Genomic DNA, 115343 nt, shown 5'->3' on the forward strand with positions numbered 1-115343 from the left:
GCTATGGGAAAGATGATATAAGGGCCCACGATTTTTTGTTGGAGGGATCTGTGCTGAAGCATTTCCATACATTTCTGCTTGTATTTCTTGCCTGTGTCACATTCTCCCTCTCTGCTCTGGCCGCTCCTCCCATAGACCGCATAGAAACCGAAGGTCTGACCACCATGAGTCACCGTGCCTTCCTGGATCGCATCCGCATTTCGCCTGGCCAGGCCCTTGACCCGACCATTCTGACCGAAGATATCAAGAGCCTCTACCAGCTCGGAAATTTCGAGGATATCCGTGTCTACCGCACCAGTGTTGATGGCGACGAGGTGCTGCGCTTTGTATTTGTCGAACGCCCCCGTGTTGGCTCTTTCAGCGTAGAGGGAAACAAACGCATTCGAACCGACCAGATTGAAGAGGCGCTCTCTGTGGAGCCCAATGCCATCTACAGCCCCGAACTGGTCGCCCGACTGCGCGAAGGGCTGAGACAGATCTATGACAGCCGGGGAATGCAGGATGTGGTCATCACCGATGAGTCCACATTCCGCGCCAGCACCCGCACCTATGACATCGTCTTCCGCGTACAGGAGGGCACCCGCGCGCGTATCACCGACTTTATCTTTGAAGGTGCTTCCTACAAGCGCAAGGATTTCTACCGCTATATGGAGAACCGGGAAGAGCGCTGGTACTCCTGGCTCACCGGGCGCGGAAACCTCTCGCGGGTCAAGGCGGAAATGGATGTTCAGCGTCTCCAGCAGTTCTACTTCAACCGAGGCTACCTGGATGTCGCCATCAGCGGCCCCGAATATCTGCTCCAGGATAACGGCAACTATATCATCCGCTACCAGATTCAAGAGGGAGATCGCTACCGCCTGCGCACAGTGCAGTTCCGCGGTGCCCGCGATCTCGTCACCCAGGAGCAGCTGCAGGAGGCCATGAGGGTCAAGGAAGGCGAATACTTCAACTCGTCCAGGGTGCACGAGAGCATCGTTGCCATCACCCGACTCTTCGCGAATCAGGGTTATGCCGATGCCAGCGTTCGCCCCATGGATGCCATGGATTCCACTAACCTGGTCGTCGACCTGACCTTCCAGATAACGCCAGGTGAACCCTATACTATCGGTTTTGTGGATATCACTGGCAACAACAAGACCCGTGACAAGGTCATCCGACGCCAGATGCAACTGCTGGAGGGCGATGAGTACAGCGCCGCTGCCGTCGATGAGTCCAGGCGCCGTCTGAACAACCTGCGTTTCTTTGAAGAGCTGCGTCTGCAGGAACGCAAGACCGATCAGCCGGGCGAAATGGATATTGTCGTCGATGTACGCGAGGCCCCTACCGGCATGTTCAACCTGGGTATCGGCTACAGCACCGTGGACAGGATTGTCGGCACCACCAGTGTCAGCCAGGGGAACCTCTTCGGGCGTGGCCAGGTGCTGAACTTCAGTCTGGAAAAAAGCTCCGAGCGCACCTACTACTCCGTGAGTTTTACGGAGCCCTACCTGTTTGACCGCGACATCAACTTCTCGCTCTCCTTCTATGATCAGGTGCGGCAGTACACCTACTACGACGACCATCGTCGTGGGTTCTCCGTCACCCTCGGTCGCCCCCTCTTTGAAGAAGTGCGGGGGAACATCCGCGTCAAGCACGAGGAGATCAATATCCGCGATGTGGACAGTCAGGCTGCCGATGTCATCAAAGAGATGGAAGGCAGCGCCACCACCCGCAGCATCATGCCCTCCCTCAGCCGCAATACCCTCGACAACCGCTGGCTGCCCACGCGTGGCACCCGCTCAACCCTCTTCGTCGAGTATGCCGGTGGCGATATCGGCGGAGACAATAACTTCATCAAGTACGGCCTGACTCACAGTATCTACCACCCGCTCTGGGCCAGACTCATCGGCGCGGTCAACGTGGAGATGCGTTTTGCCGAGGGGCACTCCGGCAGTACCTCGATCCCCCCCTACGAACGGCTCTACATGGGCGGCATCAACTCCATGCGCGGCTATCGCTTCCGCGAAGTGGGGCCCAAGGATGAGACAGGCGAAGCCCAGGGCGGCTACAAAAGCTTCCTGACGAACCTGGAAATGCTCTACCCCCTGAACGAAGACGGCTCCCTGCGCTTTGTGCTCTTCTACGACATCGGGAACGTCTACGACCGCGGAGAGAACTACCTGGACGACGTGCTGCGCAGTTACGGCTATGGTATCCGCTGGCTGACTCCCGTTGGCCCCCTGCGCCTGGAGTATGGCTATAAGGTCGACCCTGAGCCGGGTGAAAGCCGAAGCCGCCTTGATTTCACCATCGGAACCATGTTCTGATGTAACTATTCACATCCAACCTGCGATTTTTACGCATGAGCGCCAGCGTTCCGAGAGCGAGCCTGGATGGCGAGCGGCAGAGGCTCGAACCATGGATGAAAGTGAGCGTCTCTGGGAGGAATGCTGGCACGATTGCCAATGTACCGTGAATAATTACGTTCTGATAAGATATCCCAAGGCAGACCGCGAAGAGTCTCCTTATCTTTTCCGAATTTCTGGTGTACTATAGGCAACAAAGGAAAACGGCCGACCAGGAGTTTCTCTATGGCAACAGAGCACCGCACCATACCGATCTTGATCGTCTTTCTGATGCTGGCCCTTATGATCCCGGCCACCGTCATGGCGCAGCAGGGGGGGGACTGCCGTTACGGCTATATCGACGTACAGCGCGCCATCGACAGCTCCCGCTCCGGCAGTCAGGCCATCGAAAAGGTCAAGCAGGAGTTTGAACAGAAGCGCAAGGTCATTGAGGAGCGTAAAGCCGAACTGGCGCGCGTCAAGGAGCGTCTTGACAGTAACCTTGGCACCATGTCCGAGTCAGAGCGCAAGCGCTCGGTGGATATGTACAACGTGGACCTGCTCAATCTGCGCAACTTCGTGGAAGATGCCAACCGGCAGCTGGAAGCCCAGGAGCGCACTCTCACCAGCCGTATTGTCAGCGAAATCAGCGCCCTGGTTCATCAGTATGGCCAGGAAAACAATTACTGCTATATTTTCGAGCTGAAGACCAGCGGCATCCTCTATGCCAATGAGGCCCAGGATATCACCAGCATTATAGTCAGACTCTATGATCAGCAGCAAAACGGAAGGAACTCACGTCGGTGAACACGATACTCCTCAGTGAAATCGCGGCCCATGTACAGGGGGAGCTGGTCGGTTATGACCGCCCCGTCAGCGGAGTGCGGGAAATACAGCACGCCGGGCCGGAGCACATCACCTTTTTTCTCAACAGCAAATACCAGAAATACCTGACCACAACCCAAGCGGCAGCCGTGCTGGTGGATCGCCACCATCCCCAGTGCCCGGCGGCTCAGATTATCGTCAGCGACACCTATTACGCCTACTCCCGGGTGCTGTGGCTCTTTCATCCCCCCAGAAAACCAGTGGATATTCTGCCCTCCCATATCCACCCCGAAGCCCACGTGGCGGAAGACGCCATTGTCAGTGGAGCCCTTGTCGCACGGGGGGCCACCATTGAAAGTGGCTGCGTGATCCACCCCGGAGTGCATGTGGGCGAGGGCGTCACCATCGGAAAAAACTGCCTGATCTACCCCGGTGTCGTGATCTATGCGGGCTGCCACATTGGCAGTAATGTCATTGTTCACGCCAACAGCGTCCTGGGCTGTGATGGCTACGGTTATGCCACCCACCAGGGCGTTCACCATAAGATCCCCCATGTGGGCACCCTGGTCATTGAAGATGATGTGGAAATCGGCGGTTCAACGGTGATCGACCGGGCTGTGCTCGGCGAAGCCCGCATCGGCCGCGGAACAAAAATCGACAACCTGGTGCATATCGGGCACAATGCCAGGATCGGGGCCCACTGCTTCATTACGGCCCAGTGTGGATTTGCCGGCTCAGCCACCATCGGCGACTATGTGGCCCTGGGAGGCCAGTGTGGCATTAACGGACACCTCAACGTGGCCAGCCGCACCATGTTCGCCGCCAAGAGCGGCATCACAAAATCCATAGACGAGCCGGGAACTTACGCGGGGTATCCCGCAGTCCCTCAAAAACAATGGCAGCGGGAAGTCGCCGGCATACGGCGCCTGGACGCTTTGCAAAAAAAAGTACAGCAGCTGGAGAGCACTCTGGCTGCCCTGCTCGAAAGGAATGCCCATGAACGTGACTGAGATTATGCAATACCTGCCCCACCGCTACCCCTTCCTCCTCATCGACCGGGTTCTGGATATTGACCTGGAAGGCCAGAAGATCACGGCCATGAAGAACGTCACCTTTAACGAACCTTTTTTCCAGGGGCACTTTCCCGGCCACCCCATCATGCCCGGCGTGATGATTGTTGAGGCCATGGCCCAGGTGGGCGGAGTACTGGGCCTGAAGCTGCTGCAACATGAAGGACACAGCACGGATAACTGCCTCATCTACTTCATGACCGTGGACAAAACCAAATTTCGCGTTCCCGTGGTTCCCGGCGATACCCTGACCTTCAAGATACACATGACCAGGCGCAAGGGAGCCATCTGCCAGCTGGAAGCCCAAGCCTTTGTGGACGATGAGATGGTATGCGAATCCCAGCTCAAAGCCATGATCAAAGTCAACGGGGATGCCTGAGATGTCCATCCACCCTACGGCTCTTGTATCACCGGACGCCGCCATTGAAGACGGCGCCTCCATCGGCCCTTACTGCATCATAGACGGCAATGTCACCATTGGTGCCGGCACTGTCATCCACGCCCATGTGTGCGTGCGCTCAGGCACGACCATCGGCAGGGACAATGAGATATTCTCCTTCGCCAGCATCGGTGAGATTCCCCAGGATCTGAAATTCAAACGCGATGAGGACACGCGCCTGGTCATCGGCGACAACAACACCATCCGCGAATTCGTGACCATGAACCGGGGCACCACCCATGGGGGCGGCGTGACTTCCGTCGGCAACCGCAATCTCTTTATGGCTTACTCCCACCTGGCCCACGACTGTGTTGTCGGCAGTGGCAATGTCTTCGCCAATAATGCGATTCTGGCTGGTCACGTCACCGTACAGGACAATGCTATCCTTGGGGGGATGAGTGCCGTGCACCAGTTCTGCACCATCGGCGAAGGTGCCATGCTCGGCGGCGGCTCCATTGTGGTGCAGGATATCACCCCTTTTGTCATCGCCCAGGGCAACCACGCCCGGGTGATCACCATCAACAAGATCGGCATGCAGCGCCGTGGATTCAGTGCCGATGAAATCAGCGCCACCAAGAAGGCCTTCCGGATCCTCTTCCGCACCACCATGACCAAAGAAAGTCGCGAAGCGGCTCTGGAGGAGCTGGCTGCCAGCGCTCCTCCAGTGGCAAAAATGCTGCAGTTTTACCGTAACTCACAACGAGGGTTGGCCCATTGCAGGAACCGTCAGTAGGAATCATCTGCGGGCAGGGGGATTTTGCCCGGCTCGCCATAGACGCGTACCGGCAAAAGGGCTATCGCACTTTTGCCGTTGTGCTGCGCGAAGAGAACACCATGGAAGTGGCAGACAAGGCCGACCGTTCCATGGAGCTGCCCATTGAGAAGATCGGACGCATTATCCGGTTTTTCCGTGATCATGGTGTCACGGATCTGCTCTTTGCCGGCAAGGTGCACAAGAAGGTGGTTTACCGCACCATCTTCACCGATATCACCGCCATGCGCCTTTTGCGCCGCTTCAAGGATCACCGTGACGCCTCCATGATGAATGTCATCATGTACTTTCTCGAGGAGGAGGGATTCCGCATCCTCCCACAGACACAGTACCTCGAAGAGCTTCTGGCTCCCAAGGGCGTGATCTGGGGAAAGATAGAACCGGATCTGGCCCGCGATATTCAGTACGGCTATCGCATCGCGCGGATGCTGGCTGATGAGGAGATCGGCCAGACAGTTGCCGTGCTGCGGGAAGCCGTGGTAGCGGCAGAGGCGCTGGAGGGAACTGACCGCACCATCGTGCGCGCTGGTGAACTGGCCAGGGATACCACCATTGTCAAGGTGGAGAGAACTCGCCAGGATCTGCGCTTTGATGTTCCCGTGGTAGGCCTGGAGACGGTCACCTGGGCCGTTCAGGCACGCTGTCGCTGCCTGGCCATGGAAGCGGAAAAGGTCTTCTTCTTTCAGCGCGAAGAGTCCATCGCCCTGGCTCGGAAACACAACCTCGTACTCTATGGGATCTGATATGAACTTTGAAGAGAAGCTCAAGACCATTGAAGCTATTGTCACGGAGATGGAGTCCGATTCCATTACGCTGGACAGCTCCATGGAGCTCTATGAAAAGGGGCGCAGGCTCCTGCAGGAGTGTCAGGACTACCTGGCCCAGGCACGGGGGAAAATCCAGGTGCTGCGTGATGGGCAACTGCACCCCTATGCTCCCGAAACCACCACGACCGCACAGGAGGAGCGCCATGAATAGCCTTGAGCAGTCCCTTCAACACGCCATCCCGCTGATCAATCAGCGCCTGGAAGAGCTTCTGTCGCCTTCAGACGAGCCATTGCTCACCACCATCCACGAAGCCATGCTCTATTCGGTGCGTGCTGGAGGCAAACGCCTGCGGCCCCTGCTCTGCCTGTTGACTGCCGGAGCATTGCGCCAGGATGAATCCCGTGTCCTGGATATTGCCTGCGCCATAGAGATGATCCACACCTATAGCCTGATTCACGATGACCTGCCCGCCCTGGACAATGACGACCTGCGCCGTGGCAAGCCCACGAATCACCGTGTCTATGGCGAGGCCATGGCTATTCTGGCCGGTGATGCCCTGCTCAATCGCGCCTTTGAAGTGCTTTGCCAGCTCCCTCTGGCTCCGGATCTGGTCATCAGGGTTATTGCAGAGATCGCCAGTTCCAGCGGCACCGCCGGAATGATCGGTGGCCAGGTCGTGGATATCCAGTCAGAAGGGAAATCCATCGACATGCCCACCATGCGCTATATCCACGAAAACAAGACCGGCAGGATCATCCGCAGCTGTCTGGTCAGCTCCGCCATTGCCTGTCAGGCCACGGCGGAGCAAATTGAACTGTTTGACCGCTATGGATATAATATCGGCCTGGCCTTCCAGATCGCCGATGATATCCTCGATATAGAAGGCGATGAGGCGACGATGGGCAAACCCGTTGGCAGTGACCTGCAGAATCGCAAATCCACCTGGCCCGCCCTGGTGGGCATGAACGGTGCCCGCAAGGCCATGCAAGAAATGATCGATGAAGCCAACCGCGCCCTTGATCCACTGGGAGATTCACCCGCCGTTACGGCGCTCCGGGATCTGGCACGCTTTATCATCGAAAGGAAGAACTGATGTCAGTGCTGGATCGCATAGAAGAACCCGGGGATGTCAAAACCCTGGACGGACAGGAGATGACACAGCTGTGCGCTGAGCTTCGTGAAACCATCATCGACACCACCAGTCGCGTCGGTGGACATGTGGCAAGCAATCTAGGAATTGTCGAGCTCACAGTAGCCCTGCACCGGGTTTTTGAGTCTCCCCGCGACAAGATCATCTGGGATGTCGGCCATCAGTGCTATCCCCACAAGCTCCTGACCGGACGCCGCCAACAGTTTGGTACCATTCGCCAGCTCGGTGGACTGAGCGGCTTCCCCAAGCGCCATGAAAGCCCCCATGACCACCTGGATGTCGGCCACTCCAGCACCTCCATTTCCGCCGCCCTGGGCATGCGGGTTGGCCGCGATATCCAGCAGATCCCCGGCAAGGTCATCGCCGTGATCGGCGATGGTTCCATCGGGGCCGGCATGGCCTTTGAGGGGCTGAACCACGCTGGCCACCTGGACAAGGATCTCATCATTATTCTCAATGATAACGAGATGAGCATTGCCGAAAACGTGGGGGCACTCTCCAACTATTTTTCCAAAATCATCACCGGCCAGGTCTATAACCGCTTCCGCAAGGATCTGGAAAACATGCTCCACATTCTGCCACGGGGCGAGCGGCTGGTGCGGGCCGCCAAGAAGGTGGAAGAGGGAATCAAGGGATTCATGACTCCGGGAATTCTCTTTGAAGAGCTGAACATCAAATACTTCGGACCCGTGGACGGACACGACCTGGAGAGCCTGATTCCCTTTCTGGAAAACATTAAGCGCATTGAGGGCCCCCTGCTGCTCCACGTCATCACCAAAAAAGGCACCGGCTACGCACCGGCGGAAACCAACCCCGAGAAATTCCATGGAGTCGGCCCCTTTGACCGTGAAAGCGGCGTGATTCACGGCGCCACTGCGACTCCCAGCTACACGGCCATTGCCGGGCAGGCCATCGTCGAGCTGGGCAGGCGTGATCAGCGCACCATCGCCATCACAGCCGCCATGCCAGAAGGAACCGGCATTCAGAATTTCAAGACGGCGTATCCTGAGCGTTTTTTTGACGTGGGTATTGCCGAACAGCATGCCGTAACCTTTGCGGCCGGACTCGCCCTGGAAGGCCTGAGGCCCCATGTCTTTATCTATTCCACGTTTTTCCAGCGGGCTTATGACCAGATCATCCACGATGTGTGCCTGCAGAACCTGCCGGTAGTCTTCTGCATTGATCGCGCTGGCATAGTCGGTAACGACGGCGAGACACACAACGGTTCCTTCGACCTTTCTTTCCTGCGCTGCATTCCCAACATGCGGATTTTTTCTCCCAGGGATGAGAATGAACTCTACAACATGCTGCTCCAGGCCAATACCCTGGACGGCCCTATAACCATCCGCTACGCCCGTGGCAATGGTTTTGGCGTACCGATAGTGGAGTCCCCCATCAACATGGAATCCTGGGAGATTCTCCACCACTCAAAGAAAAAACGCATCGCGCTCATTGCCACCGGATACCTGGTCACCGAGTCCCTGAACCTCTGCCAGGAGCACGATATCACCCTGGTGAACGGTCGCAGCATCAAGCCCCTGGATGGCCCATGCCTGCAGGGAATTCTCCAGGAATATCCCCATGTCATTACCATTGAGGAAAACAGTGCCATCGGCGGTTTTGGCTCTGCCATTGCCGAATTCCACTGCAGTGGAAATTTCCCTGCCCATCTCCACCTGATGGGACTGCCCGATGTTTTTGTGGAACACGGTGACCAGAAGTCCATTCGCCAGAAATGTGGCATCAGCCTGGATGCCCTGAAACAGAAAGTCGAGGAACTTCAATGAGCATACGTACGGAAAAAGTCAACAGCCTCGTCCTGCAAACGCTTTCTCAGATCATCCAGAAGGAGATTCCGCTGGATTACGGACTGGTGAATGTCAACTCGGTGCAGACATCAGGGGATCTTTCCATGGCCAAAGTCTACTACGGTGTTCTGGGCAGTGAGGATCAGGTGGCTATGGCCATCGACTATATTGATCAGCACAGCCGTTCCCTGCAGCACCTGCTGAACCAGCAGCTGCGCCATATGAAGACTGTACCGAAACTGCGCTTTATCTTTGACCAGGGCTCTGAGCACAGCGTGCGCATTGCCAGGATACTGGATGAGCTCAAAAACAAAGAGGAGGACTGATGTCGGTGACACTCTTTGATGACCGCGAGGAGATCCTCTCCCTGATGAGCTCCTGCCAGCGCCCAGGTATTTTCTCCCATGTGAACCCCGATGGAGACACCATCGGTTGCGCCCTGGCCCTTTACCATAGGTTCACCGCCATGGGCAAGGATCCGGTGGTGCTGTGCGAAAGCAGTATTCCCCGCGAATATGCCTTTCTCCCTGGCGCCAGAAACTATCGCAAACAGATCCCCGCAGATGTGGATGCTCTGTTCATCGTGGATACCTCAACCGTTGACCGCTTCGGTAACTTTGAACTCCCCCCGGGTGTCCCCACGGTCAACATCGATCACCATATCACCAACCGTGGCTACGCTGACTATAACTACGTCATCGGTGAAGCACCCGCCACGGCAACCCTCATCTATGAACTGCTGGAGAAGCTTGGCCCTCTTGTCTTTGACGAGGCTCTGTGCCTCTACACCGCACTGTTCACCGATACAGGAGGCTTCCGCTACGCTTCCTCCAATGTGCAGAGCCATCTGATAGCCGCTAAGCTCCTGGCCAAGGGAATTGACCCCTGGCAGGTCACCGTGGAGATATACGAGTCCATGACCTGGGAGAAGGTGCAGCTGTACAAGCGCTGCCTGGATCGGGTGGTCTTCGACAGAAAGAAAGCGATAGCCTGGAGCTACCTCACCCTCTCGGATCTTCAGGAGACGGGCACGGTGGCAAGCGATACCGACGGGTTCATTAACAGTCTGCGGGCCATTGACGGTGTCGAGGTTGCGGTCTTCGTACGCCAGGACACCGCCGACTCCTTTAAAGTCTCCTTTCGCTCCAAGGGCAATATCGATGTTTCAGCGATCAGCGAAGCTTTTGGCGGCGGCGGTCACCGCAATGCCGGCGGTTTCCAGATTCAGTGCACCGATGTGAACCGCGTCATGGAACAGATCTGTGAGAAACTCTAATGGCAGGTGCCATTCTCGCCGTCAATAAGCCGGTTGGCCCCACCAGCCACGATATCACGCACCGGATCAAAAAACTTCTCAAGCTCCCCAAGGTCGGTCATGGCGGGACCCTGGATCCCTTCGCCAGTGGCGTCCTTATTGTGGTCACGGGTTCCTGCACCAAGCTCATGTCCTACCTGAGCCACTCTCACAAGCAGTACCGTGCCACCCTGCGCCTGGGAACCCGCACTGAAACTGCGGATACAGAAGGCCAGGTGGTGGAGACGCAGCCAGTTCCAACCCTGAGTCCACAGCTGCTGGAGCAGCTGAGCCGGGAGCTGACCGGTACCGTAACCCTGCAGGTTCCCGCCTATTCGGCAGTCAAGATAGGTGGCAAAAAAGCCTATGAGTACGCGCGCCGCGGTGAGTCGGTCGAGATGCCAACGCGTACCACGACACTCCACTCGCTGCGCCTGTGGCAGGAAAAGCCCGACGGCATCGAAATCGATGTTGATGTTTCCGGCGGAACCTATATCCGCGCCCTGGGTGAAGAGATCGCGCGACGACTGGGCACTGTCGGCCATCTGTGCATGCTGCAGCGTACACGCTGCTGCGGAATCAGCGTCCAGGAGTGTGTCAGCCTCACGGATTTCGACCCTGACACGCCATGGCAGCACTGGAGCATCCCGCCAGCCCGCGTCCTGGCCGATCACGATATGTACACCGCCGATGCCGCTGTCATTACCCATCTGCGGCAGGGCAGACCATTGGACATGTCAGCATTGAGCCGCTTGCAAAAAGGAGACTTGCAGGATAATCCAACGGCTGTTATCCTTGACGAGTCACAAAATGTTATTTCCATCATTGATGTCCGTAAAAACCGGGTATTACGCAACATATAACGATAAGGAGTACAATGTGCTGCACGAAGCTTTGAAGCAAACCAATCTCACAGCCGAGGAAACGCGAGCCCTGGAAAAGGCTCTGAAACAGGTTAAGACAAAGTTTGCAAAAGTGGTGACCAATGCGGTGATTTACGGAAGCACCATTAAACAAAGCGAACCCGTCAAGCGCAAGGACCTCAATGTGCTGGTGATCATGAACCAGAAGGATAACGATGTGGCACGCTCACTGGAGGAAGTGCTTGAACAGGTAGATAAGAAGATTAAGCTCGACCTGAAAATACTCTCCCTGGAAGAATATGTGGCCGAAGCGCACCTGGAGAGCAGCTTTTACCGCAAGGTCACCCAGGAGGGTGTGGAAATCTACAAAAACGATGAACTGCTGGAACCTGTCAGCAGCTGACACTCCTGAGGATTCTTGATGCGGGAGCAGCCCGTGTCTGGTATGCTCATGGAGATATGGCAGAACGGATAGTCGCTGGTGGAGAAATCCACGGGAGGAAAGTCCGGGCACCACAGAGCAGGGTGGTTCGTAACGCGAACCGGGGGCAACCCCAGTGCAAGTGCAACAGAGAGCAGACCGCCGGGCATCGGCCCGGTAAGGGTGAAAGGGTGGTGTAAGAGACCACCGGTTCCCCTGGTGACAGGGGAAGCCAGGTAAACCACACCCGGTGCAAGACCATATAGGAAGGCAGATGGAGTGGCTCGCTTCGCCTTCGGGTAGGTTGCTTGAGCTGTCGGGTGACTGACAGCCTAGAGAAATGACTATCACCCCCCTTGGGGGTACAGAACCCGGCTTACAGTTCTGCCATATCACTTTCCCGGGCGGGAACACGCACAGCGCGTCTTCGCCCGGGAGTTTTTGTTTCAGGACTTGTCTGGATTCGCCGTCTGCAGTATCCTCGTCCTATCATTTTTCCGGAAACTTTCCGATCAGGAGTGCCCTTTGCATACCTTCACCATTCTCCGCAACACACACCTCAGTGGTTCCAATTTCCTGCTGGAAGTCGCCATCCCCCAAGACTTCACCGTAGCCCCGGGACAATTCTGCATGCTGCAGGCCAGTGTCAGTGGCTATGATCCCCTGCTGAAGCGTCCCCTTTCCATCGCCTCTGCCGGTGACGGTGTCATGGGATTCGCCTACAAGGTGGTCGGTCGTGGTACCCACATCCTCAGTACCTTCCGCGAAGGGCAACCCATAGATATCCTCGGCCCGCTGGGCAATGGTTTTACCCTGCAGTCGGGCGACGCGCTGCTCATCGGAGGCGGGATCGGCATAGCACCGCTGCTCATGCTGGCTGAACACCTCAAATCAGCTGGAAATACTGTCAACGCCATTATCGGCGCCTCTTCAGCCGAGAACCTGCTCTTTGAAAAAGAGCTTGATCACGTGTGCGACTCACTGATCGTCACCACCGACGACGGCACCCGAGGCCATAAGGGTTTTGTCACCCAGGCCATCGGCGGCGATCTCACTTCCCGGCACGTCTACTGCTGTGGTCCCGATGTGATGATGAACGCCGTGGGCGCGCTGGCCCTCAAGGCTGGCGCAGCCTCATGTCAGCTTTCCCTGGAGACGCACATGGCCTGTGGCATCGGCGTCTGTCTGGGATGCGTCACCGACACCTATGATTCTGGTCAGATGCAGCGCAAAACTGTCTGCAAAGAGGGGCCTGTCTTCTCTGCCGCGCAGCTGGAGTGCGGACAAGCGAAACCATGACACTCCTCCTTCCCGCCCTTCTGTTTTCCCTGGGCATTGTCATTCTCTACTTCGGAGCAGAGTTCCTGGTTCGCGGCTCCGTAGCCCTCGCCCTGACCCGTGGCATACGGCCACTGGTGATCGGCCTGACCATCGTGGCGCTGGGAACCAGCCTGCCTGAGTTTCTGGTCAGCTTCACCGGTTTACTTCAAGGCTCAAGCGATATAGCCATCGGCAACATCGTCGGCAGCAATATCGCCAATATCGCTCTGGTGCTGGCCCTGTGCGCCCTCATCAGTCCGGTGCGCATGGATGGCTCCATTACCCGCATTGAGCTTCCCATCGTACTGGTCACCAGCGTGGTCTTCTTCCTCATGTGCCTGGATGGCACCATCACTCGCCTTGATGGCATCATCATGCTCTGCGCCCTGATAGCATTTCTCGTCTACTGTCTGCGCTCGGGACGCACGGTCAGTGATGATGTGGAAACGGAACACATACTGCGCGGCTCGGGCTCATGGAAACATGTGGGCCTCATCGTGGCCGGCGGCATCGGACTGCTGCTGGGCGCGAGATTCATGGTCATCTACGGCATAGAGATCGCAAGGTTTCTTGGGGTAAGCGAGCTGGTCATCGGCATCACCATCATCGCCGTCGGCACCAGCCTGCCAGAACTGGTAACCAGTATCATCGCCTCTATGAAACAGCGTGCGGACATCAGTATCGGGAACATTCTCGGCAGCAATATTTTTAACATTCTTTTCGTCTGCGGATTCATCGCCCTGTTTGCCCCCATCAGCGTTGAACAAACGCTGATCCAGTTCGATATCCCCTTTATGCTGCTCATAACCGCGGTCCTCTACCCCATCGCCCGCAAGAAGCAGGCACTGGGACGGATTGAGGGCCTGCTGTTTCTTGTGGCATATGTGTGGTATATGTATTATATTTTCACCCGCTAAAAACTTCCGGGACAGCATGAACGGCCATCGTCCTGAATCAGAAATTTCACCATGAGGTATATAGATGATCCACAAGTTTCGTAACGTCAGCGCTCCCGTCAAGATTCTCCTCTGGTTTGTCATCGCCACCTTTGTCGGCTCAATTTTCGTGGTCTGGGGCATTCAGAGTGGTGACCAGCGCTCCCGTGGGTACGTCATAAAGGTCAACGACATTGAAATCGGCCCCAATGAGTTCAACCGCACTTACAATCAGGTTCACCAGAATATCAGTGCCCTTTTCGGCAATCAGGGTGACGCGGAAATCAATCGCCAGATCCGCGAAATAGTCATTGACAACCTCATATCAAAAGCGCTGCTCCTGCAGGAAGCGCAGCGTCGCAATCTGCGCGTCTCCGACCAGGAGCTTTTCAACAGCATTGCCGCCATTGAGGCGTTCCAGGAAGAAGGCGTATTCAGCCGCACCCTGTATCGCAATGTTCTCGAAGCCAACAAGCTCTCCCCCGCCATTTTCGAGGAAATGCAGAAAGAGTCACTGCTGGTTGAAAAAATTCAGAACCAGATCGTTGCCGAAGTGCGCATAACCGAGGACGATCTGCAAGAGGAATTCCAGTGGCAGCAGGGCAGAGTGGCCTTTGATTACATCATCCTCTTCCCCGAGCTGTTCGCTGACAGCGTGGAGACCAATGAGCAGGTGCTGCGCGCCTACCATGAGACCAACGCCAAACAGTATGAAACGCCCAAGAGCATCCAGATATCCTACGCCTTTGTTCCCTACGACCCGCAGGACAGCTCAACCCAGGAGACGGCCTCAGAAGTGCTGCAAAGCCTGCGCGAAGCCGTCGTTCAGCAGCAGAAGGATTTCGCCACTACTGCCGAAGAGATGGAGGTGGAATTTGTCACCTCGTATATCTTCGACCAGAACTCCATCCCCGAAGACCTTCTGCGTGAAACCCGCCTGATACGCGAGGCGTTCCTGATGCCCCAGGGACGCTACACCAATGTCATACGCGGGCAGGACAAGCTCTACCTCGTGAAGAAGGAACAGGATATTCCGCCCATGGTGGTTCCCTATGAAGAGATCCAGGATCAGGTGCTGGCCGACTACATCCAGCACCAGTCATACGTAATCGCCATGGAAAAGGCTGAATCCTTCCGTGGCATGGAGCTCTTCGCCATAGCCGCCGAGGTGAATGCCCAGCCCGAAAGCACTGACCTGATCTCCTACATGGACACCAATGGCGGGCCCGGTTTCAACGAAGATGTCATGTACCTTGCCTTTTTGACAGAGGTTGGACAGACCGCAGGCCCTGCGGAGATCATCAATATCCCCTTCTTCCTGCAGGTAACAGAAAAAGAAACGCCCGATATGGAGCTCTTTGAATCCCTGCGCCCGCTGCTCATGGAAGAAGTGCGTGAGCGACGCCGCAACGAAATGCTTTCGGACTGGATTGTTGAGGCCCGCAGCCGTGCTACCATCAACGTGAATCAATCCCTGTTCGTGGACTGATATGAAACTGCTGCTGGTTGACGGCAACTCTTTTATCTACAAGGCATTTTATGCAATCCGCGGCCTGAGCAACCGAGCAGGCCTTCCCACCAACGCGATCTACGGGTTTCGCAATATTCTGGAAAAGTGCCACAATGCCATCGAACCCGATGGCATTGTGGTAGTTTTTGATGCGCCCGGACCCACCTTCCGTCACGAATCCTACCCCCAGTACAAAGCGCAGCGCCAGAAGGCGCCCGAGGACCTCATATCCCAGATCCCCTGGATTCACCGCCTGGTGGAGGCTCAGGGCCTGAAGCGCCTCTGCATTGAAGGCTTTGAAGCAGACGACGTCATCGGCACCATCACCTGCCAGGCTCAGGACGCCGGCTACCGGGAAGTCTACATCGCCACCTCCGACAAGGATCTGGGGCAGCTCCTGACCAAGCCGGGAGTTTTCCTGTACGATACCTCCAAGGAACGCATCCTGGATGCCGCCGCATTTCACGACAAAATGGGCGTCACCCCAGCCCAGGTCATCGACTACCTGGCCCTGGTGGGCGACGCCTCAGACAATATCCCCGGCGTCAAGGGCATTGGTCCCAAATCTGCCCAGAAGCTCCTTGAACAGTACGGTACCCTTGATAACATCTACGCCCATGTGGATGAGATCAGCGGCGCGGTCGGCAAACGCCTGCAGGAGTTCCGTGACGACGCCTTTCTCTCTCGCCGGCTGCTTGAGCTACACACCAGCGTTCCGCTTGATGACAGCGATTTCCGCCCCGGCGTCCCCAATGTCCCGGAGCTCTACGAAATCTACAGCGAACTCGGTTTTCAGGGCCTGCGGGACAAACTGAACTACCAGGTTGACGCCCCCCCTGCCGCCGCCGTTGCCACAGATATTGATGTGCGTATCGCCGATACTGCGGAAGCTTTTGCAGAGCTTCTCCATGAAGCCGCCACCGCTGCCGTCATCGCCATTGATACAGAAACCACTTCAGAACATGCTGTCGAAGCAGACCTGGTCGGCATCAGCATCGCCATCGGCGAACAGGCGTGGTATGTACCCATCGACCATGCCCACACCGATACCCACCGCAACATGCCCACTGCCGATGTACAGAAGCTGATTACTGCCCTTGACCGGAGTGACCTCCTGCTCGTCGGTCAGAATATCAAATACGACCTGATCGTCCTGCAGCGTCACGACATGGCGCTGCCACAGCCACGCCTGTTTGATACCATGATCGCCTCGTATCTGCTGGATGCCAATCGCCGATCCCATGGGCTGGATCAGCTGGCCGTGGAATTCCTGTCCCACGAGATGATCGCCTTCAAGGATGTGGTACCCAAAGGCTCCACTTTCCGCGATGTGGACATTCCCACTGCCGCCCGCTACGCCGGCGAAGACGCCGCCATAACCCTCGCCCTGTACAACCTCTTCGCCCCCCGCATAGAGCAGGAGTACCACGAGCTGTTCCACGCCATAGAAATGCCCCTGGTGCGTGTGCTCTGCCATATGGAAATGCTGGGCATCGCCGTGGATCGTGAAATGCTGGGCAATCTTCACGAATCCTTTACCCGCCGCCTTCACGAGCTTGAAGAAAAGATATACGAGCTGGCAGGCGAAGCCTTCAACATAAACTCACCCAAACAGCTGGCGACCCTGCTCTTCGAGAAGATGGGCATTCCTCCGGTGAAAAAGACGAAAACCGGCTACTCCACCGATGTCTCAGTCCTGGAAGCCCTGGCCCCGCAGTATGAAATTGCCAATGTCCTGACCCAGTACCGCATGGTATCCAAACTGCTTTCCACCTATGTCAATGCGCTTTCAGAACTTATCAATCCCTGGACAGGCCGCATCCATACCAGCTTCAATCAGACAGTCGCCAACACGGGGCGTCTCTCCAGTTCCGATCCCAACCTGCAGAACATCCCCATTCGCACCGAAGAGGGGCGCGAGGTGCGCAAGGCTTTTGTCCCGGCACCTGGCTTCTGTTTCGTGGCAGCGGATTATTCTCAGATTGAACTGCGCATTGCCGCGCACCTGAGCGGTGACGAGTCGATGCTGAAAAGCTTCGCCGAAGAGAAGGATATTCACGCCCAGACCGCCGATGCCATTTTCGGCTCCAGTGAACCCAACTACCGCCGCATGGCCAAGGCAGTCAACTTCGGCATTCTCTATGGCATCTCCGCCTTCAAACTCAGCCGTGACCTGGGCATGACTCCCAAGGAAGGCCAGGCGCTCATAGACAGTTATTTCCTGCGCTATCCCGGAGTGAAGGCCTACATTGACCATCAGATCGCCTTTGCCAGAGAGCACGGATACGCCCAGACGCTGTACGGACGCCGCCGCTATCTGCCCGACATCAACAGCCGCAACCGCAACATCCGCGAGGCAGCAGAGCGCAATGCCGTGAACATGCCCATTCAGGGAACCTCAGCTGATATCATTAAAATCGCCATGAACCGCATTCACCAGCAGCTCGCCCCCTATCAGGCCCGTATGCTGCTGCAGATCCACGATGAATTGCTCTTCGAGGTGCCCTTTGAGCAGGCGGAACCTTTCAGCGCTTTTTTACAGGAGCAGATGGAGTCCGCGGCCCAGCTGAAGGTGAGGCTTACGGTCACGGTCAGCAGCGGGAATAACTGGAATGACGTGCACTGACATCAGGACGCCAGCACACAGGCCGGTATCAGCACCGGCATCGCCCCAGACTCCCCCGCCCCATACCCTCTGCCAGCAGGGACGCGAGCAGATCCGCCTGAAGCTCAACGCCCTGGGGCAGCAGCGTATACCCTGTTTTTTCCTGATCTCCTTTGACTTTTCCCGCCACCTTCTGTGCCCTCTGGCAGCCATGGATGAGCGGGTTCAGTTTGTCTTTCCCGGCTTCCGTCATACGCGCACCGACCACCACCCCTTGCCTCAAGGGGTACGACAGTGGTCAGCGGCTCCCATGGAGCTTGCCCACTACGCTCGGACCTTCAGAACCGTGCAGGAGCATATGGCTGCCGGTGACACCTACCTGCTCAATTTGACGGCCTCCACACCGGTAGCCTGCGACTGGAGTCTCGAGCAGATTTTCCACCGCGCCCAGGCGCCCTTTCGCCTGTACCTGCAGGACGAGTTCACCTGCTTTTCCCCCGAGCGATTTGTCCGCATTCAGGATACGACCATAGAGACCTTCCCCATGAAGGGAACCGCCGATGCGACGATCCCCGGTGCGGCGGCGGCGCTTCTCGCCAACCCCAAGGAGATCAGCGAGCACACGATGATCGTAGATCTCCTGCGCAACGACCTTTCCTGTGTGGCTCGCAGAGTGCGTGTTGAACGCTTCCGTTACCTGGAAAGCATCTCCAGTGGCCGGGGAAGGCTGCTGCAGACCAGCTCCCATATTTGCGGCGACCTGCCCGCCTCCTGGCCCGATCAGCTGGGGGATGTTCTCTGCAACATGCTACCTGCCGGTTCCGTCAGTGGAACGCCCAAGCTGAAAACCATGGAGATCATCAAAGCCGTTGAGCTCCATGAGCGTGGCTACTTCACCGGAGTCTTCGGCTACTTTGACGGCAGCAGTGTTGACAGTGCCGTGCTCATTCGCTTTCTGGAGCGCACTCCCAGTGGACTGGTCTTCAAGAGTGGCGGCGGCCTGACGGCAGAGAGCGACCTTGTGGATGAGTACACGGAAATGTGCAGAAAAGTCTATGTCCCTGTTACTTGAGACCATCCGCATCGAAAATGGCGCGCCTCAGCACCTCCAGTGGCACCAGCGCCGGGTTACCCTCAGCTCGCAGGCGCTCTGGGGCCAGCGTGTACCCATCGACCTGCACGCCCTCCTGACGGAGTGTCCACAACACAAAAGCATTTTGCGCTGCCGTATCCTCTATCACCGGCACGGACTGCACTCCCTGGAATTCCTGCCCTTTCAACCGCGTCAGATTCACCGCCTGGGCCTGGTCGATGGCTCGTCCATCGACTACCCATGGAAGTTTGCTGATCGCCACTCCATTGAGCAGCTGCGCACGAATTCCTCCGCTGTCGATGACATTCTTCTGATCCGCGACGGCCTGCTCAGTGATACGTCCATAGCCAATATCGCCCTGCGCATCCATGGACGCTGGCTGACTCCCCGTCGCCCCCTTCTGCATGGCACCACGCGGGAACGAATGCTGACATGTGGACTGCTTTTCCCCGCTGACCTCAGACCAGGCGACCTGCAACAGGCAACGGGCCTGGCTGTGCTCAATGCCATGGTGGGCTTTCAGGAACTGGTCGACTGGCATATCTGCCATGGGGAGTTGAATCACCGATTGCGTCTGAAGTGAAACATGGTACTCTGTACCTCGAATACCTCCTGCTTCATATAACTGATGCTTCGCATCCTGTCGTCCTGGTTTCAGGCATTCTTGTGCTGATGTTGCCATGGGGAAACGGCCTGTTTCTGTCTCTCCCCCGTGTGCTGGCCCAGCCAGGACGCGCCGACTGGAACGCGATGGACCCGCAGGGTTGCCGCCACGAGGGCGGCAACCGCAAACCAAAAGCCATGGAGGGCGGTTGTTTGCGGTCCCCAGTTCCAGGCAAGCGGGCGGCTGAAAAGGACAGCACTGGGGGTCGCTTTTGCGCCACTTTTGGCGACCCAAAAGTGGCAAAAGAAACTCACAAACAAGTTGAGGGCAATGTCAAGCGACGCAGTCTGTGCAGAACCATTTTCTCTATTCCAGCATGGTATCAGTGTCGGTGTCGACAATCTGCCGTTTCGGATGTACGAAAACTGAACAGCATTATATTACAGCAACCTGCAAACTCACAGGAGTATAAACAGCAAACTTACCCCTTGATTTTCCAGAGGTTCAATGATAAACGAGAATAATTATCAATATATAGAGGTGCGACCCATGAGTGGAGAAAAGGTGTATGACGTTATTATTGCAGGACTTGGCCCCGCAGGTGAAAGTGCTGCCATCTATACGGCCCGCAAGAATCTTTCAACCCTGATCGTGGCCTATGATTCCGGTGGACAGCTCACCAAGACCTTTGACGTGGAGAACTACCTGGGCATACCCTACTCCACCGGCTGGGAAATGGCCATGAAGTTTGAGGAGCATGTGCGCAAATACTCCAATGTGGAAATTGAGCTCATGCAGGAGGTCGTGGCCATTGAGGATCACGGCACGACCAAGAAGTTCATCACGGCAGAGGGTCGCGAGTTTCAGGGGCGTTCAGCCATTATCGCCACTGGCGCCAAACCCAAGACCGTCGGGGTCAAGAATGAAGAAAAGTTCAACGGCAAAGGGCTGACCTACTGTACCACCTGCGACGGCCCCCTCTACCGCAACAAGATCGTCACCATTATCGGTGGCGGCACTTCCGGGGTGGAAGCAGCCCTGGAGATGGTGAAAATCGCCTCGAAAGTCCAGCTTATCGTGCGCAGCCAGCTCAGGGCCGAGCCCATTCTCATGGATCGCCTCAAGGAAGTCAGCGTGGATATCTACGAAAACACTATCCCGGTGGAGATCCTTGGCGATGAGTATGTGACGGGTCTGCGTATCCGCGACCGCAACAGTTCCGTGGAACAGGAACTGACCACTGACGGCATCTTTGTGGAAATCGGCCGCGCGCCCAACGCCGATGGCCTGAAAAATCTCCTGCAGACCAATGACAACGGTGAGATTGTCATCTCCACCTATAACGAAACCAACATTCCCGGTGTCTTTGCCGCCGGCGATGTTACGGATGTCAAGTTCAAGCAGGTGATCATCGCTGCTGGCGAAGGGGCCAAGGCGGCCATGAAGGTCTCCGAGTACCTCATCAAGCAGGGTCAGAAATAGGTGCGAAACTGGCAGCAACCCCTGGCTCTCTGTGCCGCCGATGCCTTTGACTTCCTCCGGGATCCTTTGCTGATTCCGGAGTGGTCGGGCCTGATGGAGGATGTGGGGAGCCGGGGAGCCAACGCCTATGCAGGCCTGAGCCTGATGGGCGAAATCCCCTTCACCTGGGATCCCGACCCGATCCACCTGGGTGTCCATGCCACCTACACCTTCATGGGGGTTCGCTTTCTGGTGGAGTACACCCTTGAACCCTGTGGGGAGCAATCCACACTCCACACGCGCATTACCCCCGCCGACGGCCTGGAAATGGGCTCTCTCTATCGCATTGTGCTGCACCAGTTCCAGGGCCATCTCCACCACGACACGGAAAATTTCGCCCAGTGGGCCGGCCTGTGCTGAAGCTCCTATCCCGCTGAGACAGATCCCGTCAGTTTCTGCCAGGGCTTCCGGGCGAGAAAACTCCCATCGGCCTCCTCTTCCATGCGCACAAAGAGCGAGTAAGGCACACTGAAGCTCAGCAGGTTCTCCCCAAGGCTCCCCTTAAGCGTATTGCGGGCAGTGATGTCAAAGAGCCCGATAATCGCCTTGGGCCGTTCCGCAGCCAGCTGATGATACGCCAGCAGTCCCATGGACTGGCAACCGGCACCAAAGGGAGACATGACATTGTCTATGCCCTCCTGGAAGGAGTTGCACAGCACAACCAGCGCGGAAAGCTGATCGACATTACAGAAAATCGTCACCACAACAGGCTCTTCACCGGGTTCTACCCTGTCCAGGGGTTTGAAAACCGTCACCTTGCCGATATCCATGAATCCCAGTCGCCCCATGAAGTCTTCCACCAGTTCCGGCGTCTTGATATACCCTTCACCATTCAGATACTCATGGATAAAGTGCTGCGGAGCCTTGCCTTCAAGAGCACTGGCCACAGCCTCCCCCTTGGGATACCCCTTGTTGCCGCTGGAGAGAAAGCGCGCGAAACAGTCAATGCCGCCGGGAAAATTTTCATACTGATTGCCATACCCCATGCCCACACCGCCGCCTGGACAACCAAAACTTTCGTGATCAAGCGCGCTCACCCGTCCCTTGGCACTGGCGGCAATCAACGAAAGGATGCAACCCCGACGCCCCTTTTCAAACTGCAGTCGCTCTTCAGGAGCACGGTCGAGCCACAGGGTGGCCACGGGCTGCGTTTCCAGTTTCAGGTACTCTCGAATTTTACTGTGCATGTCTGCCTCCCCTGCTGTGAAATTCCTGCCGATTGTACCACACCCGAAGGGAAATGGAAATTCCCCTCTGCCCGGTAAGACGGTTCCTCAAGGACTGCGGCAGCGCTCTTCCAATCCCAAAAAGCGACACTCCAAGTTTTGCGGTTTACAAGGCAAAAGGGGCGTGCGTATAATCACATGCAGCAGCCACCGGTTTCCGACTTCCGGTGGAGCCTCGTTCTTTCTTCTTATGAAAAGGGGTGTTATGTCTGCGCACTACGTCTCCCTCGAAAGCCTCAGAGAGCTCATGGACACCCTCAACGGCCCCGATGGATGTCCATGGGACAGGGAACAGACCCACGAAAGCCTGCGCCAGTACCTCATTGAAGAGGCCTACGAAGTGGTGGACAGCATAGATGCCGGTGATGACGAAGAACTGATGGAAGAACTGGGCGACGTCTTGCTGCAGGTCTTTTTCCACAGCGATATCGCCAGCCGCCGCGGGGCGTTTACCATTGACGACGTGGCCCGTACGCTGCACGAAAAGATGGTGCGCCGCCACCCTCATATATTCGGTTCGAACGCGCTGGAAAGTGCCGACGAAGTGCTGCAGCAGTGGGGCGAAATCAAGGCCGCTGAAAAACGCGAACGCACCAGCGTCCTCGATGGCGTACCCCGTCATCTGCCCGCCCTGGCCAGGGCCTACAAATTCCAGAAGCGTGCCGCGAAGACTGGCTTTGACTGGCCGGACGCCGAGGGCACTCTTGTCAAGCTGGAGGAGGAGATCGGCGAGCTGCGTGATGCGATTCAGCAGGGAAAACTCGCCGAAATTGAGGCCGAGATGGGTGATGTCCTTTTCAGCGTCGTCAATTGCGCCCGCAAGCTGGGAGTTGAGCCGGAAACGGCCCTCAATCGCACGAATCAGAAATTTGCGCGCCGCTTTCGCCAGGTTGAAGAGCGCCTGGCGCAGGCCGGTGGCAAAGCCGATATTGAAGAGCTGGATCGTTTCTGGAACGAAATCAAGGAGCAGGAGAGGTCATTATGAGAGAGATCATGAGTGCCCGGGATGTAGATCACGCTCTGACCCGCGTCGCCAGTCAGATTATCGAAAAACACAAGGATATCAGCGCCACCATGGTCGTCGGCCTGCGCACGCGGGGCGAACACCTTGGACGCCGGCTGGTGGAAAAACTGAAACAAATGACCGGCCATGAAGTTCCCTTTGGCGTCATGGACAGTACCCTCTACCGCGATGACCTCTCCATGGCACAATCAGCGCCTGTGCTGAAAGGCCCCCTCGCCGCCTTTGACTTTGACGGGAAAAAAGTGATTATCGTCGATGACGTCCTTTACACCGCCCGAACCATTCGCAGCGCACTGTACTGCGTCATGGACCAGGGACGTCCAGCCCTGGTGGAAATTTTTGTCCTCATTGATCGTGGCCACAATGAGCTGCCTCTGTACGCCGAGTATGTAGGCATGAAGGTGCCCACCTTCCGCGACGAGCGCGTCAAGGTGTGTCTGCAGGAAATAGATGATGAGGACCGCGTATATATACTGCAAAGCAAAGACGGAGAGTAAAGCATGGAGTTCAAACAGAATCATATCCTGGGCCTCTACCATCTCAGCGCTGAAGAAATTACCCTCCTGCTGGATACGGCCAGGGAGTTCAAGGGGATCAATACCAGAGCCGTGAAGAAGGTCCCCCCTCTCAAGGGCAAAACACAGATCAACATGTTCTTTGAAAACTCCACCCGTACCCGCACGTCCTTTGAAATCGCCGGAAAGCGGCTGAGTGCGGATACCATCAACTTTTCTTCTTCCACATCATCCACCACCAAAGGGGAAACTCTCCTGGATACGGCCAGGAATATCATGGCCATGCATCCTGACGTCATCGTCATTCGCCACAGCGTCTCCGGCTCTCCCAAGCTGCTGGCGGATAACATCGAAGCCAGCGTCATCAATGCCGGTGATGGCGCCCATGAACACCCATCTCAGGCTCTTTTGGACATATTCACCATTCAGGAACATATCGGAAAGCTGGCAGGCGTGAACGTCCTGATCGTGGGCGACGTGGCCCACAGCCGCGTGGTGCGGTCCAATATCATCGGCTTGCATAAACTGGGAGCCAATGTCCGACTATGCGCCCCCCGAACCATGATGCCGCGCAATTTTCACATCGACAATGTTCCCATCACCTCCAACTTTGAAGAAGTGCTCCCCTGGGCAGATGTGGTTATTATGCTGCGCATCCAGATGGAACGTCAGCACGGCCCCGCCCTCTTTCCCAATACCGCAGAGTACTCCCGCATCTGGGGGCTGAATAAGCGACGTCAGCAGATGATGCGCAAAGATGCCGTTATCCTTCACCCTGGACCGGTCAACCGTGGTCTGGAACTTTCGCCGGAAGTGGCCGACGGAGAGCGCAGCCTGATCCTGCAACAGGTGGAAAACGGCGTGGCCGTACGCATGAGCATGCTCTTCCACGTTCTGCACGTAGGCTGACCATGGCCTGCTCCCTGCGCCCAAAAGACGTCAGAAAGCTGATAGACCTGCTGGAAGAGCAGTACCCCGATGCCGCCCCCGAGCTTGACTTCGACAACGCCTTCGAGCTGCTGGTGGCGGTCGTGCTTTCAGCACAGTGCACCGATGTCCGGGTCAACCAGGTGACAAAGGTACTCTTTATGCACTACCCGGACGCCAAAGCACTGGCAGCCGCCAATCAGGCCGAGCTGGAAGGTATCATCAAGTCCTGCGGACTTTTCCGCAGTAAAGCCAGAAACCTGATTGCCGCCGCAAAAATGCTGGTGGAAACGTTTGGAGGAGAGGTACCGTCAACGCGTCAGGAGCTGATGTCATTGCCCGGCGTGGGCCGCAAGAGTGCCAACGTCATCACCAGTTGCGCCATGGGCAGCGACGCCATTGCCGTTGACACCCACGTGTTTCGTGTCAGCCGGCGCATCGGTCTGTCCGACGGAGAAACGGTCCTGGCTGTGGAGCAGGATCTGATGGCCTATACCCCGCAGCCAAAATGGTCGCAGCTGCACCACCTGCTGATCTTTCACGGCAGGCGCTGCTGCAAAGCAAGAAAGCCACAATGCGACGAGTGCACTGTGGCTTCATTCTGTTTGTATGAACGCAAAAAGAAAAAGAACTGATCAGCTCTCTACCAGAACCTTTTTGGCGGCCTGAGCCAGGCGGGAAACTTTTCTGCTGGCGGTGTTCTTGTGAATCACGCCTTTGGCAGCTGCCTGGGAAAACTTTTTCTGGCACTGACGGAACAGGGTCTGAACCTGCTCTTTATCGCCAGCTTCAACGGCCTTGTTGAATTTTTTATTGAAAGTTCGCAGCGTGGTCTTCACGTAACTGTTGCGAGCATGCTTCTTTTGTGACTGTCTGATGCGCTTGCGCGCGGAGCTTGTATGAGCCAAAATAGCCTCCTGTGTGAATTGTACAGCCGGGGAATGTATCACGTCCCAGCTGGCATGGTCAAGCACTAAAAGCCCGCAGCATGAACAGCTTGCTGAAACAGCCCGAACCGGCAGGCGCCAAAAACACCAGGATGCAGGCTGTCAACGCGCGGATAAGAATCTCGGCAGCCCGCTAACTCCCGTCAGCGGGGCAGCACTGCTCACAGTAACCGTATATCTCCAGCTTATGCCCGGTAATCTGAAAATTTCCCGGCAGGGCCATCGCCTTCACCGGACAGTTGCCGGGCAACACCAGGGAACTGCCGCAGCCAAGGCAGATCACGTAGTGCTGATGATCATCGTGAGCCTGCCCGCAGCTTCTGCCGAGGCGGAAGCGTCGCTCTCCCTCAAGGTTTGTGGTTTCCAGGATGCCTGCTTTCACGAACATCCCCATATTGCGGTAAATGGTATCAAAACTTATGGAAGGGTACTCAGGCGCCAGGGCCTCGTAAAGCTCCTTGGCAGACAGAAAACGGTAATCGGCACCAAGGACCTCCAGCAAGGCACGCCTTTTCCCTGTGGTTTTGATGCCCTGCTTGCGCAGCGACTCAAGGGCACGCTCAATCTGCATGACTACTCCCTCACCCGGATGCGTTTATATCCCATGCACAGCAGGAGGATGGCCACGGCCACCAGCACAATGGTACCCCCCGAAGCCCAGTCCAGGTAGAAGGCCGCGATGAGCCCACTGATTATGGCAAGCTGTGCAAAGAAAACGGCATAGAGAAACGTCTGAAAAAAACTGCGGGCCACATGCAGACTGGCGGCAACGGGAAGCGTGATCATGGAAGAGATCAGCAGTATCCCCACCACCCGCATGCCAACGGCAATCACCAGCGCTACCATCAGAATAAAGCAGAAGTTCAGCGCCCGCTGGGGAATACCCGCCACCCGCGCCCCTTCTTCGTCAAAGGAGAGGGCAAACATGGGACGATAGGTGAACAGGGTAAAGCCGAAGACCAGACCGGTCGTCATGACGATAAGCCACAGGTCGGTGACTGAAACCGCCACGACACTGCCAAAGAGGTAGCCGAAAAGCTCAGCGTTAAAGCCATCGGCCATACTGATCAACACCACCCCCAGCCCGACGCCGGCGGCGAGGATAATGGGAATGGACAGCTCCTGATAGTGACGATACGCCCTGCGCAACTGTTCAATACAAAGCGCTCCGACTGTGGACGCCCCCATGCCGCTTAGTACAGGATTGACGGGAAAAAACGGAAAGAGCTTATTCCACAGCATTCCCGCCGCTATGCCTGTCAGAGTCACATGGGAAAGGGCGTCGGCAATCAACGAAAGGCGCCGCATTACCAGATAGACGCCAATCAGCGGAGCAATAACGCCAACCAGGAGACCCGCAGCGAAAGCCCGCTGCATAAAACTGTAGTGGATCAGTGCATCAATCACGCCGTTGCCCTCATCGTTCAGTGTCCATGGCTGATCACCTGGACAGAATGACGGTATGCGCGATCCAGAATGCTCTCCTGCTGCGCGATAAAGTCCAGGTTGTCGCCGTGAAAATACAGCTCCCGGTTCAGGCAGGCCACCTTGTTGACCCGGGTGGTGATGACTCCTATATCATGGCTGACCAGGATCATGGTCTTTCCGTGGTGGCAATGCAGATCCTCGAGCAGCTGATAAAAACGCTCCATGGATTCGCCGTCCACGCCCGCCGTGGGTTCGTCAAAGATCATCAGTTCGGGCTCACTCACCAGCGCCCGCGCAATAAAGACACGCTGCTGCTGACCACCGGAGAGCTTCCCGAGCATCTGGTCGCTGTGGGGAGCAAGCCCGACCATCCTGATGGCAGCCTGGATGCTTTCCTTATGAACCGGCTTCAGGCGCCCCAGAAAATGCTGGCGCGAAAGCAGACCTGATGCCACGATCTCGCTGACCGTGGCCGGAAAGCCAAGGTTGACACTGCTGGCACGCTGGGCGATATAGCCGATGCGGTGACGCTGGGTAAACGAGAGGGAGTCCTCACCAAAAAGGGTGATGGAGCCTTCTCCGGGACGCAGAAGCCCCAGGATAAGCTTCAGCAGCGTTGACTTTCCCGAACCATTGGGACCAACAATACCCAGAAAGTCGCCCTCGTGTACCTGCAGATTAATGTCGTGGAGAACCTGGCGCTCTTCATAGGTAAAACTGAGATTGCGTATGTCGATGGCGATGGTCACGATCCTGCCTGTCTGAAAATGAATGACGGCATGGTAATCATTTCCGCTGGATGTGTAAATCGAAATCAGCACGATTCCGAAAAGCCCCCCTTCACGGCCCTGGACACTCGACCCATGTGTCGAATCCAGCAACCGTGGTCGTATGACAGGCCCGCTCACCCAGGGAACCTTCCCATGGAGAAGGGGGAGAAAAGTTCAGTTTCCTGTTGTTCCAGGGGCAGAGGTGTTGTAGATATACACTTTTAGTGAACCCTATTCAAAGCCATCCACCAGGAGCCCACAGCATGGAAATTACCTCCAAAGAGGCTTTTACACAGTATCACGCCCAGTATGGCCGCTACCTTCTGCGGTGTGATATTCCCGGCGACTTCTTTACACCCGTTTTCATAGGCCGCGTGCTGAGCGCTCCTTTTATATTTGAGTCAGTGGAAACCCGCGGTAAGTGGAGCCGCTATACTTTTATCGGCGTGGAGAAAGGGGACGAAATCCTGGTGAACCACCAGGGGCTGTTTGTCAATGGTCAGCCCCTTGACACGGAACCCCTGGAATATCTGGACGGGCTGCTGCGGGATCGGGGCTACCGCAAGGATCCCGCTCTCCCCGACTTCTCCGGAGGCTATGTGGGCCATATCGGATACGATGCCGCGCGACTCTTCGAAAAGCTGCCCTCCCATAAGCACGACCGGCTCAACCTCCCCCTCATTCACCTGTATGAGTTTCGCAAGCTGCTGATCATTGACAACTGGAACAATACCGTGACCCTGCTCTTTAACCTTGAGCAGGCTGACGACTATGATGAAGGCGTCCGGCAGATGACCGATGTGGTGCGCACGCTGCAGCATGCGGGAATCCGCTATGACAGACCGGCAGGCGGATCACTGCAGGTGGAGTACCTCTTTCCCGCCGAAGCGTATATGGAGAGCGTCCGACAGATCAAGGAGGATATTTTCCAGGGAGAAATCATCCAGGCCGTGCTCAGTCAGCGCATGCAGGTCTGTGCCGAGGTGGCGCCATTTACAGTTTACCGGGCCCTGCGCCGGGTAAACCCCTCTCCCTACACTTTCTTCCTGGATTTTGGAGACTATCGCCTCATCGGTTCATCACCGGAGATGCACCTGAAGATCAAAGACGACAAGGCGTTCCTGCGCCCCATCGCCGGAACCCGTCGCATTGCGGCCGACCCCTTGGAGAACCTGCGCCTGGAGCAGGAGCTGAAGGCGGACTCCAAGGAGATTTCCGAACACATAATGCTGGTGGATCTGGCACGCAACGATCTGGGACGCTTCTGTAAAACCGGCTCCGTGGAAGTGACCGAGCTGATGGTGGTGGAACACTACTCCCACGTCATGCATATGGTCTCCAATGTCAGCGGCACCATCGACCCGGCCCACAGCAAAGGGCTGCTCAGCATGCTGGGGGACACCTTTCCCGCCGGTACCGTTTCCGGTGCGCCCAAAATACGCGCCATGGAGATTATCGCCCAGCACGAGGAGCTGGCACGGGGGATCTACAGCGGTGTTGTAGGCTACTTTGACTACGCCGGCAACATGGATACCTGCATCGCCATACGCACCCTTGTCAACAAAGGACAGAACCAGTATTCGGTGCAGGCTGGCGCTGGTATTGTCGCCGAAAGCGATCCCCTGAAGGAACATGAAGAGTGTCAGAACAAGGCCGCTGCCCTGATGCGCGCCCTGGAAATGGCCCTGCAAATGGAGGAAGCCCATGCTGCTTATGATCGATAATTACGACTCCTTCACCTATAACATCGTGCAGATTGTGGACAAATATATACCCACAAAGGTCGTTCGCCCCGACGAAGTGACCCTGGAAGAGGTCATGGCGCTGAAACCGGCCAGAATCATCCTCTCACCCGGCCCCTCCAGCCCCGACCCCAATGGGCTGTGCGCCCAGCTGGTGCGCCATGCCAGCGTGCCCCTGCTGGGCGTATGCCTCGGCCACCAGACCATCATCGCAGCCCTGGGCGGCCAGGTGGTTCCATCGGGCAATGTTTTCCACGGCAAGAGCAGCGTCATTACCCATGACAGCAGCCACCTGTTTCGCAATATCCCGCAACATATCCGGGTTGCCCGCTACCACTCCCTGATCGGGCTGCGTCCCCTGCCCGCAGAATTGCGCATCACCGCCCAGACCGAAGATGGCACCATCATGGCCGTGGAACATGTCAGTCGGCCGCTGTATGGCATTCAGTTTCACCCTGAAAGCATTCTCTGTCAGCATGGTGAGGACATCCTCTGCAATTTCCTTGAAGTTCCCAGACAACAGGGGCGCGATCACCATATTTCCGTGGCAGTATGACTGGAGGCCAGGGGTTGGTCCATGAATAGCGATAGAACCTATTTTGCATCACCGGAGCGCTCCTCGCACCAGAATGTACTGGATCAGCAGCAGCTGCTGCTGGACTACCACAGCACGGTGCAGCTGCTTGACAGCATTGCGCAGCCTATCATGATTCTCAACGGGAATCGGCAGATTGCCCTGTGCAACCGGGCACTGATGGCAATGCTGCTGGTAAAGAATCGTGACGATATACTGGGAAAACGACCAGGCGAAGTAGTGGGGTGCGTCAATGCCTTTCTCGAGGCCGGTGGCTGCGGAACCGCCGAGGCCTGCCGCAACTGCGGAGCGGTGCTGGCCATTCTCGAATCCCTGCAGGGCGAGGAGTCCTACCGGGAGTGTCTGCTCAATGTGGAGTCCCAGGGGAAGTCCGATTCTCTGGAGCTGGGTATTAACGCCACGGCACTGCATGTCCAGAACCAGGTCTTCTCTATCCTGACCATCAGCAATCTCAGCCACGAAAAACGGCGGCAGAACCTGGAACGTATCTTCTTCCACGATATCATCAACACCGCCGGCAGCCTGCAAAGCTATGTGGAGTTGCTGGTGGATAACCTCCGCGAAAGTAATACGATCTCATCCGGTGGCCCTTTTTCCACCCGGCAGATGCTCAACTCACTGCAGCAGGCTTCGCGCCAGCTCACCGAAGAGATTCTTGAACAGCGAGATCTGCTTATGGCGGAGACCGACCAGCTGGAGGTACGCCGTGAGTACTGCGCCTCCCTGGAACTGCTCTCCGGCGTGGTGGGACAGTACCTGGGGAACCGCCTGGCAAAGGATATTGCCATCAATATCGACACCAGCTCGGAAAACATCACCTTCAACTCTTCGGGACTGCTGATTCGGCGTGTGCTGGGCAATATGCTGAAAAATGCCCTGGAGGCATCCGCGCCTGGACAGGTGGTGGATGTGGGTTGCCGTCGCAGCAGCGATGGCACTCAGATTGACTTCTGGGTACGCAACCAGACCGTCATGCCCCGCGACATCCAGCTCAAACTCTTTCAACGCTCCTTCTCCACCAAAGGGCGCGATCGCGGGCTGGGCACCTACAGCATGAAGCTGCTCACCGAACGCTACCTGGGTGGCACAGTGCGTTTTGAAGTGTGCCAGCGCGAAGGAACCACCTTTATCGCCAGCTACCCCCTCTGACGTCTGCGCTGAGCATCCTGCAGGCGCAGCAGCCGGTAGATCATCTCAAGTCGCGGCACACTCAGGCCGTGCAGCCGCGCTTTGCGCATTGGATTTCCCGCGATCACCTCCACTTCCATGGGCCGGCGATTCTCATAATCCAGCAACATGCTGGTTTTATAGGGAGTCATCACCCGCGTGTGCTCAATCTGCTCATCAACAATTGAGGGTACCAGGCGGTGCCCCTCAGCAGCGGCCACCAGACATACTTCCTCCATGACCTGGCGTACCAGCTGGCAAGACTCCTCGTCAGCCAGCAACTGAGCGGTATCCACACCTCCACCCAGCACCGACAGGGTGTTAAAAGAGGCATTCCATACCAGCTTGCGCCAGCGCGCTTCCTGAACCCTGTCGGTAACTTCACAGGTGACACCACCAAGGCGCAGCAACTCCACCAGCGCCTCAAGGTATGGGGTTTTCCCCTCAGGATAATTCCCCAGTGCCAGCTTGCCATAGTCCTGGTGGAGTATCTTTCCGGGCGAAAGGCGACTGACGCACACAAAGGCCAGCACACTGATAATCTCGTGTTCAGGATAGGCCTGCCGATAGGGAACTTCAATATCAATACCATTCTGGATGAGTACGATAACCGTCTGTTCCCCCAGGTAGGGACGGATGATGTCGACGCCGCTGATGCCGGGCAGGACCTTGGTGGTGAGCACAATGTAATCCACGGGTTCCGGGCAGGGTTCACCGGCCATGAGAACACGCTGGGGATGGAAGTGGAAGCGCTCTTCGTGGAGCGAATCGATGGTGATTCCCGTTTCACGCAGCATATCCCCGCCAGAGCGGCAGAGAAAACTGACGCGTGCGCCCGCGCGGTGGAGTTTCGATCCATAATAGGAGCCGATGGCCCCTGCTCCGACAATCAGCATATGCGGTACGGCCCTGTGCAAGTCTGTCATCAGCAATCTCCTGAAAAAATTCGGTTCACGGAAGCCTCGGTGCGCCAGGATGTGCCTGGCGTAGCGAAACCCCTGCAATTTCCTGCGTGCAAAGAAGCACACGCGGGAGTGTTCCCTCCCTGAGACACTCGCTTTCGTCCATGGCTCGAGTCTCTGCCGCTCACCATCCGGCTCGCTCCTGGAACACTGGCGCTTCTGCTGAAAAAGTTAACAGTGCCGCCATGCAGAGTTCCAAAAAATCTACGTGCATAAGAAAGGGGAATTTGCTACACCTTACGGGCATAGAATACCATTTATTGAGGCCTTTGCATGTTTAAACCTCATATTCAGGCGATGTCTGCATATACTCCCCCCCTGGAAGGAAGATCCACTTCCGGCTGCCTGCTGCTCGACTTTAACGAATCGACCCAGCCTCCACCAGCATTTGTCATCGACGCGCTGAGCCACTTTCTTGCCAGTGGCAGGCTCCAGGTGTACCCGGAATATGCCGACCTCGCCGAAAAAATCGGTCACTACGTCCAGCTGTCGGCAAAGCACTGCCTCTTTACCAATGGTTCTGATCAGGCCATAGATGTTCTGATGCGCCTGCTGGTGAATCCCGGCGACCAGGTTGTGCTGCTGAGTCCTTCGTTCGCCATGTTTGAACAGGCTGCGGGCCTTGAGCATGCGGATATTGTGGAAATATCCTACTGCCAGGATTTCTCTTTCCCTTACCAGGAGGTCGAAGCGGCCATTGCCACTGGACTCCCCAAGGTGGTGGTACTGGTCAACCCCAACAACCCAACGGGAACCCCCATTGAGCGAAAGTTTCTGGAGCGCCTTATTCAGAGCTGGCCACAAACGTTCTTCATCGTGGACGAGGCATACTACGAGTTCCACGGCGAAACCGTCAAGGACATGGTCCCCGCCCACCGCAATATGGCCGTGCTGCGCACCTTCTCCAAAGCCTTCGCCCTTGCGGCACTGCGCATGGGCTACCTGCTGGCTCACGAGGACGTGGTGGAGCAGCTTCTGAAGGTGCGTGGCCCCTATGATGTCAACATGCTGGGCGCGGTTGCGGCAGCGGCGGCCCTGGACAGTCCAGGGTATATGCATGATTATGTCGCGGAGGTCATGAACCACGCCAAACCCATGCTGACTCAGTACCTCCGTCAACATTCCATCGACGTCTACGAGGGGCGGGCCAACTTTCTGCTGCTCAGGCCCGACGATCCCGACGCCCTTATGGCTTTTCTGAAAACCCGGGGTATCCTGGTTCGCCGAGGTCGCCGCGTGGCTTCCTCCATGGTACGAATGAGCATCGGAACCCGTCAGGATGTCCAGCGCTGTATCGCGGCGCTGGACGAATACCTGTCGCACCACGCGACCCAAGAGGAGTAATTAATGGATCTGACTCTTTGGACGGCATTCATTGCCGGAATCCTTTCCTTCATATCTCCCTGCCTGCTCCCCCTGGTGCCGGCCTATTTCTCCTTTATCACCGGTGGTGCCGCCCAGATGGACATGACCGGCTCCGACCGCCTGCGCCTCTTTATCCGCGCGCTCTGGTTCGTGCTCGGCTTCTCCCTGGTCTTCATCATCATGGGAGCTTCGGCATCGGCCCTGGGTATTCTTCTGATCCAGCAGCAGGTACTGCTGGCCAAAGTGGCAGGTGCCGTCATCTTCCTGTTTGGCCTGCACTACACGGGATTTCTGCCCATTAAATGGCTTTACCACGAAAAACGCCTGCACCTGCAGAAAATCCCCACTGGCGCGCTGGGCTCCTTTATTATGGGATTTGCCTTCGGCTTTGGCTGGACACCGTGTATCGGCCCGATTCTGGCGGCGATTCTCACCATTGCGGCCTCCAAGGAGACCATCGCCGAAGGCATGATTCTACTCAGTGTCTACTCCGCGGGACTCGGCATTCCCTTCCTGGTTTCCACACTGCTGATCAGTCACTTCATGGGCTTTCTGCAGCGCATGAAATCCGGCATGCGCGTTGTGGAAATAGTCAGCGGAATCCTGCTGATGGTTATCGGCATCATGATTTTTTCCGGCTATATGGGATATATCGCCGCCTGGATGAATCAGGCTTTTCCTTTTACGGTAAACCTGTAATACTGATACATTCTTCAGAGTCACAACCCCGAATCACAGCACCGGGAACGCCATGGTCCGGCACCCGACACATGAATGCTCGCCGGAACCTCCATCCCGATGCCGTGAACAGGGCGCAGCCTGCGAACGCGCCTCATACTGCACACACAAGGACATCCCATGGAAGAGCAACAGGAAAACCCCTCTGAGTTCGCCCAGCGCTTTGCCGGCGAAGACTGGAGTGAAGCATCCGTTGAGCTGCTTGAAAGCATGCACACGGCGGATATTGCCGCGGTGCTCTCCAAGGTCAGCCCAGAGGAGTGCCTGCGCATCTTTGGCCTGCTCTCACGCAAGCGCTGGGTGGAGCTCTTTGCCTACCTGAGCATTCCCCGCCAGACAGAGATCCTGGAGCTCCTCAGCGTCAAGGATGGCCGCTATATCCTGACACACCTCTTCCCCGACGACCGCACAGCCTTGCTGGAGCAGCTGCCAGCGGAAAAACTGGCCAACTTCCTGAAACTGCTCAGCCCCGACGACGTCAAGCAGGTTCTCAAGCAGCTTGGCTACCCAGAGGAGAGCGTAGGTCGCCTGATGAACACCCACTTCGTTGCGGTGAAGGCGCACTGGACCATCAAACACGCCCTGGAATACATCCGCGTGCACAGCCTGCAGGGCGAAACCATCAACACCATCTTCGTCATCGACCGCGAACGCAGACTCAAAGACGCCATTGAGCTGAAGCACTTCCTCCTGGGGCACCTCAATGACCGGGTGGAGACCATCATGCCCGGCAATGTCATCAGCATCGAAGCTGATCAGGATCGCGAAGAAGCCGCCAGGGTCATCAAACACTATGACATCGAAGTTCTGCCCGTCATCGACCATCAAGGGGTACTGCTGGGAATCATGACCGTTGACGACATCATGGACGTCGTGGAACAGGAAGCTACGGAAGACTTCCACAAGATGGGGAGTGTGGGTGTCGTTGACCTGAGCCTGCGTGACGCCACGCCCGCACTGCTGTACCGCAAGCGGGTCGGCTGGCTCGTGCTGCTCACCTTTGTCAACATCTTCAGTGGAGCGGGTATTGCCCACTTTGAGGCCACCATCGAGGCGGTCATCGTCCTGGTCTTCTTTTTGCCTCTGATTGTTGCCAGCAGCGGTAATGCCGGAGCCCAGTCCGCTACCCTGATGGTGCGTGCCCTGGCCACCGGTGATATCCAAAGGCGCGACTGGCTGCGCATGTGGGGCAAGGAACTGCTTGTTTCTTTAGGTCTGGGCGTTACCATGGCCCTGGCCATTGTCATGATTGGTGTCTGGCGGGGAGGCGTTGATGTTGGCATGGTAGTGGCCCTCTCCATGTTCCTGGTCGTCATCGTAGGCAGCATGGTTGGCATGCTGCTGCCCTTTGCCCTCAGTCGCTTCAACTTCGATCCGGCTGCGGCCAGTGCTCCACTGATCACCTCCATCGCGGATGTGACCGGCATTCTCATCTACTTTTCCATCGCCACGGCCTTCCTCCTGTAGCCCCTGATGCCGAGCGGGCAATTTGCCCCTGTAAACGGTGTTTTTTTGCCATTGAAAAAGAATGCTTGTTCCTTTGAGTGCTATTTCGTAAAGTACCGTTGCCTGTTTGCCCATACCTGAAATGAACACATAGATAATCAAAGGTGGAACCTATGACAGAAAAAACCAGTATCCCTGAAGGCATCTGGATAAAATGCAAGGAGTGCAAGGACACCATATACAGCAAGGACTTCCAGGAAAATCTCTACGTATGTCCAAAGTGCCAGCACCATGAGCGACTGGGTGCCGCCGAGCGCATTGCCACCCTGCTGGACGCCAACTCCTTTGTGGAGTTCGACGCGGACCTGAGACCTGTGGATGTCCTGGAATTCGTCGACTCCAAATCCTACGCGGCGCGCATTGTGGAGACAGAAAAGAAGCTCGGCACCAAGGATGCCATCGTCTGCGGACGTGGCACCATCCTTGGACACAGCGTGGAAATAAGTATTTTTGACTTCGCCTATATGGGTGGAAGCATGGGCAGTGTGGTCGGCGAGAAAATCACCCGTTCCATTGAGCGCGGCATTGCGGAAAAGCGCCCGGTCATTATCGTTTCCTGCTCGGGTGGAGCCAGAATGCAGGAATCAACCCTCAGTCTGATGCAGATGGCCAAGACCTCTGCGGCTCTCCATGAACTTGGCCGCCATGGCATTCCCTATATCAGCCTGCTGACTGACCCCACCACTGGTGGCGTCACCGCATCATTTGCCATGCTCGGCGATCTGAACATTGCCGAACCCAAAGCGCTGATCGGCTTTGCCGGTCCCCGCGTCATAGAGCAGACCATCCGCCAGAAACTCCCCAACGGCTTCCAGCGTTCGGAGTTTCTGCTGGAGCATGGCATGCTCGACATGGTCGTGCACCGCAAGGATCTGCCCGCGACCATCAGCCACTCCCTGGGTCTGCTGGGTTTCTGAGCCCACCTGCTGGCCGGTCACTCACCTCTGGCCAGCAGCTCCCACAGCCCGGTGACCTTCTCCATCCGATCATAAGCCATTTTGTGCAGTCGCCCCAGTGACAGGCCATGCTCCACAAAAGAGGTTCCCCCCTGGGTCAATTCGGCCATCATCATGCCGGACAGCGTCAGCTCGCTGTTTTCAATACGCTCGCGGGCACGCAGTACACATCGGGTATATTTCGGTTCTTCGCCGTGCTCATCAAGCAGCAGTGCGATCTTCTCCATATCTCCCAGAAACAGACGCGCCGCCTGCCGCATATCGCGTTTCTGGCCACAGAAAGCAATTTCGATACCAGGTTTGCGTCCCTCCAGCGCCACAAGACGCTCATTGCTGTTGATCTCCTCTTCCCGCTCGCGCCGTGAGCAGTGATCACTGTGGCGCAGCAGACAGTAGATGAGCAGCATATGCAGGAAGTACAGGCGATCGCACTCCAGCCCGAAGGGATTATAGGGATTGAGGTCAGAAGCCCTGACTTCAATATAACGCACACCAGATCGCTCCAGGGATTCCAGCTGCGTCTCCCCCGGCTCGGGACTGTTCTTGAGCCGTATGGGCGCATAGTACTCATTTTCGATCTGCAGCACATTGGCATTGAGCTGCACCTGCTGCCCGTCACGGTAAAGACCCAGGGCCTCGTAACGGCTGTCGGGCATGCTCATGGCCCGGCGCAGGTCGCTGATGTAACGCTCAAGGGTATTGTAGCAGACGCGGAAATTGCGCTGCTCTTCATTGGAGTAGCCGAAATGGCTCATGCGCAGTGATGTGGCGTAGGGCAGACCATAGGTATCGGTGCCAACCAGCTGCAGAGCCTCCAGCGCTTTGGTGGTATAAGACGAATCCACCACAGGCGAGGCACCGTACAGGTAGACAAACAGCCAACGCAGGCGCAGGAAATTGCGAACCATGGCGCAGTAGCCTTCGTTGATGAAGTCCTGTAAATCCATATGGGACACTGGCAGCTTCCCGTGGAGAAACTCCCAGAAATCCTGACTGAACGAGAAATTATAGTGTATACCGCAGACCATCTGAATGACCTTGCCATAACGCAGGGCCAGGCCACGTCGGTAAATCTCCTTTGCCATCCCCGCTGCACCTTCGCCGTAGTGGGCAATGGGAATATCGGCTTCCGCGGGCAGACGGCACGGCATGCTCATGGGCCAGAGCAGTTCTCCATTGATATTCTGACTGACAAAGCCGTGTATCTGAGCCAGAAAACGGTAGCACTCCTCCAGGGTGGCAAAGGGCGGCGTTATGAACTCCAGCTGGCTTTCTGAAAAATCCGTGGTAATAGCGGGGTGGGTAAGCTTGTCGCCAATGGCCCGAGGGTGCGGGCGCAGACTCAGGGTTCCATCGCCGAGCACCCGCAGGGCTTCACGCTCCAGGCCATGGTTGCCCTTGCCCAGCAGCGCCTTTCCTGAACCCTGGGAGAAAAGGCGAAGGTTGTCTTCAAAGTTCCAGTGGGCGGATTCTGTCCAGATCATATCAGGGCTGTTCTGTCAGACCAAGCGCTGCCAGGAGCATTCCCTTTGCGTGCAGGGCGCTGATTTCCGAGAATCCACCCAGGCACGTATCGCCGGCAAAAACCTGCGGAACCGTATTCATGCCGGAGCGTTGCTTGATGGTGGCGTAGAGCTGCGGGTCACGGGACACATCGTACTCGGTGTAGGGAACATCCAGATTGTCCAGTAAATCTTTAGCGCGATGGCAGTAGGGGCAGGTGGGCTTGGTGTAGACAGTGACGTTTGACATGGGGGCCTCCGCGGAGCATTGCTTTACGGCGGCTACTGTAGCAGAAAAGCACACATCCCGAAAGGAGACTTTCCTCGCGGGATGTGCGGATATCAGGAATTCCGTCAGCTGACCGGCTTGAGCTGCTTCGACGCTGAGGGGAGCACGGGACAGCTGGCACTGCCACCACGCACATCGTTACCATAACCGCAACGCACCACACCCCAGTGCTTGCCACCGATAAAGACCGGGAAGGATACATCGGTGAGGATTTCTCCCGTATCACGCACATAGGTCTGCTGCAGTATTCCCTGATCATTACGGGCACACTTCTGCTCCATCTCTGTCGTGAAGAAGCGGCGTTTTGAGCGGTTACGCGTCACATCCACATCAGGGTTCCCGGTCATGGGCTGATTGAACTTGTCGTTATGCACCACATTCAGGCCGTCGCGATTCTCAAAAATGAAATAGGCCATCTGCCTTTCATCGAAGAACGTGCGCTGGACGAGGCTGAAAAGATTTTCCAGTTTCCCGGTAAAGGGGGCCTCGTACTTGGGCGGTTCAATGCCCGGGATTTTCTTGTAGTCGGTACTGAAGAGCTCCTGATGGGTCAGGACCCCTTGACTGAGCATGGTTTCCATCTCACGCTCCGCCTCAGCCGCCGCACTGCGCAACTTTTCCCTGATGCGACTGGAGAAGTCACCGGTGTCAAATGAGGTGGTAAACGACGACAGGGCTTCATTGCTCAGGGAAAGTGACTGGGCCTGATTGGAAAACTCAAGGCTGGCGGTCTTCATGTCTTCAACCTTGTGGGCAATCACCTCAAGACGCTCAGTGATATCCTGGACCGTGACGGTCTGCTGCTCAGCTGCCGAGGCAATGGAGAGCGTGTTTTCCGAAATCTGGTTGTTGAATTCCTTTATGCGATGGATAATCTGGGATATTTCCTCTATGGCACCGATTCCTTCATCCATGGAATCACTGGACTTGGCGGTGCTTTCAGCGGCCACGATGGAGTCGCGCCGAATAGTCTTCAGGCTTTCGGAAATACCGCTGGTGGCGTCGGTGGTCTTCTCGGCCAGTTTGCGCACCTCATCGGCGACAACCGCAAAACCACGGCCATGATCACCTGCCCGGGCAGCCTCAATGGCGGCATTGAGTGCCAGCAGATTGGTCTGATCGGCGATATCGTTGATAATGACGATGACATCCTCGATTTTCTCTGCCGACTCGCTGAGTTCGGCCAGCACATGGCTTGATTCCGCGATAATGGAAGAGATGTTGCGCATGATTTTCACGATATTGACGGCATGGGCATCAGCCGTATTGGCAAGCTCGCTGGCGGCACTGGTCTGCTGCTGCAGGTCGCTGATGGAACGACTCACGCTGGCAACGGTGCTGGACATCTCTTCAGTGGCGGCCGCTATGGCTGCGCTCTCGCGCGCGTTCTCCTCATTAGCCGCCACGGCGTCATTGGCACTTTTTGCCAGGCAGGCCGCCGCAATGGCGCTGACCGCGCTGTGCTCATTGATATGGGTCAGAATTTCGCGCAACTTGGAGTACATGGTATTGAGAGAGCCCCAGACATAGGACCAGTAGGGCGATGGAGATTCGGGCCAGGGGCTTTTCATGTCACCATCTTCAATAATGGGCCGCACCGTGTTCTGCAGTATGGAAAAGGGGTAATCCACCCGCAGGAGCCACAGGGAGACCACGCCACCCACCAGGATCAAGGCACCGACCAGAAAGAGTACCACGCCAAGCGTGACATTGCTGGCATAGAAAAAACCAGACAAAGGCAGCAGCACAATACCGCCCATAAGGGAAACGGCAAAGGGAATGACCTGACCTGCGGAACGGGAAGATGTCTTCAGAGTCATCAGGATCTTTGAGACGAGCATGATACTTTTCCCCTTCTGGAACGGATTTACGCCATATATTCAGAGAATTTACAGGCACTTGACATCAGAGTACACAATAGCGCTCGCAAGAATCAAACGTTTTTTTAGTTTGCCAAACGCACCTTTCCCCTGAAAAAACCTCAAATATCCATGTTACATGCTGTTCTTAAACCCGAAACACTTCCATGGAAAGTTTCTCGGCACGATTACGGCTTTCAGAATGTGACACAACGGCGATATGCCCGCGTCCGGGCTGCAGGTAAGCAGCAGCAACCCGCTGCAGGTCGGCCAGAGTGACATTCAACACCCGCTGACGCAGCAGGAGCCTGTGTTCTGGTGTACGCCCGTAAAGCTCGTCAAAGAAGCTTTTATGGGCCTCACCAGCTGGGGAAGCGGGCTTGTCCATGCCGGAAATAACGCCGAGAATGGCCTCCTCCACTTTCTGCCAGGGATGATCCTTTTCCAGCAGCCACTGGACCGACCGGTCAAAGTCCGCCAGGGTCTCTTCCAGACGCGGATCGCGATAGGAAAAGAAGCGAAAGGCCCCCGTCGTGGAGTCCTGGGAGGCACCACCGCCATAGGCTCCGCCCTGCTCCCGAATGGCACGATGCAGATAGCCGTTGCGCAGAAAGCCACCGAGAACCGCCAGCGCAGCCGCGTCGGGGTGGCCGGAGGCCACCGTGGGGTACGCTTTGGCGCAGAAGTGCACCTGCGTATTGGTGATCCACATCTGATGGGCCAACTCCCCCTGCGCGGCGGTAAAGGCCAGGGGCTGGTGGTGGCCCGCCGTCTGGGATTTGCCGAAGGTATCCACAAGCGCCTGAGCGGCTTCAGCGGCAACCTCCGGCCTGCCCACACAGAGAAACTGCAGGGGTGCCTCGGTGAGAATGGCGTGGATACGCGAAAAATCCAGCAGAAGCTTCTGCAGATTTGCCTCATCACCCAGCTGAGTATCCAGCTGCTTCAGTCGGGATATCCCCATCAGGCCACGCAACCGGTGCGAGAGCGCCGATACCGGACTGATTCTGCTGGTGGCGGCTGTCATGGCCAGCTGATGTCCGCTGCCAGTAATACTCTGCTCGCGGGCCGCCCGCTTCTGGGAGACCAGCTCGCGGATGCGACGTTTTTCGTCAAAGCGACTGCGGTGATAGAAGTCCGCTATCAGCTCAACCATCGGCCTGGTATTGCGATCCAGCGCCTTGCCACCCAGACTGAAGAAACCGCGAAAGCGTGCGGGATCATCCACATTGCCGCGCATGGAAGCCGAGGCGCCAATGCCGCCAGTGCTTCTGGACATACGTCTTTGCGTCTCCAGATAGTCGTCGCCTGCGCAGCCAAGTTCCGTGACAAATGAGGTATAGAGCGAAAAGGAATCCAGAAGATCATCGGGCAGCTGCGGAAGCTCTGCCACCGCCTGCAGGTAGACCAGGCCGTTGGTCTCCTGGTGGTAGACGCCCGCCGGCCAGGGCCCAAGCTCGCGTCCAGCCGGTTGCGGCACATGGATATCCGCCGGCACGTCTTCCAGGGTGACACAGGGCAGAATGCTCTCGTCCTGTACCGCCTGCTGGCGAGACTGCAGAAGAGCAGCACGTTCCACCAGCTGCTCCCGCTCAGCTTCGCTCAACGACTCCAGAATCCGCTGCAGCTGCTGCTGCTCCCTGGCTTCGCGCTCCTGACCCAGGTTGGCATCAGGCGCCATGACCAGTCGCACGCGATGGGGATTGTCGAGGAAGAAGCGGCGCACGAGGCCGGGGATAAAGGCAGGATTCTGTATCTGCTCCCTGAGATGGTTCAACACAGGATCAATATCCAGCATGGCCACGGGATCACCATCATGGATAGCGGCCGGCAAAGCCTGCAGGATGATCTGCAGGCCAAAGGGCAGGCTGTCCCCCCCGATCTCACGATACTCAAGCTCCAGCTGGTGCAGCGCCGCTTCAGCGACTTCACGGGGAACACCCTCTGTGGCCACCTGGTTCAGGATCTCCATGATCAGCGCCTCCACCTCATCCGCCCGCTGGGGTTCACTCCCCTCCAGGCCGCAGACAAAGCACATCTCCCGGCTGGACTCTTCCAGCCCGCACAGTGGCGAAGGGGAGCTGCCCAGCGCTGTGGTTTCCAGGGCGTGACGCAGAGGAGACGCGCTGTTGTCCAGCAGGATGCTGGCAAGCAGTTCGGCGTTGAACAGTTCCTGCAGATCCGTATTCTTCCCCAGCAGCCAGCCCATGACAATATGCGTCTTCTCCGTCAGCGACTCCTCATCCAGGGCGTAGACTTCATTGGCCCGCAGCGGAGCATCAAAGCGCTGCTCGTCGCCCACCAGTACCGGTGTCATGCTGTCCGCAAAGCGGTGCAGCGCCTTTTCCTCCAGTTGCTGCTGGATATCCTGCGGATCCATGTCGCCGTAGGTGGTGAAGATGGCATTCCCAGGATGGTAGTGCGTGCGGTAGAAGTCCAGCAGCTGTTCGTAGGTGAGCTGGGGAATGCACTCGGGGTCCCCACCGCTGTTGTAGTGGTAGGTCGTCGTGGGGTAGAGGTGGTGGCTCAGCTTCTGCCACAGCTCACTGACCGGAGAGCTCATGGCGCCTTTCATCTCATTGTACACAATGCCCCGGTACGTCAGACCGGAATGGCAATCTGCGGGCTCCTGAAATTCCAGACGGTGCCCCTCCTGGAGAAAGTCGTACCTATCGAGGCTGGCAAAAAAGACCGCGTCCAGGTAGACCTCAAGCAGGTTCATGAAATCCTTGCGGTTTTTGCTGGCAAAGGGGTACGCCGTCCAGTCGCTGCCCGTAAAGGCGTTCATGAAGGTGTTCAGGGAGCGGCGGGTCATCATGAAAAACGGATCCCGCACGGGAAAACGCTCGCTGCCACACAGCACAGTGTGCTCGAGGATATGGGCAACGCCGGTGGAATCGGCAGGGACGGTGCGAAAGGCGACACTGAAGACATTCTCTTCATTATCGGCAGCTATATGGTAGTGGCGGGCTCCGGTGCGGATATGCACATATTCTTCCACTGTGATTTGCAGAGAGTCGATGAAGCGCGAACCTTTGAGTTGAAATGTGGGATATGGCATAGGGCTGATGTGTTCTCCTTCTCCGGGAAGTCTCTGGGGAATCCTAACCAATTCAGCTCCTCCCGTAAACGGGAAATGGCAGACGGGTCTTATTTGGCCGCAGGTGTCCGGTTTTCCGCAGCTTCAGGGCGAATTTCCTGTTTACCTTTTCCATTTTTGGTATAAAATTTTCACCTCTTACCTGGAGGGCACCCATGGAGCAGCAACTATCCCTTACCATTCTCCCTCAGCCCGATGACACCACCTGTGGACCAACGTGTCTGCACAGCATTTACGAATACTACCACGACCCGCTGCCCCTGTCGCAGATCATTGCCGAAGTTCCCACCCTCGCGGAGGGCGGTACCCTGACGTCACTGCTGGGAGCCCACGCTCTGGGGCGCGGCTACAGCGCGCAAATGTACTCCTACGACCTGAATATGTTCGACCCCACCTGGTACGGCCTGAGCTCTGCCCAGCTGCAGCAGAAGCTGCAAGCGCGCATGGAATTCAAGGCCGACAGCAAGTTCACTGTCGCCACCAGGGCCAATATGGATTTCCTCGACCTGGGGGGAAAGTTTATCTTCGAGGATCTCACGCCGGAGCTTATCCGGCGTTTTCTTTCACGGAATATTCCGATCATCACCGAACTGAGCGCCACCTATCTCTACCGCAGCGCCCGCGAGTTCGGCTACGATATGGTCTTCGACGATGTACGGGGCGAGCCATCGGGACACTTTGTCGTCATGAGCGGCTACAGCCGGCCCGGCAAAACCGTTCATATTTCCGACCCTCTGATTCCCAACTTTTATGCACCGTCAACACCCTACGCGGTCCCCATCAGTCGACTCATCTGCGCCATTCTCCTTGGCGTCCAGACTTACGGGGGAACACTGCTGATCATTCAACCCAAGCCAGAACAAGGAAAAACCCATGCACGCACTCATCGTAGTGAATGATCCCGCTGACTGGGAACTGGACATACCCGGAGTGGAGATGGTCTCCGCCTGGAGCTATCTTACCTGTGACAGCTACAGTAAAATGCGGCGACTGAGGATCTACAACCTCTGCCGTTCCTACAGCTACCAGAGCTTCGGCTACTACGTCTCCCTGCTGGCAGCGGCGCGTGGACACAAGCCATTTCCCACCGTCAAGGCCATCCAGGACATGGAATCCAGCTCCATTGTGCGACTGATGTCCAGCGAAATGGACAAGCTGATTCAGAAGAACCTGGGCTACCTGCAGTCGGACAGTTTCGAGCTGAGCATCTACTTCGGCAGAAACCTGGCAAAACGCTACGATCGCCTCTCTGCGTACCTCTACCGCTTCTTTGAAGCTCCTTTCCTGCGCGCCTACTTCCAGAAGGTGGGCAACCGCTGGCAACTGGAGACCGTTACTCCCATCGCCGCCAACGACATTCCCGACGACCACAAGGAGTTCATCGCCGCAACCGCCAAGGAATTCTTTCCCCGGCAGCGCACCCTGGCTCCGCGCCGTGCGGCCCGGCGCTACGACCTGGCGATACTGGTCAATCGCGATGAAGCCCTGCCGCCATCGGACGAAAAGGCCCTCAATCGCTTTGTGAAAGCGGCCAATGGCCTGGGCCTGGCGGTGGAATTTATCGGACTGGAGGACTTTGCCAGGCTACCCGAATTTGACGCGCTGTTCATCCGCGAAACCACCAATGTGAACCACCACACCTACCGATTTGCCCGCAAGGCCGAAGCCGAAGGCCTGGTGGTGGTGGATGACTCCCTGTCCATTCTGAAGTGCAGCAACAAGGTGTACCTCAACGAACTGCTGGAGAGCAAAAAACTCCCCACACCCCGCACCATCGTCATTCACCGCGACAACCTCGACGTGGTGGTGGAGCAGCTGACCTTCCCCGTCATCATCAAACAGCCGGACAGCTCCTTCTCCCAGGGGGTGCTCAAGGCAGAGAATATCGAGCGCTACCACGAGATCACCTCCCGCATGCTGGAGGATTCGGCGCTGCTGATCGTGCAGGAATTTATCCCCACATCATTTGACTGGCGTGTGGTAGTCTTTGATGGTCACCCGCTGTGTGTGTGCAAATATTACATGGCCGCGCGTCACTGGCAGATACTGCGCAAAGATGCCAAAACCGGCCGTTTCAGCGCCGGCAAGGCGGAGACCTTCGCCGTGGAACACGCTCCGCGCCAGGTGGTGGAGCTGGCCCTCAAGGCCGCCAATCTCATCGGTGACGGTCTTTACGGAGTCGATATCAAGCAGCGTGACAAAGAGCTCTATGTCATTGAAGTCAACGACAATCCCAATATTGACTCGGGAGTCGAAGACCTGGTGCTGAAGGACGAACTCTACGAAAGAATCATGCGGGTATTTCTCAAACGTATTGAAAGACGCAAGGAAGTCGGATACTGACATGACCTCCCAAACCGAACTGCACCTGTTCGAAGGCTACGGCATCGAACTGGAATATATGGTGGTGGATCTCAGGAGGCTGAACGTTCTGCCCATTGTGGATCGCCTTCTGCAGGCTGTCTCGCGTCAGGAGGAGTGCTCCACCGTACAGCGAGGCAAGTTCGCCTGGTCCAATGAACTGGCCCGCCATGTCATCGAGATCAAAACCCATGAACCGACCCGCAAGCTGATGACCGTTCCCGAAGGCTTTCAGAAGGAGATACAGTTCATCAACAAGGTGCTGGAATCCATGGGCGGAGTACTGCTGCCCACCTCCATGCACCCCTGGATGAACCCCGAGCGGGAGATGCAGCTGTGGCCCTATGGCAACCGCGCCATCTATCAGGCCTATGACCGCATATTCAACTGCCACGGGCACGGGTGGGCCAATATCCAGAGCGCCCACATGAACCTCCCCTTCAGTGGCGACCAGGAGTTCCGCGCTCTGCATGCGGCCATCCGCATGGTACTGCCACTCATACCGGCCCTCTCCTCCAGCTCGCCGATCATGGATGGCAAGCTGACGGGAATCAGCAATAACCGCCTGACCATGTACCGCCAGAATCAGCACAAGATTCCCCTGATTGCCGGTGGCATCATTCCGGAAATCGTCAACTCACAGGCAGACTATGAAGAGCGTATCCTCAAGCCGATGTACAATCAGATCGCGCCCCACGATCCCGACGGCATCCTCCAGCACGAATGGCTGAATTCGCGGGGAGCCATCGCCCGCTTTGACCGCAACAGCATTGAGCTGCGCCTGTTGGATATCCAGGAGTGCCCCCTGGCGGATATCAGCATCATGCACTTTATCGCTGAACTCGTCCGCTCCTTCATCGAAGAGCGCTGGTGCCCCGCTGATACCATCACCACCTTTCCCGGAGAAGCGCTTGGCACCATCCTCGACCACACCATCGCCAGGGCCGAGAACGCCATCATCGACTCCCGCGAGTACCTGGAAATATTCGGGCACAAGGGTGCCACCTGCTCAGCCCAGGAGCTTCTGGGCATCATCATGGATGAAATCATCATGCCCACGTCACCCTTTTACGAAACCCTTTCAACCATTATCGGCGAGGGCAGCCTCTCCACACGCATCGCGCGCTCCCTGGGTACGGAGCTGCCAAAAAAGAAGATGCTGACCATCTACGAAGAACTCTTCCACTGTCTGCATAACGGCATCATTTTCCATGGCTAGACCCGTTCGCGTTCTTCTGAGCTGCGAGCATGGCGGCAACCAGATTCCCGACGAATACACCGCGCTCTTCGCACCACACTGCGATATCCTCAACAGCCATCGTGGCTACGACATGGGCGCGCTTGAAATGGCCCGTGCCATAGCCGATGCCACGACAGCTCCCCTCTTCGCCTGCGAAACTTCGCGACTGCTGGTGGATCCCAATCGCAGCCCCTGGCACCATCAGCTCTTTTCCCGCTATACCCGTGCACTTTCCCGTGAACAGCGCCATGCCATCGTGCAGCAGTACTACGCCCCCTATCGCGCTGCCATAGAGCAGTTCATCCGCCGCAGCATCGAGGAGAACAAGGCCGTACTGCACCTGAGCATTCACAGCTTCACCCCGGTGCTGGACAACGAAGAGCGGCAAGCCGATATCGGCGTCCTCTACGACCCACGCCGCAAGCGGGAGGTTCACTTCGCCCAGCGCATCGCAGAGGCATTCCGGGAGTCTCATCCTGAATTGCGCTGCCGAAAAAACTACCCCTATCGTGGCATCAGTGACGGACTCCCCAGCTTCCTGCGAAAAGTTTTTGACTACGAAGTCTACATGGGAATAGAATTGGAGTTCAATCAGGCGCTCTTTGAACACGACCGGCCCCAGTGGGATGAACTCGCGGCCACACTGACGCGAACGCTGTCCACGGACTTTCCCGCCAGGCGCTGAACTCTGGCATTCATGCAACACGGACTTTTACCATATTCAATGAAGGACACCCACCATCATGCCTATCCGCAAGCGATCCCTTCAATTTCCAGTGCTGGCTCTCGCGCTGACACTGCTTCTCACGGCACCAGCATCCAGCTACACCTTTCTCTTTCACACCATAGACCGCGCCAAACCCCTGGAACTCACCTTCATCGCCCGCAAGGATCCGGGAGGGCTGCACAGCCTCAACACGGAGACTGGCGGTATCCTGCGCCAGCGTCACGCCCAGCGCTTCGCGGTAGTTCCAGCTGGCAGCGTTGTCGCCCGCCTGGAAAACACCAGCCTGGAATACGAGCTGGAACAGTCGCGTCTGCTGCACACCCAGCGTGAACGGGAGCTGCAGCGGGCTACCCGCCTGCGTCAGCAGGGACTGATCTCTTCCGAAGCCTTCGACGACATCGAACTCGCCTATCAGACCGAACGGCTGCGCCGCCAGTTTCTGCAGCGCCAGGTGGACAAGACCACGGTGCGCGCACAGAGTGAGTTCTATGTCACCCAGACCTTCGGCAGCATCGGCGAGTATATGGCACCCGGTACCCCACTGGTGGAGGGCTACGATACGGCAAACTTCTCCCTGAGCATCACCCTGCCGCCATTCTACGCCGAGCTCTTCCCACACATGGACTTCTTCAGGCGCAAGCGCGACGGCAGCCTGAGTGTTCTGGAGCAGGCAGGCATATCGCCAGTGCGCGAAAGTTCCGGCGCCCTGCGCATCACCTTCCCCGACACCTTTGACGAAGTGGATCTCAATGAAACCGTGCGCATTGTCGGCAGACTGCACTCCGACTATGCCACCATACCCTTTGCCGCCGTTTTCCTGGACGAAGGGCAGTACGCCGTCTACACCCACCGTGACGGGCATATCGAAAAGGTGATCCTCGATGATGTGGTCATTTTCAGCGACCGCATCAGCTTTCACAACCAGCGGCAGCTGACCAATTACCTGCGCTCGGTCACCGGTGTCACCCGCCACAGTGAGATCGAGGATATTCTCAACCACCAGCCCGACGCCATAGAAATCCAGGTGCGCTAGATGTTCGAGCTTATTCAGCGCAAGCGCCTCGGGGTGCTGTTTATTGCCTTCGCCATTGTCATTTCCGGCATCACCAGCTACATCAAGCTCCCCAAGGAATCCATACCCGACATCACCATCCCCGTGGTCAATATCGTGGTGACCCACACCGGTGTCGACGCCCTGGGCATGGAAAAAAACGTCACCCAGAAGATCGAGAACTCCGTGCGCAGCGTCTCGGGCATCAAGCGCATGACCTCCACCTCATCGGAAGGGCTCAGCTCCATCTCCATCGAATTCATGACCCATGTGAATATCCGCACCGCGCTGCAGGACGTGAAGGACAAGGTCGATCAGATCCAGTCGGAGCTGCCCGCCGATGCCGACACCCCGATCGTCTCGGAGATCAACCTCTCGGAATTCCCCATCATGTTCCTCAACCTCTCGGGCAATGACCAGGGACTTCTCGAATATCTGGCCGATATGCTTGACGACGAACTCTCCGCCATCCCCGGCGTTCTGGGTATCGACATCTACGGCAAGCGCGACCTGGAGATATTCGTTTCCCTTGATCTGGACCGCATTGAAGCCCTGGGAGTAGACCCGATCCAGGTCGGCCAGCAGATTCTGCGCGAAAGCATCACCGTCAACAACGGCAAACTCTACGTGGACGGCAACGTCTTCCATGTCAAGACCGACGGAGAGTTCAACAGCCCCGATCCCATCCTGAATCTGAAAATCCCGACCTCTGCCGGGTTCACCTACCTGCGCGACCTGGGCACCGTGGACTTTGTGGAAAAGGAGGACCGCACCCTCTCACGCCTGGATGGCAAGCCCTCGGTCAGCCTCAGCATCAAGAAGCAGGCCGGCAGCAACCTGCTGGGCATCGCCGCCCAGGTCTACGCCATCGTGGACTACTTTAACGAACACCGCCCCGACGGCGTGGAGGAAATCGCCATCACCGGCGATCAGGCCGTGGAGATCCAGATGATGCTCGAAGACCTGGAAAACAGCGTCCTGACAGCCCTGCTGGCGGTCTTTCTGGTAACCTGCTTCATCCTGGGCGGGCGCAATACGGTGATCGTCTCCCTGGTTATTCCCTTTTCCATGCTCTGCGCCTTTGCCATTCTCAGCGCCATGAATGTCACCCTGAACATGATCGTGCTTTTCAGCCTGATCCTGGCCCTGGGCATGCTGGTAGACAACGCCATTGTCGTGGTGGAAAACATCTATCGCCTCTCCACCACCATGCCCCTGAGCCACGCCGTCATTCGCGGGGTGCGCGAAGTCGCCGTGCCCATCACCACCTCGACCCTGACCACCCTGTGCGCCTTCATCCCCCTGCTCTTCTGGGACGGCGTGATCGGCGACTTCATGAAGTACCTGCCCATCACCCTGATCATTACCCTCAGCGCTTCGCTGGCAACGGCCATCATCCTGACCCCTATTATTTCGCGGATATTTCTGCATCCTCACAAGCGAGTCTTCCGCAAGCCGCCACTGCTCAAAGTGTATGAAAAATCCCTGCTGTGGTCGCTGCACCACCGCAAGACCGTCATCACAACCGCCTTCGGCCTGTTTGTGGCAACCCTCTTCCTCTATGGCACGTTCAATACCGGCATGGAACTCTTCCCCGCCGTTGAAACCCGTAACGCCGTCATAAAACTCGACATGTCCAAGAACACCGACCGCGACACCACCGACCAAGCCGTGCGGACCATTGAAGGCATAGTGGAAGGTTTCGCCGATGTGGAATCCTACGTCTCCACGGTGTTCCAGGGCAGGGCTCAGATAAACATTCAGTTTTATGAGCAGGAGCTGCGCACCCAGAGCAGCTTCAAGACCATCGACGATATCCGTGACGCGCTGCCCGCCTTTGCCATGGGCACCACCGAGGTACTGGCCCGGCAGGACTCCCCCACCTCCGCCTACGACCTCACCATTGAGATAACCGGCGATGACTACGGCCCCATGGAGCAGGTGTTTGAGCAGCTTGTCAGCCGTATGGAGCGCGATGAACGCATTGTGGAAATCCAGGATAACTACGACAAGGAGAACTTCTACCTGCGCGTGCTCCCCGACCGTGACATGCTCTACCACCACGGCTTGACCACCCGCGATGTGTCCAGTGCCATCGACCTCTTTTTCAAGCGCCAGAAGGTCATCACCATCTATGATGACCGCAACGAGGAGTTTGATATCGTCCTGGGAGTGCAACCGGAGTACTCCTCCATTCCCCGCATGCTCGCGCACACCATACCCAATCCCCAGGGACAGCAGGTCGCCCTGGGGGAACTGATTGCCATTGAGTACAGCAACATGCTCTATCAGGTGAACCGCAAGAACAACCAGCGGGCCATCACCATAGAGTCACAGGTACGCGACGGCATCAACGCCTTCACGGTTCAGCAGGATCTCGACGCCTTTATCAGAACGCTGGAGCTGCCTGCCGGTGTTTACGTGAACTTCGCCGGGCAGGCCGAAGACCAGCAGGAAACCATGGAATTTCTCGTCTGGGCCTTCTTCACGGCGCTGTTTCTGATCTTCACTGTGCTGATCTTCCAGTTCCACTCCTTCATGATCCCCCTTATCATCGGCATGACCGTGATATTCAGCATCATGGGCGTGCTGCTGGGCCTGTTGATCATGGGCATGCCTTTTGGCATTGTCATGGTGGGAATCGGAGTGGTGAGTCTGGCGGGCATTGTGGTCAACAACGCCATCGTGCTCTTCGATTATATTCTGCGCCGCTACGAGAAAACCGGCGACATGTACAAAAGTATTGTCAACGCCGGCAAAATCCGCCTGCGTCCCGTACTGCTGACCGCCACGACCACCATGATGGGCCTGATGCCCATGTTCTTCGCCATAAGCATCAATTTCACCGGGCTCAGCATTGCCCACGGCACAGAAAGCTCCCAGTGGTGGCAGTCCATGTCCGTCACCATTGTCTTTGGCCTCATGGTCTCTACCGTGCTGACTCTGATCGTCGTGCCGACGATGTTCTACCACCACCATCTTATGAAGACCGCGGCATTGCAGTGGATTCAGCAGAAGCGTCAGCAAAGGCAATCAGCACTCCCGATGGCAACCCCCACTCCCCGCTCCCTGCGAAAGTGGTATAACCGCAGAAAGTAAAAAAAGCACCCTGCCAGGCAGGGTGCTTTTTTGCTGTAACAACGATGTGAGCTTGTGGTTTCAGGGCAGACCGATAGCCGCCAGGGAAAGGTGAGCCGGCTCGGTCAGGTACTGGGAGACCAGCCCGCGACACAGACGGTTGTTCAGTTCGTGGCCAGACTTCATGGCCACCACCTTCCCGCGCAGTCTCACACCACACAGGGCCAGGTCGCCAACACAGTCCAGAATCTTGTGGCGCACAAACTCATCCTTGTAGCGCAGACCATGGGGATTCATGACCTTGTAGTCGTCTATCACCACCGCATTGTCGAGACTGCCGCCTTTGGCCAGGCCAATGGAGCGCAGGTAATCCACATCCTTCTTGAAGGTGAAGGTTCGCGAGCGGGAGATTTCGCGCTCGAAAATCTCCTGGTTGATGGCGTAGCTGGCGCGCTGAGACGTCAGCAGTTTATGGTCAAACTCAATGGTAAAGTCGATCTCGTACTCCGAAGCGGGAAGGATCTTGATAAAGCGATCGCCATCCACAATGGAAAAAGGGCGATTGATGACGATCTCCCGACGGGAGCTGTCCTGTTTCACAATACCGGCTTCCTTGATCAGCAGGATGAAAGAAGCCGAAGAGCCGTCAAGGACGGGGACTTCGGGGCCGTCAATATCGACACGGGCATTGTCGATGCCCAGTGCGTACAGGGCAGCCATCAGGTGCTCCACCGTGCTGACCGTCACATTGTCACGTCCGAGGGTCGTCGCGAGCTGGGTATTGACAACATACTCACAGGCGGCGGGAATAACCACAGGGGGCGCCATGTCTGTGCGCACAAAATATATGCCGGTATTCTCCTTTTCCGGGTAGATCGTCATACGGACCTGTGCACCGCTGTGCAGGCCTATTCCGTAAATGGATACCGGGCTGAAGAGAGTCTGTTGCTGTGTCTTCATCGCTACTGTTACTCCAGGTATGCTTTGCGCGTTCAGGGTACGGCTTCTCAATCACCCCTAAGACTTTGCAATATTCTTGCCCAAAAGAGAAAACCTGCATAAGCAGCAGGTTACACCCAATAAACACGACAGAGCCAAGGCTTCTGTAGGCATTTGACTACAGGTAATCGTGGTGTAGCCGCAACACAAAGTCACAGCGCGAAGCGCCAGTCACGAAAGTCGAATTTTCACCCAGATGGGGCAATGATCCGACGGTTTTTCCAGAGCGCGAATCTCGTAATCGATGCCACCATCGAGGAGTTTTTCTTCAAGGGGAGTGGTAACCAGCATGTGATCGATGCGCAGCCCCCGCTTGGGTTCGCGCTCAAACCCACGGCTGCGGTAGTCAAACCAGCTGAGCTCCTGCATGTCGGGAAAGAGCAGCCGATGTGCGTCGCGCAATCCCCAGTCGGTTAAGCTCTGGTACCACAGGCGCTCTTCGGGGAGGAAGCAGCACTTCCCGCTGCGCAGCCAGCGGCGCGCGTTGTCTTCGCCAATACCCACATCGGAATCGGTCGGAGCTATGTTCATATCCCCCATCAGCAGCAGCTGCTGCGCTGGCTGATGGCACTGCTGCAGATAAGCAGTAAGGTCCGCATAGAACTTCTCCTTGGCGGGAAACTTCTGGGGGTGGTCGCGACTCTCCCCCTGGGGAAAGTACCCATTGAGCACGGTGATGCGACTGCCATCGGAAAGGGCATAATCAGCGCCGATAAAGCGGCGTTGGACATCGGGGCCATCGCCGGGAAAGGACTTGCGCACACTGTTAGGCTGTGCGCGTGAAAGCAGGGCCACGCCATAGTGCCCTGGCTGCCCGTGAAATTCACTGCAATAGCCAAGTTCCCTGATGGCGTCCACAGGAAAGAGCTCATCGCTGACCTTGGTCTCCTGCAGGCCGATGACATCTGGCTGATACTTCTGGATAATGGCTTCGAGCTGGTGGAAGTGGGCGCGGATTCCATTGATATTGAAACAGATAAAGGTTTGCATGATTCACCATAAAAAAAAATACGCAGGACGGGGCGGGGTGCCTGAGCCAATCGTCCTGCGTTAAGGTAAAAGAATCACGCCAGAATATCAATGTGAAAACCGGAGAAAGCGCCCGCCGGCGCGTCGGTTTCCCTTTCCCTCTCCCGCTCAAGGCGCACAAGCTCCTGACGTGCTTCACGCTCGGCAGCGGAGGCCTGCGCAGCCACCTTCACATCCTGGGGAGATGGTTCCGCCGGGGCCAGAGCAGCCCGTCGCACCACCTCCATCTTGAGGATAGTGGCCTCTGGATCTCCCGCGACCGGCGACGTGTCAATGGACACCTCACCACCCACCGCATAGCGCTGTCCATCGGAGCCAACCACAAAGTCATAGCTGATGCCACTGGTAACATAGGGGCCACCCACGGCCGCGTGAGCCTGCTCGTGGGCCCGGACTTCCTGGTCCCGCTTTCTGAGCTCCTGAACCTGGCGCTCTTCACGGGTATCCAGCTCGTCCGGCTGCTGTTGTCTGCGGCTCTGCGCCTCAACCTGGCCATGGCCTTTGTGAAGCTCTGAGCCCTGGGAACGAGAGAAGGAGGAAGACACCATCCACGGGTCTGTACCGATGCTGGATATTTCCATAATCGCCTCCTCCTGGCAACAGGCACCACAGCCGTCCCCTTTTCCCTTCGGCAGGGTGCCGGGCAAACTTGAGAGGCTCGCCTGACCCCCTGACACACCCGTGGAAACTTCCAACACTTTTCCCTTTTCTTTCCCGTCCGGGAAGGCCAATATGGCAGAAAAATCAGCACCTTTTCCCAGGAGGACACCATGAATCCCGTTGCACTGGTTACCGGGGCCGCCCAGTCCATCGGCCGGGTCATTGTCGAACACCTCTGCCGTGAAGGCTGGCACGTGGCAGCTCTGGACGCAGATTCTCCGGCCATAGAGTCGGCCCGCCACACATGGTCAGCGGGCAATGACAGCATCCACTGGATCTGCGCTGATGTCTCCAGAGAGGCGGAAGTGTCGCAGGCTATTGAGGAGGTGCGTGAACGCTGGCAGCGCCTTGATGGCGTCGTCAATAATGCTGCCATCAGCAGCGCGCACTCCGGGCCACCGGAGACACTGTCCCTGGAACAGTGGCGACGTGTGCTTGAGGTCAACCTCACGGGAACCTTTCTGGTCAGCCGATGTGCGCTGCCCCTGTTGCGAAGTTCCAGGGGAGCCGTAGTCAACATTGCCTCTACACGGGCCCTGCAGTCAGAACCCTTCAGCGAAGCCTATGCCGCCAGTAAAGGCGGTGTCCTGAGCCTTACCCACGCGCTGGCGGCTTCAACGGCAGGAGAAGTTCGCGTCAACGCCATCAGCCCCGGCTGGATAGATACCGGCCCCTGGCTCCCGGCGGAGCGCCGGCAGCCCCTGTGGGAAAACCCGTCCGACCACCAGTGGCACTGGTCGGGGAGAATCGGCTTGCCACAGGATATCGCATCCATGACAGCCTATCTCCTGTCATCCGCAGCCCAGTTCATTACTGGACAGAACTTCACCATAGACGGCGGCGTTTCGCGCAGGATGACCTATCCTCCGAGCCCCTGAAGCACAAACGTGCTTTCTCCATGAGACACGCAGTCACGATTTCCAGAGAAGCACGGATAAAACGGCTGCAGTGGACTTCACCCAGGAGAACCCTTCCGGACTTTCATTCGCTGCTGACAGCCATCAGGGTGAAAGCAGTTTCACGCTCTCACTGTTTTGGCAGGAAAATATGCGCTTCAGGATATTGCGCCACAGGGAGGATGAGGCTACAGTGACCTGCGAAGGCAGAGTCACCATCTGACCTTCCGGTACGAGATCAGCCAAGGAGGCACCATGAAACCTTCACGAGCATACCCCATCGCCATGGTGGTTTTCTTCACTCTTTTTCTGAGCGCCTGCGGAACCAAACTTCCGCTCGGCATGGATGAGGCCGAATGGAATACCCTGTCATCACAGCAGCGCCTGGACGCGCGGGCAAAGCAGGCAGAACTTGACCAGGCCAGGGAGCAGCGGCGCACGGCGGAAGCCCAGCAGCAGGCAGCACAAACCCGGCTGCGGGAACTGGAAGCTGCCCGTCAGCTGGCCGAACTCGAAAAATTCCGCTGCGAAGCCCGCTACGGAGATCGGGTACAGTGTGTCCTCCATGAGGCGCAGATATACCGTTCCCGCCAATGGCAGTCGGTACAGCCCATTGCCCTTGACGTCGTGCGCGGCACTGAGGTTGAAGCAGCGGTCCACCAGCAATCCGAACGCTCCCTTCGCACCATCGACTCCGTCTTCGGCACTTTTGACGGTCAGACATTCACCATCTGCCGCGACAGCGGCTCCCGCTCCCTGTCACAGCACAACTGCATCCGACTCGTCGGTACCTTTGAGGACTTCCGGCGCGGAATCAACCGACCTGTGGAAGCTCCGGAGTTCTTACGGGGAAAACTGCGCTGCTCCCTGGCTCCTGCTGAGGGAATGCCAAGCGAAATCATCATAAGGCGGTGATCCTATGCGTCACAAGATTCTGCGGTTCGTCCCTATACTCATGGCCATTTCCGCGCTTGCCTTCGGCTGCTCGGCACCCCGCGTCATCGAACCCCCCGAAGTACAGGAAGTGCAGCCAGAACCTCCCGTCCATGAGCTGGTTTTCATGCGCTGCGGTACCCTTGACATCCTGATTGAGCCTGTTTCAGCGCACCGGCTGATCCTGAGCACCAGTACCCTCACCCTGGAAATGACAGCGGTGCCAAGCGCCTCCGGCGCGAAATACGAGGCTGCCGATGATGGTTTCTCTTCCTTCTGGAGCAAGGGAGAGACGGCCACGCTGGTGCTGCGCAACCAGGTGTACCCGGAATGCCGCACCACCGAACCCATACACCTGCCCTACCGGGCAACCGGAAACGAACCCGGCTGGCGCCTGGACATAACCGAGCATCAGCTCATCCTCTCATACCACTACGGGGCTGGCCGCCTGAGCGCGCCAAAACCACCCGCCCAGGTGCAGCGTGGCGCCAAAGTGCGTTACGAGGTCACGGAAAAGCCGCATTCCCTGCGCGTTGACATAGAACCACAGATCTGCGTCGACACCATGACGGGCATGCCCTCTCCCCACAGGGTATCGCTGTATCTCGACGGGGAAGAACTGCAGGGATGCGGTGGCGATCCGCACCATCTCCTGCAGGACAGACAGTGGCGTGTTCGGGAAATTGGAGGCGAAAGCGTGCCTGAGAATCTCCAGGTGACCCTTGCCTTCGGACCTGAGCGCAGACTGCAGGGCAGGGCTCCCTGCAACCGCTTTGCCGGCACCTACCATCTCAGTGCCGAGGGCCTGCTGATCCAGCAGGTCGCCGCGACAAAGGTCGCCTGTCCACCAGCCACCATGCAGCTGGAGCAGCTCTTCTTCTCTTTGCTGGAAGGAGTCTCCCGCTTTGAAATGGGCAGGGACGCACGGTTGACACTGCACTCCGCCCAGGGGAGCATCATAGCCGACTAACCGGTACGGTCTCTCACAAACCGTGTTTTCAGGAGCCAGTTCCCCACACCTGCACGTGTTTCAGGGTAAAATGGAAGCAGGCTCCCTGATCGCTGTTCTCAACACCCATATCACCACTGTACCGGTCTTCAACAATCCGCCGGCACAGATACAATCCCATCCCTTTATGGCGGGACTTGAAAGCAGTGGTGACATACGGCTCAAATATGCGGGGCAGCAGTTCGTTGTCTATACCCCCAGCGTTATCAGCCACGCTGACGCTCAGGTTGCCGGAAGCAGGGTCGAGCTCGGCCCGCACCAGCACATGCACCTCACTCAAACCACGCTGCTGCATGGCATCCAGAATATTTCTGAAGAGGACGATGAAGATTTCCACCACATCCTTGCGGTACACATTGACATGCAGGTCGGGATCAATGTGACAACGCAGCTCCGGCAACGGCGCGCGCCCTGAAGAGGCCAGCTTGAATGCCTGCTCACACAGGGAGCGCAGTCCATAGTCCTCCCGTGAGCTTTGCTGCGATCCATAGAAGTCCGTAAACTGGGTAATGGTCTCGGAAAGACGGAATATCTCCGCAAGAGCCTGTTCAATGCGCTCTGACATGACTTCCTTCGTCAGTAAACCCATCTGCTCCAGCTCTTCCAGCTCCTGCATGCACATTGCCGCCACATTCAACGGCTGCCGCCAGTGGTGCGCCAGGTCAACCAGCAGGCGATTCATGGCCTGCTGACGGTTCTGATCGGCAATGACCTGCTCCTGCTGACGAGTCGTCTGGACCGCCTCACTGATGATGCTGGCCTGTCGCTCCAGCGTGTCATGGAGTTTCTCGCGCTGTTCATGGTTGCGCTCAATCCAGCGCACCAGCATCTGAAAGGCAACGAAAAGCCCCACAAGGCCAACCAGAAATATGAGCCCATGGGTCAGGATCAGGTAGGTAATGGTATTGCTTTCCAGCGCATAGTAAGGCGCCAGCGGCACCGAGATACTGACGCCACCGCGCACCTGACCAACAACATAACCCTGATGCGCGTGACACTTCAGGCACCCCTCCACCGTCATCATGGGCCGCATCAGGCGAAAATACGCCTCGCCTTCAATGGTGCTGAATTCAAAAGACTCCCGCGAGCCTGCTTCAAAGCTCAGCAACGCACTGCGCTCCCACTCATCGGGAGTGTTGGAAGGCCGCAGGGGATCAAGACTGGTGATGCGCCCTTTGATGCCATAGAGCTCGCTGAACTCATCGACAACCTGGCGCAGCATATAGGCCGGATTCATCAGGGTAAGGGGCTGACCGGATGGCGTTGCGATGTCCCTCTCGGGAATATGGTACAGATAGGGATTCGGTGGCGTGCGTTCATTGGAGGGAACATAGATACCGCCATGCTCCGTGGCCCAGGCGCGAAACGCCTGATCCTTATTGAAGTTGGCAATGGCGGTATTTTTCACCAGTTTATGGGTAATGGAGCGCATGTGGTGGAGGTTCCAGGCCAGGGAACTGGAGATAAGCACAAGCCACACCAGCAGACCCGACAAGGCGATGCGGCGCACCAGCGCCATATCCTGGGTGAGCGTGCGCCTGTCGTTTTCTGTCCGGGATCCATTGCGCTCACCGCTCATAAACACACCCGCACTCCGTGGGATAGAGCAGGCTGCTGATTGTTTTGCGGCATTTCAGCGGGCTGATAGAGAACATCATGCGCAAACCACACCTCCTCCCTGCCGGCAACTGGGGAAGCGCAGGAAGGGATCAGATCAAACAGTAGAGACCACTTCAAATTTCTTACCACTGCAGCTTAACAGCTCGTGAGCCATACTTCAAATCAACAGTGCATCGCAACCGGGAACAGCCATATGGAAGACCAAACTGACAGGCGTTCATGGCCCGCGAAGAACTCAGTCGGTCTCCCCCTGTCTGACCAGCGCCACCAGTACATTCAGGTTCGTAATATACTGCTTCAGTTTCTCTTCGCTTTCCGGATTGAAGATGTTTCCGATAATTTTGCGATACGACTTCTCCAGCCTGGCATATTCCGTCTGACCCTTCTCCGTGAGGGCAACATACTGGGCCCGTGAGTCTTTCGCGTCCTGGGTACGACTCACCAGTCCCGCCCGCTCCAGCCGATTGACGACACCCGTCAGGGTCCCTTTGGTGATCAGGGTGATCTCACTGACATCCTTGTGCTTCATGGGGCCTTTTTCATCAAGGGCCTTGAGGACCTTGTACTGCGAAGGGGTCACGCCCAGTTTGCTGGTTCTTGAGTCCACGGCGTGCTTGTACGCCTTTTCAAATTCAGTAATCTTCATTATCAGCTTGTTAATGGTATCTCGTTTTGACATGGTACTTCTCCCTGTAAATAGTGCTCACTTCATCCTCGGGGAAAATCCTCCCCATGACTGCCATGCAGCCTGATCATAAGAGAAGTTACCATGCCAATGTCACCCGAAAGTCACAGGAGGAGAATTAATTGTGAATCTTCGCGCTTTGACATTTCAGGGTTCAGTTGCTGTGTTTTCCAGCAGCAACTCCATTTCGTTCAGGTGTCGCACCAGTATGGAGTAGTAGTTGCGAATGCGCTCCACATAGATTACGGGCTCGCTGCCCCTGGCGCGACCAAAGGAGAGGTTTTCGTAGTACTGGGGATGAGAGAGTTTCGGCAGCACGTCCCTGAGCCCGGCCCAGGTGTCAGGATCGTACCCCAGCTCACCGGCCAGGGTTCGGGCATCATAGACATGCCCCATGCCAACATTATACGCCGCCATGGCTATCCAGGTTCGGTCAGGTTCACGGATACTTTCGGGCAGGCGGCTGCGCAGGCTGGCCACATAACGGGCACCGCCGTCAATGCTCTGGGCCGCATTCAGACGGCTGGATATTCCCAGGTCGCTGGCCGTACGCAGGGTCAGCATCATTATTCCCCGCACCCCGGTGGGGCTGCGGGCAGCCGGATTCCAGTGGGATTCCTGATACGCCTGGGCGGCCAGCAGGCGCCAGTCAATGCCATAGGCCTCACCGGCGCGCTCAAACATGGCGCGAAAGCGTGGCAGCCGTTCTTCTATACTGTGAAGGAAACGCCGCGTGTCGACGTAATCAAAATTTTCCACAGGAGCATAGTGCCGCGCAATAATTGCCTGCAGGCGCGAAGAGAGCACCATTTCTCCGTGCCAGGCGGACAGGGCTTCCACCAGATCACCGGAGCCACGGGGCAGCAGCCAGACCCGGTCAAAGGCCAGGGGCAGGGTGAACTCCACAGTCAGCTCCGGAAAAAAGCGGCGATTCATGGCCACCACATGGGACTGGGCAATAGTGCAGTCGGCTTCCTGCTCCCAGATCCGCCGCAAGTGGACTTCTTCGCTGGAAAACGGTTCAATGGTCCAGCGCGGAGTCGGCACATGGGACTTGCGCAGTTCGCCGAGGAGAAACTTATAGGAGGTGTGGCTGCTGAGCAGCAAGGACGTGCCCAGCAAGTCTTCATGAGACATGGCCCTCGTGCCGCCACGGCGGCAGACGACCTGCTTGTGCACTTCATAGAAGGGGGGGCTGAAGTCAAAGCGACCTTCCCAGCGTGGGGTACGGGTAAAACCCGCTGCGGCCAGGTGGGCCTCCCCGGCCTCAAGGGCCGCGACAATCTCGTCCACAGAGCCTCGCTGATCAAAGCGCACCGGTATACCGAGAAAGCTGGCGAACTCACGGGCCAGGTCGTATTCAATGAGATCGGGTTCCTCAAAGGCGTACTGAACCACGGGCTGCAGGGTCAGAATCACCAGCTCGCCCTGTTCCCTGATCAGCTCAAGCTGGCTGGGCCCCTGGCTGAGCCATTCCGTAAAGCGGATGACGCCGCCAGCGAACAGAAGTGTTATCAGAAGGGCAAACAGGAGAAGCTCATTACGGATGGAGCCAGGCGCAGTCATGGGAATCCCTCTTTTGTCACGTTCTGGCCATCTTACATTTCACCGTGACCATCGTCCACCGTGAATACACCCAGATGCCACAGACTCTCTGAAAAGGGCCTACAGCAGTGCTTCATTCGCCTCCTGGATAATTTCGATCTGCCGCCTCGCGATATACTCCTTCAGAGACTCCTGATTCTGACGATCGCACTGAAGCAGCAAGGCCACAATGCTCATGCGCCCAATACCCTCAACCCGCTGCAGGGTTCCCCGGGCCTGGATGGTTTCATATCCGGCCGCCCGGGCTCCGGTCACCAGGGTCACTTCCACTTCCATGCCTTCACGCAGCCAGTCCGCCGCCATGGTATGGAAGGTGGCGGACTGCAGTGACAAGTCAAACAGGCGCTCCTGCAGGACATTCCCTTCCGACGCCACGATAATTTTCACGGTGTCAGGTACCTGCAGTCGGACATAGCGGCGCTGCCGGGTACGATTTTCCTTGAAGGAAAACTCCTTGAGGGTGACCCGCATCTGATCTTTATCGAAATCCCTCAACCGTGCCAGAACAGATTGCCCCAGCAGTTCGCTCTCAAGGTAGACTTTCTTCTCCAGCAGCAACGCGTAAAACTGTTTGCGGGGCAGTATCAGATCCACGCTGTCCACCCCCAGGCCAGCGATGGAAACACTGGCCTGGACGCACATCCCCTTGAGGCAATTACTCAGATGCACCTGCTGCCGACGCTGGTGCACCTCGCGAAAACGCGCGAGGATCGACTCACTTTCGCGGATCGCCTCCAGATCCGAGCTCACCACCTCCATGCTGCGGGCATCGATAATCAGGTTCCGCCCCAGGGTCTGGCCATGGCGTAACGCCTCCAGGGCACTGCGGGCAAACGCCATCTCATCTTCACCCTCCACGGCCTCGGCGATACTGAAACTGCAGGTAATGCTGCCCACAAAGGGGAATTCGTGCTGCGCCACGATGCCACGCAAGCGGTGCACGAGATTCTGAATAACGATGTGGTCACTGTTGGGAGCGATGATCATCAGCTCCTCATCGTCCCAACGCCCCAGAATATCAAAATTGCGGATATTTTCCTTCAGCAGGGTAGCCAGGCACAGCAGCACTTCATCGGAACACTCCTGTCCCAGGGAAACATCAATATCATCACGATAGTCCACCGCCAGCATCACCACCGACAGCGGCGAACGGTAACGCCGGGCATACTGAATCTCGCGGTTGAGCAGAAACGAACACTTGGCGCGGTTGTGCAGGCCCGTCAGCGGGTCGACGGTCGCCAGTTTTTCCAGCTCCTGCTGCTGGTGCTCCAGGTCTGTCATATCGGTCAGCGTGATAATGGAAATATTCTCCCCCATGGGGAACTTTTTGACCCGCATGACAAAGAACCGTTCCTGATGGGTACGGCTGTCCAGCATCTTGATCTTGCACGAACCATGGGCTTCCTGGTGCCAGTTCTCGGTCCGCGGAAAAAAGCACCCGTCCTCATCCAGGAAAAACGGGCGGATGCAGCTGTAATTCTGCGCCATCACCTGCAGGCTGGAGCACTGGAAGTAGTCCAGGGCTGCGCGGTTGGCACCGATAATGCTGCTGCGATCCGCCACAACGATCAGGCTGTCCTGACTGTCGAGAATCTTCTGAATCAGCCGGATCTGCTGATGTTCCTTCTCGCGCAACAGCACATCGCGCATGGTGCGCCCGATACTCTCCAGCAACTTCTCGCGGCTGATGGGCTTCAGGACAAACTGGCTGACGCCGATATCAATCGCCTGAATCATCAGATCCGTCTCACTGTGGGCCGTGGTGAGAATAATATGGGCGTCGGGCTGAAGCCTGCGGATCTCGCGGCTCATCTGCAGGCCATCCATAACCGGCATCCGCACATCGCTGATCACCATGTGCGGCTTGTGTTCCCGGAATAATTTCAGACCTGCCCGCCCATCTTCCGCCACATAGACTTTCTTGAAGCGTCGCTGCAGAAACTTGGCAATATTCTCGCGTACGCCTGGCTCATCCTCCACATAGAGTACCGTCAGCCGGGCAAGCCATTTTTCACTGTTATCCATGGAAAATCCTCCGGTTGATGGGGTGAATCAACCTGCCTCGGTGTACACACCCGAAGCAGAGCACAGGTCCGTGCGACTGTCCTGCGATAGCTGGCGGGCTCATTTGCGCAGGGTGATCATGAACATGGCACCCTCCCGGGTATTCGCCACACTCAGTGTCCCGCCCATATTTTTTTCGATGATTTCCTTGGCCATATAGAGGCCGATTCCGGTGCCATGTCCAGGGCCCTTGGTGCTGAAGTACGGCTCAAAAACCCGGTCGATGGGGTCCGTGGAAATACCGCCCGCATTGTCTTCGATACTCAGCATACACTCGGCATCCCGTCCCTCAATCCTCACGCGGATGGCGGGATGCGCAACGTGCCTTTCAACCAGCACATCCCTGGCATTATTGATGATATTGATCAGCACCTGAGCGTACTCATTGGGATATCCGGAAACCCGGCCATGCTGACAGGGGAGGTGCTCTATGCTGACCGTTATGCCATGAGTTTTCAGGCTGGCATCGATCAAAGCCAGGGAGCGCTTCAGCACCCCTTCCGGGCAGAAGGGCACCTTCTCGCGATCGGGCTTGAAGAAGTTGCGGAAGTCGTCGATGGTGCGTGACATGTAATCGATGGCCTCCATGGACTTACTCACCATGCTGTCAAAATACGCATCGGTGAGTTCGCCGAATTCGCGGGCGTCCTGAATCTCCTCCAGGGTGGTGGACAGCGAGGTGAGGGGCTGGCGCCACTGGTGGGCAATATTGCCGATCATCTCGCCCATGGCAGCCTGACGTGACTGGATCAGCAGCAGCTTGTCCTTTTCCCGCAGCCGTTCCTCGGCGCGGAAGCGCTCGCTGATGTCATAACAGGTGCCGATAAACCCAGCGAAAACATCATCGAGGTCGTAGATGGGCCGTCCAACGTCGAGAATTTCCCGGTATTCGCCGCTGTGGTGGCGCAGCCGGTATTCCAGTTCAAAGTTTTCCCGGGCATGGAAGGCCTTCCAGAAAGCCTCGGTGTAGCGGTCGTAGTCATCGGGGTGAATGAGCTGATTGATGTTGCCCTCAAAGGGAGTACTGACGTCGGTGGGAATAAACGCCAGCCAGGTGCTGTTGAAGTAGTCGTAGTGGCCCGCAGGCCCAGTACGCCAGACCATGGTGGGAAAGTTGTCCAGCAGCGAGAGGAAAAAGCTGTGGGAGCGTCTGATGCCGTCCTCGTTGCGCTTGCGGGCGGTGATATCACGACACACCGCCAGCACCGTATCAAAGCACAGTGCCGTCTCAGAATCGAAGACGATGTCACACTCCAGATCGATTTCCGGCGTAATCTGGCACTCAAAGTACTGCAACTCCACCATGCCCATATAGCTGAACTCAATGACTTTGGGAATGCCACTGGTAAAAACATCCTCGATGGAAAGACGCAGCAGCTTCTCGATATCATCGGCGAAGCTGATCTGCTGCAGGGTCTTTCCGCTGAAATCCTCTCGGGCAAAACCCGTTGTCATTTCAAAGGCGATATTGGCAAAGAGAATGCGCCCGTCGCGGTCAAAGCGGAGAACCAGATCCTGGGTGTTTTCCACCAGCGCGCGGAACTGCTTTTCCTGCAGAGCCAGCAGGTGGCGGGACTGCTCCTGAGTGGTGACATCGCGAACCACCGCCAGATAACCGCAGCTGCCACTGGCACTGCCGCGCATCTGGCTTACCAGCGCCAGGTAGTGGCGTTTCTGACCATGGAGGTCAAGGCTGTAGGAAAACTGACTGGGAAGGCCGGTGGCATTGACCTCATCCAGGGCCTGCTCCAGCTTGCAGGATACTGCCGCTGGGAGAACCGACTGAAAGTGTTTCCCCAGGAACTTTTTCGGCGAGCTGAGCAACGACTCGGGATCGGGAGCATGAAAGCTGCGGATGCGTCCATCCTGGTCAAAGACAAAGAGAATATCCTGCATGGATGCCACCAGCGAGGAGAGTTCCGTCTCCCGCTCCTGCAGGTTGCTCTCCGCCCGCTTCCGCAGCTTGCGAAAGTGCATCAGCAAGTTAATGATGACAAACTGGCCGACGACCAGAACGCCAAGGACGATGATAAACAGCGTCGCCTGGTGCTGCTGACGATCCAGGGTCCGTGTGTGTTCCGTGATATCGTTGATCACGCCGGTGAGCACGTTGGTAAAGGGATCATAACTGGCAAAGATGCGCACGAAAGCGCTTTTGCCATCAGCCCGGGTAATTTGCAGCGTCTGTTCACTGCGCATACCAAATTCCAGCAGGTTCTGGTGAAAGTGGTCCAGGGTGATGCGATCCTCGGGCACCACCATGGCGTGAAGTTCGTCATAGGAGATCTGCTGGTCCCCAATGCCCAGTATGGCCGCCGCCCCCTCGGTGAGGAAAATCCGCATGGAGTTTCGATCCAGTGTCCAGTGCCCGAATCCCGCAATCTGCTCGGCAAAGCGATCCTGGGTGTAGACTCGATCCAGCAGGTAGATCAGGTCACTGCCAGCGGAGAGATCCCTGACCGTCGAAAGCCGAACCTTTCGGCCCTGTCGCTCAAACAGCCAGGTAAAAACCTCCACCTGCCGGATTTCCCCCGAAGCCAGGCGGTGTTGAAAGTGCGCATACTGCGTAGGTGCCTCACGATGCAGCTGCAGTGCCCGCTGCGCCGAGGCATCGGGCAGAATATTGATCTGTCCCATGTGCATCCGGCGCAGGGTATCAATATCATAACCGTAGAAATCCACAGCCGCCTGATTGGCATCCAGAATAGTGCGCGTCTGTTCATCAATCAGCAGCATGACCGAACCATGCTTGAGGAAAGCACCATAGGTGAAGAGCTCTTCGCCTGAGGCCACAGACAACGACATGCAGAGCACGATACAGATCAAAGGTATACGCATGATCCTCTCACCACTTTCATTTTCAGTGAGCCCGAACCTGTGTTGTACCTGTTCCGAGAAAGTCTCTGCAATATCTTTTTATCAACTTATTCCATGGCAAATTACCCATTCTTTACCCATGCTTCCAGTAGGAATGCAGAATATATTCAGCGTACCGTTTTCCAGGCCATTCAGGCATGCAGCCATTTTTTCATTTTCCCCGTGCCATTCCCCGCCTGGTGTGCGAGAATTTCCGGAACTCCTCACGATGGCAACAGCTTGCTGAAATACTTAAAAAATACGCAGGCAATTGAAAAATGCTCAGGTGCAAGGCGCTCGCGGAGCGTGGAATGAAGCGTACTTCCCGTACGTTGCAATGACGCGCGACGGCGGGCAACACCGCAGATGAGGGTTTTTCAGCAGCCTGCTGAACCTTTTCCCGCCATTCCGGGAGCACACCAAGTGGCCGGGGAAGTTCATGGATACGCTTACGAATGGCATCACACCTCCAACACTCAAGAGTACCGGAAAGCACCATGCGGAAACTGAGCCAAGCCATCTGCCTCAAGCCAGCCGAGGCCCTTATCGGTGAACATCCTCAGACCATCTACACCATCCTTGGCTCCTGCGTCTGCGTGATCATGCACAGCCCACGCCTGAAGATCACCGGCATCACCCATGCCCTGATGCCCTCCATCGGCCAGGCCAGCACCACCACTCCCCTGAAGTACGCCGATGGCTGTGTGCGCTTTCTCCATGACGCCTTCCGCTCCCGTGGCGTCAAACCCCACGAACTCACCGTCAGCGTCTTTGGCGGCAGCCGTATGGCAAACCAGCCAAGGCGTCACGCCTGGATAAGCGTCGGAGAGCTCAATGTGGAAGTTACCCTCACCCTGCTGCGCGAACTTGGCTACCCCATCAGCCACCAGGAAACCGGAGGCATCAATGGCCGTAAAGTCTTCATCAACTGCGCCAGCGGAGAGGTTCTGCTCAAACGCCTGCCCACGCTTCCCGAGTGCCTGTGACAGGAGAGTTGCCGATGCAGACACTTTTCTTCCGCCCCCGCTGAATGGCTTTGACAGTAACGCCCGCTTTCGGTAAAAGAAACAGCAACAGATTCCGGTGTCTGGCACTGCCCGTGTCAGATGAAAAGGGAAGCGGGGTGCAACTCCCCCACGGACCCGCCACTGTGAGCGACGACGACGGATCACTTTGCCACTGGCCTCTCAGGTTGGGAAGGCGATCGGGAGGATGAATCGCAAGTCAGGAGACCTGCCGGAATCACACAGGCCTGCACGGCAGACCTGTGTACTCAACCCTTCCCGGGTATGGAAGGTGGGTGCCGGTTCGGACATTTTCGGGTTTTGCTCGCAACGTGTACCTCCTGTGTTCCCCTGCTTGCCCGGGATACAACGCAGGAGGCTTTTTCATGCCAGCTTTTTTTGCTTGTATCCCGCTGTCAGTCTTACCATGGCAGCGGATGTTTCCCCCGAATTCCCCTGGTGCCGCCCGAACCGTCACGGACACCACGGGAGGCAACCCGTGATGAAGCCCATCATCGACACCATCACCGCCCCCAGCGCCGAAATCCGCGCTGCCGCCCAGGCCCGCATTGACAGCCTGGCCAAACCCCTGGGCAGCCTGGGCAGGCTGGAATCCATCGCCGCCCAGGTGGCCGCCATCAGTGGCACCATCACCCCCGCCCCCCGCAGGAAGTGCACCATCGTCATGTCCGCTGACCACGGCATCGTGGAAGAGGGCATCGCCTGCGCTCCCCAGGAAGTCACCGCCATTCAGACCATCAACATGCTCAAAAACCTGACGGGCATCTGCGTGCTCAGCAACGCCAATGGAGCCGATGTGCGCGTGGTGGATATCGGCATCAAACCCAACATATCCCACCCCGGCCTGATTGCGCGCAAAGTGCGCCCCGGCACCGCCAACTTCGCCAAAGAAGCGGCCATGGAGCGCCACGAGGCCGAACAGGCCGTCCTCACCGGCATCCAGGTGGTTCAGGAGCTGGCACACGAAGGCTATAACCTGATCGGCACCGGCGAAATGGGCATCGGCAACACCAGCTGCAGCAGCGCCATCTTCATGGCCCTGACCGGAGCCAGCGCCGACGAGGCCGTGGGCAAAGGGGGCGGCATCACCGACGAAGCGCTGGCCCGCAAAAAACAGGTCATCAGCGCCGCCCTGGCCCTGCACCAGCCGGACCCCGCCGACCCCCTGGATGTACTGTCCAAAGTGGGCGGACTGGACGTGGCGGGCATGGTGGGCTGCTTTCTGGGCGCTGCCCACAGTAAAGTCCCCGTGGTGATCGACGGCTTTATCTCCGCCGCCGCCGCCCTGGTGGCCTGCCGCCTCAATCCGCTGGTGCGGGAGTACCTGATCCCCTCCCACCGCTCGGCGGAGCCCGGCTACGTCCGCATTATGGCGGAACTGCAGCTGGAACCCCTGCTGCACCTGGATATGCGCCTGGGCGAAGGCACCGGCTGCCCCCTGGCCTTCGGCATTGTGGATGCGGCCCTCAGTATGCTGAGCACCATGGCCACCTTCGATGAAGCCATGATCAACCGCGACTACCTGGTGGATATACGACCATGAAACACCCCGAATCCGTTCCCCAAAGCGCCATTGTACTGGCGGCCTTCGGCACCACCTACCCCGCCACCCTGGAACCCATCCTGGCCATGCTGCGGGACATCGAGCAGCGCTATCCCGGCATCCCCGTCCGCCTGGCCTTCACCTCCAACTTCATCCGCCGCAAGTGGCATGAGCGCGCCGCCGACGCGGCATATCGCCGTGACCACCCGAACATTCCCCAGCAGATCTTTGCCGTCAAAAACGTGCTGGGCGCCATGGCCGATCTGCAGCATGAAGGCTGCCGCAACATCGTGGTGCAGCCCGTGCTGATCGTCGATGGCGAGGAATACCGCGACCTGGTGGCCTGCGTGGAAGCCCTGGGCGCCATCAGGGCCCATAAACCCCACCTGCAGCCCTTCGCCAAAGTCGCCATCGGCAAGCCCCTGCTGGGCTCCTTTCACCACCGTGAGCAGCTTGACGCCCTGGTAGCGGCCCTCAAACCCGATATCGACGCCGCCCGCGCCGCCGGAGCCGCCCTGGTCTACATGGGCCACGGCAACGAACACATGGCCCAGGGCGCCTACTACGAGCTGGAAATTCTGCTGCGCCGCCAGTATGGCATCCCCGTCTGCATTGGCCTGGTGGAAGGCCTGCCCGACTTTGAAACCGTACAGGAAAAGCTGGTCGCCGCCGGAGCGCGCTCCGTGCTCCTGAAACCCCTGATGTACGTGGCCGGAGACCACGCCCGCAACGACATGGCCGGCGACGAAGAGGACTCGTGGCTCACCATGCTTCAGGGCGACGGCTATACCGTGACCACGGTGCTGGAGGGCCTGGGACAGAACCCCGCCGTGCGCCGCATCTTCCTGGATTGCCTGGAGCAGGCCGCGCAGGAAGCCGGAATCGCACTGGAGGGCACCCATGGGTGAACTCATCATCGTGGGCGCCGGTCTGGGCGGCCAGTCCATAACCCTTGCCGGCATCGAAGCCATTCGCAACGCCGAAGTGGTCCTCTACGACCGGCTTATCCATCCCGACATCCAGCAGTACATCGCCTGCGAAGGCCGGGATGTGGGCAAGCGGCCCTACCACGCCCACTGCATGACCCAGGCCCAGATCAACGCCATGATCGTGGATGAACTGCAGCAGGGCAAGCGCGTCGTGCGCCTCAAGGGCGGCGACACCTCCGTCTTCGCCCGCACCATCGAAGAGGTGGAAGCCGCCCGCGCCGTGGGTGCCCGCGTCACCATCATTCCCGGCGTCACCTCGGCCTCATCCCTGGCCGCCAGAGTGCAGAGCGCCCTGACCGACCGGCGCAGCGTGCCGGGAGTGGTCTTCATCACCGGTCACACCAAGGCCGACACTCTGGAAACCAGCTACCGCTGGGACGCCCTGTGCGCCCTGGGCTTTACCATTGTCGTCTACATGGGCGTCAAAAACATACCCACCATCCGCCAGCAGCTGCTGTCACACGGCATGGCCCCCTCCACGCCCATCCTGATCGGCCAGAGCCTGGAAACCGCACAGGAACGCATCTTCACCACCACCCTGGACGACGTGCTCACCTGCATCGACAGCCAGCGCGTCAGCCACCCGGCCACCATCATCATCGGTGATGTGGCCATGTTTTCGGCACTCTAGATGCTCCCCCAGGGGTACGTGCAGATCTATACCGGCAACGGCAAGGGCAAAACCACCGCCGCCCTCGGCCTGGCGCTGCGCTGCGCCGGGGCCGGAGGCAGAGTTTTCTTCTGCCAGTTCCTCAAGAAGGGCGATTCATCGGAGTGGGCCGCCCTGCAGCAGCTGCAGCAGCGCATCACCCACCGCGCCTTTGGCAGCGGGAAGTTCATCCGCGGGGAACCTGCGGAAGAAGATCGCCAGCTGGCACGCGCTGGCCTGGAGGAAGCCCGCCGCGCCCTGCAGTCGGCAACCTATGATCTGGTCGTCCTCGATGAACTCATCGCCGCCCTCAACAGGCAGCTGGTGAGCCGCGCGGAGATACAGGAGCTGCTGGCTCTGCGGCCAGCGCACACCGAACTGGTGCTGACCGGCCGCAATGCCCCGGACTTTCTGCTGCAGCAGGCCGATCTGGTGAGCGAAATGCGCGAAGTGAAGCACTACTTTCAGCAGGGAGTAGCAGCGCGCAGGGGAATGGAAAAGTAAGGACAAAACATGCAGCAAGGCAACCATGGCGGCAATATCTTCCAGGCAGCGGCCTTCATCGGGTGCGACCCCGGAGATATTCGCGACTACAGCTCCAATGTGGCCGACTGGCAGCCCGAAGGCATCGCGGACATTGACCTGCCCGGCCTGTTGGCCCGCCTTCCCGAACCCCACAGCCAGACCCTGAAGGCCGCCTGCGCCGCAGCCTCTGGCCTCAGTTCACAGCAAGTGTGGGTCACCGCCGGAACCACCGAGGCCATAGAACGCATCTGCCAGCTTTACGGCGGCAAGCGCGTCACCATCCTGGGGCCAACCTACAGCGACTACGCCCATGCCGCGCGCCAGTACAACCTCGACATCCACATGCTCCTGGCAGAGCCGCAGCACGGCTTTCGTCACGACTTCGCCACCCTGAACGTGGACGGTGACCTGTGCTTTCTGTGCAACCCCAATAACCCCACCGCCACCACAGCCTCCCGCCAGGAAGTGCTCTCCCTGGTACAGCGCCACCCCCGAACCCTGTTTGTGGTGGATGAGTCCTACCTGCCCTTCCACTGCGACGAAGCCGCGCTGACCCTGGTGCCCCACCTGACACCCAACCTGCTGGTGCTGCGCTCATTCTCCAAAATCCATGGCATTCCCGGCCTGCGCCTGGGCTTTGCCATGGGTGGCAGCGCCGATCTGCTGGAAAAACTTGAAAGCCGGTGCTCCCTGTGGAGTGTCAACAGCATCGCCCAGGAGATGGGAATGCGCCTGCTGAGCGCAGACAGCACCCGCGTCGCCCGAACCATGGCCAAGCGTCGGGACTCCATCTACCGGGAACTTGCCGCCTTCCCCTGGCTCACCCCCCTGCCCTCGGCGGTGAACTTCCTCCTCTGCCAGCTCCACGGACGCGACGCCAGCCACCTCTTCCGGCACTGCCTGCAGCAGCGGGTGCTGATCCGCGACTGCAGCAACTTTGCCGGACTGGACAGCTCCTGCATCCGCTTCAGCATCAAGGAGGATATGCGGCCTCTCTCCCAAGCATTTGCGAGCTTCTGAATCCTGGCAGGCCTTGCACATACCGCCAATCAGGCTGACAATGGAAAACCCCGTGTGACAGGCACCCATATGAAGGAGCGTGTATGAATCTGATGCTTTTTGTAAGCCTGAACCTGTTGAGCCTGGTGCTGGCCTTCATGCTGGACCAGTGGCTGGGCGACCCCCACTCCAGCCTCCACCCCGTCTGCCTGATGGGCCGCCTCAACCGCTGGCTGGAAACATTTCTGCACCCGTGGGGCTTTTTCGGCGGCCTCCTGCTGACCCTCTTCTCCGTCACCATGGCCAGCCTCCTGCCCGCCATAGCGCTGTACCTCAGCTGGCAGTGGCACCTGCTGGCCTATGTGGTCGTCAATACCCTCATCATCGCTATCTGCATCAGCAGCAAATCCATGGAAGAACACGCCCTGGCAGTCCACACACCCCTCGCCGCCGGAGAGCTGGAAAATGCCCGCCACGCCCTCTCCATGATCGTCAGCCGCCATACCAGCGAACTGGACGAAACGGAAGTGGCACGCTCCACCGTGGAATCCGTCGCCGAAAACTTCACCGACGGCGTGCTCTCCCCCGCACTCTACGCCGCCCTGGGGGGAGGAACCGCCGCCATGTTCTTCAAAGCCATCAGCACCCTGGACTCCATGGTCGGCTACCGCAACGAACGCTACCAGCACTTCGGCACATTCGCCGCCCGCTCCGACGACCTGCTGAACTTCCTGCCCGCCCGCCTCAGCATCCTCGTCATCGCCCTGGCCACCCTGTTTACCCCCAGAGCCTCGGCAGCCGGAGCCCTTCGCGCAGCAGCCCGGTACCGCAAAGCCCACCCCAGCCCCAACTCCGCCCACAGCATGGCCGCCTTCGCCGGAGCCCTCGGCGTGCAGCTGGGCGGCCCCGCCACCTACCACGGCCAACGCAAGGAAAAACCCTGGATCGGCGATGGCACAGAACCCCTGAACGCCCAGACCATCCAAAACGCCACGCGCCTGTTCAGCGCCGCCACCATCGTGGTGATGTTTCTCGCCGTCGCCATATTCGGCATCACCTGGCACCCTGCCCACTGCTGTAGGGGGGGAACCGCGAATGGGGGAGATATCACGCAAAGACCGTGGGGAGGGGAAACCGGAAGAGCTTAACCACGGAAGGCACAGAAGTTACCGCGAATGGACGCGAATAAACGCGAATGGAAAGGCAGGATCTCACGCCCGTTCGCTGCGCTCACTCAAGGCGCAGAGCACGCAAAGGAAAGGCAGTAAGAAATTGGCCCCGTAAAGCTGTATAGAAAGTTGGTGTCCAGAAACGTGCAGGTTTTGTCCAATTTATGCGTTATTTATTGCTTACAACGCCACTTATTCAATATTGCGCTGCGCTTCAGAAAATCGTGCTCATACTTAGAGCTTGTCCATAAATAATTATTGACCATTATGATAGTTTGCTATAGAATGATTCAGTGAGAGATCATTCATGGCGGTGATTTATGTCTAAAGTGCAATCATGGGAAGTCTCAGATGCTTTCTGGCAAAGAGTTGAGCCTTTGCTGCCAATCCATCAAAGAGATCTTGACAAGGTCTACAAGCGCAAGCCTGGTGGTGGGCGCAAGCGACTTAACCCCAGGAAGGCGTTTTCCGGCATTGTCTATGTTCTGCGCACCGGTTGTCAGTGGAAAGCGATACCCAAGGAGCAGTTTGGTTGCGCAAGTGCCGTGCACAAGTACTTCATTGAGTGGAGTAAGGCCGGTGTATTCGAAGCTATTTGGCGTCAAGGGCTGGCTGAGTATGACGAGATGGAGGGAATTGCCTGGGAGTGGCAAAGCATAGATGGCGGAATGTACAAAGCACCAATGGCTCTTGAAACCGTAGGGAAGAACCCGACGGATCGGGGAAAAAACGGAGCAAGCGTCATGTCCTGGTGGACGGTCGTGGCGTCCCGTTGTCCATCGTCGTAACCGGAGCGAACCGGCATGATGTGAGCCAGCTTGAAGCTGTTCTTGATGGCGTAGTCTTCGAGAAGCCTGCAGAGCAGGAGCAGCATCTTTGCGCAGATTGTGGCTACAAGGGAAAGCAGGCGCTCAGCAGCATTCTTCAGCGACGGATACATACCCCATGTAAAGCAGCGAAAAGAAGAGATCGAGGACAAGAAGCGTGACCCATCAAAGAAGGCGAGGCGCTGGATAGTGGAAGCATCTATTTCCTGGTTCAACCGTTTCAGGAAGATTCATGTGCGCTTTGAGAAGCTTGAGGTCACTCACTACGGGTTGACGTGTCTTGCGGCAGCCATAATCACATACAGGAAAATCGGCGTAATTTATGGATAAGTTCTTAAGCTCATGGCAGGTTTCGACGTACTCGTGTCTTAGGGCCTCGTATGGTTGACTGTTGTACTCCTTCCTAAACCACTCCCGTTCTTCTGCCGTTGGTTCATCCAAATATTCCTCGACTTCCCAAAGATAATCTTGTTGGTCTCTATTTGATGAGTGCCAAATATCCAGTTCTTCAATTGGTTCTTGAAACAAGAATGGCAGCATATATAAATTGCTAAGCATTGCAATTTGCAGTCGATGCCTGGCTTGTTCTTCGTGACCCGCCCTGAATTCTGCAAGCGCCCAATACAAATCAAATATTGGCTCGCCTATATCATCAGGAAATTCTGATTCAAACCAAGAATAGAAATCTAGGCCTTCCCTCTTTTTCCGTGCCCTCCGTGTTTTCCGTGGTTAATCTCTCCCCGCCTTTCCTTTGTGACTTTGCGAGCTTGGTGTGAGATATGCCTTTATGGTTCTTTGCTTTTATTCGCGTTTATTCGTGCCCATTCGTGGTTAAATCCTCTTTTCTCCCTGCCTTCCCTGGCGAGCTTCGCGGCTTGGCGTGAGGTATGTCTTTCCCTTTTTTTCCGTGCCCTCCGTGCTTTCCGTGGTTAATCTCCCCGCCTTTCCTTTGTGCCTTTGCGAGCTTGGCGTGAGATATGCCTTTATGGTTTTCTGCATTTATTCGCATCCATTCGTGGTGAACCCTCTTGCTGCCAGCTATCCCTCTCCCCTACCGAAACTCCCGGCGCTGCAGTATGGCTGTCGACAGATACCCCGCGTCCTGGGGCGGGGTCTGGGTCAGCAGGTCGTACACCTGTTCTTCGGGCAGGGTGATGCGCTGGAACAGGGAGGCGTAGGCCAGGTCGGCCTGTCGCACAAACTGGCACAGGGCGGGCAGGCGTTTGTGGACTTTCATCAGCACGACGGAACTGAAGCGTTCCAGCAGGGCGGGGAGTTCGTCCAGGGTTTCGGGCATTTCGATGACGCAGAAGGAGCCGTCCTTTTCGCACAGGGGGAGGCTCTGGGAGTTGGCTGCGGCGGAGTAGGCGGAGACGCCGGGCACCATCTCGGTGGCGATTCCCTGGGCCAGCAGTTTGTCGCGCAGGTAATTGAAAGTGCTGTAAACGGGCGTGTCGCCTATGGTAACGTAGCAGACTCGCTTTCCGGTTGCGGCCCAGCGGGCCATTTCGTCTGCCAGTGCGCTGTAACGGGTATCGAGATCGGCTTTGTTGCCGGTCATGGGAAAGTGGTACATGTGAATTTTTTCGGCGGGAATGTAGCGGGAAACGATGTCGGCGGCGATGCTGCGTCCCGTGATGTCTGACTGTGGCACCACGACCATGTCGGCCTGTTCCATGGCGCGCACGGCCTTGATGGTGACCAGCTCCGGGTCGCCTGGCCCCAGGCCGATACCGCATATCTTTGCTGTCATTTTCTACCTCTGTAAATGGAGTACGATATACTGTGCAGGATACCGTAAACCCTCGTAAAGTGCCATCCATCATGTTCCAGGGCACCGGCTCCGGTGTGGGCAAGAGCCTGATCACTGCCGGTTTCTGCCGTCTGCTGCGGCAGCGGGGGCTGCGGGTGGCACCCTTTAAGTCCCAGAATATGGCCCTGAATGCCGGAGTGACGGCCCATGGGCTGGAGATGGGGCGCGCCCAGATTCTGCAGGCGGAGGCGGCGGGCATTGCGCCCGATGTGCGTATGAACCCGATCCTCCTGAAGCCCCAGGGGCAGTCCTGCTCCCAGCTGGTGCGCATGGGAAAGGTGGCGGGAACCTGCAGCGCACGCGAATACTACACCCTCTCCCGTGAGAATCTGGCCATTGCCACGGCGGCCTATGATTCCCTCTGCACCGAGTACGACATTATCGTCCTGGAGGGGGCGGGCAGTCCGGCGGAGATCAACCTGCAGGGCACGGATATTGTCAATATGCGCATGGCGCGTCACGCCGGGGCGCGGGTGTTTGTGGTGGGGGATATCGACCGGGGCGGCGTCTTTGCCTGGCTCAAGGGCACCTACGACCTGGTTCCCGCCGATGCCCGTCCCCTCATCCACGGTTTTCTCATCAACAAGTTCCGGGGCGATGTCAGCCTGCTGCAGCCGGGTATAGAGATGTTCGCCGACCTGGTGCCGGTGCCGGTTCACGGGGTTCTCCCCTGGCTGCGCCTGAGCCTGGAGGAGGAGGACTCCCAGGATCTGGCTTCGGACCGGGGGAAGGCAGGTGCCACAGTGCATGTTGGCGTGGTGCGTCTGCCCCACATCAGCAATTTCTCTGACTTTGCCCCCCTGAAGGCCATGGAGGAAGTGCGCCTGAGCTACCTGGAGCAGCCGTCGCAGCTGGCGGAGTGCGACCTCGTCATTGTGCCCGGCAGCAAACACAGCCTGCACGATCTGGAATTCCTGCGACGCTCCGGTTTTGCTGCCGCCCTGCAGGAGTATGTCGGCACGGTTCCCATCATGGGTATCTGCGGTGGACTGCAGATGCTGGGGCAGCACCTGGAAGACCCCCAGGGCGTGGAAGGGCTGGCGGGTGGAGCCGCCGGGCTGGGGCTGCTGCCCCTGACCACCGTCATGGCACGGGAGAAGACCCTGCGTCGGGGCAGCTGGGCGGGAGCGGGCCGCTGGCAGGGGCAGGCCCTCAGCGGCTACGAAATGCACGTGGGGCAGTCCCGCATCCACAGCGATGTGGAGCAGCTCTGCACCGATGACCTGTGCCTGTGGGATGGCTCCCGGCGCGTCTTCGGCACCTACCTGCACGGGATCTTTGAAAACGCCGCCAATCTGCGCCTGCTGGCCGGTCTGCTGCGTCTGCCCCTGCCCATCGTGGACTATCAGAGCGAAAAGGAACGCCAGCTGGACCTGCTGGCCCATACCATCGCAGAGCACTGCGACATCGACGCCATGCTGGAGGGGCTGCTGTGAAACTCGTCTACTACCCCTTTCTGGTCAATATCAACGCCAAACGCCTGCTCTTTATCGGTGGCGGCACGGTAGCGGCCCGCAAGATCAATGCCCTGCTGCCCATGGAGCCCGCCATCCGGGTCGTCGCCCCGCGCGTCTGCGATGAGCTGCGCGCCCTGGCAGCCGCCCAAACCATTGAAGTTATCGAGCGCGAAGGGCTTGAGACCGATCTGGAGCAGTGCGACTACGCCTTCTTGTGTACCGACAACCGGGAGCGCAACGCCGCCCTGGCCGCCCATGCCAAAGGGTTGCGCGTGCCGGTCAACGTAGCCGACGACCCCTGGCTGTGCGATTTCCACCTGCCTGCGGTGCATATTGACGAGGATGCCTCGCTGGTTGTCTCCGTCTCCACCCAGGGCAAAAGCCCCACCACCGCCCGCAAGCTGCGGGATCGTATCCGTGATCTGTTGAACCGGGGGGAGCTGCCATGAGGGGCGTGCTGATTGCCGCCGAACGCAGCGGCTCCGGCAAAACCACCATCGCCACCGGCATCGCCCGCGCCCTGAGCCGCCGTGGCCTGCGGGTGGCGCCCTTCAAGTGCGGCCCCGACTATATTGACAGCCAGCACCTGGCCCGCGCCGCTGGCAGCACGGTGGAGAATCTGGATGCGGTCATGCTGACGCAACGTGCCCTGGAGCAGGTCTTCGCCCGTGGCTGCCATGGCCGGGACATGGCCCTGGCGGAAGGAGTGATGGGCCTCTTTGACGGCATTGAACCGCGCCGCTTCGGTGGCAGCTCCTATGACGTGGCCGTGCAGCTGGGGCTGCCCGTGGTGGCCGGGCTGAACGCCTCTTCCTGCTCCTACACCATTGCCGCCCTGCTGCGGGGCCTGCAGAGCCTGTGCCAGGCCACGCCCCTGGTGGGCGTCATCGTCAATCAGGTGGCGTCGAGCAACCACGAACGACTGGTCCGCAGCGCCCTGGAACTGCATACGGATATTCCCCTGCTCGGCTGCGTGCCACGGCAGAGCAGCCCCCTGGCCCCCAGCCGCCACCTGGGCATTGCCACCGCGCCGGAAATGGACGAAAACTATTACGAAACCTGCGCCGACCTGGTGGAGCAGCATGTGGACCTGGACGCCCTGAGCGCCATCCACCTGACCACCGCACCCCAGTGGCAGCCGGAAAATACCCCGCATGCCACCCGCCTCTGCGCCGTGGCGCGCGATGAAGCCTTCAGCTTTTACTACCAGGCCAATCTGCGGGAGCTGGAAGAGCGGGGTTTTGCCCTGCGCTTTTTCTCGCCCCTGGCCGGTGAGACGGTGCCCGAAGCCGACTGCATCTATGTGGGTGGCGGCTACCCCGAACTGCACGCCCCGCGCCTGTCAGCCCAGCATGACCTGCACCAGTGGCTGCGCCAGCACAGCGCCGCCGGACGCCCCCTGCTGGCTGAATGCGGCGGCATGATGCTGCTGACCAAAGGAATCTGGGACAGCCAGGGGCATTTCCACCCCATGGCCGGAATCTTCGACGCCTCCTGCCGCATGACCGACCGGCGCCAGGCCCTGGGCTATGTGCGGGTACAGGAACCGGCCGCCCTGGCAGGGCTGGTGGGCCATGAGTTCCACTACTCCGTTCTGGAAGACGTGCAGGAACCCAGTGCCTTTACGCTGGAAAAGGTGACCAATGGAAAACGCAGCCAGGATGGCTTCATCAGGGGCAGAACCGTGGCCGGATATGTGCACTTTCATTTTGGATCAGAGCCCTCGCTGCTGGACTGGCTGCTGGCAGGCGGCTGAACGCAGGAGGCTCTCACACAAAACCCGCAAAACCCCCAGGAAAGACAGAAGAAGTGTATTGTGAAAGGAAAAATAATGGATAAAGGCCTGCAGATAGAGCACGACAGCTTTGCCATCATCGACGCCAACACCGACCTCAGCCGCTTCACCAGCAACGAACAGGTCATCGCCCGCAAGCTCATCCATACCACCGGGGATCTGGAGTTTGCCCAGCTGACCAGCATCCTGCCCGGCGCTGTGGAGGCCGGTGTGGCGGCCCTGCGCCGTGGCGCGCCCATCATCTGCGATGTGGAAATGGTGCGCGTGGGCATCACCACCCGCTACCTGCAGCACTACGGTAATCCCGTGCTCTGCTTCATCAGCGAGCCGGAAGTGCTGGAGCGCGCCCGCGCCGAAAACCTGACCCGGGCCGAAACCGCCATGCTCTACGCCGCCGAACGCTACCCCGATGCCCTCTACGCCATCGGCAACGCCCCCACCGCCCTGCTGAAACTGCTGGAACTGACCGCTGCCGGCACCATGCAGCCCGCCTTTGTGGCGGGTTTGCCGGTGGGCTTTGTCAAGGCCGAGGAGTCAAAAGACCTGCTGCGACAGACCACCATCCCCCACGTCACCAACCTGGGCCCCAAGGGCGGCAGCCCCTGCGCGGCCACGGTTATCAATGGTTTACTGGTGGTGCTGGCGCAGGGGCAGTAGACCTTTCCTTACCCCACCACCACCATTTCAATTCCCAGCTCCAGGCACGCTTCCCGCTTCTCGTCAAATCCACTGCCTGCCCCACTGTTTTTGGTGACCAGGCAGTCGATGCGGTATTCCCGGCACAGGGCCAGGTTAAAGTCAGTGGAGAACGGCCCCTGCAGGGCGATGATGCGGGAGCGTTCAAAGCCGGCGGCGACGCATTTGGCGATGGAGTCCTCAAAGGGCAGGACGCGGGCGTAGCCGCGTGTTGCCAGGGGGGCAAAGTGTGGAATAGTGTTGCTGCCGGTGGTGAAGAGGATGCGCTGATGGGGGGAGCCCAGCAGGTAGGTGGCGGCTTCTGCAGCGCTTTGGCAGGTGATGATTCCCGGTTGAGCCGCCAGTTCGGCCACGGGGCGTATGCGGTCTTCGTAGGGGATGGACTGCTGTGCGGCCACGGTGCGAGCGATGGCGCTGATTTCCCGGGCGTGGGGGTGGGTGGTGTCAATAATGCGGGCGATGTCCTGCCCGGTGATGAAGTGGGCCAGGCTTTCGGCGCTGAAGCGGGTATGCAGGACGCGGCCGGGATAGCGTGCGCTGAATTCGCGCTGGCCGTAATCGGTGGCAACGCTGATGATCAGGGGCTGGTTTCCCAGCTCCGCCACGATCTGGTGGGTGGTGGAGGTTCCACCCAGCACGAGGATCATGGACGTTCCCCGTATTTGGCGGTGTAGCCGCGAGGGGTCACCAGCTTGCCGTTTTTGAGCCGGGTGCGCGTGCTGCCCACCATGACGACGGTGCTCATGTCGATGACTTCCAGGTCAAGTGCACTGAGGTGGCCGGTCCAGGTGCTTTCTCCTTCCCGGTAGCAGTGGCGCACGTATCCGCAGGCCAGGTCGCCCCTTTCTGTCATGAAGCGCTCCACGGTGTGGGCCAGCTGGGTGGTGCGTTTTTTGCTGCGGGGGTTGTAGATGGCGCACACGAAGTCGCCGCTGTTGACGGCTTCGACGCGCTTGCGGATCAGCTCCCAGGGGGTGAGCAGGTCGGACATGGAGATGATGGCCAGGTCGTCGGCCACGGGGGCGCCCAGGCGTGCTGAAGCGGCCAGGGCGGCGGTGATGCCGGGGATGACTTCGATGGCATCGGTGTTGGTGGCCAGTTCATGGACCAGGGAAGCCAGGGAGTAGAGCGAGGCGTCGCCGCCGCAGACGAGGGCGACGCGGTTCCCCTGTTCCATGGCTTCGATGGCCTTTTCCACCCGCTCTTTTTCGCCGGTCATGCCATTGCTGAAAACCTGGGCTCCGGGAGGGATCAGGTGGGAGACCTGTTCAAGGTATGGTTTGTAGCCGCAGATATAGGTGGCGCTGGCGATGGCCGCGCGGGCGGCGGGGGCCATGTAGTCGCTGGTGCCGGGGCCGGTGCCGGCCACAAAAAGTATTCCCTCAGACATGGTCGAACTCCTCCTGGACGATGGCGATGGTAACGGAATCAATGACGGTGCGGGGCAGCAGCAGCCGTGGATTGGCGGCGGCCAGCAGGGCCGAGGGCTCGGCCACACCGGGGATGCCCAGATGGCGCATGGGCCCATCGTGGGCAATAAAGTGAAACAAGGGATTCTGGTAAGCGCTTTGGGGCAGAAAGCGCAAATAGAGCCCCAGGGAACTGGCGGCGGCCAGCAGACCGGCCTCGTCCTTTTTCACCCAGGCAGAGGCCAGCAGGCGCAGCTGGTCCGGGGTTATTCCCGCCTGCTGACAGCCGGTGGTGATGGCATGGAGGATGGTTTCCTGCGGGGTGCCCCGGCGACAGCCAATGCCCAGCACATGGCGGCGGTTGGCTTCGGTGGCGGTGGTAATGACGGGGGTGGCGCCGGTGACGGATGCCACGGCGTGGGCCAGCAGATTGGCTCCCCCTTCGTGGCCGGAAGCGGTGCTGATGGCAAAGCGTCCCACCTCGTCGCAGGTGACCACGGCGGGGTCCGTGTATTTGGAGCGCAGGTGGGGGGCGATCATGCGGGTGACGATGCCCTGGGCCATGACGGCCACGATAGCACGCCGGGTGCCGTCCATGAGCCGCGCAAACTGGTCGCCGAGACTGTCATAGGGTACGGCGTGAAAGTCTGCGGCCAGCGGACGGGGCAGGTGCAGCTCAGCGCCAAGCTCGGTGGCAATCCGCTGCGCCAGCCGTGCTCCTGCTTCGGTCACGGCGATGACGGCCACTTCAGGGGCGGGTGCCATGGCTGAACTCCCGGTCGTAGAGCTTTGAATAGGCGCCAATGGCTCCCAGGGGCTTGCCGATGATGACGACGGCGTGTTTGTTGACGCCGCTGTCGGTTATCTGTGCGGCCATGTCGGTGATGGTTCCGCGTCGGATCAGCTCATCGGGCCAGCTGGCGCGGTAAACCATGGCCACGGGCGTCTGGGGGCTCCAGCCCTGGTCGAGAAACTGGCGGGCGATGTCGCCGAAGCGATCCACCGAGAGGTAGAAGCAGAAGGTGCCGCCGTGGGAAGCCAGCCGCGCCACCGCTTCGTCCTGCGGCACCGGAGTGCGACCGGCAATGCGGCTGATGACCAGTGTCTGGGACTGCTCCGGCGATGTCAGTTCGGTGCGCAGCGCAGCAGCGGCGGCAAATACCGCCGTGACGCCGGGAATGACGTTGTAGGCGATTCCCAGCTTATCCAGCTCGGCCATCTGCTCCTGAATGGCGCCGTAGATGGAAGGGTCGCCCGTGTGCAGCCGTGCCACGCTCTGCCCCTGGCTGGTGGCCGCCGCCATGACGGCGAGAATTTCCTCCAGGTTCATGGAAGCGGAGTTGTGGATATGGGCGCCGGGAAGGCAGTGCTCCAGGATTTCCGGCGCCACCAGGCTGCCGGCGTAAATGACGGTCTGACACTTCTTGATGGCATTGATCCCCTTGAGGGTGATCAGCTCGGGATCGCCGGGACCGGCACCGATGAAGTAAACGTGGGGAGTGGAAGCAGTCGTCATAGTATTCCTTATGGTTGTTTGGTGGATGCGCTTTGCTTATCCACCCTACGTATTGCTTGAGTGATTCTGTAGGGCGGATAAGTGTAGCGCATCCGCCTGTCAGTCGGTATTGTCCGTTTTCCTGATTCCCACCAGGCAGCTGAGGGATTCCTCGGGCAGAGGCGCTTCGGCGGTCACCGGAACGATGATTTCGTTCTCCAGGCTGAGGTTGGCCATCACCCACAGGGCGAAATCGGCCCGCAGCTCTGGAAAGCGTTCCAGAAGCGCGCCTGGCGTGTGAGCCGTATCGCAGAGCAGCAGAAAGCGCTGGCTGGCCATGATTGCGGCCACATCCAGCCCCTGTCGCCCGTGGGCGGAAAAGAAGCGCGCATCCTGCCAGGGTTCGGCAATGGCGGCAAAGGCGGCCTGCACAATGCTGATGCCGGGGATGACTGTAATCGACTCCCGGCCAAAAGCGTTCACCACCGCGCGACTGAGGCTATAGAAACCGGCATCGCCACTGACCAGCACGCCCACGTGCTGGCCCGGATGGTTGCGGATGAATTCGATGGTTCCACTGACCAGGGGCACCGGCTCATGGGTGGGAATCCCCAGCCCCTGGGTCAGGCGCGGTGCGCCAATGGCCAGGTCAATCTCTTTCAGAGCGCGGCGGGCACGCTCCGTCAACAGATCAGGATGGCCGGGGCCCATGGAGATGATGGTTATACGCGGTTGATTCACGGTTATCCTCTTTCAGGCTTCAGGCTTCTGAAAAACCCTCATCTGCGGCGTTGCTCGCGGTCGCTCGTCACTGCAGCGTACTCCATGTACGCCTCATTCCTCGCTCTGCGAGCGCCTTGCACCTGAGCATTTTTCAATTGCCTGCTTAATTTGAGGTGCTTCTGAAAAGGCTCGTGGTGGATGCGCTGCGCTTATCCACCCGTAATCATTCACGGTACATTGGCAATCGCGCCAGCATTCCTCCCAGAGACGCTCACTTTCATCCATGGTTCGAGTCTCTGCCGCTCGCCATCCAGGCTCGCTCTCGGAACGCTGGCGCTCATGCGGAAAATCGCAGGTTAGATGTGAATAGTTACATCCAACCTCTGCTTGAGCACTCATGTAGGGCGGATAAACGGAGTGCATCCGCCAATTGTTTCTGATAACAGTGCACCCGGCATATCAAACAGCAGCACCTCTACTCTCGCAAACCCCCAGTCCTTTTCAACCCGCTCGGCAATCCGCGTTGCCAGAGGATCAAATGCTTCAGGGTGGGCCTGACAGATCTCTTCCACCGTATTATAGGTGCCGGTCAACCCCAGCACGTGGGCCACGAAATCCTGAGCCTGGGGTGAGGCGCTGGAGTGGGTATTATAGAAGCCCATGGCCAGTTTGGCCAGTTTTCCGGGATGTCCGGCAATGGTCAGCTGCCGGACGCCCCGGTGGCGCAGGTACTCCAGGGCTTCGCCAAAGGCGTTGCTGACCAGGATAGTCTGTGCTGCGGGGCGCTGTGCCTGCAGGTGCTTCTCGCCGATCTTGCCGGGAACCAGCGTGATGGGATGGCCTTCGGCCAGCTGTACGTCGATTTCGCAGTGGATGGCTTCCACCAGGGCCTGCAGGCTCATGGGTTCCACGATTCCCGTGGTGCCGATGATGGAAATGCCCCCTTCAATGCCCAGGCGCGGGTTAAAGGTCTGGGCTGCCAGGCGTCTGCCTTCCGGCACCCGGATGGTCACGGTGGCGCCCCGGTCGGTGCCGATTTCAGCGCGCACATTGGCTTCAATCATGGCGCGGGGAACGGGGTTGATGGCCGCTTCCCCCACGGGAACCTGCAGGCCGGGCCGGGTGACCACGCCGACGCCCTCACCTCCGACGATATGGATCACCGAATCATGTTCACACAGCGCAACCTGCGCCCAGAAGGCCGCGCCATGGGTGACGTCGGGATCATCGCCCGCGTCCTTGATGACCATGGCGCCATGGGGGTGGCACTGCACCGGCAGCTCCATGGTGCTTTTGTCCGGGAGGGTGATGGATACGTGGGTGATGGGCCCATGGCCCATCTGGAAACGGGCGTGGGCCCTGGCTGCGGCGGCCGCGGCGGCTCCGCTGGTGAATCCTTTTCGCATGGGATCTGATGTTGTGATGAAGCGGGGCGGGTGTCAAGAAGTTTGACGCTGACAGAACCACAAAATACCTGGCTCCATTTCAGCCCCAATGCGCTGGGAATCCGCACATATGGCAATATCCTGGCTCGGAAAGTTTACTGAAAATTTACAGCAGGTGAAGTTTATTGGTGTTACCTTCCCGGGGTGCGCGGCTATCGCCATCCGGGAATTCTATCTTTCGAGGGGGAGCAATGAGAATAGTCTCAAAGCAGATTCTTCTTGTCCTGTGTTTTCTGATTTTTTTAATCACTGTTGGACTGGTGGGCCTTCACGGTATCAGGCAGACCCAGGATGGGCTGGAGACAATCTATCACGACCGTGTGGTGCCACTGCGCGACCTGAAACACATATCCGATCTGTATGCCTTCAATATTGTCAACGTCACCCACAAGGCCCGCAATGGCAACATCACCATGTTTACGGCCCTGCGCATGGTGCAGGAGGCTGAGCAGCAGATCGAGGAGTTCTGGTCGGAGTATCTCGCCCGCGATTTTACCGAGGCCGAGCGTGAGATCCTTCAGGAAGTCCTCCCCCTGAAGCCCATTGTCGCTGAGAGCGTGCAGAAATTAAAGGGCATCCTGCAGGAAAGCAACCAGCAGGCTTTGACCACTTTTGCCCGGCACGAGCTCTATCAGGTAATTGAACCCCTGACCAATAAGCTCTCGGAGCTGGTGGATGCGCAGCTGGATATTGCCTTTGCGGAGTACCAGAGCGCGCATGACCGCTATGGGATGAATGTTGCGATCACGATGCTGATTCTGGGTCTGGCGATTCTGGTGAGCATGCTGTCCGGGTGGCTTATCACGCGCACCATCACACTGCCCCTGAATCAGGCGGTGCAATTTGCCCACGCCGTTGCCAGCGGAGATCTCACCCGCACCATCTCCAGCCGCAAGCGCGACGAGGTGGGGATGCTGCTCAACTCACTGAACAGGATGGTTACCAGCCTGTGCGCAACCGTGGGGCAGATCAACATGGCCTCGACCGAGGTTGCAACGGCAAGCGAGCAGCTGAGCAGCGCGTCAACGCAAATGAGCACCGGCATGGCGCTGCAGACTGAGCGCACTTCGCAGATTGCGGGCGCTTCGCTGGAAATGTCTCAGACGTCGGCGAGTATTTCCAGCAATATGGCTGATATACAGGGAAAAACACTCGCGGCCTTACGCCTGGCAAAGCAGGGCGAAGAGAAAGTGAAACTGTCGGCCACCGAAATGGTCACCATCGCCAGCCACGTGGATGAAGCTACCACCTGTGCCCGTTCCCTGGAGGAAAAAGCAGGCCGGGTTCAGGAAGTTATTCGCATGATTAACGATATTGCCGATCAAACCAATCTGCTTGCCCTGAACGCGGCCATAGAGGCGGCAAGGGCCGGTGATGCCGGGCGCGGCTTCGCGGTCGTCGCCGATGAAATCCGCAAGCTCTCGGAGCGCAGCACCCTTTCCACCAGTGAAATCAGAACCATCATCATGGGCATGCAACAGGGAGTTCATCAGGTTGTCCAATCCATGACCAAGGTCAATGACAGGGCGCAGAATGGCAATTCCCTCGCCCAGGAGGTGGACAGCGCATTTACGGAAATTATTGGGGGGATGGAGAGCCTGCAGCACCTTATTGATCAAAGTGCTGCCTCTGTGGAAGAGATGGCGGTTACCGCCGAGCAGATTACCGAGGATATCCAGACAATCGCCATAACGTCTGAGCAGACGGCAAAGGGAACAGAGGAAGTTTCGCGCTCCTCAAGTCAACTGGCCGTGCTGGCCTCCGACGTACAGACCAGCGTAGCTTTCTTTGAAATCAGGCAGAATGATGAAGAAACCAGGCAGCTGGCGTTTGTACCGACTCCGCTGTCAACGGACTTCGCGCAACCTGCTGGTGGCTGCACCGAACAGGCGGGCAAACGGGCCGGATAAACGGCGGCCCGATGCAGAGGAAATGGAGTATTTTTTCTGGGATAATGAATATGGTGGAGGGAACGCCGACCTGGCGCAAAACAGTCTCAAAGCCCGCGCTCCTCGTAACTCCTTGATAATAAACGACGAAGTCATCTCACATAACCACTTCCCGACAACCGGACCAGAGAAACGATTTTCTCCCCAGATTTGTGCGCCGCTTCGCGGTCGCATCCCTTCGGGACTCGCCTGCGGCTCGCGCCCCGTTTGCTTCGCAAGCCGTGGTCCCGGCACCGGACGAGGGTAACGGGTTTACAGTCCGGCAGGATACCGAAAATAACGCTCCAACTTTCCAGTCTTATTGCCTCCCAGCGACATCGTTTCGTTGTAATTTCACCCGATCCGTGGCATGGATTGTCGGCCTTTTTTCGACTCGTTTTACCGGAGGGTCGAAACCGGGTCCTTCCTAGGGGTGCGGAAACATATGCACCGCTTAAACACTATTGAAATCATCAGGATGTGCATCCTGTGCGGTACCGTAGGTTGGGCATGAAATTCAATCTTTTGTGCCCTGCTTCGCAGTGGCATCCCTTCGGGACTCGCCTGCGGCTCGCGTTCCGTTTGCTTCGCAAGCCGTAATGTTCGTTCTTTTCACCTTTCTGGCGCATCGGTTCCTGCCGAAATACGACGTCCGGATGCAGCTGCTGATGTTCCAGATCAGGATGCTGCGCGACCGGATCGACGACCAGCGCATTGTCCCCACCCCGGAGGAGCGGGCCGAACTGCTGCGGCTGGGAAACGAGATCAACCACGACGTCGCCGATGTCATGCTGGTGGTCAAGCCGCAAATCTATCGGCGCTGGCTGAGTCCGAGGGCCAAGACCCGCACTCCGAAACCGGCCGGACGTCCCGGCACCGCCGAGGATATCGTGGCGTTGATCCTGCGCATGGCGACCGAGAACATCTCCTGGGGCTACAAACGCATCCTCGGCGAGCTCAAGAAACTTGGCATTTCCGTGGGGCTCACCACCATCCGCGACATCCTGAAGCGCTCCGATTGTCCGCCGCCTCCCGAGAAGACCAAGAGCAAACCCAACCTTCCCTGGTCGAAGTTCGTCAGCGCCCACATGGAATCGCTGGTGGCCTGCGACTTCTTCACCAAGCCGGTCTACACCCTTCGCGGCAGGTTCGACGCCTATGTGCTGGTCTTCCTGCATCTCGGCAGCCGCCGGGTCTACCTGAGCCAGCCGACCTTTCATCCCGACGAGGCCTGGGTGATGCAGCAGGCGCGGAATATGACCATGTGGCTCGATGACCACGGCATCGAGGCCAAATACCTGATTCACGACCGCGACACCAAGTTCACCAAGCAGTTCGACGCCTTCTGGAACCGAGCCGGGGTGCGCTGCATCCGTATCCCGCCGAAAGCGCCGCAGGCCAACGCCTTCTGCGAATCCTTCATCGGCACCTGCAAGCACCAGTGCCTGAACCACTTCGTCTGCTTTGGCCTTGGCCAACTGGCCCACATCAACCGCGTCTGGCTTGACTACTACCACACCCAACGGCCCCACCAGGGCACGGGCAATAACGTCATCTCCGCCGATTTCCGCCGCACATCCGCTGGTCCGGTCAAGCGAGAGGAGCGGCTCGGCGGCATTGTCGCCTGGTATGAGCGGGAAGCGGCGTAAACCACACTTCCTCGATGTAACATCCGCGCCCGTTTTCCGCAAAGTAGTATTGCTTCCGGAAAAGATTTCGGACGGCGGTTCGGTTTCCAAAAACGGAATCGAATGGAATCGCTTCCCGGTTCGACAAACCATTTGCTTTTTCCGGCACGCCAAGCATGAATGACACCGATTGCCAAAACGAACAGGGAGCACCGGGCCATGTCATGATCGAATGCCTGAAACAAATCATCCGCGAATACGAGGAACTTGAGCCGCCGGGCGAACTGCTGCCCCGGCGTATCGCCATTGGCAGTCTGCCGGGCAAGGTCTCGGTGGTCACCAGCGTCAGGGGGAGCGGCAAGACCATCTTGCTGCGCCAGCGTATCCGGCAGCTGATCGAGGGAGGGGTGCCCCGTGAGAACATCCTCTCTCTCGATCTGGCCGACGACCGGCTTTACTGGCTGCGGCATGAAAATCCGGACCTCATCCTGGAGGCGTACTTCGAGCTCCATCCGCAGAAACGCGGCAGCGAGACGGTTCACTGTTTTTTCGACGAAGTGCAGGCGCTCCCGCACTGGCAGCTCTTCATCGAGCGCCTGATGCGCACCGAAAAGTGCGAGGTCACCGTCGCCGGGTCCTTGCTGCCCGCACCGGAGGAGGAAACCGCCAGCCCTCTGACCGGACGGATCGTCTCCTGGGAGATCTTCCCGCTTTCGTTCCGGGAATTCCTCGACGGCAAGGATATCGATAGCGACGGCCCCTTATCCACCAAGCAGCGGCTGACTATCCAGAAGGCATTCGAGGACTATTGGCAGGTCGGCGGCTTCCCCGGCGTGAACCGACGCGACCAGCAGCAGCGCGTTGAAGCCCATCAGGCGAACTGGAAAACCATCCTCGCCAGCATCATCGGGCATCACAACATCTCCCACCCTCGGGCGGTGATCGATCTGGCCCACTGGCTGGTGGACAACACCGGCTTCTTCTATGCCATCAGTCACCTGACCGATTACCTGAAATCCCTCGGCCACCGGGTGCGCAAAAGCTCGGTGGTCGATTGGCTCGTCGCGTTCGAGGATGCCGGGCTGCTGTTCAGCGTGAACATCTTTTCCAACTCGCCGACCCGGATCAGCGTCAATCCCCGCAAGGTCTACTGCATCGACCACGCCCTGGCGGCCTCGGTCAGCTCCGGCATCCTCACCAACCGCAACAGCCTGCTGGAGAATCTGGTGTTCACCGCGCTGCGCCGGGTGACGCCGGAGATCTTCTACCACAGGACCAAGACAGGCCGAGAGGTGGACCTTGTCGCGCTGCTGCCTTCAGTGCCGGGGCAAGAACAAGCCATCATGCTGGTCCAGGTCTGCGCCTCGCTGGCCGATCCCCGCGTCAGGCAGAGCGAAGTGCGTTCCCTCTCCGAAGCCATGGTCGAGCTGGCGGTGGCGGAGGGGACCATCGTCACCTGGCGCACCGATGAGACCATCCCCGTGGGCTTCGGCACCATTCAGGTCGTGCCGGTCTGGCGGTTTCTGTTGGAGACAGAACCACGAATTTAAAATAGCGGCTCGGCTTATTTTAGGTTCGTGCCGTTTCCTAAAACTACGGTCTCCATCGGTTTGATCTCGTACCCCATGGCTCTATAGCCGCGCTGCCGTTTGTCCCACATGCGGTTGAGCTGGGGATGATCGGTCTCGGCATAGTCGTAGATGCGCACATCCTGTTTGTCGGCGTGTTCCCGGTGCAGGCGTCCCGCGTATTGCTGCAAGGTTCCCTTCCAGGATATCGGCATGGCCAGCACCAGGGTGTCGAGCGGCGGATGGTCAAAGCCTTCACCGATCAGGCGGCCGGTGGCGAGTAGCACCCTCGGTGCCGACTCATCCAACGCATCCAGTTCCGCGAACACAGCCGTTCGCTGCTTCTTCGACAAGCGGCCATGCAGAATGAAACAGTTCTCGACCTCATCCCCCAGCGCCTCCCGCAACAGCGACAGATGATCCGTTCGCTCGGTAAGCACCAACACCTTTCGTCCTTCGCGGTAGGCGGCCAGTACATCCCCGGCGATGCGGCGGTTGCGGGTCGCATCGTTGGCAAGGATGCGGAACACATCCTGAATCGGTGAATCCGGCGGGATCTCCGGCGCGGGCAGCACCTTCGGCCATACTTCAAGTTGCGCCGGGGCGGTTTCCGGTCTGGCGGCGCTATGTCGGATAGGCCCGCACTGCATGAAGATGATCGGCTGATGACCGTCGCGGCGTATCGGTGTGGCTGTCAGGCCCACCACGAATTTCGCCTTGGCTTGTTTGAGGATCGCTTCGAAGGAAAAGGCCGACAGGTGGTGGCATTCGTCGATGATGATCTGCCCGTACTGGTCGAGCAGTTCGCCAAGATCCTCCCGACGGGAAAGAGACTGCATGACGGCGATGTCGATCTTGCCGGACGGTTTCTTCTTGCCGCCGCCGATGACGCCCAAGCTTCCTTTCGGGAACTCAAGAAATCCGGTCAATCGTTCCTGCCACTGCCGCAGCAGTTCGGTGCGATGGACCAGCACCAGCGTGCTGACCTTACGCCGGGCGATCAGGGCTGCTGCAGTGACGGTCTTACCGAAGGCCGTCGGGGCACAGAGTACGCCGACCTCGTGTTTGAGCATCTCCCGTACCGCTGCCTTCTGGTCCTTGCGCAAGGTCCCGGTGAACTTGGCCGTCACTTTCCGTCCGGCCAGGCGTTCGTCCTGCAGCTCCGGATGGATGTCATTCTCCTGCAACAGGTCGAGTGCCGCATCGAGGCAGCCACGGGGCAGGCCGATATGCTGGGGGAAATTCTCGGCGCAGCCGATGATGCGCGGTTTGTTCCACACCGGCAGGCGCATGGCCTGGGCCTTGTAGAACTCCGAATTCTGGAAGGCTGCGAGTCGGATCAGGCGGTTGGCCAGCGGCTGGGGCAGATCGGCCTTGGCGATGAAAACCTGGTTGGCCAGCACCAAGATCAGCGATTCCGGTAGTGAACCGGTAATTCTTGCGGGCACAGGTGAAGGACGCTGCCATGGCTTATTGTCTTCTTCCCCGGCAACAAAGGCCACATCCAGGGGATGGCGGCTGCCGCTGGCCCGCAGGATGGCGTCTTCCAGGTCCCGCCGGGACATGGGGCGGATGGATGACAGAAAAGCCCACTGGTCCGAATGGGGTTGCAATTGTTCATTAACGAAGACGCTGCGCCCTGATTCCCTCGGCTGTTTCTGCAGGGGCAGCGCGATCAGATTGCCGAAGCCACCCTTGGGCATGGTGTCCTGGTTGGGAAACAGCCGATCGTAGCTGGCCAGGGATAATTGCCGGGTGCGGTCGCAGGTGTGGCTGATCAGTGCGGTCCCGAGCTGCCGGGCCTCGCGGGCCGGAACCGGCTCGGCAAAAAAGATCCAGGCGTGAGCGCCATTTCCGGAGCGGGAAATCTCCAGCGACGCCGGAATGCCGAGTTCGCGACAGGATTGCATGAAAGCTTTGGCATCCTCCCGCCAGTCGGCCTCATCGAAGTCAACCGCCAAAAAACAGCAGCTGTCGTCGCTCAGGAGTGGATAGACGCCGATGGTCTGTTTCCCTGCCAAATGGTCATAGATCACCTGATCGGTCACCGGCAGCAATTGGCGCTGGTTGCAGTCGCCGCATTTCACCCGAGGCTTGTGGCAGATGCCGGGCTTCCACTCGTTACCACAGGCTGGTGAATAGCCTGACGTGCCCTTGGCCGAGTCCCAGCGCTGCGGATAGACATCCTCCCGCCCCCGAAAAAGCCGGCGGAACAGGGCGATCTTGTCGTCGGTGGTGAACTGGGTTGGGACTGATATGAATTCAGGTGGGTCGGGGACAGGTTCAGGGATGGCAGGTTCTTCCCAGGCGATACCGTGCTGGGTCAGCAGATTTTTGAGGCGGGCGTTCTCCTCGCGCAGACGCCGTAGTTCATCGTGTTCATTCGGGCTCTTGTCACTCTTCGGCAAATCCATACTCCGCCATCAGATCGTCCATGTCATCGCCAACGCCCCAGCCCCAGTTGTGGCCTTCACTCCGGACACGTTCAAGCCGCTCGACAAAGTCTTCCTGCTCGCTTGGCTCAAGCGCCTGCTCGAACATGCGCACCAAGCGTTGCAATAGCCCGCTTCAAATCTCCCAGGGAGGAGCAACCTTAGCAATCCGGCCGGGAGGCATCGGTAAAGAGCCCAACGACACGGTTCTGGGTCAGCCTCTCAGGGCGAGGTTTTTCGGGCATGTCTATTGGCTCCTCTTTCTGAGTCTTCTTTTCACTTCGACATCAAGATCATCGCGAAAAACTTCTCTCATCGCCTGGTAATGTTGGTTAATAGCTACCTCATCCCAAGGATCTTCGTTCATCATCAAGTACTGTTTGATGCTGTCGATGGTGTTGTTCCGGTAGTATTCCTTCTTCGCCTGCGGCATGAAATTGCTCAAACGGGAGTTCTTGCTGTGGCTGATCAGGCAGAGGTTTCCGAAAGAGTTGAGTGTGTCGGCTGGCAATGTGTCATGCCCCGGAAGCGGATTCTGGGGATAGTAATGTTCCACAGAGCTGCGGAATGTGAACTCGTAAGCTTTGATGACAGGGTCAGAATCCTTGTGCTTCAACCAAAGCAAATAGTCGAGATAGTTAAACACCAGGTTGTTCTCTATTTCCCCAAATGACAACCGGCTACTTAGATTGGCCTCGGATAATACGTCTGGTTGCGATTTACATTTACCGTATCGGTCATAAATAATCTGGTAGTAGCCCGAATCGCTATGTCCCCCAAGGAACCGATCAAAAACAAAGGCCCTCGCCGCTCTTTTCAAATAGCCTAGATAGTGACCAGCGGCTAACTCTTCCCCCCTGTACAGGCTTTGATTTTTTTTGCCCTTTCTAAACAAATAGCTCAATGCGGCATTGAGCCAGTGCTTGTAAACAAGCGTCGGAGTCGATACGTGAAATGCGGCCAGGAGCATAAGAATCCGGCGGTTGATATCATCCTGGCCGTTTTCTTCCCCAAAGGTATTAACATAGTAACCTTTCTCGGAGCGCCTCTTCTGCCCGCCATCGGACCACTTGTAGCGTTTCAGGCTCCAGCCATCCGTCCCCCGGATGAACTCCCGCTTGAGAATGTAGTGGTCGTACAGGAATTTACATTTCAGCAGGGCGAACCCAAATTCCTTCACTTCATCTGGATCGTCCTTTTTGAGCAACTCCTCTTCAAATATGGCGATGAGGCGCTTGTCATCGAGAGGAATGTCCCTGCCGGTGGAGACCCGCAAAACATGCAGAAGGAAGTTCGGGAAGTTGATAACGGAATTGAACCGTTCGGAAACCTCGTCATCGCCCCCAGATGACTCCCCATCCGCCTGGCCAACATGAGAAAGAATGTCCGTGAGCGTCATGGCGACCACGTCTCCTCCCCCTACTCGGGAGCCTTTGGCGACAGCCTCCTGAACATCATCAAAATCCTGTGGCAAGAACTGGCCCCAGTCCTGACGCCCGAACAATTCATGCCGCTGCTCCGGAGCAAATCCTGCCTGGACGTACTTCTCCATATTGGCGCAGGCTTCCCAAACGCGATGAAAACAGTCCTTGCTTTTCGTTCGTTCCGTCTCGTCCGGGATTCGATTCAGCACCTCCAGAAGACGCGACTTGAGGACCTCATGCTTTTCAAGTTGCTCTCCTCGGTTATTCATGATCTCGAAGTAGTGATTCAGATCGGTATCGTGGGGTACGGTGACCCGCATGATCTGGACCTTCTCGAAGAGGTAGCCGGAAAAGGCAGCCTCCGAAACGTTATGCTCCGCCAGCTTCTGCGGCAACACTTTCTGGATGATTCGATACCCGTTGAGAATGGCGGAATTGATGTCATCCGACGGCAACGTATCGGTGTGATTAGCAAATATTGCTGAGAAGGTCCGCTGAGAATGCTCCCGGCACTCGAAGTCCAACGCCAGACGGCTATACCAGGAGACGTCGGGTTTCCCCTCATTTTTCAGGAACGATACCAGGAGAGACAGGGTTGTGAGTCGTTGCTGGCCGTCTATGGTCTCATATACGGTAGCGCCATTGGCGGTTGGCCGCTCAAAGACCACCAACGTTCCGATATAGTAATGCTGTTCTCTGTTGCTGTAGTCGATAACATCCTGAATAAGTTGGGTGATCTCCCCCTCATCCCATGCATAGTTCCGCTGGTACATCGGGATTCGGTAGAGCACATCGCCTTCGAGAAGATGTTGGACGGAGAGCTGGTCAATGTGGTTGTTCATAGTACCTCATCTCCTTGAACAGCTTCTCAATCGCCTTGGTTTTGCTGGAACGGTTCTGGGTGACAACCGGCAGGCTGTACCCCAAAAAGTCGCCGGGGTGGGTGGCATCCTTGAGCCGTTTGAAAAGGTTGTTCTCCAGGACGTAGTTGTCCATGCTGGCGAGCTGGAGAACCTGCATCTGCAGACGCAGACTGTAAGCCCAGATGAAAATTTTCTCGATTGCCCGGGAAATCTCGGCAAACCCGAACTTGTCAATGTAATAGATGAGCAGGCAGTCGAACATCACCCGGACATACCGGTCACCGGTGCGATTCCTGCCTTCGTAGGACGTGACTGCCGCAAAGACTCTTTGGGCGAATCCGTTGAGGCCTGCCCTGCCGATGCGCTTCTGCAAAGCCTTGGTATCAACGGCCCAACCGACTTCGCCAAGATAGTGATCCGTCATCTCGAAAAAGCGGCGGCCGTTGATGATGATCTGGTCGAGGTAAAAAGGGAAAGCCATCGTGTGACCATCAATCTTCCGCTCGTAACCCCCGTTGTAGTGGTCAACGAAATGGTGGGCCAGCCGGAGGTGTTCAATATAGGGGTAGTTTGAGATGGTCTCGATGTTGACGCCCTTGAAAAGGTCCGTATCCTCCTTGCCGAAGTACCTGGCGGGCTCCCCTTTGGTCCAGTTGCGGATTCGGTACAGGTATTGGGCGAAAAGTGTCGACAGCTCAGCGGTCTCGCTGTTCTCCCACTTGGCCACCGTGCCCCTCTTCAGATGGTCCTCGTGGCTGCTGAACTCACGCAGGTGGAACGCCTTGAGCAAATCATGGGGCTCAAGATCCTTGCCCCGGGCGTTCTGGGAATCGAAGAACTGGAAGGCTTCGGAGATATCGGTCAGGGTGAAGGTGACGACCTCACAGCGGTTGAGCAGGAAGTTGATCTGCTCTTCATCAAAATCCGCACGGTCGATGATGCGGGCGATCTCAAGGTAGTTAGCGTGAATGTTCACCTTGGAGATATCGCTCTCAAAGCAGGGGACGGGCATTTTGCGTTCAAGCTCATCCAGTTGCTCTTTAAGGTCGTTACGTTCCAGTCTGTCGCGGCGCAATCGGATCAAAGCATGGACCGCCAGCATCAGGGTAATGGTGCGTTGTTGGCCATCCACGATGTTCTTCTGGCGGTCATCGAGATGGAAGACTACGGTACCGAGGCGGTAGGATGTCTTGTCTCTGAAAGCGCCGATATCCGAGAAGAGCTGACCGACGTGGCGGCTGGTCCATTTGTAGGGGCGCTGATATTGGGGGATGGCAAGATTGGGGGCGGCCAGGAGCTGGCGGACAGAGATGATCCCTTTTTGAAGAGGCGTGGCCACTACGTTCATATCACCTTCTCCTTGCCGCGAATATAACCATTATTTTATTCATTATCCTCACAGATCCAGCTATTTGCTCCAGGCTGTCACACCCCTTTGACATAGTTCTGCACCCGTTTGATGTCACAAGCCATGTCACGAGTTTGTCGCAAGTTATTCATTACCATGCTGCGCCAGCCACTGGCGGCCCTTGTCGGTGAGTCTGTATTTCTGCAAGCGGCTGTTGGGCTTGTCGGGAATGGTCATCTCAATCAGGCCGTCGGCCAGGGCCGGTTTGAGGTAGCGCTCGCGGAAGGATTTGCGATCCGAAAGCCCCAGGGCAGATTGCAGTGCCTCGCGGCCCATCTCGCCCCGGATCTCCGCCAGCAGCTCGCCGACTTGGGGGGCGACTTGAGGGCTGACTTGGGGGGCAGAGATGGTCACGGTATCCAGAATCATCCGCAGCATGAAGGCGATAAAAGGAGCGGAATCGGTCTTTTGGGTGCTTTCCTGAATTGCCTGGTAGTACTCGGCCTGGTGCTCGAAGATCAGGCTTTCCACCGGGATGTCGGCGAACAGGGGATTCCAGCGAGCCAAGATCAGGCTCTGCCAAAGCCGCCCCATGCGGCCGTTGCCGTCGGCGAAGGGGTGGATGAATTCGAACTCGTAGTGAAAGACCGAACTGGCGATGAGCGGGTGGGCGTCGGTGGCGGCCAGCCAGCCGAACAGGTCACCCATCAGTTGCGGCACCCGGTCGGCGGGCGGGGCCATGTGGATCACCTGTTGGCCCGCCATCACCCCCACGCCGCCATGCCGATACAGTCCCGCTTCGTCGATCAGGCCGGACATCAAAATCCGGTGCGCCTCCAGCAGGTCCTTTTCCACACCGGGCTTCCAGGTGTCGAAGCGGTCATAGGCGGCCAGGGCGTTTTTCACCTCCTGCACCTCGCGGGGCGGGGCGATGACCCGCTTGCCCTCCAGAATCGCGGTGATCTGCGCCTCGCTCAGGGTGTTGCCTTCAATGGCCAGCGAACCGCGAATGGTGCGAATACGGTTGATACGCCGCAGCCGCAAGGCTCTCGCCTGGTCAGTGAGCACGGTCAGCCGCCCGATGGCCTCGCTGATGGCGGCGACCCGGTTCAGGATCTCGAGGGTGATGGTATAGGGTGGCTGATATTTCATGTCGCCTCCCTGGCTGCTTCTTCGATACAGGTGATCGCCTGGGTCATGCGGTTGGTGATGGTGAATGCGGGGGTAAAGGTCATGGCGCGGCTCCCTCCTTTGCAATAACATCAAACAGACCGGCCCGTTGACAACCTTTGAGGAAGGCCGATTTCAGGAAGCTACTGTCTGCCAGTGGATTCTTATCGGCCTGCCGATTCAATGTAATCAGGAAGTCTGCAGGCGAGCGTTCATCTTCCTGCCACTCATCAAGCACTTGTGTCAGCCAGTATTTTCCGGATGATTCGTCGCAGCATTTCGCCTTGTAACGCTCATCAATTCCGTAAACCTCTTTCCAGGCCTCGATCTCCTCGCGGACGGTGTCTGGGCCAAAGGTGAGTTGGATGTCGGCGGGTGTCAGGCGATCAATATCCGGGGTATTGAGGACGACAGTGATTTCGATTGGGGAGGCATCGGTCGCATAGGGATAGAAAGCCTTGCGGCGTCCGGTGGCATTGCGTGCCGGGTCTTTGCTGAGTTTGTAACTGCTATTGCAGTAATGGCAGGCCGGGGCGAGGTTGCGAAAATTGATCGAATTGAAGGGATAGATCGCCTTGGGTAGATAATGGTCATAGGCCTCGCGACCAGTGTGATAAACACCAAGCATTTCCGTGATCCCGCAAAACGGACATTTGCCGGTGGTGTTCGCCTGCATGAATGCCTGATAGTGCTCATCAATCCGGCCGATCTTTTCCCGCAGCGCCGCAAGATCGAGCAGTTGCTGGGAATAGAGCCCCTTGAAAAATGACTCCAGTTGCCCGCTCAGATCAGGATGGATGGCGGCGATATCGGCATAGCGGGCGATTTGGACTGCCGGGTCATTGGCACAGACCTTCTCGATGTCGTTGTTGGCCTGGTACCACCGATTGAGTCGGTCGATTTGCTTCGGGGTTAATGGGGCAAAGAGCTCATAGATCGCTTTGATGTCTTTGTAAAACTGCTTGCCACGCTCGGGGGCATTCGTCGCAAACCCGAAAGCTGAAAGAACTTCTCTTAGGTCTGGCTCGTTTTCAAACAGATCGAGACTGAAAGCCAATCCGATAGGCGCTTTGCACCACACCTCGAAAAAAATGAAGTCAATGAACGACTGCATCTTCTCCATGGTATGGGGGACGTAGGTATAGGCGAACAGCATCAGCCCTGTCCCTCCCCGCCATTATCCGAGCCAGCGTCGAGAATGGTCTTGATGAGCAGTACCTTTTCCACCGAGTCGCCGAGCTGGCGGTTGATCTCTGTAATGAGCTGCTCCTTGTCTTCGCCCTGTTCAAAACGCTGACGAAGACCCTCCAGCATGGCCTGGGCATGGCCGCCGATGGTCTCGCGCTTGCCGAAGGTGGCCATGGTAATCTTGTTGATGGACGCACCGAGGGTGTTGTAATTCGGATTTCTAACGCTGACCTCGCCTGTCTCCCTATCCTTTTTGAACACCAGCACCTTTTCCGGTCGGCTGTCGGAGATCAGAAACGGCGTGTGGGTGGTGACAAGCATTTCACGTTCATAACGCTTCATTGTCGATTGCTGCTGATTTCCCTCTTTTTCAGTCACTTTGAAACAATCATGCAGGCGGGTGACGAAGTTGGCGCGCCAGTCGGGGTTGAAATGGGTCTCCGGTTCGTCGAGCAGGAACAGGCTCTGGGTATTCTTGAACAGCAGGCAGAGGCCCAGGGTGTGCAGCAGCTGATGTTCGCCGTCGGAGAGGTTCTTGAGCATCACCGGCTCGGCCACGTCGGTCTTGCTGAACTTAACAAATTTAAAGCGCATGATGCGTTCATCCGAGGCAAGGGTCGGCACCGTCTCGCTCACATAGTGGCTGTCGGACTGATACAGATCGGCCTTCAATGAGTCGCTGACGGCAAAAAGGTTAAGCGTCAGCAGCACCTGAAAGGCCTGGAACAGGGCGATGGGCGAGTGGTTGACTTCGAAATCGAAGTTATCGCGGAACGCCTGCCGGGTGGCGTCGTTGACCCGGTAATCGAGATAGAGGGTGTCGCTGGCCTCGTCGAGATACCAGCAGGTGGCGCATCGCATCAGGCGCGGGATGATTTTGTCGGCGGTGTCGCCGCCGTCAAGCAGTTGCACCAGGTTGATCCGATACCGCTTGGCCTGGCTCTCGCCTTCGCTGACGCTCAGGGCCGGGTGATTTTTGACAATATCCTCGGTGGACTCCTGCTTGTTCTGATCCCGACTGCCGAAGGCCGGGATCTGGTTTTCCTCCACCTCGATGCTGCGCCGGATGATGATGCGGAACTCCCTGAGTTCCTCGATTTTCACATCATCGCGAAAGGGTGTGAGCGCATTGGCATCCTGAAACAGCAGGTTGCAGAGCAGGATCGCCTGGCTGAAGCCGCTGTCGAGGTAGACCAGCCGCGATTCCGGGCGGCCGGGATAAGGCAGCTGCTGCTTCAGCGCCTGCCCGTATTCATCGAACTGGACAAAACGCATCTTGAAAAACGGCAGGCTGAGGATTTCGTTCTCGCCGGAGGAGTAGCCCAGAATGTAATCCGGTAGCAGTTGCCGGGCCAGGGTCTGCTCCACCGCGCCTTCCTGCTCCGCATGGTTGAGCAGGAGACACTTGGGCGCTTCGCCGGGCTGTTTGACGATGCGCACATGGGCCTGGCCGTCGTGGCCTTTGGACTTCAAGGCATCCTGCGGGCGGATCAGGTATTCGATCTCGAAGCCGTCCGGGATGGCGGTTTCACTGCGGAAGCCGCCGGGGTTGGTCTCTTCCTCGAACCGGAAGCTGTCCGGCAGGTTCTCCAGATAAATGCACTCCAAGTGGTAGAAGATTGCCGCCAGCGCCTCCAGCAGGTTCGACTTGCCGCTGCCGTTGGGACCGGCGCAGACGAAGGGGGCAAAGCGCTGCTCCTCCTGCAAGTCCCAGTCGCTGCGGAAGCGGTGCTCAAAACCCGCTTGCAGGCTGCGAAAGCCCTTCGGGTTGGTGATTTTGAGGCGTAGGAGTTTCATTTTTTAACCGCGAAATACGCGAAAAGCGCGAAATAGGTGTTGGGGATGAGAGGGCATCATGGGATTGCCTTTTTGAGTTGGACGCGGTTGTGGACATCGTCGTAACCCTGGGTCAGGCGGCCCTGTTCCAGCGCCTCGAACACTTGAGTCTTGAGTTCGTCGTATTCCGCCACGCCCCAGTCCGGCGCATCGTCTTCCGCCAGCTCCCACAACCGTTGCCGGGCGGCATCCATAAAAGCCTGCGCGGCAAAGGGGGCATCGCCCAGTTGCGCCAGCCAGACATTCAGCCACTCACCCAGAAGGGATTTACGGCCTTCGGCGGTTTGCAATAAGGCAAGTTCTTCGGGTGCGGGCAACTCGAACAATGGCTCCATGGGTTGTATTTCCTCTATGACCATCTTTTCTTCCTCGGCAATCTCAGGCCCTTCCGCTGGCAGCGCCACCCGCGACAGATCCAGCTCGCCCTTGAACGCCTTCTGGCTGAGTGCGCCATAGAGGCTTTCCAGATCGGTTAGGCTTTGCTGGTAGTGAGATTTGAGGCCTTCGACCTTTTCGACAATGGTGGCGAATTGGTTTTGGAGGTCAATGGGAGGATAATAAATCGGAATATCCTCGATTTGGTTGGTACTGATATTTGGCTGAAGACCGGGAGGACAAAGTTTATCGACAGTGTTTTTGAAGAAGCTCGTATAGCAGTATTGCAGGAAAAATCTTTTGTTGATTGCAGCTTTATCGAAGACAAAGCGAGCTACCCGTTGATTCAACAGGCAAGGAAGATCGGCCTCTCTAACTGTTGCTGTTTTTACGACATCTAGTGACTTAATGATCGGACGAGTTAGAGCGATAAGCAGATCGCCTTCAGAAAGAGCAAATCGGATATAGTCTTCAATAAAATGGTTAGGAACAAAAGTGACATCATCCCATATGAGATTCTCAAAATGGACGTTGGCTATTTTAACAAGACGGACATTCCCTTTTGTTACAAGATCCTTGCTTTTAAAAGCAAAGCCTCCCTGGACTTTAGTTGACCGTCCAATTCGGTCTTTCTCCCACCCCTTCTCATTCCGTACGGGGTCGCCGAACATCTCCAGAAAGACGCTTTTGAGCAGATCGTCGAGTTGTTGCAGGTGTTGTTTGCGCCGGGCGATCAGCCCTTCCACCTTGCCGAGCAGATGGGCAATGCGCTTTTGGTCGTCGATTTCTTCGGGCACCGGAATTTCGTAGCTCTGAATCTCGCCGAGGCCGATGGCTGGATAGGCAGGGTCTTTGATGAGGCTTGAAGGTGGAAACTGTTTGAGTGCAAGCCGCAGATAGTCCCGATAAACGTTGTCTTTGGGGGTCAGGATCGCCAGGTGGCTGACGACATGGGCAGGATTCTGCAAAACATAAATGCGATCCTTGGTCGCAGACATGCCGCTTTTTGCAAATAGAATCGAGCCCTTGGGGTAAAGTTTCAGCTTTCGCTTTTTGGCTGTTTGGGCAGGCACCAGTTCAAGGTCGGATTCACTTTTACCGGCAAGCAAATCCTCCAGACTGCCAGCGCGAACGAAGGGAATGCCGCTGTCAGAAAATTCATCCGGTTTGGGAGCGCCTTGTCCTGCGGTGACATCCGCAATTGAGCTGATCGGAACCTTTCTCATCCAACCATCTCCCTCAGCTCCAGCAGCTCGCGCACAATGCCGCTTTGTACCTTGGCGAGTTGGGCGTCGTCTGCCTCGCCCACTTCCGCCTCAATAAGCCGCTTCAGAATGTCGGCAGGTTTGTCATAGACAACGTCTTCAAAAACATCCTCCTTGTAGCGCGACAGCGAAAGGTCGTAGTTGTTCTTTTCGTCCGCAATTTCGGATCGAGACACACAAAACCATTTCGCCGTGCGGTCGATATCGGTCTCGGGATTGCGGGCATGGAACTTGGCAACAATATCCTGCAAATCCCCATACCCCTCCTGCTTGCTGCGCTTGTCATCCAGCGAATAGCCGTCGGCCTGCATCTCGTAGAACCAGACATGCTCGGTGGCCGGTTGCGTCACCTTGTCCTTCGGCCCCCAGACCTTGGTGAAGAGCAGGATGGCGGTACTGACCCCGGCGTAGGGCTTGAACACGCCGCTCGGCATTGTGATGACGGCCTTGAGATCGCAACGCTCCACCAGCATCTGGCGCAGGGTCTTGAATGCGCCGCCGGAGCCGAACAGCACCCCTTGCGGCACGATGACGCAGGCGGTGCCGCCTTTTTTCAGCAGGCGGTAGATGTTCTCAACAAACAGCAGCTCGGTCTTGGTGGTGGAGAGGCTCAGGTTTTCGTTGATGTCGCCCTTGTCGATGCTGCCGGTAAAGGGCGGGTTGGCCATGACGATGTCGTATTCGGCCTCTTCCAGATAGCTCTTGGAGAGGGTGTCCTTGTAGTCGATGTTGGGCTCGTCGATGCCGTGCATCATCAGGTTCATCAACCCCAGGCGCACCATGGTGGCGTCGATGTCGTAACCGAAGAGGGAGGCCTGCAGAATGGCCTGGGCCTTCTCGGTCAAGCCCGCCGCCACCGAGGTGCGGACAAAACCGTCTTCGTCGGACTGCAAATCTTTCGCCCCCGCCTTTTTCGCCAATTCCGTAACGATGTACTGGTAGGCCCCGAGCAGAAAGCCGCCGGAACCACAGGCCGGGTCGGCGATGCGGTGGCCCAGTTGCGGCCGCACCAGATCGGCCATCAGCTTGATAATGTGGCGCGGGGTGCGGAACTGGCCGTTCTTGCCCGCCGTGGCAATCTCGGAGAGGAGCATCTCGTAGACATCGCCCTGGATGTCCTGAAAGGCCTGGCCCTTCTCCTGCGAGTCCTTCTCCATGATCTCGAAGATCTCGTCGATGGTCTTCACGGCCTCCACCAGCAGCGCCGGTTTGGGGATAATGAACACGGCGTTCTTCATGTGGTGGGTGAAGTTGCTCTCGGCCCCGTTCATGTCCTTGAGGAAGGGGAAGACCTTGCTCTGTACATGCTGCAGCATCTCTTCGGCCTGCATGCGCTTGAACTCGCTCCAGCGCAGGGTGCGCTTGTCGACGGCGTAGTTGTCGGCCCCCTCCTTGTCACGGTATTCGGGCGGAATCCACTGGCCCGCGAACTTGGAGGTGTAGGGCTCGCCGGTCCATTCGGCATCGGCCTGCTTTTTCTGGTCCAGCTCGTCGAGCCGCTTCATGAACAGCAGGTAGGTGATCTGCTCGATGGCGGTGAGCGGATTGCTGATGCCGCCGGACCAGAATTTGTTCCAGAGCTGGTCGATCTTGCTTTTGAGTTCGGGGTTGTTCTGCAGCATGGCTATTTTCCTTTTTCCAGTCGCCTGATGGCCTTGCTTCCCACTATGGAAGTCATCTGTTCAATGGCCATTTTATTCAGCGCGACGAGTCTTTTATTTTGTGGGATTCCCTGCTTGATCAGCTCCGCATTCATGCTTTCCAGGTTGGATAGCACAATGAGCTGCTGGATGGTCGCTTCATCCCGCATGTTGCCCTTTGCTTCGGGGTTTTGTTCTTTCCATTCCCTGGCCGTCTTGCCGAACAGAGCCACATTGAGCATATCGGCTTCGCTGGCGTAGGCGAACGCCTGCTGCTGTTTGGAAACCAGCTGCGGGATCAGGTTGTCTTTGATGGCGTCGGTGTGGATCTTGTAGTTGATTTTGGAAATGACGCGATTCACGTTCCACTCAAGCGAGATGCGGCTGTTTTCATCGGCCTTGAGGCGTTGATAATCCTTGATGATGTAGAGCTTGAACTCGGCGGAGACCCAGGAAGCAAACTCAAAGGCGATATCCTTGTGGGCAAAGGTGCCGCCGTATCGCCCTGATCTTGAAAGCATCCCCACAGCGTTGGTGGCGGCAATCCACTTCTGGGGTGACAGAGTAAAGGCGTTGGAACCGGCCTCATGGATAAAGGAGTCGAATTCGACCCCTTTAAAATCCGGGTTGTTCAACTGTTCCCAAAGGCCAAGAAACTCGATGGTGCTGCGGCTGCGCATCCAGTTTTTAACCACATCCTTGGGCTCGTCGGGATTTTTGTAACGGGCGATGTCGGTCAGGGAAATGAAATCGTCTTCGTCTCCTTTGGACAAAACGGTGATTTCCGTGCCCTTGGCATTAATGGTCGCTTTCATCTTCCCGCCCTCCTAAAACCACCGAATTCGATGGGTTTAACTTCAGGATCATTTTCGTGACGCCACGAAAATGATCATATTTTCCTTTGCCGTGTCTGTCGCGATTCATATTCATCAAGCCGCCAACCGCTCGGTGAGCTGTAGTATTTCGTTGATCTCGGCCGGACTGAACACGCCGCGAATCCCCTGCGGGTGGATGACCGTGAACGGTGCGTTGATGAGGTCTTTCTTCTCGACCTTCTCGCGCTCGATGATGAAGCCCTTGAGCAGGTTCAGGAACTCCAACTGACGGCTGGAAAGGCTCGTGTGCTGCCCGATGAACTGATCGAAGGCTTCGCTGACCGTTTCCGGGAAGCTCTTCAGGATCTCGATGCCGAGGATGTGGCGGATGAACTGGATGAAGCGCGCCTTGCGGTTCTTGTAGACCTGGCGCAGCAGATCTTCGGTGATGTGGGGGTGCTCGGCATGGAGCAGCTCGGCCAGTTCAAGGGCCTCGTCAGCCGAGACATCCTGACCATTCTTGAGTTTTTGCAGAATGGGGTTGTGCGCGGTCAGCTCCGCGATCATGGCCTCGACCATCTCGCGGTAGCGGCTGATGCTGACCGATTCGTGCTGGGGGCCGAACTCGACCATTTCCTTGCGGTGGATTTCATCTTTCAGGTCAAGGTGTGTTGGTCCGGGGCCGGTCTGTTGCTCGCGGAATTTCATCAGCGGGCCAAGGCGACTGTTTAGCTCGTCGAGGGCGTCCTCCAAGGCAACCGCATCTGTTTTGGCCCAGTAGTGGTTGCTCTGGGCGGCGCGGATCAACAACTCCTCGGCTTTGACGAAACTGACCGACAGCGGCAGTTCGCTGATCTGCTCGACGATACCTTCCTTGAGGGTTTCGGCCTTTTCCTTCTCTTCGCGGAGTCGGGCGAGTGAGTACTCCAACAGGTCGCGCTCGAAGCGCATGGCCTTGAAGTCGGCCTCGGAGACGGTGCGGAACAGCGGCTTGATCTCGCCGCGCAAAAATTCCAACCGCTGGTGATTCAGGGTGATCCAGAAGTTTTCCTCATCGAGTCGGGAAAGCAGCGAGGCAGCCTCCTTGATGATGACGGAGCTATGCGGCAGCTGGCTGATCTGCCGACGCAGTTTGGCGATTTCGCGCTCGGCAACCTGCGCCTGCGCAAGGTCGATGGCCTTTTCGATTTTATCCAGCCGCAAGCCGACCAGCCGCACCGGCAGGGGGAGCTGGGGTTTGAGTTCCTTGCCCTTGGGTTGCAGCTTGAAGTATTCGAAGTTGTCCCAGCAATCGAGGATGAGGAACACATCCTTTTCGGTACACCAGGGCTTGGGCTTGGCGGCTTCAAGCAGCCGAGTGCCGCGCCCGATCATCTGCCAGAACTTGGTGTAGGAATAGACCGGTTTGGCAAAGACGAGATTGACGATCTCCCGCACGTCGATGCCGGTATCGAGCATATCGACGCTGATGGCGACGCGGGGCATGTCGTTGTTGGTGAACTGGTCGAGCAGGCCGCCCTTGCCATAGACACGCGGGTCATCCGAAACCAACACCTTGGCCAGCTCGCCTTTGTATTGGGGGAAGAGCTTGTCGAAGATCTCTTCAATGCGCCGGGCATGGGCCTTGGAGGAGCAGAAGAAGATGGTCTTGCCGGGCAGCACGCCATTCGGGTCCTTGATGCACTCCTCCATGAACTCCTTGACGATGAGGGCGTTGGTCCCCTTGTTGATCACCTGCTTTTCGAGCTGTGAACCCTCGAAGTTGATCTCTTCGATCTCCTTGCCTTCCAGCAGCAGCTTTTTCTGGTCTTCCAGCGAGATGGTGCGTTTGCTGATCCCCTCCATCTGAAAGCGGGTCTGGATTTTCATTACCTGGAAGCTGCACAGGTAGGGCGGCACGTTGTTGACCGCCTCTTCGAAGGTGTAGGCAAAGGTGGGAAGGCCGTCTTCGCAGTGAAAGAGCTGAAAGGTGTTGTGGTCGATAATGTCGGTCGGCGTGGCTGTGAGGCCGAGAGTTATGGTCTTGAAGTAGTTGAGGACCTCGCCATAGGTGTTGTAGATGGAGCGGTGGCTCTCATCGACCACGATGAAATCGAAAAAGTGCGGTGACAGCTGCTGCGACTCGTCCCGGATGATGTTGAGCATGGTGGGATAGGTCGAGACGTAGATGCGGCGGTCCTTGGCGATGAGCTTCTCGCCGACGTTGGGCCAGCGCGGCTCGTGGGGCAGATGCTCCTTGAAGGCGGCCAGTGCCTGTTCGCGCAAGGCGATGCGGTCGACCAGAAACAGGACCTTTTCGGCGTGTCCGGCACGCATCAGGGCATCGACCTTGGCGATACAGGTGCGGGTCTTGCCGGTGCCGGTGGCCATGACCAAAAGAAAGTCACGCTTTTTCTGTTCGATGCCTTCCAACACGGCGCGAATGGCCCGGATCTGATAGTCGCGGCCCGCAATGGATGTGTTGATCAGCTCCTGGGTCAGGGGCTTGCGGTTGCGGCGAATGTATTGAAACCGCTCAAGGTCATCTCGGGTCGGGAAGCCGACGATCTTGCGCGGCGGGTAGTTGTCCAGATCCCAGAAATAGATCTCGTGCCCGTTGGTGTAGAAGCAGAACGGCAGCTCGCCCCCCAGTTGTTTCTGGATGTTGTAGCAGTATTGCTTGGCCTGCTCTCGCCCCAGCGCGGCGTCTTTGCTCGTTTTCTTCGCTTCGACCACGGCCAGGGGCTTGCGATCCTTGCCAAGCAATACATAGTCGCTGAATTGATGACCTTCGTATGGGGTGCGCGGTTCGGCAACACCCAGGGGGAGTGGAGTCAGGATGTCGAACTCCTCGATGACCAGGGTGGGATCTTTAACATTCCAGCCCGACTGGGCGAGCTGGCTGTCAATCAGTTCAGCACGGGTTTGGGCCTCAGTCCTAGTCATGCTTCAACTTCCCCTGTTCTTTCATCCGCACACAAAAGGCTTCGAATTGCCTTCTCGCCAGCTTGAAGGGAACCGTCTTGCTGTTTTCCCAGCGGTTGATCGTGGAAAAGCTCACGCCCAGCTCGTGGGCCAGCTCTTCCTGGCTCAGCCCCAGCTGCTGGCGGACTTCTTTGACCGTCTCCGCAAAATTTTCCGGTGCCTTTGCCATATCGATTTGCCTCAATTCCTGGTGCGCCACCAATTCACCGGCAGCGAGCGAACGCAATGTGCCCAACGTACAATTACGACCCTTAATATAGCAGGTGACAACGCATGTGGAAAGATGAAAGTTGGCGGTTATTTCAGAATTTTCCGACACATCCCGCCGCCGCCCGGTAAGTAACCCCTCAGAAGGCCAACACGAAAAAAAATCAGCCACCGCCCGACACTTTCTCCACCTCTCCGGTAAGTAAGGGCATTAACCACAACGAGGAGCGACCGACCATGGACATCAACGACCTGTTTGACGGAATCATGAAGAGTATCAACCAGTTTGCCGACGAAATCGCCGAGAAGCGGTTGCAGGAAAAAATGCAGGACACCGGACGAGGTCCGGAGAATGGGGGTAAGAATGCGGAGAATTTGGAGCCGAAAGAGAAGCGGGGTATGACGGATTTCCCGAAAAGGGAGTGATTTGGGCGGTAGCGCCGACACCCTGAAGGCGACGTAAGTCGCTGACAATACACAGAAAAATAAAACCCGTCACCCCGGAGAATGACCCCAGAGAGACGGGTTTGTCTTTTCTAAATGGTGGAGGCGAGGGGAGTCGAACCCCTGTCCGAGACCATTTCCACAACCAACCCTACATGCTTGTCCGCTTGTTTGCTTTAGCCTTCCGGAGCCCGAGGCGGCACGGTATCCGAAAGCCGAGTTCTCCTGTTATCCTCGTCTTTGACCGGAGAGCACTGTCAAAGCAACAGCCTGCGATTTTCCACCATGGGGCCCTGCAGGCCGGGTCCCGTGGGGGTTAGTGCTGCTTACGCAGCAGCCAGAACGTTTTCGTCGTTGGCGTTTGTTGTTTTGCTGGTTTTTACAGGGCCACCAGCCCCCTGGCATGCGTCAATTGCTTCTGTGTTCCCGTCGAAACCAGTGCGCCCCCAGATTGATGTGTTGGCAGGCAGCTGAAAAACCCTCATCTGCGGTGTTGCTCGCGGTCGCTCGTCACTGCAGCGTACGGGGAGTACGCTTCAATCCTTGCTTAGCGAGCGCCTTGCACCTGAGTATTTTTCAACTGCCTGCGTGTTAAGAGTTATTGGGAGTAACTAACTGTGGCTTTTCAATGCCTGCTGCGCTTCGCGCTGGGCATCCTTCTGTTTCAGAGATTCACGTTTATCGTGGAGTTTCTTGCCCTTGCCAAGAGCCACTTCCACTTTTACCTTACCGTTCTTAAAGTACATCTTTGTGGGGACAATGGCAAGCCCCCCCTGCTGGGCCTTGGCGGCCAGCTTGTCGATTTCCATCTTATGGGCCAGCAGTTTACGCACCCTGGTGGGATCGGGCGCCATGGGCCCCGCCTCTTCATAGGGGGAGATATGGCACTGAAAGAGAAAGAGCTCTCCTCGGTCGACGCGGCAGTAGGCGTCCTTGAGGTTGACTTTTCCCTGGCGGATGCTCTTGACCTCCGAGCCCTTCAGGACAACTCCGGTTTCCAGTGTCTCCAGGATTTCAAAGTGGTGACGGGCGGATCGGTTATCGGAGATAATCTTGATGCCCATATGCTCCTCCTTCCCGGAAAAACAAAAACCTGCCACTGATTCAGTAACAGGTTAACCGTTTGCTATTGCACCTTGATGAAGTTGAACCCTCAGTTTTGGCGCTGGCCAATAAAAAATGGTGACCCGTGAAGGATTCGAACCTTCGACCCTCTGATTAAAAGTCAGATGCTCTACCAACTGAGCTAACGGGTCACGCTCAGGCCTTTTTTCTGAAAAAAGACAAAAAAAATGGCGGGAGCGACGGGACTCGAACCCGCGGCCTCCGGCGTGACAGGCCGGCGTTATAACCGACTTAACTACGCCCCCGCACTGAAAAATGGTGGGTGGTACAGGGATCGAACCTGTGACCCTCGGCTTGTAAGGCCGATGCTCTCCCAGCTGAGCTAACCACCCATTGGCATCCCGTAGGGGATTCGAACCCCTGTCGCCGCCGTGAAAGGGCGGTGTCCTAGACCGGGCTAGACGAACGGGACGCAATGTGATGAGGGAGATTCATATTGGCTTGTTACAAGACCTTGAATCGCTCAACGAGGCGGGATACTAACAAGCCGAGGGGCTGGTGTCAACTTTTTTTTACCGTCCCCGACGATTTAATTTCCCTCCTGAATTGGAAAGGGCTTAGCGGGTGGCGGGAAACTTGCAGGTAGAGTGGTCATCTTGCAGTCCAGGAGCGCCCATGCTGATCAGTAATCAGAGTCATATCTCTTCGGCGTTAAGCACTTACCGTTCCGCGGCAACGGCGGCAGACGTCGTGAAAGCTGCCGGCACCAAGGAAAAAATTTCTCAACAGGATAATGTCACCATATCCAAAGAGGCCAAGAGTCTGGCGATATTTGCCGATGGCCAGAGCGGCAGCCGCGAGCTGGCACCTTTGCCACAATCTCTCTCCATCAGCGATATCAGGCAGGAGGCTGCCGAACTTTCCGATACCCTGACCACGAAGATGCGTGGACTTTTCCTGCGTGGCGGCATAGATATGTCGCAGCCCTTTGAGCTCACCACAGATCCGTCGGGCAATGTCCGGGTCTCGGGCGAGCATCCAGACAAGGATGCCATTGAGAAGCTGCTTCGGGAGAACCCAGATCTGTCCAATTCCTTCCGCAAGCTCTCTTCGCTGCAGACTCTGATCGCCAAAGCCAAACAGGCCCAGGAGTTCCAGGACGCCTATCGCAAGAACCCCACGGAAGCCCTGAACCGTTTCGCCTGGCTTTTTGAAGAGGGAGAGGCTCACTATTCCATGGAATTCGATGGCTTTGATGTCACCCAGCGGGTGAACTGGCAGGGGCAGAGCGGCTCCAGCAAGCTGCTGATGGCACAGGTCAGCTCAGCCCTCACCTGATGCTGTTGCCATGTCAAATGGGTGTGGTATCCTGAAGTCGAAATCATTGTATCGGAGGAATCGTGCTGGATATACACTCGTGTTTTCTGACGTGCCGTGGTCTGCTCTCCGCCGTCATGGAGGGGAATGAGTACACCGCCGCCCATGGCTATGAAATCCTGATGGATGCCAATACCATGGACGCCTATTCAGCTTCCTTTATGGCTCAGCGTCTGAAGGCGCTGAAGCGACGGTGCGGATTTCTGACGTTTCATGCTCCATTCTTTGACCTCAGCCCCGGTGGTCTGGATATGCGCATCCGGCAGGTCAGCCACGAGCGTCTGTTGCAGATGGCTGATGTGGCCAATCTGGTGGTGCCTGCCAATATAGTGTTACATACGGGCTATACCCGCGAGATGTATGGCCACGGCAAGATGTACCACCACTGGAAACACCATGTATGCGACATTCTGCACCGCCTGCTGGAACAACTGAACCCCTCGGTGACCATCAGCGTGGAAAACGTCTTTGAAGCGGACCCCGCCCCTCTGGTGGATGTGGTCAGCGCGGTGAATAACCCGCGCCTGGGATACTGCCTTGATGTGGGCCACAGTCGCCTTTTCGGACAGACCAGCCATGGACAGTGGATTGAGGCCTTTGCCGAAAAGCTCTTCGAGGTGCATCTCCATGACAACCACGGCGTCGGGGATGACCATCTGCCCTGCGGCCAGGGAAACATTGATTTCTCCGCGATTCTGGAGGCACTTGATCAACATGACCTGCAGCCGATTCTCACCTTTGAGGTGTTGACTGAGGCAGCGTTCCAGGAGGCGGTACTATATCTGGAGCAGTTGAACAAAGGAGCTGCCAGCAGGGGCTGACCCTCATTGAGGTACTGCTGACCCTGCTGGTGCTTTCAGTTGTGGGTGCCATCACCATGGGGTTTTCCGCCTGGGTGGCGCAGTCCCACCAGGTGGGCAGCCAGACACGGCAGGCACTGGAAGAGATTCGCGTCTCCCTGGACTTTGTGACACGTCAGCTTGAGCGCGCTGTACCGGGCAGTCTTGTCATCAGCCCGGACGGCAGTGAGGTGGAATTCCTTCACAGCGCCTATCAGGGTATACTTGACCGAGTTGACGGATCGCAACTCTCTGATGGCACAGTCACCAGCGAAGGGAAAGCGCGATTTCGCATCTTCCACCTGGACAGCCCTGCCACTCTCGTCGCCCACGACTACGCTTTCACCGGAACGCCGGAATACAGCGCCAGCCTGACGAACCCCGGCCTGCAGTTTGTGGCCCCTGAATTCTGCAATGCTGTCATCAGTAGTGTATGTGCTGCGACGGTGACCGCCATGGAAGCGCTGCACTTCTCCATTGAAGACTCCTCTTTCACCCCTTACGGAGGCATGATCTACTTCCTGGCTGATTATCGGGCACGACTGCAGGTACGCGAGTACGGAGAAGGCCATGGGCTTTTCCTGGATCTCTGCAGAAGTTCGCACATGTTCAGCAACTGCTGGCAAAATGCCAGGGCATTTCTGGTGGTGGCGAACGTGCAGAACCTGCGCTTTCGGGATCACGGCGCAGGACGTGTGGAAGTGCGGCTGACGAGCAGCGCGCTGCCTGCCGCGCCCCAGGCACGACTGGTGGTCTCTCCATGACCGGCAGGCAGACGCACAGGGGATTCATGGTGGTTGTGGCGCTGTGGGTCATGCTGCTGCTGAGCATGGTCGCAGTTGTCGCCTACCAGGGATTACAGGCACACCAGTGGCGTTCGACCCACCATCACCATGGGGAGCAGGCCCGGCTGTCAGCGATTTCCGCATCACTGTCCATGGCAAAGATTGCCCGTGAGCGGATTTTCCCCCTGCACCCTTCGGAGCGCTCAGCGGCCCTGGCCGCCCTCGGCGACAACGATCTTGACGGAATCAGCCGAATTCTCACCATGGATGCTGAACGCAATATCCATGTCCTGGTGCACCTGACGCCCCTGAATACCGACACCAGCCTGATTCGCATTGTGGCCATTGCAGCCATGAGTGATCAGTTGCCCGACACTCCATCCCGCCACGAACTCCTTACACTCTTTCGACAGGAAAACCCGTTTTTCTCCGATCCGCACTATGTCCGCGCTGCCCATGAGGTTCTGGTACGCGACCCTGCCTATTTCCCCTGACGGCGCGCCTCCATCATCTCGCTTCACTCGTTTCACTACGCGCAAACGTTCGTTATATGTTACTGGTTGATTTCCCTTGATATTCAGGATGAATATGGGCATATTCCACATTGCTCATATGTGAAGCCTATCACATTGCACTCCATGCATCGAAACCGGGAACACTACATACACTTGCCAGGAGGCCTGACATGAGTCGAACAGGAAGCAGCACCATGAAATTGCGGACGAGGATTATTCTGCTGACAGCACTTCTCATGGCGGGCATAATTATCGTGGGCATAAGCGGATACCGAGGTATCGACAACCTCTCCATGCGCACCCAGAATATTGGGGAAGTGCGCATACCCGGCATGATCGCCCTGGCCAACCTGAACACTGAGCGCATGGTTATACGCGCGCAAACCCTTGACGTGATGCAGCATGAGCGCAATTTCCAGGCCCAGGGACAATTCCAGGACATCTTCCGGCAAAGGCAGGCATCCTGGAAGAATATTGATGCCAACTGGCAGACGGTCGCCAACCTGCCCCGCCAGTCCGAAGCGGGCCGCCGGGCCTGGACTGAGCTTCAGCAGCAGTATCAGGCCTGGCGAGCGGTGTATGTCGAGCTGGATGCCATTATTGAAAAGCTGATTGCCCAGCGCACTCCAGCGGTGCAGCAGGAGCTCTTTGAGCAGTATCGTGTCACCGTGCAGCGCATGGTACCCCTCTCCGACGCCATGGGCGCCACGATGCAGGCCATGGTGGACAATAACATTGTGGTAACCAACAACGCTGCTCGCGATGCCGTTGAACATGGGCTTTTCCTGGAGCGATTCATTCTGCTGGTCGTCCTGACGGTCATCCTGGTGGCTTTGATCCTGGCGGGCTACATTATTCAGTCATCAAATCGCATAATCGTCAACGCCATTCGCGCCATATCCGATGCCAACAACCAGGTTGTCAGCGCTTCTGATCAGATCGCCTCGGCGTCCAGCTCCCTGGCCGAAGGGGCCTCTGAGCAGGCGAACAGTGTGGAGGAAGTGACTGCGACCACCGAAGAGGCTACATCCATCAACAATCAGAACGCCGAAAACATCCGCGAGGCTGACCAGCTGGCAAACCAGGCTACCGGTGCCGCAAATCTCGGTTATGAAAAGATTCAGATGCTCATGGCATCCATGGAAGAGGTCAGTGCTTCATCGGAGCGCATATCTCACATCATCAAGACCATCGACGAAATCGCCTTCCAGACAAATCTGCTGGCCCTGAATGCTGCTGTCGAAGCTGCCCGTGCAGGCGAGCACGGTCTGGGATTCGCCGTGGTGGCCGAAGAAGTAAAGAGCCTTGCCCAGCGCAGCGCCAATGCCGCCCGTGAAACTGCTGAGATCATCCAGCGCACCATCAGCCAGATACGCCAGGGCAATCACATGGCGGAGGAAACCAACACCGCTTTTGACGAAATACGCCAGCAGATCAAAAAAACCTCTGAGCTCATCAGCGAAATAACCGTATCGGTCAAAGAGCAGTCCGAGGGCATGAACCAGATTGCCACGGCAATGAGCCAGATCGACAAGGTCACCCAACAGAACGCTGCCAGTTCCGAGGAAGCCGCCGCCGGTGCCGAGCAACTGAATGCTCAGGCCGTAGCCATGCTGCAGAGCGTCGCGGAAGTTGCGGCGTTCGTCGGCTACTCCATGGGGAGTGCCTCAGCTCACCGCGCCCAGAGCAGTGGCACCCGGAAAAACCCTGTCCGCCAGCTTGCTCCGGCTTTTGCGCCCTCCGCCGCAAAGCCTGCCGAGCAAAAGGGAAAGGCCATATCCCAGCGCCAGCGCAATAACAGCCGCGATGAAATATATCCGCTGGACGACGAAGACCTCAGGGAGTTCTAACAGGCTGCTGAAAAACCCCCACCACTTTTTTTATCAGCGCAGTGGCTGAAGCCGCTGGCAGCTCCTTTCATTCCGAGGGAATATGGAATTTACGGCCTTTCTCCATGGCACAATATTTCTGATTTTCGCCGCCATCGCCCTCTGCCTGCATTTTTCGCGGGCAGGGCAGTTCTGGGCGTGGATCAGCGTTTTTGCCGCGCTCCATGGCACCGCCATATGGTTGCGGCTCATGGCCGAAGGGTTCGCCTTCACGGCACTTGAGCCCATACCCGTCCTGCTGCACGTCACAGCACTTTTCGCCCTCTTTGAGGCGGCGGTGAAGTGCCGAAACCAATTTCGGCGCTGGTGGCGCGTGGCCATGATCGCGGCGGCGGCTCTTGTGACCCTTGTACTGATGGTAGCCACTTCAGCAACCGCGATGAACTCGCCCATGCTTCTGGCTATGTGAACCAGTTCCTCGATCGCGTCCACGACATTGTGGTCGGCGTGCGCATGTCAGCCCATG

101 protein-coding genes, 4 tRNA genes, 2 other RNA genes, 1 pseudogene and 1 riboswitch (1 of these 109 cut by a window edge) are annotated in these 115343 nt (G+C 57.6%); of the genes and pseudogenes, 65 read left to right on the forward strand and 43 right to left on the reverse strand.

The features are described from left to right. Window positions 1–50: 50 nt before the first annotated feature. The 22 genes from bamA (at window position 51) to SELIN_RS08455 (ending at window position 21682) form a co-directional block, all read left to right on the forward strand. Window positions 51–2306, forward strand: coding sequence for an outer membrane protein assembly factor BamA (gene bamA, locus SELIN_RS08355; RefSeq protein ID WP_013506228.1), 2256 nt, complete (start codon window positions 51–53; stop codon window positions 2304–2306). A gap of 264 nt (window positions 2307–2570) precedes the next feature. Next, window positions 2571–3131 carry an OmpH/Skp family outer membrane protein gene (locus SELIN_RS08360; protein ID WP_013506229.1) on the forward strand — a complete coding sequence of 187 codons (561 nt, stop codon included), beginning with the start codon at window positions 2571–2573 and terminating at the stop codon, window positions 3129–3131. Then, a complete protein-coding gene (gene lpxD, locus SELIN_RS14720) occupies window positions 3128–4159 on the forward strand; it encodes a UDP-3-O-(3-hydroxymyristoyl)glucosamine N-acyltransferase (protein WP_013506230.1) in 1032 nt (343 codons plus the stop codon). The genes SELIN_RS08360 and lpxD overlap by 4 nt, the downstream gene beginning before the upstream one ends. Then, entirely contained in the window at window positions 4146–4598 is a 453-nt protein-coding gene (gene fabZ / locus SELIN_RS08370) for a 3-hydroxyacyl-ACP dehydratase FabZ (protein WP_013506231.1), read from the forward strand. The genes lpxD and fabZ overlap by 14 nt, the downstream gene beginning before the upstream one ends. Window position 4599: 1 nt before the next feature. After that, on the forward strand, window positions 4600–5391 hold the full coding sequence (gene lpxA / locus SELIN_RS08375; RefSeq protein WP_013506232.1) for an acyl-ACP--UDP-N-acetylglucosamine O-acyltransferase: 792 nt from the start codon (window positions 4600–4602) through the stop codon (window positions 5389–5391). Further along, entirely contained in the window at window positions 5373–6173 is an 801-nt protein-coding gene (locus SELIN_RS08380) for an LpxI family protein (protein ID WP_013506233.1), read from the forward strand. The genes lpxA and SELIN_RS08380 overlap by 19 nt, the downstream gene beginning before the upstream one ends. Before the next feature lies 1 nt (window position 6174). Continuing rightward, a complete protein-coding gene (xseB, locus tag SELIN_RS08385; protein WP_013506234.1) occupies window positions 6175–6408 on the forward strand; it encodes an exodeoxyribonuclease VII small subunit in 234 nt (77 codons plus the stop codon). After that, on the forward strand, window positions 6401–7291 hold the full coding sequence (locus SELIN_RS08390) for a polyprenyl synthetase family protein (RefSeq protein ID WP_013506235.1): 891 nt from the start codon (window positions 6401–6403) through the stop codon (window positions 7289–7291). Before xseB ends, SELIN_RS08390 begins: the two co-directional genes overlap by 8 nt. Further along, window positions 7288–9135 (forward strand): 1-deoxy-D-xylulose-5-phosphate synthase, encoded by a 1848-nt coding sequence (dxs, locus tag SELIN_RS08395; RefSeq protein WP_156788051.1) that lies wholly within the window; start codon window positions 7288–7290, stop codon window positions 9133–9135. Before SELIN_RS08390 ends, dxs begins: the two co-directional genes overlap by 4 nt. Then, the gene (gene rbfA / locus SELIN_RS08400) at window positions 9132–9482 is read left to right on the forward strand and encodes a 30S ribosome-binding factor RbfA (protein ID WP_013506237.1); all 351 of its coding nucleotides are present in this window, start codon (window positions 9132–9134) and stop codon (window positions 9480–9482) included. Before dxs ends, rbfA begins: the two co-directional genes overlap by 4 nt. Beyond that, window positions 9482–10432 (forward strand): DHH family phosphoesterase, encoded by a 951-nt coding sequence (locus SELIN_RS08405; RefSeq protein WP_013506238.1) that lies wholly within the window; start codon window positions 9482–9484, stop codon window positions 10430–10432. Before rbfA ends, SELIN_RS08405 begins: the two co-directional genes overlap by 1 nt. Further along, window positions 10432–11313 carry a tRNA pseudouridine(55) synthase TruB gene (gene truB / locus SELIN_RS08410; RefSeq protein WP_013506239.1) on the forward strand — a complete coding sequence of 294 codons (882 nt, stop codon included), beginning with the start codon at window positions 10432–10434 and terminating at the stop codon, window positions 11311–11313. The genes SELIN_RS08405 and truB overlap by 1 nt, the downstream gene beginning before the upstream one ends. Before the next feature lie 16 nt (window positions 11314–11329). After that, the gene (locus SELIN_RS08415; RefSeq protein ID WP_013506240.1) at window positions 11330–11716 is read left to right on the forward strand and encodes a hypothetical protein; all 387 of its coding nucleotides are present in this window, start codon (window positions 11330–11332) and stop codon (window positions 11714–11716) included. Window positions 11717–11772: 56 nt separating this feature from the next. After that, window positions 11773–12129, forward strand: an RNA gene (gene rnpB / locus SELIN_RS14310) — RNase P RNA component class A. A 130-nt stretch (window positions 12130–12259) separates the two neighbouring features. Further along, window positions 12260–13033 (forward strand): dihydroorotate dehydrogenase electron transfer subunit, encoded by a 774-nt coding sequence (locus tag SELIN_RS08420; RefSeq protein ID WP_013506241.1) that lies wholly within the window; start codon window positions 12260–12262, stop codon window positions 13031–13033. Further along, the gene (locus tag SELIN_RS08425) at window positions 13030–13971 is read left to right on the forward strand and encodes a calcium/sodium antiporter (RefSeq protein ID WP_013506242.1); all 942 of its coding nucleotides are present in this window, start codon (window positions 13030–13032) and stop codon (window positions 13969–13971) included. Before SELIN_RS08420 ends, SELIN_RS08425 begins: the two co-directional genes overlap by 4 nt. Window positions 13972–14035: 64 nt before the next feature. Then, a complete protein-coding gene (locus SELIN_RS08430) occupies window positions 14036–15478 on the forward strand; it encodes a peptidylprolyl isomerase (RefSeq protein ID WP_013506243.1) in 1443 nt (480 codons plus the stop codon). A gap of 1 nt (window position 15479) precedes the next feature. Next, on the forward strand, window positions 15480–18125 hold the full coding sequence (polA, locus tag SELIN_RS08435; protein ID WP_013506244.1) for a DNA polymerase I: 2646 nt from the start codon (window positions 15480–15482) through the stop codon (window positions 18123–18125). Further along, window positions 18112–19176, forward strand: coding sequence for an aminodeoxychorismate synthase component I (locus tag SELIN_RS08440; RefSeq protein WP_013506245.1), 1065 nt, complete (start codon window positions 18112–18114; stop codon window positions 19174–19176). Before polA ends, SELIN_RS08440 begins: the two co-directional genes overlap by 14 nt. Next, on the forward strand, window positions 19160–19780 hold the full coding sequence (locus SELIN_RS08445; protein WP_013506246.1) for an aminotransferase class IV: 621 nt from the start codon (window positions 19160–19162) through the stop codon (window positions 19778–19780). The genes SELIN_RS08440 and SELIN_RS08445 overlap by 17 nt, the downstream gene beginning before the upstream one ends. A 570-nt stretch (window positions 19781–20350) precedes the next feature. Continuing rightward, window positions 20351–21283 carry an NAD(P)/FAD-dependent oxidoreductase gene (locus SELIN_RS08450; RefSeq protein WP_013506248.1) on the forward strand — a complete coding sequence of 311 codons (933 nt, stop codon included), beginning with the start codon at window positions 20351–20353 and terminating at the stop codon, window positions 21281–21283. Beyond that, a complete protein-coding gene (locus SELIN_RS08455) occupies window positions 21284–21682 on the forward strand; it encodes a hypothetical protein (RefSeq protein WP_013506249.1) in 399 nt (132 codons plus the stop codon). A gap of 5 nt (window positions 21683–21687) precedes the next feature. On the opposite strand, the gene SELIN_RS08460 is transcribed toward SELIN_RS08455, so the two are convergent. Continuing rightward, window positions 21688–22509, reverse strand: coding sequence for a DUF169 domain-containing protein (locus tag SELIN_RS08460; RefSeq protein ID WP_013506250.1), 822 nt, complete (start codon window positions 22507–22509; stop codon window positions 21688–21690). Between the two features lie 244 nt (window positions 22510–22753). On the opposite strand from SELIN_RS08460, the gene mazG reads away from it, so the two are divergent. Genes mazG through nth form a run of 4 tightly spaced genes read left to right on the forward strand, consistent with a single transcriptional unit; the run spans window position 22754 to window position 25649 of the window. Then, window positions 22754–23533 carry a nucleoside triphosphate pyrophosphohydrolase gene (gene mazG, locus SELIN_RS08465; protein ID WP_013506251.1) on the forward strand — a complete coding sequence of 260 codons (780 nt, stop codon included), beginning with the start codon at window positions 22754–22756 and terminating at the stop codon, window positions 23531–23533. Further along, on the forward strand, window positions 23530–24069 hold the full coding sequence (gene pyrR / locus SELIN_RS08470) for a bifunctional pyr operon transcriptional regulator/uracil phosphoribosyltransferase PyrR (RefSeq protein WP_013506252.1): 540 nt from the start codon (window positions 23530–23532) through the stop codon (window positions 24067–24069). The genes mazG and pyrR overlap by 4 nt, the downstream gene beginning before the upstream one ends. 3 nt (window positions 24070–24072) lie before the next feature. After that, entirely contained in the window at window positions 24073–24996 is a 924-nt protein-coding gene (locus SELIN_RS08475) for an aspartate carbamoyltransferase catalytic subunit (RefSeq protein ID WP_013506253.1), read from the forward strand. Window positions 24997–24998: 2 nt separating this feature from the next. Continuing rightward, window positions 24999–25649 carry an endonuclease III gene (gene nth / locus SELIN_RS08480; protein WP_013506254.1) on the forward strand — a complete coding sequence of 217 codons (651 nt, stop codon included), beginning with the start codon at window positions 24999–25001 and terminating at the stop codon, window positions 25647–25649. Here nth and rpsT read toward each other — a convergent pair whose 3' ends face one another. From rpsT to SELIN_RS08500, 4 genes are all read right to left on the reverse strand, one after another. After that, a complete protein-coding gene (rpsT, locus tag SELIN_RS08485; protein ID WP_013506255.1) occupies window positions 25650–25922 on the reverse strand; it encodes a 30S ribosomal protein S20 in 273 nt (90 codons plus the stop codon). Between the two features lie 172 nt (window positions 25923–26094). Continuing rightward, complete coding sequence (locus tag SELIN_RS08490) at window positions 26095–26532, reverse strand: Fur family transcriptional regulator (protein ID WP_013506256.1); 438 nt, start codon at window positions 26530–26532, stop codon at window positions 26095–26097. A gap of 2 nt (window positions 26533–26534) precedes the next feature. Further along, window positions 26535–27368, reverse strand: a complete 834-nt coding sequence (locus SELIN_RS08495; RefSeq protein WP_013506257.1) for a metal ABC transporter permease — start codon at window positions 27366–27368, stop codon at window positions 26535–26537. A 17-nt stretch (window positions 27369–27385) separates the two neighbouring features. Next, window positions 27386–28138: a metal ABC transporter ATP-binding protein gene (locus tag SELIN_RS08500; RefSeq protein WP_425481177.1), complete on the reverse strand. Its 753-nt coding sequence runs from the start codon at window positions 28136–28138 to the stop codon at window positions 27386–27388. A 284-nt stretch (window positions 28139–28422) separates the two neighbouring features. Here SELIN_RS08500 and SELIN_RS08505 point away from each other — a divergent pair, with 284 nt between their 5' ends. From SELIN_RS08505 to SELIN_RS08515, 3 genes are read left to right on the forward strand one after another with little or no spacing between them, the layout of a single operon-like run. Then, window positions 28423–29883 carry an anthranilate synthase component I family protein gene (locus SELIN_RS08505; protein ID WP_013506259.1) on the forward strand — a complete coding sequence of 487 codons (1461 nt, stop codon included), beginning with the start codon at window positions 28423–28425 and terminating at the stop codon, window positions 29881–29883. Continuing rightward, window positions 29864–30457, forward strand: coding sequence for an anthranilate synthase component II (locus SELIN_RS08510; RefSeq protein WP_013506260.1), 594 nt, complete (start codon window positions 29864–29866; stop codon window positions 30455–30457). The genes SELIN_RS08505 and SELIN_RS08510 overlap by 20 nt, the downstream gene beginning before the upstream one ends. A 21-nt stretch (window positions 30458–30478) precedes the next feature. Further along, window positions 30479–31645, forward strand: coding sequence for a sensor histidine kinase (locus tag SELIN_RS08515; protein ID WP_013506261.1), 1167 nt, complete (start codon window positions 30479–30481; stop codon window positions 31643–31645). On the opposite strand, the gene SELIN_RS08520 is transcribed toward SELIN_RS08515, so the two are convergent. Continuing rightward, window positions 31633–32589: a ketopantoate reductase family protein gene (locus SELIN_RS08520; RefSeq protein WP_013506262.1), complete on the reverse strand. Its 957-nt coding sequence runs from the start codon at window positions 32587–32589 to the stop codon at window positions 31633–31635. The genes SELIN_RS08515 and SELIN_RS08520 overlap by 13 nt on opposite strands. 309 nt (window positions 32590–32898) lie before the next feature. Here SELIN_RS08520 and SELIN_RS08525 point away from each other — a divergent pair, with 309 nt between their 5' ends. The 4 genes from SELIN_RS08525 to accD all read left to right on the forward strand — a co-directional run bounded on the left by SELIN_RS08525 (window position 32899) and on the right by accD (window position 37151). Next, entirely contained in the window at window positions 32899–33969 is a 1071-nt protein-coding gene (locus SELIN_RS08525; protein ID WP_013506263.1) for a pyridoxal phosphate-dependent aminotransferase, read from the forward strand. 3 nt (window positions 33970–33972) lie between these two features. Further along, window positions 33973–34689 (forward strand): cytochrome c biogenesis CcdA family protein, encoded by a 717-nt coding sequence (locus SELIN_RS08530; RefSeq protein WP_013506264.1) that lies wholly within the window; start codon window positions 33973–33975, stop codon window positions 34687–34689. A 159-nt stretch (window positions 34690–34848) separates the two neighbouring features. After that, window positions 34849–36195 (forward strand): magnesium transporter, encoded by a 1347-nt coding sequence (gene mgtE / locus SELIN_RS08535; RefSeq protein ID WP_013506265.1) that lies wholly within the window; start codon window positions 34849–34851, stop codon window positions 36193–36195. 152 nt (window positions 36196–36347) lie between these two features. Beyond that, window positions 36348–37151, forward strand: a complete 804-nt coding sequence (gene accD / locus SELIN_RS08540) for an acetyl-CoA carboxylase, carboxyltransferase subunit beta (RefSeq protein ID WP_013506266.1) — start codon at window positions 36348–36350, stop codon at window positions 37149–37151. A gap of 17 nt (window positions 37152–37168) precedes the next feature. Here accD and gshA read toward each other — a convergent pair whose 3' ends face one another. The 4 genes from gshA to SELIN_RS08560 form a co-directional block, all read right to left on the reverse strand. Next, complete coding sequence (gene gshA / locus SELIN_RS08545) at window positions 37169–38674, reverse strand: glutamate--cysteine ligase (protein WP_013506267.1); 1506 nt, start codon at window positions 38672–38674, stop codon at window positions 37169–37171. A gap of 1 nt (window position 38675) precedes the next feature. Beyond that, entirely contained in the window at window positions 38676–38942 is a 267-nt protein-coding gene (locus SELIN_RS08550) for a glutaredoxin (protein ID WP_013506268.1), read from the reverse strand. A gap of 104 nt (window positions 38943–39046) precedes the next feature. Beyond that, window positions 39047–40822, reverse strand: coding sequence for a methyl-accepting chemotaxis protein (locus SELIN_RS08555; protein ID WP_013506269.1), 1776 nt, complete (start codon window positions 40820–40822; stop codon window positions 39047–39049). Window positions 40823–40988: 166 nt separating this feature from the next. Further along, complete coding sequence (locus SELIN_RS08560) at window positions 40989–43901, reverse strand: insulinase family protein (RefSeq protein WP_041726003.1); 2913 nt, start codon at window positions 43899–43901, stop codon at window positions 40989–40991. A gap of 194 nt (window positions 43902–44095) precedes the next feature. Here SELIN_RS08560 and SELIN_RS08565 point away from each other — a divergent pair, with 194 nt between their 5' ends. The 6 genes from SELIN_RS08565 to SELIN_RS08590 are packed head-to-tail and all read left to right on the forward strand — an operon-like array spanning window position 44096 to window position 52418. Continuing rightward, window positions 44096–44839, forward strand: a complete 744-nt coding sequence (locus SELIN_RS08565; RefSeq protein WP_013506271.1) for a C39 family peptidase — start codon at window positions 44096–44098, stop codon at window positions 44837–44839. Continuing rightward, window positions 44814–46283 (forward strand): RimK family protein, encoded by a 1470-nt coding sequence (locus SELIN_RS08570; RefSeq protein WP_013506272.1) that lies wholly within the window; start codon window positions 44814–44816, stop codon window positions 46281–46283. Before SELIN_RS08565 ends, SELIN_RS08570 begins: the two co-directional genes overlap by 26 nt. Before the next feature lies 1 nt (window position 46284). Continuing rightward, window positions 46285–47520 carry a glutamate-cysteine ligase family protein gene (locus SELIN_RS08575; RefSeq protein WP_013506273.1) on the forward strand — a complete coding sequence of 412 codons (1236 nt, stop codon included), beginning with the start codon at window positions 46285–46287 and terminating at the stop codon, window positions 47518–47520. Further along, complete coding sequence (locus SELIN_RS08580; RefSeq protein WP_013506274.1) at window positions 47513–48226, forward strand: N-formylglutamate amidohydrolase; 714 nt, start codon at window positions 47513–47515, stop codon at window positions 48224–48226. The genes SELIN_RS08575 and SELIN_RS08580 overlap by 8 nt, the downstream gene beginning before the upstream one ends. A 58-nt stretch (window positions 48227–48284) precedes the next feature. Further along, a complete protein-coding gene (locus SELIN_RS08585; RefSeq protein WP_013506275.1) occupies window positions 48285–49301 on the forward strand; it encodes an efflux RND transporter periplasmic adaptor subunit in 1017 nt (338 codons plus the stop codon). Further along, window positions 49302–52418 carry an efflux RND transporter permease subunit gene (locus SELIN_RS08590; RefSeq protein ID WP_013506276.1) on the forward strand — a complete coding sequence of 1039 codons (3117 nt, stop codon included), beginning with the start codon at window positions 49302–49304 and terminating at the stop codon, window positions 52416–52418. Between the two features lie 60 nt (window positions 52419–52478). Here SELIN_RS08590 and lpxC read toward each other — a convergent pair whose 3' ends face one another. The 3 genes from lpxC to SELIN_RS08605 all read right to left on the reverse strand — a co-directional run bounded on the left by lpxC (window position 52479) and on the right by SELIN_RS08605 (window position 55006). Further along, window positions 52479–53357: a UDP-3-O-acyl-N-acetylglucosamine deacetylase gene (gene lpxC, locus SELIN_RS08595; protein WP_013506277.1), complete on the reverse strand. Its 879-nt coding sequence runs from the start codon at window positions 53355–53357 to the stop codon at window positions 52479–52481. A gap of 210 nt (window positions 53358–53567) precedes the next feature. Continuing rightward, the gene (gene xthA, locus SELIN_RS08600) at window positions 53568–54386 is read right to left on the reverse strand and encodes an exodeoxyribonuclease III (protein WP_013506278.1); all 819 of its coding nucleotides are present in this window, start codon (window positions 54384–54386) and stop codon (window positions 53568–53570) included. 74 nt (window positions 54387–54460) lie between these two features. Next, window positions 54461–55006, reverse strand: coding sequence for a putative metalloprotease CJM1_0395 family protein (locus tag SELIN_RS08605; protein WP_013506279.1), 546 nt, complete (start codon window positions 55004–55006; stop codon window positions 54461–54463). A 189-nt stretch (window positions 55007–55195) separates the two neighbouring features. Here SELIN_RS08605 and SELIN_RS08610 point away from each other — a divergent pair, with 189 nt between their 5' ends. The 3 genes from SELIN_RS08610 (at window position 55196) to SELIN_RS08620 (ending at window position 57884) form a co-directional block, all read left to right on the forward strand. Further along, window positions 55196–55963, forward strand: coding sequence for an SDR family oxidoreductase (locus SELIN_RS08610; protein WP_013506280.1), 768 nt, complete (start codon window positions 55196–55198; stop codon window positions 55961–55963). A gap of 273 nt (window positions 55964–56236) precedes the next feature. Continuing rightward, entirely contained in the window at window positions 56237–56896 is a 660-nt protein-coding gene (locus tag SELIN_RS14030) for a hypothetical protein (RefSeq protein ID WP_013506281.1), read from the forward strand. Window positions 56897–56900: 4 nt separating this feature from the next. Continuing rightward, window positions 56901–57884 (forward strand): META domain-containing protein, encoded by a 984-nt coding sequence (locus SELIN_RS08620; protein WP_013506282.1) that lies wholly within the window; start codon window positions 56901–56903, stop codon window positions 57882–57884. A gap of 28 nt (window positions 57885–57912) precedes the next feature. Here the strand turns inward: SELIN_RS08620 and SELIN_RS14035 are convergent, their stop codons facing one another. The 5 genes from SELIN_RS14035 to SELIN_RS14045 form a co-directional block, all read right to left on the reverse strand. Next, window positions 57913–59502 (reverse strand): ATP-binding protein, encoded by a 1590-nt coding sequence (locus SELIN_RS14035; RefSeq protein ID WP_226509082.1) that lies wholly within the window; start codon window positions 59500–59502, stop codon window positions 57913–57915. Between the two features lie 276 nt (window positions 59503–59778). Continuing rightward, complete coding sequence (locus SELIN_RS14040) at window positions 59779–60222, reverse strand: MarR family winged helix-turn-helix transcriptional regulator (protein ID WP_013506284.1); 444 nt, start codon at window positions 60220–60222, stop codon at window positions 59779–59781. 153 nt (window positions 60223–60375) lie between these two features. Beyond that, a complete protein-coding gene (gene mltF / locus SELIN_RS08635) occupies window positions 60376–61794 on the reverse strand; it encodes a membrane-bound lytic murein transglycosylase MltF (protein ID WP_013506285.1) in 1419 nt (472 codons plus the stop codon). A gap of 99 nt (window positions 61795–61893) precedes the next feature. Further along, entirely contained in the window at window positions 61894–63858 is a 1965-nt protein-coding gene (locus SELIN_RS08640) for a response regulator (protein WP_013506286.1), read from the reverse strand. Between the two features lie 99 nt (window positions 63859–63957). After that, window positions 63958–66735 carry a PAS domain-containing sensor histidine kinase gene (locus SELIN_RS14045; protein ID WP_013506287.1) on the reverse strand — a complete coding sequence of 926 codons (2778 nt, stop codon included), beginning with the start codon at window positions 66733–66735 and terminating at the stop codon, window positions 63958–63960. Between the two features lie 515 nt (window positions 66736–67250). On the opposite strand from SELIN_RS14045, the gene SELIN_RS14050 reads away from it, so the two are divergent. The 8 genes and pseudogenes from SELIN_RS14050 to SELIN_RS14725 all read left to right on the forward strand — a co-directional run bounded on the left by SELIN_RS14050 (window position 67251) and on the right by SELIN_RS14725 (window position 74809). Continuing rightward, window positions 67251–67739: a chemotaxis protein CheD gene (locus SELIN_RS14050; protein WP_013506288.1), complete on the forward strand. Its 489-nt coding sequence runs from the start codon at window positions 67251–67253 to the stop codon at window positions 67737–67739. 78 nt (window positions 67740–67817) lie between these two features. Then, a riboswitch (cobalamin riboswitch) is annotated at window positions 67818–68008 on the forward strand. A gap of 251 nt (window positions 68009–68259) precedes the next feature. Further along, window positions 68260–69321, forward strand: coding sequence for a nicotinate-nucleotide--dimethylbenzimidazole phosphoribosyltransferase (gene cobT, locus SELIN_RS08660; RefSeq protein ID WP_013506289.1), 1062 nt, complete (start codon window positions 68260–68262; stop codon window positions 69319–69321). Then, complete coding sequence (locus tag SELIN_RS08665) at window positions 69318–70229, forward strand: sirohydrochlorin cobaltochelatase (protein WP_013506290.1); 912 nt, start codon at window positions 69318–69320, stop codon at window positions 70227–70229. The genes cobT and SELIN_RS08665 overlap by 4 nt, the downstream gene beginning before the upstream one ends. Beyond that, entirely contained in the window at window positions 70222–70941 is a 720-nt protein-coding gene (gene cobA, locus SELIN_RS08670) for a uroporphyrinogen-III C-methyltransferase (RefSeq protein ID WP_013506291.1), read from the forward strand. Before SELIN_RS08665 ends, cobA begins: the two co-directional genes overlap by 8 nt. Beyond that, window positions 70942–71463 carry a cob(I)yrinic acid a,c-diamide adenosyltransferase gene (locus tag SELIN_RS08675; RefSeq protein WP_013506292.1) on the forward strand — a complete coding sequence of 174 codons (522 nt, stop codon included), beginning with the start codon at window positions 70942–70944 and terminating at the stop codon, window positions 71461–71463. 9 nt (window positions 71464–71472) lie between these two features. Then, window positions 71473–72504 carry an aminotransferase class I/II-fold pyridoxal phosphate-dependent enzyme gene (locus tag SELIN_RS08680; protein WP_013506293.1) on the forward strand — a complete coding sequence of 344 codons (1032 nt, stop codon included), beginning with the start codon at window positions 71473–71475 and terminating at the stop codon, window positions 72502–72504. An 83-nt stretch (window positions 72505–72587) separates the two neighbouring features. Then, entirely contained in the window at window positions 72588–73631 is a 1044-nt protein-coding gene (gene cbiB / locus SELIN_RS08685) for an adenosylcobinamide-phosphate synthase CbiB (protein ID WP_013506294.1), read from the forward strand. 341 nt (window positions 73632–73972) lie between these two features. Continuing rightward, window positions 73973–74809: pseudogene (locus tag SELIN_RS14725) on the forward strand (IS5 family transposase). A 721-nt stretch (window positions 74810–75530) separates the two neighbouring features. Here the strand turns inward: SELIN_RS14725 and cobI are convergent. Beyond that, window positions 75531–76232, reverse strand: a complete 702-nt coding sequence (gene cobI, locus SELIN_RS08700; protein WP_013506295.1) for a precorrin-2 C(20)-methyltransferase — start codon at window positions 76230–76232, stop codon at window positions 75531–75533. A 71-nt stretch (window positions 76233–76303) separates the two neighbouring features. Between cobI and SELIN_RS08705 the strand changes: the two genes are divergently transcribed. From SELIN_RS08705 to SELIN_RS08720, 4 genes are all read left to right on the forward strand, one after another. Further along, a complete protein-coding gene (locus tag SELIN_RS08705; RefSeq protein ID WP_343122654.1) occupies window positions 76304–77728 on the forward strand; it encodes a cobyric acid synthase in 1425 nt (474 codons plus the stop codon). Beyond that, window positions 77725–78198 carry a precorrin-2 dehydrogenase/sirohydrochlorin ferrochelatase family protein gene (locus SELIN_RS08710; RefSeq protein ID WP_013506297.1) on the forward strand — a complete coding sequence of 158 codons (474 nt, stop codon included), beginning with the start codon at window positions 77725–77727 and terminating at the stop codon, window positions 78196–78198. The genes SELIN_RS08705 and SELIN_RS08710 overlap by 4 nt, the downstream gene beginning before the upstream one ends. Continuing rightward, on the forward strand, window positions 78195–79505 hold the full coding sequence (locus tag SELIN_RS08715; RefSeq protein ID WP_013506298.1) for a cobyrinic acid a,c-diamide synthase CobB: 1311 nt from the start codon (window positions 78195–78197) through the stop codon (window positions 79503–79505). The genes SELIN_RS08710 and SELIN_RS08715 overlap by 4 nt, the downstream gene beginning before the upstream one ends. 75 nt (window positions 79506–79580) lie before the next feature. Further along, on the forward strand, window positions 79581–80201 hold the full coding sequence (locus tag SELIN_RS08720) for a precorrin-8X methylmutase (RefSeq protein WP_013506299.1): 621 nt from the start codon (window positions 79581–79583) through the stop codon (window positions 80199–80201). An 8-nt stretch (window positions 80202–80209) separates the two neighbouring features. Here SELIN_RS08720 and cobK read toward each other — a convergent pair whose 3' ends face one another. The 6 genes from cobK to cbiD form a co-directional block, all read right to left on the reverse strand. Next, window positions 80210–80887, reverse strand: a complete 678-nt coding sequence (gene cobK, locus SELIN_RS08725; protein ID WP_013506300.1) for a precorrin-6A reductase — start codon at window positions 80885–80887, stop codon at window positions 80210–80212. Continuing rightward, a complete protein-coding gene (gene cobJ / locus SELIN_RS08730; RefSeq protein ID WP_013506301.1) occupies window positions 80884–81630 on the reverse strand; it encodes a precorrin-3B C(17)-methyltransferase in 747 nt (248 codons plus the stop codon). Before cobJ ends, cobK begins: the two co-directional genes overlap by 4 nt. Beyond that, window positions 81623–82414 carry a cobalamin biosynthesis protein gene (locus SELIN_RS08735; protein ID WP_013506302.1) on the reverse strand — a complete coding sequence of 264 codons (792 nt, stop codon included), beginning with the start codon at window positions 82412–82414 and terminating at the stop codon, window positions 81623–81625. Before SELIN_RS08735 ends, cobJ begins: the two co-directional genes overlap by 8 nt. Further along, window positions 82398–83165, reverse strand: a complete 768-nt coding sequence (gene cobM / locus SELIN_RS08740) for a precorrin-4 C(11)-methyltransferase (protein WP_013506303.1) — start codon at window positions 83163–83165, stop codon at window positions 82398–82400. Before cobM ends, SELIN_RS08735 begins: the two co-directional genes overlap by 17 nt. A 99-nt stretch (window positions 83166–83264) precedes the next feature. Next, window positions 83265–83885, reverse strand: coding sequence for a precorrin-6y C5,15-methyltransferase (decarboxylating) subunit CbiE (gene cbiE, locus SELIN_RS14055; protein WP_013506304.1), 621 nt, complete (start codon window positions 83883–83885; stop codon window positions 83265–83267). Window positions 83886–84262: 377 nt separating this feature from the next. After that, window positions 84263–85273, reverse strand: coding sequence for a cobalt-precorrin-5B (C(1))-methyltransferase CbiD (cbiD, locus tag SELIN_RS08750; protein WP_013506305.1), 1011 nt, complete (start codon window positions 85271–85273; stop codon window positions 84263–84265). A gap of 230 nt (window positions 85274–85503) precedes the next feature. On the opposite strand from cbiD, the gene SELIN_RS08755 reads away from it, so the two are divergent. From SELIN_RS08755 to SELIN_RS08765, 3 genes are all read left to right on the forward strand, one after another. Then, window positions 85504–87222 (forward strand): methyl-accepting chemotaxis protein, encoded by a 1719-nt coding sequence (locus SELIN_RS08755; protein WP_013506306.1) that lies wholly within the window; start codon window positions 85504–85506, stop codon window positions 87220–87222. Window positions 87223–87839: 617 nt separating this feature from the next. Next, a complete protein-coding gene (locus SELIN_RS08760) occupies window positions 87840–88889 on the forward strand; it encodes an integrase core domain-containing protein (RefSeq protein WP_013506307.1) in 1050 nt (349 codons plus the stop codon). A gap of 155 nt (window positions 88890–89044) precedes the next feature. Further along, window positions 89045–90418, forward strand: coding sequence for an ATP-binding protein (locus SELIN_RS08765; RefSeq protein ID WP_013506308.1), 1374 nt, complete (start codon window positions 89045–89047; stop codon window positions 90416–90418). Between the two features lie 14 nt (window positions 90419–90432). On the opposite strand, the gene SELIN_RS08770 is transcribed toward SELIN_RS08765, so the two are convergent. The 12 genes from SELIN_RS08770 to SELIN_RS08820 all read right to left on the reverse strand — a co-directional run bounded on the left by SELIN_RS08770 (window position 90433) and on the right by SELIN_RS08820 (window position 107925). Continuing rightward, a complete protein-coding gene (locus SELIN_RS08770; RefSeq protein WP_041726009.1) occupies window positions 90433–92850 on the reverse strand; it encodes a TOTE conflict system archaeo-eukaryotic primase domain-containing protein in 2418 nt (805 codons plus the stop codon). Continuing rightward, entirely contained in the window at window positions 92831–92995 is a 165-nt protein-coding gene (locus SELIN_RS15250; protein ID WP_198007075.1) for a hypothetical protein, read from the reverse strand. Before SELIN_RS15250 ends, SELIN_RS08770 begins: the two co-directional genes overlap by 20 nt. 120 nt (window positions 92996–93115) lie before the next feature. After that, entirely contained in the window at window positions 93116–95134 is a 2019-nt protein-coding gene (locus SELIN_RS08775) for a DUF262 domain-containing protein (protein ID WP_013506310.1), read from the reverse strand. Then, on the reverse strand, window positions 95118–96503 hold the full coding sequence (locus tag SELIN_RS08780; RefSeq protein ID WP_013506311.1) for a DUF262 domain-containing protein: 1386 nt from the start codon (window positions 96501–96503) through the stop codon (window positions 95118–95120). Before SELIN_RS08780 ends, SELIN_RS08775 begins: the two co-directional genes overlap by 17 nt. A 144-nt stretch (window positions 96504–96647) precedes the next feature. Continuing rightward, on the reverse strand, window positions 96648–97655 hold the full coding sequence (locus tag SELIN_RS08785) for a Fic family protein (RefSeq protein ID WP_013506312.1): 1008 nt from the start codon (window positions 97653–97655) through the stop codon (window positions 96648–96650). A gap of 79 nt (window positions 97656–97734) precedes the next feature. After that, entirely contained in the window at window positions 97735–98829 is a 1095-nt protein-coding gene (locus SELIN_RS08790) for a hypothetical protein (RefSeq protein ID WP_013506313.1), read from the reverse strand. Next, entirely contained in the window at window positions 98829–100658 is a 1830-nt protein-coding gene (locus SELIN_RS08795; protein ID WP_013506314.1) for a restriction system-associated AAA family ATPase, read from the reverse strand. Before SELIN_RS08795 ends, SELIN_RS08790 begins: the two co-directional genes overlap by 1 nt. A gap of 56 nt (window positions 100659–100714) precedes the next feature. Continuing rightward, window positions 100715–102298: a restriction endonuclease subunit S gene (locus SELIN_RS08800; RefSeq protein ID WP_013506315.1), complete on the reverse strand. Its 1584-nt coding sequence runs from the start codon at window positions 102296–102298 to the stop codon at window positions 100715–100717. After that, window positions 102295–103959, reverse strand: a complete 1665-nt coding sequence (locus SELIN_RS08805) for a type I restriction-modification system subunit M (protein ID WP_013506316.1) — start codon at window positions 103957–103959, stop codon at window positions 102295–102297. The genes SELIN_RS08800 and SELIN_RS08805 overlap by 4 nt, the downstream gene beginning before the upstream one ends. 2 nt (window positions 103960–103961) lie before the next feature. Beyond that, a complete protein-coding gene (locus tag SELIN_RS08810; protein WP_013506317.1) occupies window positions 103962–104792 on the reverse strand; it encodes a KilA-N domain-containing protein in 831 nt (276 codons plus the stop codon). A gap of 114 nt (window positions 104793–104906) precedes the next feature. Continuing rightward, window positions 104907–107717, reverse strand: coding sequence for a type I restriction endonuclease subunit R (locus SELIN_RS08815; protein WP_013506319.1), 2811 nt, complete (start codon window positions 107715–107717; stop codon window positions 104907–104909). Then, window positions 107710–107925: a helix-turn-helix domain-containing protein gene (locus SELIN_RS08820; RefSeq protein WP_013506320.1), complete on the reverse strand. Its 216-nt coding sequence runs from the start codon at window positions 107923–107925 to the stop codon at window positions 107710–107712. The genes SELIN_RS08815 and SELIN_RS08820 overlap by 8 nt, the downstream gene beginning before the upstream one ends. 275 nt (window positions 107926–108200) lie before the next feature. Between SELIN_RS08820 and SELIN_RS08825 the strand changes: the two genes are divergently transcribed. Then, window positions 108201–108389, forward strand: coding sequence for a hypothetical protein (locus SELIN_RS08825; RefSeq protein ID WP_013506321.1), 189 nt, complete (start codon window positions 108201–108203; stop codon window positions 108387–108389). A 115-nt stretch (window positions 108390–108504) separates the two neighbouring features. Here the strand turns inward: SELIN_RS08825 and ssrA are convergent. The 6 genes from ssrA to SELIN_RS08850 all read right to left on the reverse strand — a co-directional run bounded on the left by ssrA (window position 108505) and on the right by SELIN_RS08850 (window position 109944). Then, window positions 108505–108855: a transfer-messenger RNA gene (ssrA, locus tag SELIN_RS14730) on the reverse strand. A 163-nt stretch (window positions 108856–109018) separates the two neighbouring features. Then, window positions 109019–109471, reverse strand: a complete 453-nt coding sequence (gene smpB, locus SELIN_RS08830) for an SsrA-binding protein SmpB (RefSeq protein ID WP_013506322.1) — start codon at window positions 109469–109471, stop codon at window positions 109019–109021. A gap of 116 nt (window positions 109472–109587) precedes the next feature. Continuing rightward, a tRNA-Lys gene (locus tag SELIN_RS08835) sits at window positions 109588–109663 on the reverse strand. Window positions 109664–109700: 37 nt separating this feature from the next. Continuing rightward, window positions 109701–109777: transfer RNA gene (locus SELIN_RS08840), tRNA-Asp, on the reverse strand. An 11-nt stretch (window positions 109778–109788) separates the two neighbouring features. Continuing rightward, window positions 109789–109864: transfer RNA gene (locus SELIN_RS08845), tRNA-Val, on the reverse strand. Window positions 109865–109866: 2 nt separating this feature from the next. Further along, window positions 109867–109944, reverse strand: a tRNA-Glu gene (locus SELIN_RS08850). Window positions 109945–110147: 203 nt separating this feature from the next. On the opposite strand from SELIN_RS08850, the gene SELIN_RS14060 reads away from it, so the two are divergent. The 7 genes from SELIN_RS14060 to SELIN_RS08885 all read left to right on the forward strand — a co-directional run. Beyond that, on the forward strand, window positions 110148–110810 hold the full coding sequence (locus SELIN_RS14060) for a hypothetical protein (protein WP_013506323.1): 663 nt from the start codon (window positions 110148–110150) through the stop codon (window positions 110808–110810). A 62-nt stretch (window positions 110811–110872) separates the two neighbouring features. After that, window positions 110873–111670 (forward strand): sugar phosphate isomerase/epimerase family protein, encoded by a 798-nt coding sequence (locus SELIN_RS08860; protein WP_013506324.1) that lies wholly within the window; start codon window positions 110873–110875, stop codon window positions 111668–111670. A gap of 41 nt (window positions 111671–111711) precedes the next feature. Next, a complete protein-coding gene (locus tag SELIN_RS08865; protein WP_041726012.1) occupies window positions 111712–112452 on the forward strand; it encodes a hypothetical protein in 741 nt (246 codons plus the stop codon). Beyond that, window positions 112449–112967: a hypothetical protein gene (locus tag SELIN_RS08870; RefSeq protein WP_013506326.1), complete on the forward strand. Its 519-nt coding sequence runs from the start codon at window positions 112449–112451 to the stop codon at window positions 112965–112967. The genes SELIN_RS08865 and SELIN_RS08870 overlap by 4 nt, the downstream gene beginning before the upstream one ends. A 191-nt stretch (window positions 112968–113158) precedes the next feature. Beyond that, window positions 113159–114838 (forward strand): methyl-accepting chemotaxis protein, encoded by a 1680-nt coding sequence (locus tag SELIN_RS08875; protein WP_013506327.1) that lies wholly within the window; start codon window positions 113159–113161, stop codon window positions 114836–114838. 82 nt (window positions 114839–114920) lie between these two features. Then, the gene (locus SELIN_RS08880) at window positions 114921–115286 is read left to right on the forward strand and encodes a hypothetical protein (RefSeq protein WP_013506328.1); all 366 of its coding nucleotides are present in this window, start codon (window positions 114921–114923) and stop codon (window positions 115284–115286) included. Next, window positions 115283–115343 carry the 5' portion of a methyl-accepting chemotaxis protein gene (locus tag SELIN_RS08885; protein WP_013506329.1) on the forward strand. The gene runs 863 nt beyond the window's last position, so only the first 61 of its 924 coding nucleotides appear in the window; its start codon is at window positions 115283–115285; the stop codon falls past the right edge of the window. The genes SELIN_RS08880 and SELIN_RS08885 overlap by 4 nt, the downstream gene beginning before the upstream one ends.

It is taken from the genome of Desulfurispirillum indicum S5 (assembly GCF_000177635.2).
Taxonomy (GTDB): Bacteria; Chrysiogenota; Chrysiogenetes; order Chrysiogenales; family Chrysiogenaceae; genus Desulfurispirillum; species Desulfurispirillum indicum.

Bases quoted from the DNA above. Each gene is read 5' to 3' on its own strand.
- SELIN_RS08360 (WP_013506229.1), top strand. From the start codon at position 2,571: ATGGCAACAGAGCACCGCACCATACCGATCTTGATCGTCTTTCTGATG.
- fabZ (WP_013506231.1), top strand. From the start codon at position 4,146: ATGAACGTGACTGAGATTATGCAATACCTGCCCCACCGCTACCCCTTC.
- lpxA (WP_013506232.1), top strand. From the start codon at position 4,600: ATGTCCATCCACCCTACGGCTCTTGTATCACCGGACGCCGCCATTGAA.
- xseB (WP_013506234.1), top strand. From the start codon at position 6,175: ATGAACTTTGAAGAGAAGCTCAAGACCATTGAAGCTATTGTCACGGAG.
- SELIN_RS08390 (WP_013506235.1), top strand. From the start codon at position 6,401: ATGAATAGCCTTGAGCAGTCCCTTCAACACGCCATCCCGCTGATCAAT.
- rbfA (WP_013506237.1), top strand. From the start codon at position 9,132: ATGAGCATACGTACGGAAAAAGTCAACAGCCTCGTCCTGCAAACGCTT.
- SELIN_RS08405 (WP_013506238.1), top strand. From the start codon at position 9,482: ATGTCGGTGACACTCTTTGATGACCGCGAGGAGATCCTCTCCCTGATG.
- truB (WP_013506239.1), top strand. From the start codon at position 10,432: ATGGCAGGTGCCATTCTCGCCGTCAATAAGCCGGTTGGCCCCACCAGC.
- SELIN_RS08425 (WP_013506242.1), top strand. From the start codon at position 13,030: ATGACACTCCTCCTTCCCGCCCTTCTGTTTTCCCTGGGCATTGTCATT.
- SELIN_RS08430 (WP_013506243.1), top strand. From the start codon at position 14,036: ATGATCCACAAGTTTCGTAACGTCAGCGCTCCCGTCAAGATTCTCCTC.
- polA (WP_013506244.1), top strand. From the start codon at position 15,480: ATGAAACTGCTGCTGGTTGACGGCAACTCTTTTATCTACAAGGCATTT.
- SELIN_RS08440 (WP_013506245.1), top strand. From the start codon at position 18,112: ATGACGTGCACTGACATCAGGACGCCAGCACACAGGCCGGTATCAGCA.
- SELIN_RS08445 (WP_013506246.1), top strand. From the start codon at position 19,160: ATGTCCCTGTTACTTGAGACCATCCGCATCGAAAATGGCGCGCCTCAG.
- SELIN_RS08450 (WP_013506248.1), top strand. From the start codon at position 20,351: ATGAGTGGAGAAAAGGTGTATGACGTTATTATTGCAGGACTTGGCCCC.
- SELIN_RS08460 (WP_013506250.1), bottom strand. From the start codon at position 22,509: ATGCACAGTAAAATTCGAGAGTACCTGAAACTGGAAACGCAGCCCGTG.
- mazG (WP_013506251.1), top strand. From the start codon at position 22,754: ATGTCTGCGCACTACGTCTCCCTCGAAAGCCTCAGAGAGCTCATGGAC.
- pyrR (WP_013506252.1), top strand. From the start codon at position 23,530: ATGAGAGAGATCATGAGTGCCCGGGATGTAGATCACGCTCTGACCCGC.
- SELIN_RS08475 (WP_013506253.1), top strand. From the start codon at position 24,073: ATGGAGTTCAAACAGAATCATATCCTGGGCCTCTACCATCTCAGCGCT.
- nth (WP_013506254.1), top strand. From the start codon at position 24,999: ATGGCCTGCTCCCTGCGCCCAAAAGACGTCAGAAAGCTGATAGACCTG.
- SELIN_RS08490 (WP_013506256.1), bottom strand. From the start codon at position 26,532: ATGCAGATTGAGCGTGCCCTTGAGTCGCTGCGCAAGCAGGGCATCAAA.
- SELIN_RS08505 (WP_013506259.1), top strand. From the start codon at position 28,423: ATGGAAATTACCTCCAAAGAGGCTTTTACACAGTATCACGCCCAGTAT.
- SELIN_RS08510 (WP_013506260.1), top strand. From the start codon at position 29,864: ATGCTGCTTATGATCGATAATTACGACTCCTTCACCTATAACATCGTG.
- SELIN_RS08515 (WP_013506261.1), top strand. From the start codon at position 30,479: ATGAATAGCGATAGAACCTATTTTGCATCACCGGAGCGCTCCTCGCAC.
- SELIN_RS08520 (WP_013506262.1), bottom strand. From the start codon at position 32,589: ATGACAGACTTGCACAGGGCCGTACCGCATATGCTGATTGTCGGAGCA.
- SELIN_RS08525 (WP_013506263.1), top strand. From the start codon at position 32,899: ATGTTTAAACCTCATATTCAGGCGATGTCTGCATATACTCCCCCCCTG.
- SELIN_RS08530 (WP_013506264.1), top strand. From the start codon at position 33,973: ATGGATCTGACTCTTTGGACGGCATTCATTGCCGGAATCCTTTCCTTC.
- mgtE (WP_013506265.1), top strand. From the start codon at position 34,849: ATGGAAGAGCAACAGGAAAACCCCTCTGAGTTCGCCCAGCGCTTTGCC.
- accD (WP_013506266.1), top strand. From the start codon at position 36,348: ATGACAGAAAAAACCAGTATCCCTGAAGGCATCTGGATAAAATGCAAG.
- gshA (WP_013506267.1), bottom strand. From the start codon at position 38,674: ATGATCTGGACAGAATCCGCCCACTGGAACTTTGAAGACAACCTTCGC.
- SELIN_RS08550 (WP_013506268.1), bottom strand. From the start codon at position 38,942: ATGTCAAACGTCACTGTCTACACCAAGCCCACCTGCCCCTACTGCCAT.
- SELIN_RS08555 (WP_013506269.1), bottom strand. From the start codon at position 40,822: ATGCTCGTCTCAAAGATCCTGATGACTCTGAAGACATCTTCCCGTTCC.
- SELIN_RS08560 (WP_041726003.1), bottom strand. From the start codon at position 43,901: ATGCCATATCCCACATTTCAACTCAAAGGTTCGCGCTTCATCGACTCT.
- SELIN_RS08565 (WP_013506271.1), top strand. From the start codon at position 44,096: ATGGAGCAGCAACTATCCCTTACCATTCTCCCTCAGCCCGATGACACC.
- SELIN_RS08570 (WP_013506272.1), top strand. From the start codon at position 44,814: ATGCACGCACTCATCGTAGTGAATGATCCCGCTGACTGGGAACTGGAC.
- SELIN_RS08575 (WP_013506273.1), top strand. From the start codon at position 46,285: ATGACCTCCCAAACCGAACTGCACCTGTTCGAAGGCTACGGCATCGAA.
- SELIN_RS08580 (WP_013506274.1), top strand. From the start codon at position 47,513: ATGGCTAGACCCGTTCGCGTTCTTCTGAGCTGCGAGCATGGCGGCAAC.
- SELIN_RS08585 (WP_013506275.1), top strand. From the start codon at position 48,285: ATGCCTATCCGCAAGCGATCCCTTCAATTTCCAGTGCTGGCTCTCGCG.
- SELIN_RS08590 (WP_013506276.1), top strand. From the start codon at position 49,302: ATGTTCGAGCTTATTCAGCGCAAGCGCCTCGGGGTGCTGTTTATTGCC.
- lpxC (WP_013506277.1), bottom strand. From the start codon at position 53,357: ATGAAGACACAGCAACAGACTCTCTTCAGCCCGGTATCCATTTACGGA.
- xthA (WP_013506278.1), bottom strand. From the start codon at position 54,386: ATGCAAACCTTTATCTGTTTCAATATCAATGGAATCCGCGCCCACTTC.
- SELIN_RS08605 (WP_013506279.1), bottom strand. From the start codon at position 55,006: ATGGAAATATCCAGCATCGGTACAGACCCGTGGATGGTGTCTTCCTCC.
- SELIN_RS08610 (WP_013506280.1), top strand. From the start codon at position 55,196: ATGAATCCCGTTGCACTGGTTACCGGGGCCGCCCAGTCCATCGGCCGG.
- SELIN_RS14030 (WP_013506281.1), top strand. From the start codon at position 56,237: ATGAAACCTTCACGAGCATACCCCATCGCCATGGTGGTTTTCTTCACT.
- SELIN_RS08620 (WP_013506282.1), top strand. From the start codon at position 56,901: ATGCGTCACAAGATTCTGCGGTTCGTCCCTATACTCATGGCCATTTCC.
- SELIN_RS14035 (WP_226509082.1), bottom strand. From the start codon at position 59,502: ATGAGCGGTGAGCGCAATGGATCCCGGACAGAAAACGACAGGCGCACG.
- SELIN_RS14040 (WP_013506284.1), bottom strand. From the start codon at position 60,222: ATGTCAAAACGAGATACCATTAACAAGCTGATAATGAAGATTACTGAA.
- mltF (WP_013506285.1), bottom strand. From the start codon at position 61,794: ATGACTGCGCCTGGCTCCATCCGTAATGAGCTTCTCCTGTTTGCCCTT.
- SELIN_RS08640 (WP_013506286.1), bottom strand. From the start codon at position 63,858: ATGGATAACAGTGAAAAATGGCTTGCCCGGCTGACGGTACTCTATGTG.
- SELIN_RS14045 (WP_013506287.1), bottom strand. From the start codon at position 66,735: ATGCGTATACCTTTGATCTGTATCGTGCTCTGCATGTCGTTGTCTGTG.
- SELIN_RS14050 (WP_013506288.1), top strand. From the start codon at position 67,251: ATGCGGAAACTGAGCCAAGCCATCTGCCTCAAGCCAGCCGAGGCCCTT.
- cobT (WP_013506289.1), top strand. From the start codon at position 68,260: ATGAAGCCCATCATCGACACCATCACCGCCCCCAGCGCCGAAATCCGC.
- SELIN_RS08665 (WP_013506290.1), top strand. From the start codon at position 69,318: ATGAAACACCCCGAATCCGTTCCCCAAAGCGCCATTGTACTGGCGGCC.
- cobA (WP_013506291.1), top strand. From the start codon at position 70,222: ATGGGTGAACTCATCATCGTGGGCGCCGGTCTGGGCGGCCAGTCCATA.
- SELIN_RS08675 (WP_013506292.1), top strand. From the start codon at position 70,942: ATGCTCCCCCAGGGGTACGTGCAGATCTATACCGGCAACGGCAAGGGC.
- SELIN_RS08680 (WP_013506293.1), top strand. From the start codon at position 71,473: ATGCAGCAAGGCAACCATGGCGGCAATATCTTCCAGGCAGCGGCCTTC.
- cbiB (WP_013506294.1), top strand. From the start codon at position 72,588: ATGAATCTGATGCTTTTTGTAAGCCTGAACCTGTTGAGCCTGGTGCTG.
- cobI (WP_013506295.1), bottom strand. From the start codon at position 76,232: ATGACAGCAAAGATATGCGGTATCGGCCTGGGGCCAGGCGACCCGGAG.
- SELIN_RS08705 (WP_343122654.1), top strand. From the start codon at position 76,304: ATGTTCCAGGGCACCGGCTCCGGTGTGGGCAAGAGCCTGATCACTGCC.
- SELIN_RS08715 (WP_013506298.1), top strand. From the start codon at position 78,195: ATGAGGGGCGTGCTGATTGCCGCCGAACGCAGCGGCTCCGGCAAAACC.
- SELIN_RS08720 (WP_013506299.1), top strand. From the start codon at position 79,581: ATGGATAAAGGCCTGCAGATAGAGCACGACAGCTTTGCCATCATCGAC.
- cobK (WP_013506300.1), bottom strand. From the start codon at position 80,887: ATGATCCTCGTGCTGGGTGGAACCTCCACCACCCACCAGATCGTGGCG.
- cobJ (WP_013506301.1), bottom strand. From the start codon at position 81,630: ATGTCTGAGGGAATACTTTTTGTGGCCGGCACCGGCCCCGGCACCAGC.
- SELIN_RS08735 (WP_013506302.1), bottom strand. From the start codon at position 82,414: ATGGCACCCGCCCCTGAAGTGGCCGTCATCGCCGTGACCGAAGCAGGA.
- cobM (WP_013506303.1), bottom strand. From the start codon at position 83,165: ATGACGACTGCTTCCACTCCCCACGTTTACTTCATCGGTGCCGGTCCC.
- cbiD (WP_013506305.1), bottom strand. From the start codon at position 85,273: ATGCGAAAAGGATTCACCAGCGGAGCCGCCGCGGCCGCCGCAGCCAGG.
- SELIN_RS08755 (WP_013506306.1), top strand. From the start codon at position 85,504: ATGAGAATAGTCTCAAAGCAGATTCTTCTTGTCCTGTGTTTTCTGATT.
- SELIN_RS08760 (WP_013506307.1), top strand. From the start codon at position 87,840: ATGTTCGTTCTTTTCACCTTTCTGGCGCATCGGTTCCTGCCGAAATAC.
- SELIN_RS08765 (WP_013506308.1), top strand. From the start codon at position 89,045: ATGAATGACACCGATTGCCAAAACGAACAGGGAGCACCGGGCCATGTC.
- SELIN_RS08770 (WP_041726009.1), bottom strand. From the start codon at position 92,850: ATGGATTTGCCGAAGAGTGACAAGAGCCCGAATGAACACGATGAACTA.
- SELIN_RS08775 (WP_013506310.1), bottom strand. From the start codon at position 95,134: ATGAACAACCACATTGACCAGCTCTCCGTCCAACATCTTCTCGAAGGC.
- SELIN_RS08780 (WP_013506311.1), bottom strand. From the start codon at position 96,503: ATGAACGTAGTGGCCACGCCTCTTCAAAAAGGGATCATCTCTGTCCGC.
- SELIN_RS08785 (WP_013506312.1), bottom strand. From the start codon at position 97,655: ATGAAATATCAGCCACCCTATACCATCACCCTCGAGATCCTGAACCGG.
- SELIN_RS08790 (WP_013506313.1), bottom strand. From the start codon at position 98,829: ATGCTGTTCGCCTATACCTACGTCCCCCATACCATGGAGAAGATGCAG.
- SELIN_RS08795 (WP_013506314.1), bottom strand. From the start codon at position 100,658: ATGAAACTCCTACGCCTCAAAATCACCAACCCGAAGGGCTTTCGCAGC.
- SELIN_RS08800 (WP_013506315.1), bottom strand. From the start codon at position 102,298: ATGAGAAAGGTTCCGATCAGCTCAATTGCGGATGTCACCGCAGGACAA.
- SELIN_RS08805 (WP_013506316.1), bottom strand. From the start codon at position 103,959: ATGCTGCAGAACAACCCCGAACTCAAAAGCAAGATCGACCAGCTCTGG.
- SELIN_RS08810 (WP_013506317.1), bottom strand. From the start codon at position 104,792: ATGAAAGCGACCATTAATGCCAAGGGCACGGAAATCACCGTTTTGTCC.
- SELIN_RS08815 (WP_013506319.1), bottom strand. From the start codon at position 107,717: ATGACTAGGACTGAGGCCCAAACCCGTGCTGAACTGATTGACAGCCAG.
- SELIN_RS08820 (WP_013506320.1), bottom strand. From the start codon at position 107,925: ATGGCAAAGGCACCGGAAAATTTTGCGGAGACGGTCAAAGAAGTCCGC.
- SELIN_RS08825 (WP_013506321.1), top strand. From the start codon at position 108,201: ATGGACATCAACGACCTGTTTGACGGAATCATGAAGAGTATCAACCAG.
- smpB (WP_013506322.1), bottom strand. From the start codon at position 109,471: ATGGGCATCAAGATTATCTCCGATAACCGATCCGCCCGTCACCACTTT.
- SELIN_RS14060 (WP_013506323.1), top strand. From the start codon at position 110,148: ATGCTGATCAGTAATCAGAGTCATATCTCTTCGGCGTTAAGCACTTAC.
- SELIN_RS08870 (WP_013506326.1), top strand. From the start codon at position 112,449: ATGACCGGCAGGCAGACGCACAGGGGATTCATGGTGGTTGTGGCGCTG.
- SELIN_RS08875 (WP_013506327.1), top strand. From the start codon at position 113,159: ATGAGTCGAACAGGAAGCAGCACCATGAAATTGCGGACGAGGATTATT.
- SELIN_RS08880 (WP_013506328.1), top strand. From the start codon at position 114,921: ATGGAATTTACGGCCTTTCTCCATGGCACAATATTTCTGATTTTCGCC.